81 protein-coding genes and 1 pseudogene (2 of these 82 only partly in view) are annotated in these 115343 nt (G+C 72.9%); 36 read left to right on the top strand and 46 right to left on the bottom strand.

The annotated features are described in order from the left end of the window. On the bottom strand, positions 1-861 hold the 5' portion of the coding sequence (locus WMF26_RS26500; RefSeq protein ID WP_437322436.1) for a rhomboid family intramembrane serine protease. Its footprint begins 21 nt before the window's first position; the window shows 861 of its 882 coding nt (coding positions 1-861); the start codon lies at positions 859-861; its stop codon lies beyond the left edge, outside the window. 388 nt (positions 862-1249) lie between these two features. Here WMF26_RS26500 and apaG point away from each other — a divergent pair, with 388 nt between their 5' ends. Next, positions 1250-1633, top strand: a complete 384-nt coding sequence (gene apaG, locus WMF26_RS26495) for a Co2+/Mg2+ efflux protein ApaG (protein WP_061627952.1) — start codon at positions 1250-1252, stop codon at positions 1631-1633. A 293-nt stretch (positions 1634-1926) separates the two neighbouring features. Here the strand turns inward: apaG and clpA are convergent, their stop codons facing one another. The 3 genes from clpA to WMF26_RS26480 all read right to left on the bottom strand — a co-directional run bounded on the left by clpA (position 1927) and on the right by WMF26_RS26480 (position 7478). Beyond that, on the bottom strand, positions 1927-4263 hold the full coding sequence (gene clpA / locus WMF26_RS26490; protein WP_437994942.1) for an ATP-dependent Clp protease ATP-binding subunit ClpA: 2337 nt from the start codon (positions 4261-4263) through the stop codon (positions 1927-1929). After that, positions 4260-4583: an ATP-dependent Clp protease adapter ClpS gene (gene clpS / locus WMF26_RS26485; protein WP_020737250.1), complete on the bottom strand. Its 324-nt coding sequence runs from the start codon at positions 4581-4583 to the stop codon at positions 4260-4262. Before clpS ends, clpA begins: the two co-directional genes overlap by 4 nt. Positions 4584-4907: 324 nt before the next feature. Beyond that, complete coding sequence (locus tag WMF26_RS26480; protein WP_437994941.1) at positions 4908-7478, bottom strand: glycogen/starch/alpha-glucan phosphorylase; 2571 nt, start codon at positions 7476-7478, stop codon at positions 4908-4910. A 180-nt stretch (positions 7479-7658) separates the two neighbouring features. On the opposite strand from WMF26_RS26480, the gene WMF26_RS26475 reads away from it, so the two are divergent. From WMF26_RS26475 to WMF26_RS26460, 4 genes are all read left to right on the top strand, one after another. Continuing rightward, entirely contained in the window at positions 7659-8246 is a 588-nt protein-coding gene (locus WMF26_RS26475; protein ID WP_437994940.1) for a hypothetical protein, read from the top strand. Between the two features lie 188 nt (positions 8247-8434). Then, a complete protein-coding gene (locus WMF26_RS26470) occupies positions 8435-8845 on the top strand; it encodes a hypothetical protein (protein ID WP_437994939.1) in 411 nt (136 codons plus the stop codon). Between the two features lie 148 nt (positions 8846-8993). Beyond that, on the top strand, positions 8994-9440 hold the full coding sequence (locus WMF26_RS26465) for a hypothetical protein (RefSeq protein WP_437322431.1): 447 nt from the start codon (positions 8994-8996) through the stop codon (positions 9438-9440). A 418-nt stretch (positions 9441-9858) separates the two neighbouring features. Continuing rightward, positions 9859-11508, top strand: a complete 1650-nt coding sequence (locus WMF26_RS26460; protein WP_437994938.1) for a tetratricopeptide repeat protein — start codon at positions 9859-9861, stop codon at positions 11506-11508. A gap of 85 nt (positions 11509-11593) precedes the next feature. On the opposite strand, the gene WMF26_RS26455 is transcribed toward WMF26_RS26460, so the two are convergent. Then, positions 11594-12526 carry an AraC family transcriptional regulator gene (locus tag WMF26_RS26455; protein ID WP_437994937.1) on the bottom strand — a complete coding sequence of 311 codons (933 nt, stop codon included), beginning with the start codon at positions 12524-12526 and terminating at the stop codon, positions 11594-11596. A gap of 126 nt (positions 12527-12652) precedes the next feature. Between WMF26_RS26455 and WMF26_RS26450 the strand changes: the two genes are divergently transcribed. Further along, on the top strand, positions 12653-13243 hold the full coding sequence (locus tag WMF26_RS26450) for an ATP-dependent Clp protease proteolytic subunit (protein ID WP_437954137.1): 591 nt from the start codon (positions 12653-12655) through the stop codon (positions 13241-13243). 35 nt (positions 13244-13278) lie between these two features. Here the strand turns inward: WMF26_RS26450 and WMF26_RS26445 are convergent, their stop codons facing one another. After that, positions 13279-13617, bottom strand: coding sequence for a hypothetical protein (locus tag WMF26_RS26445; protein ID WP_437322428.1), 339 nt, complete (start codon positions 13615-13617; stop codon positions 13279-13281). 259 nt (positions 13618-13876) lie between these two features. Here WMF26_RS26445 and WMF26_RS26440 point away from each other — a divergent pair, with 259 nt between their 5' ends. After that, positions 13877-14458, top strand: coding sequence for a hypothetical protein (locus WMF26_RS26440; RefSeq protein ID WP_437994936.1), 582 nt, complete (start codon positions 13877-13879; stop codon positions 14456-14458). A 152-nt stretch (positions 14459-14610) separates the two neighbouring features. Here WMF26_RS26440 and WMF26_RS26435 read toward each other — a convergent pair whose 3' ends face one another. The 3 genes from WMF26_RS26435 to WMF26_RS26425 all read right to left on the bottom strand — a co-directional run bounded on the left by WMF26_RS26435 (position 14611) and on the right by WMF26_RS26425 (position 19507). Further along, positions 14611-16002 (bottom strand): WD40/YVTN/BNR-like repeat-containing protein, encoded by a 1392-nt coding sequence (locus tag WMF26_RS26435; protein WP_437994935.1) that lies wholly within the window; start codon positions 16000-16002, stop codon positions 14611-14613. A 164-nt stretch (positions 16003-16166) separates the two neighbouring features. Next, positions 16167-17939 (bottom strand): RICIN domain-containing protein, encoded by a 1773-nt coding sequence (locus WMF26_RS26430; protein ID WP_437994934.1) that lies wholly within the window; start codon positions 17937-17939, stop codon positions 16167-16169. A gap of 668 nt (positions 17940-18607) precedes the next feature. Continuing rightward, entirely contained in the window at positions 18608-19507 is a 900-nt protein-coding gene (locus WMF26_RS26425) for an MOSC domain-containing protein (protein WP_437994933.1), read from the bottom strand. A gap of 67 nt (positions 19508-19574) precedes the next feature. Between WMF26_RS26425 and WMF26_RS26420 the strand changes: the two genes are divergently transcribed. From WMF26_RS26420 to WMF26_RS26400, 5 genes are all read left to right on the top strand, one after another. Further along, entirely contained in the window at positions 19575-20672 is a 1098-nt protein-coding gene (locus WMF26_RS26420) for a Nif3-like dinuclear metal center hexameric protein (RefSeq protein ID WP_437994932.1), read from the top strand. A gap of 73 nt (positions 20673-20745) precedes the next feature. Further along, positions 20746-21117: a hypothetical protein gene (locus WMF26_RS26415; protein ID WP_437948966.1), complete on the top strand. Its 372-nt coding sequence runs from the start codon at positions 20746-20748 to the stop codon at positions 21115-21117. After that, the gene (locus tag WMF26_RS26410) at positions 21117-21587 is read left to right on the top strand and encodes a hypothetical protein (protein WP_061629323.1); all 471 of its coding nucleotides are present in this window, start codon (positions 21117-21119) and stop codon (positions 21585-21587) included. The genes WMF26_RS26415 and WMF26_RS26410 overlap by 1 nt, the downstream gene beginning before the upstream one ends. A 207-nt stretch (positions 21588-21794) precedes the next feature. After that, positions 21795-21920: a hypothetical protein gene (locus tag WMF26_RS26405; RefSeq protein WP_437994931.1), complete on the top strand. Its 126-nt coding sequence runs from the start codon at positions 21795-21797 to the stop codon at positions 21918-21920. Between the two features lie 86 nt (positions 21921-22006). Continuing rightward, positions 22007-23467, top strand: a complete 1461-nt coding sequence (locus WMF26_RS26400; RefSeq protein ID WP_437994930.1) for an MATE family efflux transporter — start codon at positions 22007-22009, stop codon at positions 23465-23467. Positions 23468-23473: 6 nt separating this feature from the next. Here the strand turns inward: WMF26_RS26400 and nudC are convergent, their stop codons facing one another. Further along, positions 23474-24310 carry an NAD(+) diphosphatase gene (gene nudC / locus WMF26_RS26395; protein ID WP_437994929.1) on the bottom strand — a complete coding sequence of 279 codons (837 nt, stop codon included), beginning with the start codon at positions 24308-24310 and terminating at the stop codon, positions 23474-23476. Between the two features lie 324 nt (positions 24311-24634). On the opposite strand from nudC, the gene WMF26_RS26390 reads away from it, so the two are divergent. Continuing rightward, complete coding sequence (locus tag WMF26_RS26390; protein ID WP_437994928.1) at positions 24635-25648, top strand: hypothetical protein; 1014 nt, start codon at positions 24635-24637, stop codon at positions 25646-25648. A gap of 64 nt (positions 25649-25712) precedes the next feature. Here WMF26_RS26390 and WMF26_RS26385 read toward each other — a convergent pair whose 3' ends face one another. Then, on the bottom strand, positions 25713-27263 hold the full coding sequence (locus WMF26_RS26385) for an FAD-dependent oxidoreductase (RefSeq protein WP_437994927.1): 1551 nt from the start codon (positions 27261-27263) through the stop codon (positions 25713-25715). Positions 27264-27350: 87 nt separating this feature from the next. Between WMF26_RS26385 and WMF26_RS26380 the strand changes: the two genes are divergently transcribed. Beyond that, positions 27351-27779: a MarR family winged helix-turn-helix transcriptional regulator gene (locus WMF26_RS26380; protein WP_437948957.1), complete on the top strand. Its 429-nt coding sequence runs from the start codon at positions 27351-27353 to the stop codon at positions 27777-27779. A 49-nt stretch (positions 27780-27828) separates the two neighbouring features. Here WMF26_RS26380 and WMF26_RS26375 read toward each other — a convergent pair whose 3' ends face one another. The 3 genes from WMF26_RS26375 to WMF26_RS26365 all read right to left on the bottom strand — a co-directional run bounded on the left by WMF26_RS26375 (position 27829) and on the right by WMF26_RS26365 (position 32737). Next, a complete protein-coding gene (locus tag WMF26_RS26375; RefSeq protein WP_437994926.1) occupies positions 27829-28656 on the bottom strand; it encodes a LytR/AlgR family response regulator transcription factor in 828 nt (275 codons plus the stop codon). Then, positions 28649-29902, bottom strand: a complete 1254-nt coding sequence (locus WMF26_RS26370) for a sensor histidine kinase (protein ID WP_437994925.1) — start codon at positions 29900-29902, stop codon at positions 28649-28651. Before WMF26_RS26370 ends, WMF26_RS26375 begins: the two co-directional genes overlap by 8 nt. A 234-nt stretch (positions 29903-30136) precedes the next feature. Then, a complete protein-coding gene (locus WMF26_RS26365) occupies positions 30137-32737 on the bottom strand; it encodes a helicase HerA-like domain-containing protein (protein WP_437994924.1) in 2601 nt (866 codons plus the stop codon). 156 nt (positions 32738-32893) lie between these two features. Between WMF26_RS26365 and WMF26_RS26360 the strand changes: the two genes are divergently transcribed. The 4 genes from WMF26_RS26360 (at position 32894) to WMF26_RS26345 (ending at position 36056) form a co-directional block, all read left to right on the top strand. Beyond that, complete coding sequence (locus tag WMF26_RS26360) at positions 32894-33124, top strand: DUF433 domain-containing protein (protein WP_437719830.1); 231 nt, start codon at positions 32894-32896, stop codon at positions 33122-33124. Then, positions 33121-33510, top strand: coding sequence for a DUF5615 family PIN-like protein (locus WMF26_RS26355; RefSeq protein WP_437994923.1), 390 nt, complete (start codon positions 33121-33123; stop codon positions 33508-33510). Before WMF26_RS26360 ends, WMF26_RS26355 begins: the two co-directional genes overlap by 4 nt. Before the next feature lie 273 nt (positions 33511-33783). Further along, positions 33784-35703, top strand: coding sequence for a serine/threonine-protein kinase (locus WMF26_RS26350; protein WP_437994922.1), 1920 nt, complete (start codon positions 33784-33786; stop codon positions 35701-35703). 29 nt (positions 35704-35732) lie between these two features. After that, positions 35733-36056 (top strand): hypothetical protein, encoded by a 324-nt coding sequence (locus WMF26_RS26345; RefSeq protein ID WP_437948952.1) that lies wholly within the window; start codon positions 35733-35735, stop codon positions 36054-36056. 103 nt (positions 36057-36159) lie between these two features. Here the strand turns inward: WMF26_RS26345 and WMF26_RS26340 are convergent, their stop codons facing one another. The 3 genes from WMF26_RS26340 to WMF26_RS26330 form a co-directional block, all read right to left on the bottom strand. Next, positions 36160-36486, bottom strand: a complete 327-nt coding sequence (locus WMF26_RS26340; protein ID WP_437948951.1) for a rhodanese-like domain-containing protein — start codon at positions 36484-36486, stop codon at positions 36160-36162. A gap of 78 nt (positions 36487-36564) precedes the next feature. Then, positions 36565-39351 (bottom strand): hybrid sensor histidine kinase/response regulator, encoded by a 2787-nt coding sequence (locus WMF26_RS26335; RefSeq protein WP_437994921.1) that lies wholly within the window; start codon positions 39349-39351, stop codon positions 36565-36567. Positions 39352-39944: 593 nt separating this feature from the next. Next, the gene (locus WMF26_RS26330; protein WP_437994920.1) at positions 39945-42767 is read right to left on the bottom strand and encodes a PAS domain S-box protein; all 2823 of its coding nucleotides are present in this window, start codon (positions 42765-42767) and stop codon (positions 39945-39947) included. A gap of 293 nt (positions 42768-43060) precedes the next feature. Here WMF26_RS26330 and WMF26_RS26325 point away from each other — a divergent pair, with 293 nt between their 5' ends. The 3 genes from WMF26_RS26325 (at position 43061) to WMF26_RS26315 (ending at position 48743) form a co-directional block, all read left to right on the top strand. Continuing rightward, complete coding sequence (locus tag WMF26_RS26325; RefSeq protein WP_437994919.1) at positions 43061-45610, top strand: DEAD/DEAH box helicase; 2550 nt, start codon at positions 43061-43063, stop codon at positions 45608-45610. A 118-nt stretch (positions 45611-45728) separates the two neighbouring features. Then, a complete protein-coding gene (locus WMF26_RS26320; RefSeq protein WP_437994918.1) occupies positions 45729-48038 on the top strand; it encodes an alpha/beta fold hydrolase in 2310 nt (769 codons plus the stop codon). Between the two features lie 156 nt (positions 48039-48194). After that, entirely contained in the window at positions 48195-48743 is a 549-nt protein-coding gene (locus WMF26_RS26315) for a DUF892 family protein (RefSeq protein ID WP_437994917.1), read from the top strand. 341 nt (positions 48744-49084) lie between these two features. Here the strand turns inward: WMF26_RS26315 and WMF26_RS26310 are convergent. Next, positions 49085-49735 (bottom strand): annotated as a pseudogene (locus WMF26_RS26310) (DNA alkylation repair protein); the annotation flags it as partial. 349 nt (positions 49736-50084) lie between these two features. Between WMF26_RS26310 and WMF26_RS26305 the strand changes: the two are divergent. After that, a complete protein-coding gene (locus WMF26_RS26305) occupies positions 50085-50804 on the top strand; it encodes a Uma2 family endonuclease (RefSeq protein WP_437994916.1) in 720 nt (239 codons plus the stop codon). A 36-nt stretch (positions 50805-50840) separates the two neighbouring features. Here the strand turns inward: WMF26_RS26305 and WMF26_RS26300 are convergent, their stop codons facing one another. From WMF26_RS26300 to WMF26_RS26285, 4 genes are all read right to left on the bottom strand, one after another. Then, entirely contained in the window at positions 50841-51830 is a 990-nt protein-coding gene (locus tag WMF26_RS26300; RefSeq protein ID WP_437994915.1) for a chemotaxis protein CheB, read from the bottom strand. Between the two features lie 57 nt (positions 51831-51887). Continuing rightward, a complete protein-coding gene (locus tag WMF26_RS26295; RefSeq protein WP_437994914.1) occupies positions 51888-52265 on the bottom strand; it encodes a response regulator in 378 nt (125 codons plus the stop codon). 43 nt (positions 52266-52308) lie between these two features. After that, complete coding sequence (locus WMF26_RS26290) at positions 52309-55719, bottom strand: CheR family methyltransferase (RefSeq protein WP_437994913.1); 3411 nt, start codon at positions 55717-55719, stop codon at positions 52309-52311. Positions 55720-56317: 598 nt separating this feature from the next. After that, entirely contained in the window at positions 56318-56548 is a 231-nt protein-coding gene (locus WMF26_RS26285) for a hypothetical protein (RefSeq protein ID WP_437994912.1), read from the bottom strand. Positions 56549-56677: 129 nt separating this feature from the next. Between WMF26_RS26285 and WMF26_RS26280 the strand changes: the two genes are divergently transcribed. Both WMF26_RS26280 and WMF26_RS26275 read left to right on the top strand, forming a co-directional pair. Beyond that, positions 56678-58453: a M1 family metallopeptidase gene (locus WMF26_RS26280; protein WP_437994911.1), complete on the top strand. Its 1776-nt coding sequence runs from the start codon at positions 56678-56680 to the stop codon at positions 58451-58453. Positions 58454-58571: 118 nt separating this feature from the next. Further along, positions 58572-59573, top strand: a complete 1002-nt coding sequence (locus WMF26_RS26275; RefSeq protein ID WP_437994910.1) for a formylglycine-generating enzyme family protein — start codon at positions 58572-58574, stop codon at positions 59571-59573. Positions 59574-59664: 91 nt separating this feature from the next. Here WMF26_RS26275 and WMF26_RS26270 read toward each other — a convergent pair whose 3' ends face one another. Beyond that, positions 59665-60681 carry a hypothetical protein gene (locus tag WMF26_RS26270; protein WP_437994909.1) on the bottom strand — a complete coding sequence of 339 codons (1017 nt, stop codon included), beginning with the start codon at positions 60679-60681 and terminating at the stop codon, positions 59665-59667. 679 nt (positions 60682-61360) lie between these two features. Between WMF26_RS26270 and WMF26_RS26265 the strand changes: the two genes are divergently transcribed. Next, on the top strand, positions 61361-62140 hold the full coding sequence (locus WMF26_RS26265; RefSeq protein ID WP_437994908.1) for a hypothetical protein: 780 nt from the start codon (positions 61361-61363) through the stop codon (positions 62138-62140). Between the two features lie 172 nt (positions 62141-62312). Here WMF26_RS26265 and WMF26_RS26260 read toward each other — a convergent pair whose 3' ends face one another. Continuing rightward, positions 62313-63203, bottom strand: coding sequence for a hypothetical protein (locus WMF26_RS26260; protein ID WP_437994907.1), 891 nt, complete (start codon positions 63201-63203; stop codon positions 62313-62315). Positions 63204-63556: 353 nt separating this feature from the next. On the opposite strand from WMF26_RS26260, the gene WMF26_RS26255 reads away from it, so the two are divergent. Both WMF26_RS26255 and WMF26_RS26250 read left to right on the top strand, forming a co-directional pair. Beyond that, the gene (locus WMF26_RS26255; protein WP_437994906.1) at positions 63557-65062 is read left to right on the top strand and encodes a sigma 54-interacting transcriptional regulator; all 1506 of its coding nucleotides are present in this window, start codon (positions 63557-63559) and stop codon (positions 65060-65062) included. 67 nt (positions 65063-65129) lie between these two features. After that, entirely contained in the window at positions 65130-68984 is a 3855-nt protein-coding gene (locus WMF26_RS26250) for a serine/threonine-protein kinase (RefSeq protein WP_437994905.1), read from the top strand. Here WMF26_RS26250 and WMF26_RS26245 read toward each other — a convergent pair. The 12 genes from WMF26_RS26245 to WMF26_RS26190 all read right to left on the bottom strand — a co-directional run bounded on the left by WMF26_RS26245 (position 68981) and on the right by WMF26_RS26190 (position 83641). Continuing rightward, a complete protein-coding gene (locus WMF26_RS26245) occupies positions 68981-69475 on the bottom strand; it encodes a hypothetical protein (RefSeq protein WP_437994904.1) in 495 nt (164 codons plus the stop codon). The genes WMF26_RS26250 and WMF26_RS26245 overlap by 4 nt on opposite strands. A gap of 58 nt (positions 69476-69533) precedes the next feature. Then, positions 69534-71954 (bottom strand): NAD(P)-binding protein, encoded by a 2421-nt coding sequence (locus tag WMF26_RS26240; RefSeq protein ID WP_437994903.1) that lies wholly within the window; start codon positions 71952-71954, stop codon positions 69534-69536. A 13-nt stretch (positions 71955-71967) separates the two neighbouring features. Continuing rightward, positions 71968-72390 carry an SCP-2 sterol transfer family protein gene (locus WMF26_RS26235; RefSeq protein ID WP_437932975.1) on the bottom strand — a complete coding sequence of 141 codons (423 nt, stop codon included), beginning with the start codon at positions 72388-72390 and terminating at the stop codon, positions 71968-71970. Continuing rightward, the gene (locus WMF26_RS26230) at positions 72380-73447 is read right to left on the bottom strand and encodes a hypothetical protein (RefSeq protein WP_437994902.1); all 1068 of its coding nucleotides are present in this window, start codon (positions 73445-73447) and stop codon (positions 72380-72382) included. Before WMF26_RS26230 ends, WMF26_RS26235 begins: the two co-directional genes overlap by 11 nt. Beyond that, positions 73444-73743: a hypothetical protein gene (locus WMF26_RS26225; RefSeq protein ID WP_437994901.1), complete on the bottom strand. Its 300-nt coding sequence runs from the start codon at positions 73741-73743 to the stop codon at positions 73444-73446. Before WMF26_RS26225 ends, WMF26_RS26230 begins: the two co-directional genes overlap by 4 nt. Further along, the gene (locus WMF26_RS26220; protein ID WP_437994900.1) at positions 73733-74125 is read right to left on the bottom strand and encodes a hypothetical protein; all 393 of its coding nucleotides are present in this window, start codon (positions 74123-74125) and stop codon (positions 73733-73735) included. Before WMF26_RS26220 ends, WMF26_RS26225 begins: the two co-directional genes overlap by 11 nt. Continuing rightward, entirely contained in the window at positions 74122-74847 is a 726-nt protein-coding gene (locus WMF26_RS26215) for a hypothetical protein (protein WP_437994899.1), read from the bottom strand. Before WMF26_RS26215 ends, WMF26_RS26220 begins: the two co-directional genes overlap by 4 nt. Before the next feature lie 17 nt (positions 74848-74864). Further along, complete coding sequence (locus WMF26_RS26210; protein WP_437994898.1) at positions 74865-76163, bottom strand: polyprenyl synthetase family protein; 1299 nt, start codon at positions 76161-76163, stop codon at positions 74865-74867. Positions 76164-76812: 649 nt separating this feature from the next. Continuing rightward, the gene (locus WMF26_RS26205; protein WP_437994897.1) at positions 76813-77622 is read right to left on the bottom strand and encodes a lysophospholipid acyltransferase family protein; all 810 of its coding nucleotides are present in this window, start codon (positions 77620-77622) and stop codon (positions 76813-76815) included. Continuing rightward, positions 77619-81377 (bottom strand): serine/threonine-protein kinase, encoded by a 3759-nt coding sequence (locus WMF26_RS26200; RefSeq protein ID WP_437994896.1) that lies wholly within the window; start codon positions 81375-81377, stop codon positions 77619-77621. The genes WMF26_RS26205 and WMF26_RS26200 overlap by 4 nt, the downstream gene beginning before the upstream one ends. 378 nt (positions 81378-81755) lie before the next feature. Then, a complete protein-coding gene (locus tag WMF26_RS26195) occupies positions 81756-83024 on the bottom strand; it encodes a hypothetical protein (protein ID WP_437994895.1) in 1269 nt (422 codons plus the stop codon). A gap of 284 nt (positions 83025-83308) precedes the next feature. Beyond that, positions 83309-83641 carry a DUF433 domain-containing protein gene (locus tag WMF26_RS26190; RefSeq protein ID WP_437994894.1) on the bottom strand — a complete coding sequence of 111 codons (333 nt, stop codon included), beginning with the start codon at positions 83639-83641 and terminating at the stop codon, positions 83309-83311. Positions 83642-83973: 332 nt separating this feature from the next. On the opposite strand from WMF26_RS26190, the gene zwf reads away from it, so the two are divergent. From zwf to WMF26_RS26165, 5 genes are all read left to right on the top strand, one after another. After that, positions 83974-85551, top strand: coding sequence for a glucose-6-phosphate dehydrogenase (gene zwf / locus WMF26_RS26185; protein ID WP_437994893.1), 1578 nt, complete (start codon positions 83974-83976; stop codon positions 85549-85551). Continuing rightward, a complete protein-coding gene (locus WMF26_RS26180) occupies positions 85548-86624 on the top strand; it encodes a glucose-6-phosphate dehydrogenase assembly protein OpcA (protein WP_437322373.1) in 1077 nt (358 codons plus the stop codon). Before zwf ends, WMF26_RS26180 begins: the two co-directional genes overlap by 4 nt. Before the next feature lie 22 nt (positions 86625-86646). Beyond that, complete coding sequence (gene pgl / locus WMF26_RS26175) at positions 86647-87372, top strand: 6-phosphogluconolactonase (RefSeq protein ID WP_437994892.1); 726 nt, start codon at positions 86647-86649, stop codon at positions 87370-87372. A 150-nt stretch (positions 87373-87522) separates the two neighbouring features. Beyond that, on the top strand, positions 87523-88197 hold the full coding sequence (locus tag WMF26_RS26170) for a cobalamin B12-binding domain-containing protein (RefSeq protein WP_437994891.1): 675 nt from the start codon (positions 87523-87525) through the stop codon (positions 88195-88197). After that, on the top strand, positions 88188-89336 hold the full coding sequence (locus tag WMF26_RS26165; protein ID WP_437994890.1) for a sensor histidine kinase: 1149 nt from the start codon (positions 88188-88190) through the stop codon (positions 89334-89336). Before WMF26_RS26170 ends, WMF26_RS26165 begins: the two co-directional genes overlap by 10 nt. Before the next feature lie 142 nt (positions 89337-89478). Here the strand turns inward: WMF26_RS26165 and WMF26_RS26160 are convergent, their stop codons facing one another. Continuing rightward, on the bottom strand, positions 89479-90585 hold the full coding sequence (locus tag WMF26_RS26160) for a glucokinase (protein ID WP_437994889.1): 1107 nt from the start codon (positions 90583-90585) through the stop codon (positions 89479-89481). A 142-nt stretch (positions 90586-90727) separates the two neighbouring features. On the opposite strand from WMF26_RS26160, the gene WMF26_RS26155 reads away from it, so the two are divergent. The 3 genes from WMF26_RS26155 to WMF26_RS26145 are packed head-to-tail and all read left to right on the top strand — an operon-like array spanning position 90728 to position 95618. Then, a complete protein-coding gene (locus WMF26_RS26155) occupies positions 90728-92830 on the top strand; it encodes a mechanosensitive ion channel domain-containing protein (protein ID WP_437994888.1) in 2103 nt (700 codons plus the stop codon). Continuing rightward, positions 92827-94131, top strand: coding sequence for a cation:proton antiporter (locus WMF26_RS26150; protein WP_437994887.1), 1305 nt, complete (start codon positions 92827-92829; stop codon positions 94129-94131). The genes WMF26_RS26155 and WMF26_RS26150 overlap by 4 nt, the downstream gene beginning before the upstream one ends. An 11-nt stretch (positions 94132-94142) precedes the next feature. After that, a complete protein-coding gene (locus tag WMF26_RS26145; RefSeq protein WP_437994886.1) occupies positions 94143-95618 on the top strand; it encodes a cation:proton antiporter in 1476 nt (491 codons plus the stop codon). A 12-nt stretch (positions 95619-95630) separates the two neighbouring features. Here WMF26_RS26145 and WMF26_RS26140 read toward each other — a convergent pair whose 3' ends face one another. From WMF26_RS26140 to WMF26_RS26110, 7 genes are all read right to left on the bottom strand, one after another. Beyond that, positions 95631-96272, bottom strand: coding sequence for a hypothetical protein (locus WMF26_RS26140; RefSeq protein WP_437994885.1), 642 nt, complete (start codon positions 96270-96272; stop codon positions 95631-95633). A gap of 499 nt (positions 96273-96771) precedes the next feature. Beyond that, on the bottom strand, positions 96772-98043 hold the full coding sequence (gene mltG, locus WMF26_RS26135) for an endolytic transglycosylase MltG (protein ID WP_437994884.1): 1272 nt from the start codon (positions 98041-98043) through the stop codon (positions 96772-96774). A gap of 116 nt (positions 98044-98159) precedes the next feature. After that, on the bottom strand, positions 98160-99725 hold the full coding sequence (locus WMF26_RS26130) for a vWA domain-containing protein (RefSeq protein ID WP_437994883.1): 1566 nt from the start codon (positions 99723-99725) through the stop codon (positions 98160-98162). 84 nt (positions 99726-99809) lie between these two features. Then, positions 99810-102308 (bottom strand): NAD(P)-binding domain-containing protein, encoded by a 2499-nt coding sequence (locus WMF26_RS26125; RefSeq protein WP_437994882.1) that lies wholly within the window; start codon positions 102306-102308, stop codon positions 99810-99812. Beyond that, positions 102292-103995: a DUF4215 domain-containing protein gene (locus tag WMF26_RS26120; protein ID WP_437994881.1), complete on the bottom strand. Its 1704-nt coding sequence runs from the start codon at positions 103993-103995 to the stop codon at positions 102292-102294. Before WMF26_RS26120 ends, WMF26_RS26125 begins: the two co-directional genes overlap by 17 nt. After that, the gene (locus WMF26_RS26115; protein WP_437994880.1) at positions 103992-106910 is read right to left on the bottom strand and encodes a vWA domain-containing protein; all 2919 of its coding nucleotides are present in this window, start codon (positions 106908-106910) and stop codon (positions 103992-103994) included. The genes WMF26_RS26120 and WMF26_RS26115 overlap by 4 nt, the downstream gene beginning before the upstream one ends. 226 nt (positions 106911-107136) lie before the next feature. Continuing rightward, a complete protein-coding gene (locus tag WMF26_RS26110; RefSeq protein ID WP_437994879.1) occupies positions 107137-109500 on the bottom strand; it encodes a cyclic nucleotide-binding domain-containing protein in 2364 nt (787 codons plus the stop codon). 309 nt (positions 109501-109809) lie between these two features. Between WMF26_RS26110 and WMF26_RS26105 the strand changes: the two genes are divergently transcribed. Then, positions 109810-110667 (top strand): hypothetical protein, encoded by an 858-nt coding sequence (locus WMF26_RS26105; RefSeq protein ID WP_437994878.1) that lies wholly within the window; start codon positions 109810-109812, stop codon positions 110665-110667. A gap of 159 nt (positions 110668-110826) precedes the next feature. Here the strand turns inward: WMF26_RS26105 and WMF26_RS26100 are convergent, their stop codons facing one another. Next, entirely contained in the window at positions 110827-114117 is a 3291-nt protein-coding gene (locus tag WMF26_RS26100; RefSeq protein WP_437994877.1) for a hypothetical protein, read from the bottom strand. After that, positions 114114-115343, bottom strand: partial view of a serine/threonine protein kinase gene (locus WMF26_RS26095; protein ID WP_437994876.1) — the 3' portion only. 24 nt of this gene lie beyond the right edge of the window; 1230 of the gene's 1254 nt are visible here — the last part of the coding sequence; its start codon lies beyond the right edge, outside the window — the gene reads right to left on this strand; it ends in the stop codon at positions 114114-114116. The genes WMF26_RS26100 and WMF26_RS26095 overlap by 4 nt, the downstream gene beginning before the upstream one ends.

Here is a 115343-nt window from a genome sequence, read left to right as displayed (position 1 = left end):
CCACGCGCCGAGGACGAGCCCCGTCGCGGTCGCGCCGAGGGCGACCTGGACGAGGGGGCGGCGCGGCGCGGGCCGGTTGCGCAGGGACAGGCCGGCGACGAGGCCGATCGCGGCGCCGCTGAGCAGGCCGAAGGCGTGGGCGCCGAGGTCGGCGCGCGGGCTCGCGCCGAGGGCGCCGAGGAGCGAGAGGCCGCCCACGAGCGGCGCCACGAGCTGGAGGAGGTGCCGCTTCTCGCCGCTGTCCTTGTCGTGCGCGCGGTCGAGCATGAGCTGGGTGGTGGCGAGCAGCCCGATCGCGCCGAACACCGCGGTGGAGGCGCCGATCGACGCGTGGTGATGGCCCAGGCCGTGGTGCCAGAGCGCGTTCGCGAAGTTCCCGATCGCGCCCGAGGCGACCACGGCGAGCGCGGCGCCGCCGGGCCCGAGGCGGCGTTGCACGGCGGACGCGAAGACCGTCCCCGAGATGACGTTGCCGATGACGTGGGCCGAGTCGGCGTGCAGCGTGAGCGCGGTGATGGCGCGCCACGGCTCGGGCCCGACGACGAGGTCGGCGACCGAGGCGCCGCGCTGGAAGAGCCGCCCGCCGCCGCTCGCGGGGCCGGTGACGAGGAAGAAGAAGAGGGCGAGGGCGACGAACGCGACGCCGGCGGCGATGGACGGCGGGTGGCGCGGGCGTTCGCGCGGGCGGCGCGGGGGCCAGTCGCGGTTCTCCGCTTCGTACCGATCGATCGAGGTCGCGGCGAAGTCGTAGTCCTCGTCGCGCACGAGGAGCACCCAGCCTGCCGGGGTGTACCGCACGGCGTGCCAAAGCTCGCTCGACTGCAGCACGAGGGCCCATTCGCGGACCTTGCGTTCCGGCATCACGGGCCCGATGGCCGTGAACCCGGGCCCGGGCCCTTCTCCCACGCCTCCAGGGGCATCGCTGTTTTGAACCATCGCCGCCCTCTCGCCGCGCGCCGGCGGCAGGATCGCGATCGGGACGAACCGTTCGCCTTCAGCACATCGAGCACCGGTACAGTCATGTTCGCCCACGGCGGGTTCCTCCACGGCTCGTTGACCCCAGGTTCGACGAAACCTGCGGATGAGCCTGGAGGCTGTCAACGCCGCCTCTCGGGGAGCCCGGCCGTCTCCGTCCCGGCGTCTCCTGCCGGTCTCCTAGCGTCTCCCTGGCGTCTCCCTGGCGTCTCCCTGGCGTGTCTTGCGGGGCCGAGCCCTTGTGCGCGCGGCGCAGCGGTGGCAGTGCGTGGTTGTGTCGACAGCCATCACGCAGGGCATCCGGGTCACCGTCTCGACGGTGTACGTCCCCACGCAGTCATCCCCGACGGAGCACCGCTACGTCTTCGCCTACACGGTGCGGATTGCGAACGAAGGCACCGAGCCCGCCCAGCTGAGGACGAGGCACTGGATCATCACGCACGGCAGCGGGAAGGTGGAGGAGGTGCGCGGCCCTGGCGTGGTCGGCCAGCAGCCCTCGCTGAAGCCTGGCGAGCACTTCGAGTACACGAGCGGCTGCGTGCTCGAGACCCCGCGCGGCTCGATGCGCGGCACCTACCAGATGCACCGCCCGGACGGCCGCGTCTTCGACGCCGAGATCGCGCCGTTCACCCTCGCGATGCCGCACTCGCTGAACTGATCCAGCAAGCCAGCGATCCGCAACTTCGCCCGTCCGACCTGATGAGGTAGCGCTTGCGGGTCGGTCTGCCGGCCAGCCGCGAAGAGCCAGCGGGGAGGGGGTGCCCGTGCGCGCGGGCGGCGGGGTAGGGCCCCGCGAATCCGAGCGCCGGCCTGCATCGAAGCGGGTCGCTCCCGGACCGGCTCTCCCCGTACTCATGGCAATTGCCTTGTAAAAGGCGCGAGTTCGCGGGAGGGGCCCCCGCCGCCCGCGCGCACGGGCACCCCCTCCCCGCTGGCTCCGTTGCCCTCGAGCTATCCGACGGCCGCCGGCTCCACCTTCGCCCCGTTCGCCTTCGCCTTCTCCGCGTCCCCCCCGCTCCCGCTCCCGCTCCCGCTCGCCGCCGCGAACTTGAACGTGAAGTCGCCCCCTTCGAAGTCGACGGTGACGTTCCCCCCGTTCTCGAGGGCCCCGAAGAGCAGCTCATCCCCGAGCCGGCGCTTGATCTCGTTCTCGATGACGCGCCCGAGCGGCCGCGCCCCGTTCGCCGGATCGTACCCGCGCGTCGAGAGCTCCGCCCTCGCCCGCTCGGTCACGTCGATGGTGACCGACCGGTCCGCGAGCATCGCCGCGAGCTCGCCGATGAACTTGTCGACGATGCTCCCCATCACCGACGGATCCAGCGACCGGAACATGATGCGCGCGTCCAGCCGGTTCCTGAACTCCGGGCTGAACGTGTTCTTGTAGGCCTTGTCGTCGTCGCCCGCCGACCCCCGCTCGCCGAAGCCGACCCGCGCCTGCGCGAGCTCCCGCGCGCCCACGTTGCTCGTCATGATCAGCACCATGTGGCGGAAGTCGCTCTTCTTGCCGTTGTTGTCGGTCAGCGTGCCGTGATCCATCACCTGGAGCAGCACCTGGAACACGTCCGGGTGCGCCTTCTCGATCTCGTCGAGCAAGAGCACCGCGTGCGGCGTCTTCGCCGCCGCCTCGGTCAGCAGCCCGCCGCGATCGAACCCGACGTAGCCGGGCGGCGCGCCGATGAGCCGCGACACCGTGTGCCGCTCCTGGTACTCGCTCATGTCGAACCGCAGGAAGCCGATGCCGAGCGCCTTGGCGAGCTGCTTCGCGAGCTCGGTCTTGCCGACGCCGGTCGGGCCCGAGAACAGGAACGAGCCGATCGGCTTCTCCGGCGCGCGCAGCCCCGCGCGCGACAGCTTGATCGCGGACGCGAGCTGCTTCACCGCCTCGTCCTGGCCGAAGATCACCGAGCGCAGCGACTGCTCGAGATCCTTGAGCTGCGCCTTGTCCGACGTCGACACCTGCCGCGGCGGGATCTGCGCCATCTTCGCGATGACGAGCTCGATGTCCGCGGTGTCCACCGTGTACCCGTCGCCGTGCTTCAGGCGCGCCGCCGCGCCCGCCTCGTCGAGCAGGTCGATCGCCTTGTCGGGCAGCCGGCGGTCCTGGAGGTAGCGCGCCGACAGCTTCGCCGCGGCCTCGAGCGCCTCGTCGGTGTACGTGACCTTGTGGAACTCCTCGTAGCGCTTCTGCAGGCCCTTCAGGATCTGCGTCGTGTCGTCGACCGACGGCTCGGTCACCTCGATGCGCTGGAACCGCCGCGCGAGCGCGCTGTCGCGCTCGAGGTGGCCGCGGTACTCCTGGAACGTGGTCGCGCCGATGCAGCGCAGGCGGCCCGACGCCAGCGCGGGCTTGAGCAGGTTCGAGGCGTCCATCGTCCCGCCGCTCGCGGCCCCCGCGCCGATGATCGTGTGGATCTCGTCGATGAACAGGACCGAGCCCGGCTGCTTCTCCAGCGCGCGCAGCACCGCCTTGAGGCGGTTCTCGAAATCGCCGCGGTACTTCGTGCCGGCGAGGAGCGCGCCCATGTCGAGCGCGTAGACGGTCGCGTCCTTGAGCGGCGCGGGCACGTCCTTCTTCTCGATCCGCTGCGCCAGCCCCTCCACGATCGCCGTCTTGCCGACCCCGGCGTCGCCGATGAGCAGGGGGTTGTTCTTGCGCCGCCGCGCGAGCACCTGGATCGTCCGGGCGACCTCGTTCTCGCGGCCGACCAGCGGGTCGATGCGCCCCTCGGCCGCCTCCTTGTTGAGGTTCATCGTGAACGCGGCGAGCGGATCCTTGACCGGCTGCGCGCCGCCGGGCTCGCCGCCCTCGTCGGACGACGACTCCTCGCGGAGGCTGTCGTCCTGGCCCGTCTTCGAGATGCCGTGCGAGATGTAGTTCACGACGTCGAAGCGGCTGATGCCCTGCTCCCCGAGGAGGGTCACGGCCGGGCAGTCGCGCTCGGCGAACATCGCGACCAGCACGTTCGCCCCCTTGAGCTCCTTCTTGCCCGAGGACTGCACGTGCATGGCGGCGCGGCCGACCACGCGCTGGAACCCGAGCGAGAGCGTCGGGCTCGTGTCCGCGTCCTCCGGCAGCGCCTCGATCTCCTCGTCGAGGAAGCGCTCCAGCTTCTTCTTCAAGAGCGGGGTGTCGCCCCCGGCGTGCCGGAGGACCTCGGCCGTCTCCTCGTCGAAGAGCAGCGCGTAGAGCAGGTGCTCGATGGTCACGAACTCGTGCCGGCGGCGCGAGGCCTCCCGGGTGGCGAGCGAAAAGGCGATCTCAACTTCGGGGCTGATGCGCATGGTCATTCCGGCTCGGCGGTCAACCGAAGGGGCATTCCGTGCTCCTTGGCGAAGTCCTGGACTTGGGCGACCTTGGTCTCCGCGACATCCTTGGTGTACACGCCCGCGACCCCGTGGCCGCGGTGGTGCACGCTCAGCATGATGTGCGTGGCCTCCGTCTCGGTGCGGTGGAAGAACTTCATCAGGACAAGGACGACGAACTCCATCGTCGTGTAGTCGTCGTTGTGGAACACGACCTTGTAGCGGCGGGCCTTCTCGACCTTCCGTTCCCGCTCCGTCGCGAGGTCGCCCTGCCTGTCTTCTCTCTCCTCAGGATCGTTCGGCATAAATCCGTCGGGAAGGATAGCAAGAGCCCCGCCCCGGCGAGCGGCCGACGGAGGAAGCTCACGCTCCGGAAGCATGCTCCGGCGGGGCGTGGTCCGCCACGCGCGCACCCGGATTTTTCCGTCCGTCGCGGCGTCCGCGTCCTGGAAGCGAGCTGAAGAGGGGTCGGGTCTGCCCGGCGGCGCCCGTCGGGTCTGCCCGGTGCGGCACCGCCGCGGGCGAGCGCGCGTCGCCGTCTTCTGGCGAGCGCGGAGCGCGAGCGCGGGCGCGCGTCGCCGTCCCCCGGCGGGCGCGGGCGCGCCTGCCGGGGCGGCGGGGTCACGCGGTCACAGGAGCGACCTGGCGGCGCCGAGGTCGATCTCGACGGGCGTGAGGCCCCAGATGTCGCGCGCGTACTCGCGCACCGTGCGGTCGGAGGAGAACTCGCCCACGCGGGCGATGTTGAGCGCGGACTTGCGCAGCCAGCTCTTCCGGTCGGCGTAGGCCGCCTCCACCTCGCGCTGGCAGGCGGAGTAGGCCTTGAAGTCGGCGAGCATCATGTACTCGTCGCGGCCGAGCAGCCGGTCGAGCAGGGGCTGGAAGAGCTCGCGGTACTCCGGGGAGAAGAAGCCCGACGAGATGAGGTCGACCACCTCGCGGAGCTCCGGGTCGGCCGCGACCGCGTCGCGCCCCTCGAAGTGCTCGCAGCGGCGGGCGATCACCTCGTCGGCGGTGAGGCCGAACAGGAAGAAGTTCTCCGGGCCCACGGCGTCGCGGATCTCGATGTTCGCGCCGTCGAGCGTGCCGACGGTGAGCGCGCCGTTCAGCGCGAGCTTCATGTTGCCGGTGCCCGACGCCTCCATGCCGGCGGTCGAGATCTGCTCGGAGACGTCGGCGGCCGGGATGATGCGCTCGGCCAGCGAGACGCGGTAGTTCGGCATGAACACGACCCGGAGCGCGCTCTGGCGCCGGTCGCCGTTCACGACGTAGGCGACGGCGTGGATGAACTTGATGATGAGCTTCGCCTGCCGGTAGCCGGGGGCCGCCTTGGCGCCGAAGATGAAGGTCCGCGGCGTGACGTGCTCGCCGCGCTTCTGGCGCAGGTAGAGCGCGACGATGTGGAGCGCGTTGAGCAGCTGGCGCTTGTACTCGTGGAGGCGCTTGATCTGGACGTCGAAGATCGAGGCGGGGTCGACGGAGATGTCGAGCTCCTGCCCGATGAACTTGGCGAGCGCCGCCTTGTTCGCGCGCTTGACGCTGGCGATCCGCTCGATGAACTCCGGGTCGTCGAGGTGGCGCTCGAGCTCGCGCAGCCGCTCGAACTCCGTCACCCAGCGCGGGCCGACCTTCTCGGTGACGAGCGCGGCGAGCGCGGGGTTGCAGGCGAGCAGCCACCGCCGGAACGTGACGCCGTTCGTCTTGTTGTTGAACCGCTCGGGCCAGAGGTCGTAGAAGTCGCGGAGCAGGTCGCGCTTGACGAGCTCGGAGTGGAGCTTGGCCACGCCGTTCACCGAGTGCGAGCCGACGACGGCGAGGTAGGCCATGCGCACGTGGCGCTCGTGCCCCTCCTCGATGAGCGACATCCGCGCGACGCGGTCGTGGTCCTGCGGGTGGGCGTCCATGACCTCGCGCAAGAAGCGCCGGTTGATCTCGTAGATGATCTCGAGGTGCCTCGGCAGGAGCCGCTCGAAGAGCGCGACGGGCCAGCGCTCGAGCGCCTCGGGCAGGAGCGTGTGGTTCGTGTACCCGAAGGACGCGACGGTCTGCTTCCACGCGTCCTCCCAGCTGACGAGGTGCTCGTCGATGAGCACGCGCATCAGCTCGGCGATGGCGATGGCGGGGTGCGTGTCGTTCAGCTGGATCGCGTTCTTCTCGGCGAAGCGCGAGAAGTCCGGGTGGACCCGGTTGTAGCGGTTCACGATGTCGGCGATCGAGCAGGCGACGAAGAAGTACTCCTGGCGGAGGCGCAGCTCCTTGCCCTTGTCGAAGTTGTCGTTCGGGTAGAGGACCTTGGAGATGACCTCCGACTGGTTCTTCTCGTGGACGGCGTGCACGTAGTCGCCGGCGTTGAAGAGCTCGAAGTCGAACTCCTCGCCGGCGCGGGCGGACCACAGCCGGAGGGTGTTCACGGTGTTCGACTGGAAGCCGGCGATGGGCGTGTCGAAGGGGACGCCGATGACCTGCTCGGCGGGGCGCCAGATGACGCGGAAGCCGCCGCGCTTGTCGGGGACGCGCTCGGTGTAGCCGCCGAACGAGACCGGGACGGCGTGCTCGGGGCGCTCGACCTCCCAGGGGTTGCCGAAGCGGAGCCACTCGTCGGCGCGCTCGACCTGGTAGCCGTCGCGGATGGCCTGCTCGAAGATGCCGAACTCGTAGCGGATGCCGTAGCCGTAGGTGGGCAGGCCGATGGTGGCCATGGAGTCGAGGAAGCAGGCGGCGAGCCGGCCGAGGCCGCCGTTGCCGAGCCCGGCGTCGGGCTCCTGCTCGACGAGGTCGTCGAGGTTGAGGCCGAGCTCGCCGAGGACGGTCTTGTAGCTGTCGTAGATGTCGAGGGCCTGCAGGTTGGCGACGAGCGCCCGGCCGAGGAGGAACTCCGCGGAGAGATAGTAGCCGCGCTTGACGTCCTGCTCGTAGTAGGTGTGCTGGGTCTTGGTCCACCGGTCGACGAGGCGGTCGCGCACGGAGAGGGCGAGGGCGACGTACCGGTCGAACGGCGTGGCGGTGAGGGATTCCCGGGCGCGCGAGTAGTGGAGGTGGTCCGCGAAGGCGCGGCGGAGGGCGACCGGGTGCATGCCGGTGCGCGCGTCGGGCGCCGTGTTTCCGCGGAAAAAAGCGGCAGGGGTGTCTCGCTGGGAGGGCTCTCGCTGGGCGGGGGTTTCTCTCTGACGGTTGGGATCGACGTCGATCGGGTTGGCCATGGCGGCGCACTTTAGACGGATCCGGCCCAAGCTGGTGGGCTGCGCGACGTGCACGGGTGAGGTTCCGTGGGTCGGGAGGTTGGCGATCGCACCGGGCCGCCGGTGTGCTAGGAGCGCAGGCGGCCCGGCGACCTGGTGCGCCAGGGGAGCGTCGCCGCCGGAGCCTCGGGAGGTCGGCGGATGATCCACGGACGGCGGGCGGTGCGAGGCGGGGCGATGGCGCGCGGCGGGGCGCTGGCGCGCGGCGGGGCGATGACGCGCGGCTGGGTGCTGGCGCTCACGGGGGTGCTGGGAGCGCTCGGCGCGGGGGCGGGCTGCGAGGAGCGCGCGGGGGTGAGCCCGGCGGCGAGGAAGGGGTTCGGCGAGGCGTGCGCGGACGGCGCGGAGTGCGCGTCATCGGTGTGCGCGGCGATCGGGGGCGTCTGCTCGAAGGGCTGCCGGGTCGACCGGGAGTGCGGCGCGGGGTACGTGTGCCGCTCCCGGGACGACGGTCCGGACGGCGTGTGCAGCAAGCCGCAGGGCCGGGCGCCCGGCGAGGCGTGCATGACGGCGGTCGAGTGCCAGCACGGGCGATGCCTGCACCGGGCCGGCGCCCTGGATCAGCCGGGGCACTGCTCGGCGTACTGCGAGAGCGCCGGCGACTGCCCGGCGGGTCTGAAGACGTGCGAGGAGATCGCCGACAGCGCGGGGCGGAAGATGTGCCTCCCCGGCGAGGGCGGGGCGGGGACGGCCGCGCCCGGCGCGAAGGGGAAGGCCTCCGAGCGGTAGGGCGGGAGCGCGGCCGGCCGGGGGGCCGCGGGGGAGGGGCGATGGGCGAGAGGTGAGGCGCGGGGCGCAGGGCGCGTGGGGGCGCGGGGCGCGGCGCGCGTCAGGGCTCCGCGGTGAGGTCCGGCGCTGCCGCGGGCGGGACGGGCCCGGCGCTGCCCGGCTTCGCAAGGCCTGGCGTGAGTTTTCAGATGGGAAAGAATGCCGACGAATCGATCCATCGAGGCACCCTTCGCTTCGGACGACATGCTCGCGTTGGTATGGGAGACACGATTGCGAGGTTTCTGATGATCATGGATGATCATGTGCTCATTCCGTCCCTGGCTCGCCATCTTGGTTTGGGCCTGATTCCGGCACGATGGCAAGGTGTTGATGTGTTGCTTCCGCTCCTCGAGCGCATCCGCGGCGACGGAGCGATGGTGCTGATAAAGTTCGATGGCGGTAGAGATTTGACCGAAAACGGTCCATATACCGTTATTGCTTCCGGTGGGCCGCTCAAGGGCGAATATATTCGTGCCGAGATGTCGTCGCTTGAGCGTAGTGTCGCAAAGGTGATAATAGAGTACGCGAGGAGATGCTGGGGGTTCGTTGAGCCATCGTAGCCGGCGCCGAGGCTCACCCCCCCCGCTCGTCGTCGCTCCCCAAGCTCACCGCGATGGCTGTAGGCGTCCAATCTACGAATCGACATACGGCAAGCGGTGCGTTTCCGGATCCGGCCACGCGTTTTCGAGCCGAACGAGGAGGGTAGTGATGTCTACGACAGGAGCGAGATCCGCCAACGAGATTCTCGGACTGGAGTTCGATTGGCTGGCCAGTGACGCTGATGGGTACGTTGCCCTGTTCAGTACCGCGGGCGGTGGCTACGCCCCGGGTGAGTTCCTACAAAACACCGATGCACACCACGCGGCGATCGACGCTGTCCTCGCGTCGCCCGTGTCGACCGTGGCGCGGTTCGCGCAAGATCTGCCCCCGGAATTACAGAACACGTGGCGGATGGTGGCGGAGCGCGGGCTCTTCGCCTTCGATTCAGACCCCCATGGCGGGCCCTACCGAATGGTCGCAGCTCCAGCCGATCCCATTCGGATTTTCGACCTGCCCAGGAGCGTGGTTGATATTGTGGAACGTCTCAAGCTTCGCCAAGTGCGATTCGCACGCCAGTCGGTCATCCCCACGGAGCTCCTTCAGGAGAGGGGATAGCCCGAAAGCCATGGCGTCGATCTCGCGCATCACGAGCACGCAGGGGGGCCCCGGTCCCGCCGCACGCCGGGCTTCGCGTGCACGTGGACACGGCGACTACACACGATCTCGCCGAAATCCAGACGGGCGCCATGCCCAGCTTTGCTTTCAGGATTTTCTTTTGCTGCGCCGGATTGGTCACGCGCCGGCTTGGTATCGTCGACGCGGGGTCCGCCTTCCGTGTCGTACACCCTGGCGAGCGGCGCTTCACGTTGTGTGACATGAGAAGAGCTCGGCGCTCAGCGGAATGCGGTCTGCGTTCCGGTGAGCTCCACCGTCAGGCAGGCCGATGGTCGATGGCTCCTGGACGCATGCGCGGCGATGGTGTACGCCCCGCCACAGCTCGCGCACTCACGGCGACGGGCATCGGGGAAATCGCATGTCGACTTCGTTCCTCGCGCGGTCCCTCAGCGCTGCCGCGCTCGCGCTCTGCGCCGCCAGCGGGCTCGGTTGTGCTCCGCCGAAGCCACCTCTCACCTGCGCGTCCCAGGGCGGCGCCCCGTGGGTAGAGCTCTCCTCGCAGCACGTCGTGTTGCGGACAGATCTCGACCGCTCCGAGGCGCGCGGGGTCCTCGCGGAGCTCGAGAGATCGTACAATGCCCTCGAAGACGTCTGCTTCCCGAGCGACAGCCCCGACCCGTTTCGCATGCAGGTCGTCCTGTTCGCGCGCGAGCAGGACTTCCGTCAGTTCAGTCCAGCGCCGTCCAGCGGCGTCTTCTTTCACGCGCTGCCGAACGACCTCGAGCGGGCGCCGACGATGGTCATGTACGGCTCGCTCGGAGAGCCGGAGCGCATCACGTTCCAGCGCGGGCTCGCGTACCACTTCATCGCGCAGAGCATCGGGCCCGCGCCGCCGTGGCTCAGACAGGGCCTCGCCCAGTTCTACTCGACGTTTCGCCTGCGAGGTGGTTATGCATACGTCGGCTCAGCGCTGCCCTATCACGACTTCCTGAAGGGGGCCTCCGGGCGCACCGTGCGCAATGGCCCGTTCACGCTCCAGCTGGTCCCCGCCAGCGAGGCGGCGTCCGCCGCGGAGCTCATCCGTGCCAGGCGAGAGGACTTCTACAGTCTCGCCGACGAGCCATCGGAGGCCGAGCGGCGCCGGGTGGCGCTCAACGAGCTGAGCTCTTGGGGGCTCGTTCACATGCTGCTCAACGGCCCCGATCCGTACGTGCAGCGCTTTGCCGGCTTCCTCGAAGCGGCTTCGCGCGGCGCTCCGGTGCGGCAGGCCTTCCAAGAGGCGTTCGGCGATGTCTCGCCCGAGCAGCTCGAGCGGGATTACCGGAGCTACCTCGTCGGAACGCGGCCCATCAGGAAGATCGGCCCCTACACGGCCCCGCCGCCCCCGCCGCCGCTGGTCGAGCGGGCGATGAGCGACGCCGAGGTGCACGTGCTCTGGGCCCGTTTGAGGCGGTGGCAGGGCGATGGGAGGGCATGGGCGGCGGCGCAGCTCGACGAGGCGGTCGCGCATGAGCCGAACAACCCCGACGTGCGCTTCTGGCGCGGGCTCTTCCGGACCGCCGAGTCCCGCCTCAGGGAGGCGGAGCAGGAGCTCACGGCGGCGCTCGCGGCGAAGCCGACGGATCCTCGGTATCTCCTGGCGATGGCAAAACTGATTCGCGCGATGTCGAGCCGTCGCATCATCACGCCGCTCCAGGCAATCGTACGCACCGCGCCGCTCATCGACCGCCTGAGCCGCACTGCCTCCACCGCCGAACAGCTCACTTTCGTCGCCCGATACCGCATCCAGCTCCGGGATCTCGACGAAGCGCAGGCGTTCGTGCAGCGCGCCCTCAAGACGGACCCGAGCTGCGTACGCTGCTACGACACCTACGGCATGCTGCTCCTCCTGCAAGGTCGAGTCACGGAGGCCATCACCGCAGCGTCGCGCGCGCGCGACCTGCTGCCGGAGGGAGTGGAGAATCCGCTCATCGAGGCCCGCCTCCGCTGCTTTCAGGCGCACGAGAAGGCGGTGCGCGACGGCGCGCCGACCCGCCCGGAGAAGTGCTTCGACCCGCTCCGCGAGTGACGCCGGTCAGGATCCCGCCCCAAGCGCGCCGCCCTCGGTCGCGCGCCACGTCGGCAACGGCTCCCGCTCCGCCCCGGCGAGGCCCTCACGCCGCCGCGCGCACCGGCGGCAGCCGGAACGCGGCCCCCTCGGAGCGGCTGCGGCGTCGGAACGCGCCCGGCGCCTCGCCCGTGTGCCGCTTGAACGCGCGGCTGAACGCGAACTCCGAGTCGTACCCGACCTCGGCCGCGACCGACGCCAGCGAGCCGTCGCCCTCGGCGAGCAGCTCGGCCGCCCGCTGCATCCGCAGCTCGGCGAGGTAGCGGAGCGGCGGGACCCCCAGCTCGGCCAGGAACCGCCGCGCCAGCGCGGCGCGGGAGAGGCCCGCCGCCTTCGCGAGCGCCTCGAGGGTCCAGCGCTCCGCCGGCTTCTCCTGCATGAGCCGGAGCGCGCGCGCGACGCGCCGGTCGAAGGCGCGCGCCCCGCGCCGACCCCGCGCGCGCGCCGCGCCCACCTCGCCCGCCCGCTCGTGGCAGTGCAGCGCGTAGGCGAGCAGCGGCTCGAGCAGCGAGCGCGCCAGCGCGGCCTGCCCCGGGGATGGATCCGCGAGCGCGGCGCGCAGCAGGCCCACCACGGCCGAGAGCCCCGGCGCCCGCCGCACCTCGCCGGCAGCGAGGTGGACCACCGGCGCGAGCGCGGCGAGCGCCCCGCCGGGCGCAGGAGCGTAGGTCGCCGAGATCACCTCCGCCTCCGCGGGAGCGGCGCCCGTCGGCGGCGCGACGCAGCAGAGGCGCTGCTCGCCGGGCCCGCCGCCGCGCGCGCCGAACCCGAGGAGCACGAGGTCGCCAGCGTCGAGCTCCGGGGAGCACGCCCCGTTCAGGGTGCATGCCCCGTCCTGCGCGAGGCGAAACGCGCCCTGCACGACGACGAGGAGGCTCGGCACATCCCCCGCGATCGCGCGCCAGAGCACGCCAGGAGGGCCGCGATGCCGGGAGACCGCCACGCCGCGGGGAAGCTGCCGCTCCATCTCGTCCGCCATACCCCATGGTTGCCCGCGCCGAGGCCGCTCGTCCAGCGCTCCCTCGCGGATCGAGACGCGCGAGCATGACTCCGCGCGTCGCGGTCATGGCGCGCGGGCGGGGGCGGCCGGATGCTCGGGGCCATGATGCGCTTCGATGCGACGCCGAACGAAGAACAGCTGCCCCTCCGCGCGCCGTCCGAGGAGGTCCAGAGCAGCCTCCTGAAGAGCCGGACCGTCCTGATCTTCGGGGAGATCACCAGCGAGCTGGCGCAGGTCACCACGGCGCAGCTCCTCGCCCTCGCGAACCAGAGCGAGGCGCCGATCCGGGTCCTGATCCACTCGCCGGGAGGACACGTGGAGTCTGGAGATACGATCTACGACGTGATTCGCTTCATCCGGCCCGAGGTGAAGGTGATCGGCACCGGATGGGTCGCCAGCGCGGGCGCGCTGATCTTCGTCGCCGCGCGGAGGGAGAACCGGTTCGCGCTCCCGAACACGCGCTTCCTCCTGCACCAGCCGCTCGGCGGCGTGCGCGGCCCCGCGTCGGACATCGAGATCGAGGCGGCCCAGATCATGGCCGCGCGCGAGCGGCTCAACCGCATCTTCGCCGAGGCGACCGGGCAGGATCCCGCGAAGATCGCGCAGGAGACCGAGCGCAACCTGTGGATGACCGCGCGCGAGGCCCAGGCGTACGGCCTCGTGCACCGCGTCGTCGAGAGCGCGCTGGAGGTCTGAGCGCCGCGAGCCCTCCGGGAGCAGCCCCCTCCGGCTCAGCGCTGGCAGCCGGCGAGCGCGGGCGCCCCGAGCAGATCGAGCTGCTCGACCGCGCGCTGCGGCCGGCGCGCGCCGAGGCCCGCGTCCGCCGCCGGGGCGGCGCCCCGGGAGGCCGCTCGCCGGAGGAGCTCCTCGCGGAGCGCCCCGAGCTCGCGCGCGGGAAGGGTGCTCGTATCCGTCACGAGCCGCGCGCCGTCACGGTAGCCGGTCCACACCGTGTAGCCGTTCCGCGTGACCTCGATACCGACTCTGGGGCCATAATCCGTGATCTCGTAGCTGCGTCCCAGGGCGAGAAAGCTCCACGTCTTCATCGTGACCGTCTCGCCATTGTCCATCGGGGCGTCCGGCCTGGCCAACAAACCGGATCGCAGCGCCGGGCGCCGCGCCGCTCGGCCCCGCCCGGCCGCATCGCGCTTCCAGGAGCTCGGCGTCAGCGCGCTCGCACGCAGGCCGGGCTCTCCTGATCGCTGCGGCGCCCGTCGTGGCGGCCCTCTCGCTCCGCGGCGGCCGCGCCGAGCAGCGCGCCTGGCGCTGTCCGGCGGTCGCGATCGTGCTGCGACCTCCCGGACTCGCGGCCTCTGGTACGCTGTCGTGATGCTTGGTCGACTTGATGGATGGATGTTCGGGATGGCCCTCTGCCTCGCCGCCGGCTGTGGCGGGGAGACCCAGGAACCCGCCGGAGAGGGGGGCAACGGGGGCGGAGCGCTCGGTGAGCTCGAGTGCCGGCGCGGGGAGGATTGCGACAACGACACCTGCAATCCGGTCAGCGACGCCGCCTGTTACAAGGTGCAGAGCACTGCCAGTTGCAGGGCTGACGAGGATTGCGCCGGCATGGCGGGCGAGGGCGGGGGAGCGGGAGGGAGCGGGGGCGGCGCGGCCGGCCCGTTCATCTGCGAGATGCCGCATTTCACGTGCCCTCCGCCCCTGCAGGTGAGCTCCGTCTGTGTCCGCGGCTGCGCGACCGACGCCGACTGCCCGGCGACGCTGGCCTGCGCGCCGGATCACCGCTGCCGCGCGAAGCCGTGCGCCGCCGACGCGGACTGCCCGGTGAACCAGGCATGCGATCCGACCGGCGGGGCCTGCGCCCGCAAGGCGTGCGCGAGCGACGCCGATTGCGAGGGTTACTGCGTGCTCGGGCAATGCGAGGAGAAGCCAGGAGTCTGTTTTCTGTATTGAGCCGCGCTGCGCGGCGCCGCGGAGGGTGGCTGTCAGTGCGACCCTGACTCATCCGGCCAGCGTTTCCCTTCTCCGCCGCATCTCCACCGCACCTCCGCCGCGAGCGCGCGGGCGCGCATGGGCCGCGCCCGTTCGTGGAACGGCCCGGGCCGTCACGGCGCTCCCGGCGCCCGCGCGCGCCTCCGCCCCCGCCGCCGCGCGCGCAGGAGCGCGCCGCCGGCCGCGACCAGGCAGCCCGCGAGCGCCCCGGCGCGCCCCCCGCCCGACGCCTCGCAGGAGCAGCCGCCGCCGGCGCTCGCCCCGCTTCCGCCCGCCCCCACGCCGGCCTCGCCCCCGTCGGCGCTCGCCGCGCTCCCGCCCGCGCCCGCGGCGCCGCCTGACGCCGCGCCGGCCTCGCACGAGCGCGCGGCGCCGACGAAGCTCGCGGTCGCCGGCCAGAGGTCGGGGCAGGTCCGGCCGGTCGAGCCCTCCGCCCCGCAGGCGGCCGGCGGGCCGCAGAGGCGGTCGAGCGTCATGAGCGGCGAGAACGTCGCGCCCCCGTCCGTGGAGACGCCCGCGGAGAAGCCGTCCACGAGCTCGTCGGCACAGGCGTAGAGGCCCCGCGCGGTCCAGGTCAGGCAGCGGACGCCGAGCTGCCCCACCTGCGTGAACTCCAGCGTGTCCGTCGGCGCGACCCACAGGCCATCCATGTCGCTGCCGGCCGCGATCCTGGTCCCGTCGGGCGAGAGGGCGAGCCCGAGGAGGCTCACCGCCTGGAACACCTCGCGCCAGGTGGCGCCCCCGTCCCGCGAGACCAGCAGGGCGTCCGCGCCGTCGCCGTCGCGGCGCACATACACCACGTCGGGGTCCTCCGGGTCCACGGCGCCGAGGTAGGGCAGGTTGCGATCGTCGCTGCCAGGGACGTCGAGCTCCTCCCACGTCGCGCCGCGATCGTCCGAGCGCCGCACGATCCCCTGGAACGTGGGGCCGTTGCGGCGCCCGCTCACGTAGATGCGCCGTGGATCGCTCGGCGCGCTGTCCAGGGTCACGCCGAGGAACGTGCTCGGGAAGTCTTCCCCGGCCTGGGTCCACGTCCTCCCGTCGTCCTTCGACGCCCAGACCTGGGTCAAGATCGCGTCGCTCGCCATGACGCTGGAGCCGAGCAGGAGCACGCTCGCGGGATCCGCGCGGTCGATCGACAGGTCGACGATGTTGCGCCGGGCGAGCGCGCCCTCGGCGAGCTGCCAGTCGCAGCCGCCGTCGTGCGTCGCGCTGAGCCCGTCGAAGAGCCCCGCGAGCATCGAGCCGTCGGCGGTGACGACCATCATGGGATCCTCGAAGCCGCTGTAACCGACCGCCGCTTCACAGATCCACGACCAGCGCTCGCCGCCGTCACGGGTGGTGAGGACGCCGTAGGTCGCGCGGACGACGATGTGCTCCGGATCGGCGGGATCGACAAGGATCTGGCCGGCGGTGGGGTATCGACCGTTGGCGAGCGCGGGCGCCGCGGCGGAGAGGGCGAGGCCCGCCGCGGCGGCCGCGAGCCCGAGAGCGATGCGGTTCATCGAGGGGAGGTTCATCGATCCTCCTGTACAGCGCAACGCTTCGACAGGAGGCCGCGGGAGCGCGCCGGGCCCGGGAGATCCCTGGCCCGACGCCGGTCACGATCCGCCGCTCCGCGGCGCGCGGCCGGGCGCGGCGCCCCCGGCCGTCGGGCCCTGGACGCGCGCTACTGCAGCCGGAACCGCTGGTTCGTGCCGGTGCCGCACGTGTACTGGATGAACCTGGCGTTGTCGGCGGTGCTGACCCCGTTGACGTCCACGCACTTGCCGCTGTTGACCGAGCGCAGCGAGATGACGCCGTCGCCGCGATCGACGACATCCCACTTCTGGCTGTTCCTGCTGCTGTTGCAGTCCGCCTGCGTGATGTTCGCGGAGTTGTTCCGGCTGGCCCCCTGCACGTCGAGGCACTTTCCGCTGTTCACGTTCTTCACGGTCGCCGTGGCGCCGCTGATCGTCTCGATCTTCCACTGCTGATCGCCCGCCCCGGTGCACGGCCGCTGGATGACGGTGGCGCCGTTGTCCAGGCTCGCCCCGGTGACACTCATGCACTTGCCCGAGTGGACGGCCGCCAGGCTCTGGCCGCCGGTGCCGCCGGGATCGCCGCCCGGGTCGCCGCCCGGGTCGCCGCCGGGGTCGCCGCCGGTGCCGCCCAGGCCGGAGATCTGGACCTGCGCGCCCGTGGCCGACACCGAGAGGACCTTCACCGTCGCGTTCGTCCCGAAGAGCTGATGAGAAGCGCCGACCACGAGCGGCGCGTCCCTGAAGTTCCCGCCGGGGATCATGTCGAGCAGGTGCGCCCGGCCGCTCTCTCGCGACTGCGTGAAGAACGCATGGATGAGGACGCCCTTCGTGGAGAGGTTGCGCGAGTCGACGACGTTCGTCGCCGCCGGCTGGCGGAACTCGATCTGGTACATGATGTCGTTCGGGCCCTTGACGCGGAGGAGCTGGGTCCCGGTGCTCGCCTCGGTCATCGGCGCGAGCGTGTAGGTCCCGTCGGCGGTCACCGTCACGGCTTGCGTCGACGGGATCCACCCGAGGTTCACCTTGTAGTTGGCGTTGAAGTGCTGCTTGCCGCCGTTGCCCATCGGGTCGAACACGTCGCCGTATTCGTCGAAGGTGCAGTCGTTGCTCATGGTCACGGTCGCCCCGTTGCTGCGACAGGTGCGCGAGGAGGCGTGCCACAGGCCGAAGTTGTGGCCGAGCTCGTGCACGACGACCTCGGGCCAGAGGCCAGCGATCCAGGTGGCGCTCCCGGGCTGCGCGCCCATGCCGGCGTACCCGCAGTCCATCTTGCCCATGATCATGAAGTGCTGGTACGCGTTGAGATCGAAGCCGGCGTTGCGCGCCGCGGTCTTGGCCTCGTTCTGCCACCGGTTGTAGTCGTCGCACTTGCCGAAGGCGATGTTGAACGGGCCGGCGACGTCGTACTGGAGCTGCATCTTCCCGAACGACGAGCCCGCCAGGTGGGTCGCCGCGCCATCCATGGTGTTGCGCACGTCCTGCTCCGTGCCCAGCGTCTGGCCGCCGTCGAACTGCACGCGCAGCACCAGGACGCGCTTGGCCCCGGTCGTGACGAGCGCGCTCGTCAGCTCGCCGATGCCCTCCGCAGGCCGGATTGCGTCGACGATGATCGTGCCGTCCTCGGCCTCGCTGCCGAACACGTCCACCGGGGAGCCGCTCGCCGTGCGCCAGTCGATCGGCGCCTCGGCGCCCTGCGGCGCCTCCGTCATCGAGTCCAGGTTCAGGCGCACGAACTCCCCGTCTTCCCGCTCCAGCATGTACCGCGCCTCGCCATTGGCGACGGCGACGGTCAGCGTCCCCGATGCGGTCGGGGCCGGCCCCGCTCCCTCGTCACCGGCGTCGATGCTCAGGCAGCCGGGCGCGAACGCGCACGCTGCGGTGAGGGCAACCGTGGTGAGGTGTGACTTGAAGCGCTGCATGCGATCTTCCTTTCCTGGCTCGGTCCGATGCGCCCGTCTCCCCCCGTGTCGGAGAGCGCCGCACCCTTCCCCCTCAGGAGCCCAGGCGCGGCGCGACGGAGCGCTACCAAGGAGAGGCCGCAAGCGCCGCCAGCCTCTCCGCTGCTGATGTAACTTGACGACGACTCCGCACTTCCGGCGGCGCGACCATCGCTCGCGATCGTCACGCCGCGTCGCCGTCTCGCGGGTGCCTGGACCTTCAGAGCAAATTCGCGGCCACAGCCGTGCTCCCGGCTTGACACGGGGAGCTGGCCTGTCTCGGCGGAACAATCACGTGCGAACGGCCAGTGATCCAGTCTGATGTTATGTTTGCGTGACTGGCATGGATCGAGAGAGATCCTGAATGGACATGAAAACACCACCCCAGTCCATCACGTGAGTTGGCGAAAGGGCGCTTGTGCTCGCCCGCTCGAGCGATTTCGGCCGGTGTTCTGAGCGATTTGATGCGAGTGTGGCAATCCGTGCTCGAGGGTGAACACGTGAGTTCTCCGGTGAGGGCGAGGGCGGCGATGTGGGTGGTTTGGCGCGCTCGCGGCGCGCCCTGTCGGCCGTCGCTCCCTCCAGGGCTCCGCGGGGGCGCCGCGTGGGCGCGGGGGCGCGGAGATGGAGGGGGCCAGCGGCAGGGCCGGTCAGCGAGGCGGGGACGGGGGCGCTGCCTCCAGCCGGACGGCGGCCCCGCGGCGGATCGCGCCGGCGCGGCGCACGGCCGCGTAGACCCCGGCGACCGCCGGGAACACGACGCCGGGGGCGACGGTCGCGCTCGCGACCGCGTTGTGCCGGGCGAGCGCGCGCAAGAGGCCGGGATCGCGCGGGAGGTCGCCCTGGGGCAGCGTGGGGACGACGCACCGGGGACAAGGATCGATGACCTCGAGGCGGACCTCCGGGGCGATCTCCAGCGCGCGGCCGATCCAGCCGTTCTCGACGAAGGAGCGCTCGTCCGGGGCCGTCGCGACGACGAGGTTGGGGCGGAACCTCGGCGCCTCGATGCGCCCGGAGGGGTGGAGGTCGCGCAGGCGGTCGAGCGTGGCCGTGGTCAGCGCGTGCAGGGCGGCCACATCGAAGAACGTGCCGGCCGGCGCGGCGAGCGCCATCGGCTCCTCGACGATCGTGGCCTGGGCCGCGGAGCCGTCCACGGGCGACCGATCCGCCTCGCGCTTCGGCGCCTCGGGCAATTGGCTCACGAGCGCCACGTCGCGGCCGAGCGCGCGCGAGAGCGCCCGATCCACGTCCGGCTGCGCGCTGCTGATCACGGCGCCGTCCGGGAGCGTGATCCACACGGGCGGCAGGGGCACCGAGGGGCGCGGCGGCTCCGCGAAGGCCGCCCGACACGCGAGCAGCGCGCCCCACTTGCCAGGGTGCTTGGCGCTCGCGACGTGCCCCGTCTCCCGGTCCAGGACGGCGTAGGCCCGGTCGCCGAGCACGCCGCGGTCGGAGATCGCCGCCTCGTCGATCTCCTCTCCTTGCATCGATTTGACGGGATATCGCCAGATCGACACGACCGTTCCGGTGGGCTGCTCGCTCGGGTGCATGGCGTCTCTTTACCCGATCTCCACCGAGCTCGGCGTCCGGAGCTCCGCCGCTGGTATAGATGCGCGTATGACCCTCCTCCAAGACGTCGTGGCCGCGCTGGAGTCGATCGCCCCGCTCCGGTTCGCCGAGCCCTGGGACAACGTAGGCCTCCTGGCGGGCGACCCCGCGCGGCCCTCGTCGGCGGCGCTCCTCGCCATCGATTACACCCCCGAGGTCGCCCGGGAGGCGCGCGAGCTCGGCTGCGATCTCGTCGTCGCCTACCACCCGCCGCTCTTCGAGGCGGTGAAGCGCGTGGTCGCGCCGAGCCCCATCTTCGCGGCGATCCGGGACGGCATCGCGCTGTACTCGCCCCACACCGCGCTCGACGTCGCCGAGGGCGGCACCAACGATGTCCTCGCCGACGCGCTCGGGATGTCCGGGGAGCGCGCGCCGCTGCGGCGGGCGCCGTCGAAGGCGTGGCAGCACAAGCTCGTCGTCTTCGTCCCGGAGGACCACGCCGACGCCGTGGCCGACGCCCTCGCCGAGGCGGGCGCGGGCCGGATCGGCCGGTACTCGCGCTGCAGCTTCCGCACGGTCGGGACGGGCACGTTCTTCGGCGAGGAGGGCACGAACCCCACCGTGGGCGAGAAGGGCCGGCTCGAGCGCGTGACCGAGGTGCGGCTGGAGATGGTCTTTCCCCGCGGGCGGACCGAGGCGGTCCTGCAGGCGATGCGCGCCGCGCACCCGTACGAGGAGGTGGCGTTCGACCTCGTCGAGCTCGCCGTCGAGCCGCTGCGGGTCGGCATCGGCCGGATCGGGCCGCTCGGCGGCGCCGCGCCGGTCGGCGACCTGCTCGGCCGCGTCAAGGCGGCCCTGGGGGTCGACGCGCTGCTCGTGGCCGGCCCCGAGCAGCGCGCCGTCACGCGCGCGGCGACGTGCGCCGGCGCCGGCGGCGCGCTCCTCGAGGACGCGATCGCCCAGGGCGCCGAGCTCTACCTGACCGGCGAGCTGCGCCACCACGACGCCCTGCGCGCGGCGAGCGCCGGCGTCACGGTGGTGTGCGCGCTGCACTCGAACAGCGAGCGCGCCGCGCTGAAGCGCCTGGCCGAGCGGCTCCGCGCCGAGGTGCCGTCGCTCCGCGTCGAGCTCAGCGCGCGAGATCGGGATCCGTTCACGATCCGCTGAAGACGCGGCGATGCGGGAGGGAGTGGCCATCCTGATTGAGCGAAGGCGGCGGGCGAAGTGCTACGATGCACGCATGCGTTCCGCGAGCGAAGTGCTACCTCCGCCGATCCCTCCGGCCGAGCACGTCCGCAGGTTGGTGGAGGCCAACCGGGTCGAGGAAGCGCGCCGCTACGTCCAGGAGCTGCTCGCTCAGGGCGACACGAGCGTGGAAGGCTGGGCCAAGGTCCTCCGTCCGCCTCGGGTCGTGCCGTCGCCCGACCGACCTCGCAGCGACTTCGCGGCAGACTATGCCTGGTTGCGAGAGAACCGGCAGGCCTACCTCGATCGCTGGGTGGCGCTCCAGGACGGAAAGCTCCTCGACGCCGACATCGCGCTGCGCGCGCTGATCGAGCGGCTGACGGAGCGCGGTCAGATCGATGGCGCGTTCATCGTCCAGGTCGACTGATGGCCAAAGGTACGATGCGGCTCGACGGGGACGCGCAGCCGTGGGCTGTCTCGTCGGCGCGCTATCGGGTCGCGACGGAGCATGAAGGAACACTGCTGACCGTCGCGGTCCGCTGCCGGATCGCTGGTCTTCCGTTCGAGAGCCAGGCGTTGCTCGACACGGGCGCCGCGTGGTCGATCATCGGAGGCGATCTCGCCGACCTGCTGCAAGCGCAGCTCGGTACCTCGGGACAGACGATGATCCTCCTGACGCGACTCGGTCGCATCCGCGGCGTCCTTCACGACCTCGACGTCGTGCTCGTCGCGGAGCGCGGCGAGAGCCTCACCGTATCGGGCAGCATCGTTGTCGCCCCAGGATGGATAGGGCCGATCGTCCTCGGCTACCGCGGGTTTCTCGAACGTCTTCGCTTCGCTCTCGATCCGGGCTGCGGTCCCGACGACGCCTGGTTCTTCTTCTCGAGCGCAGGTTGAGCGGTCGGCGTCGAACCTGCAGCGGGACGGGCGCGGTACCCGTCTGAGCTCAGCGGGGGCGGGCGTCGCAGCGCCGGGGCGGCTGCGGTGGCGGTACAGGCGAACAGGGGGACTGCGGCGTGCTGTTCCGCAGCGACGCCGACGAGGCGGGTAGGAGGCGCCGGAGCCGACGAGCAAGCGGCTCCGCCGGAGGAGATCGATGTGTAGGTGCGCGCGGTCCCGGCCGAGGTCCAGGCCAACGGGCGCAGGTCGCGCCTGGCGCTGCTCGGCGCTGTCATTTTCGTGCTCGGCGTCCTGTGCGGCGTGGCGCGCGCCGCCCTGCGCCTGCGCTGAGCCGCTGTCCGGCCACCCGGACGGCCGCGCGGGCCCGCAAAGGCCGCTGGACGGGACGGGCGGGCGCGATCAGCTTTGCTCGCCCCATGCGCGACCACGCCACGACTCCTGCCCGCGACCTGCGCGCGGAACCCGATGCGCCCTCGCCCGGCCCGCGCCGCGGCGCCGGCGTCTGGTCGACGCTCCGCGACGCGGTCGGCGGCAGCGGGCACGACTTCACCCAGGGCTCCATCGACCGGGCGATCGTCCTGCTCGCGATCCCCATGGTCATGGAGATGCTCATGGAGTCGCTCTTCGTCGTGGTCGACGTCTTCTGGGTGTCGCGGCTCGGCGCCGACGCGGTCGCCGCCGTCGGGCTCACGGAGTCGCTCCTCGCGGTGGTGTACGCCCTGGGGATGGGCCTCTCGGTCGCCGCGTCCTCGACGGTCGCGCGGCGGGTCGGCGAGGGGCGCCCCGAGGAGGCGGCGGCCATGGCGGGGCAGGCGATCGTGCTCGGCGTGCTCGCCTCCCTGCCGATCGCGGCGGCCGGCGGGCTGCTCGCGTCGCGCCTGCTCGGGGCGATGGGGGCGAGCGCCGCGGTGGTCGCGACCGGCACGCCGTTCGCCTCGATCATGCTGCTCGGCAACGGGACGATCCTGATGCTGTTCGTCATGAACGCGGTCTTCCGCGGGGCTGGCGACGCGGCGCTGTCGATGCGGGTGCTCTGGCTGTCGAACGCGCTGAACATGGTGCTCGGCCCGTGCTTCATCTTCGGCCTCGGCCCGTTCCCGGAGCTCGGCGTGACCGGCGCCGCCCTGGGGACGACGCTCGGCCGCGGGACGGGCGTCGCGCTGCAGGTCTTCCTGCTCGCGCGCGGCGGCGGTCGCGTGAAGGTGAGGGCGCGGCACCTCGTGCCCGACCCGAGGGCGCTCGCGGCGCTGCTCCGCCTGTTCGCGAACGGCGCGTTGCAGGCGCTCATCGGCACGGCGAGCTGGATCGGCATGCTGCGCATCCTCGCCCCGTTCGGGAGCGCGGCGCTCGCCGGCTACACGATCGGGATGCGGGTCATCGCGTTCGCGATCCTGCCGGCGTTCGGGCTCGCGAACGCCGCCGCGACGATGGTGGGGCAGAACCTCGGGGCGGGGCGCCCCGAGCGGGCCGAGGCCGCGGTCTACCGCGCGGGCGTCTGGAACACGGTCATGCTCGGCGCGATCGGGCTGGTCTTCGCGGTGGGCGCGGGCGCCATCGTCGGCGCGTTCACGGACGACGCCGAGGTGCTCCGGTCCGGCACGGAGACGCTGCGGATCGTGGCGTGCGGGTTCCTGTTCTACGGGTTCGGGATGGTGTTCATGCAGGCCTTCAACGGCGCCGGCGACACGTGGACGCCGACGATGTTGAACTTCGCCTGCTTCTGGCTCTGGGAGATCCCGCTCGGCTGGTGGCTCGCGCGCGCCGCGGGGCTCGGCTCGACGGGCGTGCCCATCGCGATCGCGGTGGCGTTCTCGACGCTCGCGGTCGCGGGCTGGCTCATGTTCCGCCGCGGGGCCTGGAAGCAGCGCCGCGTCTGAGGGGAGCTACCGCGCTGCGCGCGCGAGCCAGGCGTCGACGAGCTTGCGGGCGATGCTGAGCGGCGGCGGCAAGAGCGGCAGCGCGTCGCGGTGGAACCAGCGCGCGTCCTCGAGCTCGCGCGTGTCGACGCGGAGCTCGCCGCCGGCGTAGCGCGCGGTGAAGCCGACCATGATCTGGTGCGGGAACGGCCACGGCTGGCTGCCGAAATAGGCGACGTCCGCGACATCGACGCCCGTCTCCTCGTGGACCTCGCGCGCGACGCACGCCTCCAGCGTCTCGCCGGGCTCGACGAAGCCCGCCACGAGGCCGTACATGCCCGCAGGGAACCGCGCCTGCCGCGTCATGAGCACGCGCGGCCCGTCCTCGACGAGCACGATCGTCGCGGGCGTGATCCGGGGGAAGTAGTTGCTGGCGCAGCGGACGCAGCGCTTGACCCGCTCGTCCTGCCCGGCCTCGAGCTCGGCGCCGCACGCCGCGCAGTACTGGTGCGCCCGGTCCCAGTGCTGCACCTGGTACGCCGTGCCCGCCACGTCGAACAGCTCCGGATCGATGCGCCCGTGGAGGCGCCGCAGCGAGACGTAGGCGTGCCCCTCGGGGGCCGGAGCGCCCTGCGCGAGCTCCGCGGAGCGGCAGGGGCGTCCGTCGAGCTCGCCGAGCGGCTGGTCGCGCACGGCGACGACGCCGAGCTCCGCGAGATCCGCCGCGACCGGGACGTCGAAGCGATCGCCGCCGTCGGGCGGCGCGCGGACGAGGAGCTCGTCGCCGCGGAACGCGAACCACGCGATCCCGGGGGCCGGCGCGCTCGGGCGGCCGAGCCCGGGGCGGAAGCGGGAGGGCGGCATGGGGTCAGGCCCGCCCGCGGGGCCGCGCGGCCTCCGCTGCGAGGGCCTGCGCTGCGCGACGTCCGCCGGAGGGAGAGCCGATCGGGGGCATGCGGGGGAGCTTAGCGCCCATTCCGTGCGTCAGCAGTCCCGCCAGAGGCGAGGGCGGCGGCCGCGGTCCCGCGCCGCGCCCGGGTGCGAGGCGCCGCTGCCGCCGGGGAACAGGGGGCGCCAGGTCGAATTTCAAATGGGGACGACGGCTCGTCCCCACGTACCCGCAGCGCTTCAACCACGCATCGAGGGATCGGTATGCTGCGGTCGTCTTTGGGTCTGATCTGTGCTGGCGTGCTCTCCCTGTCGCTCGCCGCGTGCGCGAGCGGCACCACGCTCGATCCTTCCGCCGGGGCGCTCCCCGGCGACGGCGGGGGCGGCGGCGCCGGCGGCGCCGGCGGCGCCGGGGGCGGCGGCGTCGGGGGCGGCGACGGGTGGATCGAAGCGACGTGGGTGAACCCCGGCCCGCCGGCCGTGTGGAACCCTCCGTCCGTCACCGTTCCCGGCGCGTGCTCCGAGCTGACGTCGCACCACATCTACACGGTCTCGTCGTACAGCGAGCTCTACTCGTTCCACCCGGCCACGCTGGACTTCCGGTTCATCGGCCAGTTCGAGTGCGCGGCTCCCGTGGATCGCTGGTGGGTCGAGGCCGTGTCGCCGCTGTCGATGGCCGTCGATCGGAGCGGCGTCGCCTGGATCGGGAGCCATAGCGGTCGGCTCGCGCGCCTCGATATCGAGACCGGCGTCTGCGAGCCGGTCATCAGCCCGCCGGGGAACGACCCGCTCTGGAGGTTCGGGATGGCGTTCGCGTCCGACGGCGTCTCCGGCGAGGAGACCCTTTACCTCCGCGAGGCGCTGCTCGGCGGGACGCGCGACGAGCCGGATCCCGTCCGGGCGCTCGCCATGTTCGACGCGCGGAGCCGCACCGCCCGTCCGCTCGGCGTGGGCGAGGGCGGGGACGCGGACCTCACCGGCACGGGCGACGGCCGGCTCTTCGGCTTCGTGCAGGGGGCGCCGGGGGAGCCGGCGTCCCTCAGCGAGTACGACAAGAGGACCGGCGCCACGCTCTCGCAGACACCCCTCTCCGGTGTGAGCATCCACGACGCCGCGAGCTGGGCGTTCGCGACCTGGGGAGGCGCCTTCTACTTCTTCGTCACGAACCCCGACCCCGTCGAGAGGATCACGTCGAGCGTCTATCGCTACGATCCCGCCTCCGGCGCGCCGCCGGAGCTCCTGCGGGACGACCTCCCCGCCGAGGTCATCGGCGCCGGCGTATCGACGTGCGCCCCGACCGTCATCCCCCAATAACCCGCCGCGCCCCTGCCTCCCGGGGACGTCCGGCCGGAAGGTCGCGGAGGCGCTCTCGTCCTCGTCATCCCCGCGACGGGAGGCCGACGCTGGCAAGATAGGCTTCCAGCGCCGGGACATGCTCGGACGACACGATGGCGCCGATATACCCGTCCGGCCGGACGAGCACCCAGTCGCCGGGCGACACGCCATATGCAGCGCGGAGATGGCCGCCATCATCGACGATGTCGCCGCGCGGCCCGACGGCGTGGATGTGGAGCCCGGGGCGCGGCTCGACGGACGAGAGCCGGTCCACCCCGTAACCCAGCAAGGTCCAATGCGGACCCTGGAAGAGCTTGAAGAGCCGTGTCGGCATCCCTGCCACGCCGCGGACGGGCGCGTCCGGCGCCCGGGCGCCCGCGCGGATGCCGCCGCTGCGCTTCGGCTTCTCCATGGCGAGCGACGACTCCGGATATCCCAGATCGAGCTGATGCACCTCGCGACCGCGGCGCATGACGCCTTGCTTGGCCGCCTCCAGCAGCTTCGTCGTCAGGCCGAGCACCTCCGCGGCGATCGGCCGGCGCTCCTCCTCGTAGGTCGCGAGCAGCGCCTCCGGCGCACCCGCCAGGACGGCGGCGAGCTTCCAGCCGAGGTTGTAGGCGTCCTGCACGCTCGTATTGAGGCCCTGCCCGCCCGTGGGCGGGTGGATATGCGCGGCGTCGCCGACGAGGAAGGCGCGCCCGTCCCGGTAACGGTCGGCGAGGCGCGCGTTCATGGTATAGGCGGAGGCCCAGGACACCGAACGGATCGCGATGTCGCCTCGGCCCGTGCGGCCCGCGACCATCGCTGTGAGGCCTTCCGCGGAGAGATCGACATCGCCCTCCGAAGGAATCGGCGCCTGCAACTGGAACATGTCGGTGCCGACGAGCGGGCACAGCGACACCTGCTTTTCCATCGACTGTTTGTTGAAGCGATGCCAGGCGTCCCTGCTGAGCCCATCCAGGACGACGTCGGCGACCACGGCGCGCACCCCCATGGTCTTGCCGGGAAAGTCGATCGCGAGCGCGTGCCGTACGACGCTGCGGCCGCCGTCCGCTCCGACGAGGTAGCGGGCGCGGACGGTCTCCTCGCCCGCCGGGCCGGCGATGCGAGCGTCGACGCCCTCGCCATGCTGCTCGAAGCTCTTCAGCTCGCGGCCGAACTCCGGGGCGCGCCCGAGCTCCGCCAGACGCTCGCGCATCGCGGCCTCGGTCAGGAACTGGGGCACGAGCAGCGGCAGAAGATAGGGCTCGCCAGGCGTCGGGTCCTGAGCCTCCATGAGCTGCGACTCCTCGTAGCCTCCGTCGTCGCGATACTCCCGCGGGGGCGGGTACATGCCGCCGGCCGCGACGACGCGGTCGAGGATGCCCAGATCCTCGAACACCTCCTGGCTGCGCGGCTGGATCCCTTTGCCGCGCGAGCCGGGAAACGGCCCGTCCAGCTTGTCGATGAGCCGGAACGCGACGCCCCGACGGGCGAGCTCAATGGCCAGGGTCAACCCGGCAGCACCTGCGCCAACGATCAGTACATCCGTCGAAAAATGAGGTTCCACGGCCAGCTCCGCTTTGTTGGACTGCGCTTCAGATATGTGTATCATGCATATGTTCGCACCCCCGAACCGTCAAGAGAATTTGTGCAAATTACACGCATCACCAAGAAGAAGCTCCGCGAGCTCCACGGAGCCATGGTCGATCTGATCGCGGTCATGAATCAGCCGCAGCGCGATCAGGCGCTGCTCGCGGAGGCGGGCCTCTCCCTGGATCGAGCCCTCTTTCAGCTGCTGGTGGGGATCGAGCGCTTCGGGCCGATCGGCGTGGTCGAGCTCTCGGACCGAGCCGGGCGCGATTACACGACCGTCAGCCGCCAGGTCGCGAAGCTCGAGAGCCTGGGGCTGATCGAACGTCGACCCAGCCCAGCCGATCGCCGCGTCCATGAGGCGGTGATCACCGACAAGGGGCGACAGATGACGGACGCCTTGGACGCCGCGCGTCAGAGGATCGCGGCCCCGATCCTCGCCAACTGGAGTGAGGAAGACTTCAACGACCTGGTGCGCCTGATGCGCCGGTTCGTGGACGACTTGACGGCGTCTTCAGGCGGAACGGAGAAGCCCTGAGGGGCAGACCACGGCGGGCGGAGCTGCGAGCGCCCGCTCCCCGCGCGCATCACCGCGGCACCGACAGCTTCTCCCGGTGGCTCCGCGCCACCTTGAGCTCCGCGCCCCCGGCGAGGACCACGACCGTGTCCCGGCGGCCCTGGGTGCGGAGCTCCCTGATCCGGTCGCGGTTCACGATCGCCGAGCGGTGGATCCGCACGAACCGCGCCGGATCGAGCTTGCCCTCCACGCTGTTCATCGTCTCGCGGTGGAGATAGCTCTTCCCGCCGGCGTGGATCTGCACGTAGTAGTCGGCCGCCTCGATCCAGTCGATCTCCTCGACGCTGAGGAAGACCACGCGGCAGCCGTCCTTGATCGCGAGCCGCCGCGGGTGATCCGCGCCGGGAGCGGGCGGCTCCGAGCCGGGGCCCGCCCGCCCGCGCGCGGCGGCCGCCGCGCCGGGGTCGCCGTAGCTCTGCAGGAGCGAGAGCAGGCGCTGGCTCAGGTCGCTCATCCGCGACAGCCGGAGGTGGCTCTTGGCGCGGCGGAGCGCGTCGTGGAAGCGGTCGTCGTCGAACGGCTTCAGCAGGTAGTCGAGGGCGTGGACCTCGAAGGCGCGCAGCGCGTAACGGTCGAACGCCGTCACGAAGATCACCGCGGGCAGCTCGCCGGGCGGGAGCGACGCCATCACCTCGAACCCGTTCATCTCGGGCATCTGCACGTCCAGGAACACGAGGTCCGGCCGCAGCCGCCGGATCGTCTCGAGCGCGCTCGGGCCGTCGCCCGACTCGGCGGCGACCGCGACCTCGGGGTCGTCCTCGAGGAGCATGCGGATGCCCTCGCGGGCGAGCGGCTCGTCGTCGACGATGACGGCGCGGATCTCGCCGGGGCTATCCATGCGCGCGCGGCTCCTTCTGCGGGCGCGCGGGCCGGAACGGGACCGCGACCGTCACGAGGACGCCCCCCTCCGGGCGCCGCGCGACGGCGAGCCGGTGGTCGTCCGGGTAGAGCTGCCGGAGCCGCGCGCGCACGTTGCCGAGCCCCGTCCCCTCGCTCGCCTCGCCGGCCCAGCCCTCCCTGAGCCCCCGGCCGTCGTCGGTCACCTCCACGACGAGGCGGTGATCCTCCCGCCGGGCGGCGATCGTCACGCTCCCCGACGACGCCCGCGGGGCGATGCCGTGGCGGATCGCGTTCTCGACGATCGGCTGCAGGATGAGGTTCGGGATCTCGGCGTCCAGCGCCTCGGGGGCGACCTCCTTGCGCACCGTCAGCCGGTCCTGGAAGCGGGTCTCCTCGATCTCGAGGTAGCGATCGAGGAAATCGAGCTCCTGCTTGAGCGGCACGATCTGCTTGCCCGCGTTCTCGAGCGCCATCCGGAGCAGCTCGCTCAGGCCGGTGATCATGCGGACCGAGGCCTGCGTCTCCTGCTTTCTCACGAGCACCGCGATGGCGTGGAGCGTGTTGAAGAGGAAGTGCGGGTGGAGCTGCATCTTGAGCGCCTGGAGCTCCGCCTGCGCGAGCTTCGTCTCGAGCTGCGCGGCCGCGACCGCGCGCTCCCGGTACTTGCGGTGGTAGTCCGCCGCGTGGACCATCGCGAGGATCCCCCAGTAGATGAGCAGCTCGATGTCGAGGTAGATGCTGATGAGCTTGACGAAGACGTCGGGGAACGACGTCTTCACGTAGTGCTCGTGGCCGATGAGCCGCCCCATGAGCGCGCTGACGGCGACGTGGCCCGGGGCCATGGCGAGGTTGGCGACGAGGTGCACCGCGACGTTCCGCACGAGGCCCCGGCGCTCCATCGGGAACCTGCGGCCGAGCCAGACGATCGCGGGCGTCATGAGCGCCCAGAAGAGCCAGGGCAGCCCCTGCCAGACGAAGGCGGCGAAGAGCGGGAGGCGCGCCTCCTGCTTCTGCTGGACGAAGAGGTAGGTCTGCGCGCTCGAGACGAGCACCGGGATCATCCAGAGCCCGGCCACGAGCCAGACGGCCGCCCATCTCGGGCCGGCGAGCGCGCGGGCGGGCGCCCGCCCGCGCGCCGGGGCGGCGGCGGGGGGCGGGAGCGCGACGTGGGTCGCGCCGGCGCCGCCGTTCACGGTCCACCCGGGGGGCTCAGCTGCCGCGAGGTCTGCATGGCTCGGCTCCATGGCGCGCGCCGTCGTGCCGGCGCGCTCTCGCCCTGGCCAGCCGGAGGCGGGCCGAGGGGGGTCCCCTGGATCAGAGCACAGGCGAAGGCGGCGCGGGGGCGCTTTGCAGCGGGCTGCGCCCCGGCTGCAGCGAGCTGGCCCGCGGGCGGGGCGGCGCCAGGGGGTACGGCGGCCCGGCCTGCGGGCGGCGGCGCGGGCGCCGTGGCGAGGGCCGCCGGGCGCCAGGGCGAAGGCTCACGCCGTGCCGGCGAGCGTCGCGGCCCACGCGAGCGCGACGAAGGCGACCTCGACGTCGTTCTTCCTCGGGACGAGGCGCTTCGTCTCGATGCCCTCGGCGGCGCGCTGGGGGAGCTGCTCCAGCGCGGAGAGCTCGGCGGCCTGGGCGGCGTGGAGGTCGCGGAGCGCGGCGTCCGCCTCGGTCCACTCCGTTCGCGCGCGCTCCAGTTTCGCGGTGGCCCGGTCACGCTGGGTCCCGGCGCGCCGCGCGGTCTCGCGGCCGGCGACGAGCCCCAGCAGCGCCGCGCCCACCGCGCCGGGGAGCGCGGCCACCTCGGCCTCGGCCTGGTCGTACCGCGCCTTCGCGGCGGCGATGCGCTCGCCGAGGCGCGCGATCCTGGGCGCGAACCGGCCGATCACCTGCTGCTGCTCGGCCGCGGCGAGCCGGGCCGCGGCGGCGCGGCAGCGGGCGGCGAACGCCTCGAGCGGCTCGCCCTCGGCCTGCGCGAGCCCGAGCTCCCGGTGGACGGCCACGGCGGCCTCGGTCGTGCGGTAGGCGTGCTCCCGGAGCGCGCGCGCCGCGGCCTGCGCGGCGGCGCGCTTCGCGAGCGGGGCGGGCAGCTCGGCGAAGCGGGCCCCCGCCGCGGGCGAGGGGGAGAGCAGCGCGGGGTCGAGCCGGGTGACGCGCGACAGATCCGGCCGGCCGTCGGCCAGCAGCGGGGCGGCGAGGAGCTGGCTCTGGTTGAGGGTGATGCCGAGCTTCGCGTCGCGCAGGTGGGCGACGACCGAGCACGCCACCCAGGGGATGTAACGGAAGCCCTCCGGGGCCGCGGCCGGGGCGTGCGCGTAGAGGCTCCGCCAGCCTTCGGGCGGCGCGGGCGGCGCCGCCGGCGACGCGGGGGGCGGCGGCGAGGCCGACGCCGCGGCTCCGGCGCTCGCGCGAGCGGCCTCGCCGCGCCGCGCGGCGTGCGAGGCGGGGACGGGCGGCGGGCGGCGCGGATCGAGGACGACGGTGCCGCCCGGGCCCACGGGCGGCGGGTGCGGGAGCGGCGCCGGCGACCTCGCCGCGGGGGCGCTCGCGGCCGGGGGCGCGGGTGCGGCGTGCGGCGGCCCGGATGCGGCCGCGGGCGCGGGTGCGGCGTGCGGCGGCCCGGATGCGGCGGGCGCCGCCGGCGAGGCCGGCGGCGGCGCGGGCGGGGGAGGGGACATGCCCCGGACGAGGCGGCCGATCTCGCGCCGGGTGACCGGGCCGCGCAGCCACGACAGGCTGAACCGCGTCTCGGCCAGGAACGACGGCGGCTGCATGTGGACGTCGCGCACGAAGAACGTGCGCGGGGGGAGCGCCTTCAGGGTGGCCGACAGCGCCGCGGCGTCGACGCCGCCGGCGCCCCCGTCCGCGCCCGAGAGCCCCTCGACGACGCGCTCGCGGTCGGCGTCGGTCTGCAGCCGCCCCACGAACCACGCGCCGGCGTTGGAGAGCGCCTTGTAGTCGAGGTCCATCGGGTTCTGCGTGGCGAGGACGACGCCCACGCCGAAGGCGCGCGCCTGCTTCAGGAGCGCGAGCAGCGGCCGCTTGGTGGGCGGGTTCGCGGGGTGCGGGGGCAGGAACCCGAACACCTCGTCGAAGACCACGAGGGCGCGAAGGTCGCTCGTCCCGGCGAGGCCGCGCACCCACGAGAGCAGCTGATCGAACAGCAGTCCGAGGACGAGGAGCCGCTCGTCGTCCTCCAGGTGCGCGACGCTCACGATCACCGCGGGCGTCTTGCCGCTCCGGGCGTCCGGCGCGAGCCACCCCGCGACGTCGAGCGGCGCGCCCTTGCGCCACGTCGCGAACGTGGGGGAGGCGAGCAGGGTGTTGAGCTCGCGCGCGAGCGCCTGCCGCTCCTTCGGGGCGAAGAACGCGTCGACGTCGAGGGCGCCCACCGCGGCGATCGGCGGCGCGGCGAGGTCGGCGAGCAGCTCCTCGAGCCCCGCGGCCCGGCGCTCGCGCAGCCGCCGCTCCGCGAGGTGCGCGAGCAGCACGTGCTCGCGGCTCCGCGCCGGATCCGGGTCGCGCCCGACGAGCCGGAGCAGGAGCGACAGCGAGGCCGAGAGCGCCTCGCGGGCGGCCTCCTCGTCCTCGTCCCAGAGCGACGAGGGCGTCTCCAGCGCCGACAGCACGTGGATCGGCTCGCCCGCGGTGGTGCCCGGCGTGAGCAGGCGCGGCGCCATGCGGGCGCGGAGCGCGGCGACGTCGGCCGGCCCGAGCCCCGAGGCGGCGAGCCCCGCGCGCCACCGCGCCGCGAGCTCGGCGGCGACGTCGCCCGTGCCGCGGCCGTCGCGCGCGGCCGCCGAGGGGTCGATCCAGGGCTCGAACTCGGCCGGGGAGAGCTCCGGGAAGGTGAAGAGCAGGTTGGGCAGGTCGCCCTTCACGTCGACCATGAGCACCGGGACGCCCGAGCGCAGCGCCTCCTCGACGAGGACCATGACGAGCCCGGTCTTGCCGCTGCCGGTCATGCCGACGACCACGCCGTGGGTCACGAGGTGGTGCGCGGGGAGCTCCAGCGGGCGCGCGGCGGCGGCGCCGGGATCACCCGACAGCGGGCGAGAGCGGCCCAGGGCGAAGGGGCGGGTCGGCATGAGGGCGCGCTCGTGCCACGGCGGGCGCGACGTCGCAATGCTCCGAGCGGGAGCGGCGGCGCGCAGGCGCGGGGCCGCGGGACGACATGGAGTCAGGCGCAGCGCCGCAGGTTGCGCCGGTTTCATGCGTGCCGTATGCGTGGAGAGGGAACCATCATGAAATTCTCGCGAATCACGGTTCATCCTGGGCAGATGGGCGGCGCACCCTGCATCCGCGGCCTTCGCATCCCGGTCGCGACGGTGGTCGGCATGGTGGCGGACGGCCTGACGGTGGAGGAGATCCTGGAGGCGTACCCGGATCTGGAGCGGGAAGACGTGCGCGAGGCGCTGCACTACGCCGCAGAGGCCGTGCGTGACGGCGAGCTGCCGCTCCGCGCAGCTTCATGAGATTCCTGATCGACAACGCCCTTTCGCCGATCCTGGCCGGACGCTTGCGCGAGGCGGGGCACGACGCCGTGCATGTGCGGGACTACGGGATGGCGGCGGCGCCCGACGAGCAGGTGATGGAGTGCGCGGCTCGGGAAGATCGGGTCCTCGTCTCGGCGGACGCCGACTTCGGGACGCTGCTCGCGGTGCGCGGGACAGACCGGCCTTCGGTGATCCTCTTTCGCCGAGGCACCGACCGGCGGCCCGATCAGCAAGCGGCGCTGCTCCTCGCCAACCTGGAGCCGATCGCGCCGCTCCTCGCCCAGGGAAGCGTTCTTGTCTTCGAGGATCGCCGTATCCGGACGCGGCGTCTGCCGATCGGCCGCGGCGACGGCCGTAACGAGTGAGCCCGCGCGCCCGGCGCCGGCTGCGATCGGTCGCTTCACAGGCGGCGCATGCTCCTCGGCCTCGCTCGAAGATCGTGCTGCCCTCTGCGCGCAACCCCCGGCGGTCCGGCGCAGGACGTGCGCCACGCCCCGGCGCGACCCACGCAATCCGTGCGACCGCGGCGCACGCGCTGCGCCTCCCCCGCATGCCGCCGCCTGGCGGCGCCTGACGCCCGCATCTTCGCGTCAAAATGGGCCCCGGTGCGGCTATAGTGAGCCGATGGAGGTCGGGCCATGAAGCCGGATGCGCCCGCATCCGCCGCAGGCATCCCAAGAATAGGTGAGGTCTTCGCGCAGAGATACCGCCTCGAGCGCAGCCTGGGCCGAGGCGCCATGGGGGCCGTGTTCGTCGCAGAGCACGTCTCGCTGCGCCAGCGCGTCGCGGTCAAGTTCCTCCTCCCGCGGGCCAAGGACTTCCCGGGCGCGAGCGCCCGCTTCCTGCGCGAGGCGCGCGCCGCCGCGGCGATCCGGAGCGACCACGTCGCCCGCGTCATCGACGTGGGCACGGCCGAGATGGGCTTGCCGTATCTCGTCATGGAGTACCTGCGCGGCCGCGACCTCCAGCAGGTGCTCGACGCCCGCGGCCCCCTGCCGGTCTCCGAGGCCGTCGACTACGTGCTCCAGAGCTGCGAGGCGGTCGCGGAGGCGCACGCGCGCGGCATCGTCCACCGCGACCTGAAGCCGGGGAACCTCTTCCTCACGACCGGCCCGAGCGGCGTCCCCCTGGTCAAGGTGCTCGACTTCGGCCTCTCCAAGTCGGCCGAGGACGCCGGCGAGGAGGACGGGAAGCTCACGGCGTCGGAGATGATGCTCGGCTCCCCCTGCTACATGTCGCCCGAGCAGGTGCGCTGCACGAAGGACGTCGACGCGCGCACCGACGTCTGGGCGCTCGGGATCATCCTCTACCAGCTCCTCACCGCGCGCTTCCCCTTCGACGCGCCCTCCATCTCGGCCCTCTTCGTGGCCATCGTCAATGACGCGCCCAGGCCGCCGCGCGTGCACCGGTGGGAGCTGCCCGTCCACCTCGAGGAGATCATCCTGCGCTGCCTGGAGAAGGACGTGCAGCAGCGCCTCCAGAGCGTCGTGGAGCTGTCGCGCGCGCTCGCCCCGTTCGGCACCGAGCACTCGGCGCGCGCGCGCGACCAGATCGAGGCGATCGCCGCGGGCAAGGCGTTCCCCTCGCTGCCGCCCCCGCCGCTCCCGCCCGACCCCGCCGCCAGCACCACGCCCGCCGGCGCGATGCGCTTCCAGGGCGCCACGGCGACCTGGCCGCGCCCGGGCGCCGACGACGACCCCGACGGGAGGTTCAGCCGCCGCGCCACCGTGGTCGCGCCCGGCGACCACGTGACGACCCTGGCCAGCCCGGGCGCGGCGGCCGAAGCCCTCCGCACCCGCGACGCCGCGCCGGGCGAGCGCACCTCGGTGCCGGTCTCCAGCGACGAGGGGCCCACGCTGATGATGGCGCGCGAGGACGGCCCCACGCTGACGATGGCGCGCGAGGACGGGCCCACGCTGACGATGGCGCGCGAGGACGGGCCCACGCTGAAGATGGCGAACGACGACGGCCCCACGCTGCCCTGGCCCTACCGGATGCTCGCGGCGCGCCCGCCGACCGAAGGCGAGGAGAGCATCGGGAGCGTGCCCGTCGTGACCGAGCGCCGCCCCGGCCAGCAGAGCTCCCTCATGCTGCGCAAGCGCCGCCGCGCGGCCGCGCGGATCGCCGCGGCCGCCTCCCTGACGGCCGCGGTCGCGGTCGGGGTGACGCTCTGGCCCCGCCGCCCCGAGCAATCGCCGAACGTCGCCCCCTCGTCCGGCCCGGCCTCGCGGGCGCCGGCCCACGCCTCGCCGCTCGACGCCGCGGGCGAGCCCGAGCCCCCGGACACCCCGGCGTCGGCCGGCGAGGCGCTGGAGGGCGCGGCCGGCGCGGCGGCGGCCGCGACGCAGCCTCCCGGCTCCGCCGCGGCCGGCGGGGCGGGGCCGGGCGCGGCTCCCTCGTCCGCCGCCTCCGGGCCCAAGGCGCCGCCCGACCCCCGGCTGGACGGGGCGCTGCGCAAGCCCGCGCGCCCTCCGCCGCGCCCGCCGGGCAGCGCCGCGCACGACCTCAAGGCGCCGGCCCCGCACGAGCCCGCGCCCGCGATCCGCGACGACCGGTAGCTGGTAGACCCGGAGCGCAGGGAGACCCCATGGCGAAGAAGAAGCTCTCGGCCCGCGCCGCCCGGCGCGCGGGCGACCGCGCGGCGGAGAAGCTCACCCGCGACATCGAGCGGATCGCGCTGCTCGAGCCGGGCCACACCCCGGAGCGCGCCATCGCGCTCGACGCAGCCTCGCAGGTCGAGGTGGCCGCGCGGTCGATCCCGTGCCCGCGCTGCCGCGGCGCCCTCCGCGTGGAGGACCACACGGCCGAGACGCTGGACGGCGTCCGCCTCCGCGTCGCGCAGGTCGCCTGCAGCGCGTGCGGCGCGCGCCGGAGGCTCTACTTCCGGCTCGGCGCCGCCTCCCTCAACTGAGCCGCGCTGGACGCCATCGCGCGGGTCCGCCGCTGACCTCGGCGGGCCGGGCGCGGCCCTCGAACAGGCGCTCGCCCGCTCCCTCGCGCGCGCGGCCCCCGCGTCAGTACCGCGGGACGCTCTCGTCGATGTGGACCGACCACGCGTCGATGCCGCCCTGGAGCGACGCGACGCGCGCGTGGCCGAGCTTCTCGAGGATGGCGGCGGCCGAGAGGCTCCGGACGCCGTGGTGGCAGTACGCGACGATCAGCGCGCCGTCGGGGGCCGCGACCTCGTCCGCGCGCTCGGTGAGCTCGGTCAGCGGGATCAGCGTGCTGCCCGGCAGCGCCGCGATCTCGTGCTCGCCGGGCGTGCGCACGTCGAGGAGCACCACGGGCTCGCCCGCCTTCAGCTTCAGAAAGAGCTCTTTCACGGAGATCTGCTGGACCATGGCTGCTCGCGATCGCCCCCGGCACGGCGCCGGAAAGACCTCTACCTATCCGAAGCGCTCCCCAGGAACAACGGCGTCTCACCCCGTGGCCCGGTCCCTGGCGAGCGCCGCGACGACGCCCACGAGCTCCGCCGGGTCGAGGGGCTTGGCGACGTGGGCCTGGTAGCCGGCGCCGAGGGCCCTGGCCCGGTCCTCGGCCCGGGCCAGCGCGCTGAGGGCGACGGCCGGGGTCGCGCCGCCGCGGTCCGGGCCGAGGCCGCGCACCTTGCGGATGAGCTGGAAGCCGTCCTCGCCGGGCATGCCGAGGTCGCTGACGAGCACGTCGGGGCGCTCGCGCTCCAGCATGGCCACCGCCTCCGCGGCCGACCCGGCCGTGGTGACGCGCGCGGCGCACTCTTCCAGCACGCGCTGGGCGACCTCGCGCGCGTCGGGCTGGTCGTCGACCACGAGGACGCGCACGCCGGTGAGCTCGTCGGCCGGATAGGCGGCCGCCGGCTCTGCGCGCGCCGCGGGGGGCCGCTGCGTCGCGCCGGGCGCCTGGGGCGAGACGCCGGCGAGGGGCAGCTTGACGGTGAAGGTGGCGCCCCGGCCCTCGCCCGGGCTGGCGACCTGCACGGTGCCGCCGTGCAGCTCGACCAGGTGCTTGACGATGGAGAGCCCGATGCCGAGGCCGCCGTGCTTCCTCGTCGAGGAGGCGTCGGCCTGGCGGAAGCGCTCGAACAGGTGGGGCAAGAACTGCGGGGCGATGCCCGGGCCGGTGTCGCTGACCGACAGCTCGGCGTGGGCGCCGGCGCGCCGCAGCGCGACGTCGATCCGCCCGCCCGCCGGCGTGAACTTCGCCGCGTTCGACAGCAGGTTCCAGGCGACCTGCTGGAGCCGGGCCGGGTCGCCCTTGAGCGAGAGGGCCTCGGGCTCGACGCACGAGACGCTCGAGACGACCGAGAGGCCCTTGGCCTCGGCGGCGAGCTTGACCGCCTCGAGGGCGCCCTGGACGACGGCGGGCAGGTCGACCGGCTGGACGTCGAGGCGCAGCTTCCCGGAGACGATCCGGCTCATGTCGAGCAGCTCGGAGACCATGTCGGCCTGGAGGCGGGCGTTGCGCTCGATGACCTCGAGCCCGCGCGCGAGGGCCTGCGGCTCCGGCGGGCGGCTGCGGAGGATGCGCGCCCAGCCGAGGATGGCGTTGATGGGCGAGCGCAGCTCGTGCGAGAGGGTGGCGACGAAGTCGTCCTTGACCCGGCTGACGCGCTCGGCCTCGTCGCGCGCGGCGCGCTCGCTCTCGAGCAGCTTCTGGCGCTCTTCCTCGGCCAGCCGCTCCGCGGTGACGTCCTCGCAAATCCCCATGAACGACTCCACCGCGCCGTCGGGGCCGAGCTCGGGGATGAAGCGCGTCCGGTATCTGCGCTCGCCCATGGTGAACTCGATCCGTTGCTGCTTGCCTGTCCTCGCCGCCTCGCGACACGCGGCCTCGCTGGCCTCGCACATCTCCCGCGGAAGGACGGTCTCGAAGCCGTGCTTGCCAAGGTAGTACTCGGGCGGGAACCCGGTCACCGCCTCGACGGCGGCCGTCGTGAACGTGCACCGCATCTCGGGGTCGAGCCGGAAGATCACGTCGGGCGAGTTCGCCATGAGCGACGTGAGCTGCCGCTCGCGCCGGCGGAGCTCGTCCTCCAGGCGCTCGCGCTCGGCGATGACCCGCTGCGCGTCGTCGAGCGCCGCCCGGAGCCGGCGCTCGCTCTCGCGCAGCGCCTCCTCCGTGCGCTTGAGCCGGCCGATGTCCAGGCACAGGCCGACCCAGGCGGTGATCTCGCCCCCTTCGTCGCGGATCGGGACGGCCCGGTTGAGGGCCGGGTGGACGGCGCCGTCCGCGCCGAGATAGCGGAGCTCTTTCTCGTACGGCTCGCCCGTCCGCAGGCACCGCCAGAAGGTCGCCACCTCGTGCCGGTCGTCGGGGTGGATCGCGTCGAGCCATTTGCCCTCCGAGCACTGCGCCTGGGTCAACCCCGTCATGCGCAGGAACGCCTCGCTGGCATAAGCGTTCCGGCCCTCGCGATCGGTGACCCAGACGCCGTAGTCGATGGAGTCCCCGATGGCGCGGAAGACCTGCTCGCTCTGCCGGAACGCCTCCTCCGCGCGCCGCAGCGCCGTCATGTCGAGCGCGAGCACGAAGCCGCCGTCCTCGAACCGCCCCGCGGGCAGCAGGCAGCCGCTCACGAGCATCCTTATCCGCGTCCCGTCGCGCCGCACATGGGTCTTCTCGAACGGCGCGAACGTCCACCGGCCCGACAACAGCTCCGCCCGGGCGCGCTCGTCCTCCGGCAGCAGCTCCGAATCCCAGCGGACCAGGCCGGCCGCGAGCTGCTCCCGCGCGGAGCCCACGAGCTGCAGATACGCGTCGTTCGCCTGGACGATCCGCCCATCGGGCATCCAGAACGCCATCGGGGCCATGTTGCTGTAGAACAGCCGCTGCATCCTGGCCTCGCTCTCGGCCAGCGCCTGCTCCGCCGCGAGCGCCCGCTCCTCGGCGCGCCGCCGCTCGGTGATGTCCTCGACGAACACCACCACGCGATACGGCCGGTCGCGCGCGTCACCGACGGAGACGCCCGTCAGCTGGAGCGAGCGGATACAACCGTCCTTGCAGCGACAGCGCATCTCGAACGTGAGCTCCTCCTCGCCGGCCTCGAGCAGCGAGCGCCATGCGGCCAGCGAGCTCGTCCGGTCGTCCGGCAGCGCCAGGTCGAGCAACCGCTTCCCGAGCAGCTCCCGCTCCGCGTAGCCCAGCAGCCGGCAGAGCGAGCCGCTGACGCGCAGGAGCCGCCCGCCCCGCGCGTCGATCTGCGCGCACCCCCTGCCGGATGAGCGCATCGAGCAGGCTGGCTGTCCGGCGGTCTCCCCCATCGCTGTCCGTCCACTCTCCCGGCCACCGGCCCGCTCCACGTGCCCTCCGGACGTGCGCGTGCGGCGTCCCCCTCGTTTCGTCCGGTCACGCTATCACGAACACGGCGTGTTACGGCAGCATGGCAGCCGGAACGAGCGCACGTCACCGGCTCACCCCGGCTGTCCTCGGAGTCCTTTCCGTCCGGGTCTCGCGCGGAGTCCGACAATCCGACCGGGACATGGAGGCGTTTGCTCGCATGGTTCCGTCATTTCAAGGCACGCTGCCGCAAGGGTGGTGGCCCAATCTCCCCGGAGTGGTTCACATGAAGGCGGGAAGGCAGGACGCTCATTGACCTTTTCTTCCCGCCTCCCCGCCTTCATGTTCACATCCGGCCACCGCCGCCGCAAGCGAGACGCCTGCTCATGCGCGCCACGATGGGAGGCATCGAGTTCTTCCAGGAGGAGATCACTCGGCTCATCGGCGAGCAGATCGCCGTGATCACGTCGAGCGTGCGCCCGGCGCCGCTCGACGCTGGCTGGACGTCTACTTCTCCGAAGCGCTCCCCAGGAACAACGGCGTCTCACCCCGTGGCCCGGTCCCTGGCGAGCGCCGCGACGACGCCCACGAGCTCCGCCGGGTCGAGGGGCTTGGCGACGTGGGCCTGGTAGCCGGCGCCGAGGGCCCTGGCCCGGTCCTCGGCCCGGGCCAGCGCGCTGAGGGCGACGGCCGGGGTCGCGCCGCCGCGGTCCGGGCCGAGGCCGCGCACCCTGCGGATGAGCTGGAAGCCGTCCTCGTCGGGCATGCCGAGGTCGCTGACGAGCACGTCGGGGCGCTCGCGCTCCAGCATGGCCACCGCCTCCGCGGCCGACCCGGCCGTGGTGACGCGCGCGGCGCACTCTTCCAGCACGCGCTGGGCGACCTCGCGCGCGTCGGGCTGGTCGTCGACCACGAGGACGCGCACGCCGGTGAGCTCGTCGGCCGGATAGGCGGCCGCCGGCTCTGCGCGCGCCGCGGGGGGCCGCTGCGTCGCGCCGGGCGCCTGGGGCGAGACGCCGGCGAGGGGCAGCTTGACGGTGAAGGTGGCGCCCCGGCCCTCGCCCGGGCTGGCGACCTGCACGGTGCCGCCGTGCAGCTCGACCAGGTGCTTGACGATGGAGAGCCCGATACCGAGCCCGCCGTGCTTCCTCGTCGAGGAGGCGTCGGCCTGGCGGAAGCGCTCGAACAGGTGGGGCAAGAACTGCGGGGCGATGCCCGGGCCGGTGTCGCTGACCGACAGCTCGGCGTGGGCGCCGGCGCGGCGCAGCGCGACGTCGATCCGCCCGCCGGCCGGGGTGAACTTCGCCGCGTTCGACAGCAGGTTCCAGGCGACCTGCTGGAGCCGGGCCGGGTCGCCCTTGAGCGAGAGGGCCTCGGGCTCGACGCTCGAGACGACCGTGAGGCCCTTGGCCTCGGCGGCGAGCTTGACCGCCTCGAGGGCGCCCTGGACGACGGCGGGCAGGTCGACCGGCTGGACGTCGAGGCGCAGCTTCCCGGAGACGATCCGGCTCATGTCGAGCAGCTCGGAGACCATGTCGGCCTGGAGGCGGGCGTTGCGCTCGATGACCTCGAGCCCGCGCGCGAGGGCCTGCGGCTCCGGCGGGCGGCTGCGGAGGATGCGCGCCCAGCCGAGGATGGCGTTGATGGGCGAGCGCAGCTCGTGCGAGAGGGTGGCGACGAAGTCGTCCTTGACCCGGCTGACGCGCTCGGCCTCGTCGCGCGCGGCGCGCTCGCTCTCGAGCAGCTTCTGGCGCTCTTCCTCGGCCAGCCGCTCCGCGGTGACGTCCTCGGTGATCCCCATGAACGACTCCACCGCGCCGTCGGGGCCGAGCTCGGGGATGTACCGGGCGCGGAACCTCCGCGCTCCGAGGCCGAACTCCATCCGCTGCGGCCTGCCCGTCCTCTGCGCCTCGCGACACGCCGCCTCGCCCGCCTCGCACACCTCGAGCGGGAGCCCGTTCTCGCGCGGCGTCCTGCCGACGTAATGCTCCGGCGGGAGCCCCGTGACCGTCAGCGAGGTGGGCGACATGAACGTGCAGCGCAGATCCAGATCCAGGCGGTAAATCGCGTCGGGCGAGTTCGCCATGAGCGACGCGAGCTGCCGCTCGCGCCGGCGGAGCTCGTCCTCCAGGCGCTCGCGCTCGGCGATGACCCGCTGCGCGTCGTCGAGCGCCGCCCGGAGCCGGCGCTCGCTCTCGCGCAGCGCCTCCTCCGTGCGCTTGAGCCGGCCGATGTCCAGGCACAGGCCGACCCAGGCGGTGATCTCGCCCCGCTCGTCGCGGATCGGGACGGCCCGGCTGAGGGTGGGGTGGGCGACGCCGTCCGCGCCGACGTAGCGGAGCTCTTCTTCGAACGGCTCGCCCGTCGGCAGGCACCGCCGGAAGAGCGCCACCTTGTGCCGGTCGTCGGGGTGGATCGCGTCGAGCCATTTGCCCTCCGAGCACTCCGCCTGGGTCAGCCCCGCCATGCGCAGGAACGCCTCGCTGGTATAGATGTTCCGGCCCTCGCGGTCGGTGACCCAGACGCCGTAATCGATGGAGTCCCCGATGGCGCGGAAGACCCGTTCGCTCTGCCGGAATGCCGCCTCCGCGCGCCGGAGCGCCGTCATGTCGAGCGCGAGCACGAAGCCGCCGTCCTCGAACCGCCCCGCGGGCAGCAGACAGCCGCTCACGAGCATCCTTGTCCGCGTCCCGTCGCGCCGCACATGGGTCCTCTCGAACGGCGCGAACGTCCACCGGCCCGACAACAGCTCCGCCCGGGCGCGCTCGTCCTCCGGACGATCCTCCGGCAGCAGCTCCGAATCCCAGCGGACCAGGCCGGCCGCGAGCTCCTCCCGCGTGCAGCCCACGAGCTGCAGATACGCGTCGTTCGCCTGGACGATCCGCCCATCGGGCATCCAGAACGCCATCGGGGCCATGTTGCTGTAGAACAGCCGCTGCATCCTGGCCTCGCTCTCGGCCAGCGCCTGCTCCGCCGTGAGCGCCCGCTCCTCGGCGCGCCGCCGCTCGGTGACGTCCTCGACGAACACCACCACGCGATACGGCCGGTCGCGCGCGTCACCGACGGAGACGCCCGTCAGCTGGAGCGAGCGGACGCCGCCGTCCTTGCAGCGGCAGCGCATCTCGAACGTGAGCTCCTCCTCGCCGGCCTCGAGCAGCGAGCGCCATGCGGCCAGCGAGCTCGTCCGGTCGTCCGGCAGCGCCAGGTCGAGCAACCGCTTCCCGAGCAGCTCCCGCTCCGCGTAGCCCAGCAGCCGGCAGAGCGAGCCGCTGACGCGCAGGAGCCGCCCGGCCGGCGCGTCGATCTGCGCGCTCCCCCTGCCGGGCGAGCGCATCGACCCGGGTGGCTGTCCGGCGGTCTCCCCCATCGCTGTCCGTCCACTCTCCCGGCCACCGGCCCGCCCCACGTGCCCCCGGACGTGCGCGTGCGGCGTCCCCCCCGCTTGTCCGGCCACGCTATCACGAAGTCGCCATGTTACGGCAGCATGGCAGCCGGATCGAGCGCACGTCACCGGCTCACCCCGGCTGCCCTCGGCCCCCTTTCCGTCCGGATCTCGCGCAAGGCCTGGCGATCCGACCGCGACACGGAGGAGTTTGCTTGCATTTTCCGTGGAACCAGGCTTCTGCATGGTGCGCCCCCTCGACGGGCGTCCCAGCCGCCATGGATCAAGCCGCCGCTCCGCTCCTCGCTCGCCTCCCGCCGTCCCCCCACGACTTCACGGCCGACGACCTCTTGAACGGCTTCCTCGACTACGTCGCCGAGCGTGGACTCGAGCTCTACCCGGCGCAGGAGGAGGCCATCCTCGAGATCTTCGGCGGCAAGAACGTCATCCTCAACACCCCGACCGGCTCGGGCAAGTCGCTCGTCGCCGCCGCGATGCACTTCAAGGCGATGGCCGAGGGGATGAAGTCCTACTACACGTGCCCGATCAAGGCGCTCGTCAGCGAGAAGTTCTTCGCGCTCTGCAACGATTTCGGCCCCGAGAACGTGGGCATGTTGACCGGCGACGCGTCGGTCAACCGCGACGCGCCCATCATCTGCTGCACGGCGGAGATCCTCGCGAACATCGCGCTCCGCGAGGGCGAGAAGGCGCTCTGCGACTACGTGATCATGGACGAGTTCCACTACTACTCGGATCGCGATCGCGGGGCGGCCTGGCAGATCCCGCTGCTCACGCTGCCGCAGGCGAGGTTCTTGCTCATGAGCGCCACGATGGGAGGCACCGAGTTCTTCCAGGAGGAGATCGCGCGCCTCACCGGCGAGCAGACCGCCGTGATCAAGTCGACCGTGCGCCCGGTGCCGCTCGACTTCGAGTACCGCGAGACGCCGCTGCACGAGACGGTGGCGACCCTCGTGAAGAACGGCAAGGCGCCCATCTACATCGTGAGCTTCACCCAGCGGGCCTGCGCCGAGGAGGCGCAGAACCTGATGAGCCAGGACTACTGCACCAAGGAGGAGAAGCGGGCGATCACCGCCGCCCTCGCCGGGGTGAAGTTCTCGAGCCCTTACGGCCGGGAGGTGCAGCGCTTCGTCAAGCACGGCATCGGGCTGCACCACGCGGGGCTCCTGCCGAAGTACCGGCTCCTCGTCGAGAAGCTGGCCCAGCAGGGGCACCTCAAGATCATCTCGGGCACGGACACGCTCGGCGTCGGCGTCAACATCCCGATCCGCACGGTGCTGTTCACGAAGCTCTGCAAGTTCGACGGCGAGAAGACGGCCATCCTGAGCGTCCGCGACTTCCAGCAGATCAGCGGCCGGGCCGGCCGCAAGGGGTTCGACACGCAGGGCAGCGTCGTGGCGCAGGCGCCGGAGCACGTCATCGAGAACATGCGGCTCGAGGCCAAGGCGGGGAACGACCCGGCCAAGCGGCGCAAGATCGTCAAGAAGAAGCCGCCGGAGAAGGGCTATGTGCACTGGGATCGGCAGACGTTCGAGCGGCTGATCCAGTCGCCGCCCGAGCCGCTCGTGTCGCGGTTCCAGGTCACGCACGGCATGCTGGTCAACGTGCTCGGCCGCGAGGAGGGCGGGTGTCAGGCGATGAAGCGGCTCATCCGCAGCACGCACGACCGGCCCGCGGTCCGGCGCCAGCACGGCAGGACGGCGATGCTCCTGTTCCGCTCCCTCGTCGAGGCGCGCATCATCGAGTTCGTCCCGAAGGACGACGGTCCCGGCAAGCGCATCCGCATCAACGCGGATCTCCAGGAGGATTTCTCGCTGAACCACGCGCTCTCGCTCTACGTCCTCGAGACGGTGGGGAAGCTGGATCCCGACACCGGCACCTATCCGCTCGATCTCCTGACGCTCGTCGAGTCGATCCTCGAGAACCCCGATCTCATCCTGCAAAAGCAGCTCGATCGGCTGAAGACCGAGAAGCTCGCGGAGCTCAAGGCGGCCGGCGTGGAGTACGAGCAGCGGATGGAGGAGCTCGAGAAGCTCGATTATCCCAAGCCGAACGCGGAGTTCATCTACGGCACGTTCAACGACTACGCGCGGCGGCACCCCTGGGTCGGGCAGGAGAACATCCGGCCGAAGGGCGTCGCGCGCGAGATGTACGAGCAATACCTGTCGTTCGGCGAGTACATCCGGGAGTACAACCTGGAGCGGGCGGAGGGGCTCCTGCTCAGGTACGTCTCCGAGGTGTACAAGGCGCTGGTCCAGACCGTCCCCGACTACGCGAAGGACGCCGACACGAGCGACATGATCGCTTATTTCAGGGCGCTCATCCGCGGCGTGGACTCGAGCCTGCTCGACGAGTGGGAGCGGCTGCGCGACCCGTCGTACCAGCCGCGCGCGGCCTCCCCCGGCGGCGCCGTGGAGCCGTCCGCGTTCGACATCACCCGCAACGCGAAGGACTTCACGGTGCTCGTCAGGAACGAGCTGTTCTTCTTCCTCCGCGCGCTCGCCCGCCGCGACTACGAGGTGGCCGCCGAGATGGTGGAGGGCGAGGACGCCCCCTGGACGGCGGAGCGGCTGGACGAGGCGCTCCGCGGCTTCTACGCGGAGCACGCCGCCATCCGCACCGACCCGGCCGCCCGGAGCCCGAGCAACACGATCATCCACCCGGCCGAGGACGGCGGCTCGTGGGTGGTGGAGCAGATCATCGCCGACCCGGACGACGACAACGACTGGATGCTCGATTGCAAGGTGGATCTGGAGCGCTCGCGTGAGGCCGGCCGGCCGGTCATCGTGCTGCGGCGGATCGCGAGCTGATCGCAAAGGCGCGAAGGGGAGAGTTCAACGCAAAGTCGCAAAGGCGCAAAGGCGCCTCCGGCCTGGCCGCAGCAGCCGGCGTTTGACTTCCCCCGCCGCGTCGGGCGAGATCGCGGCCATGCGAACTCCGCCGCGCTCCGCAACCTGGTGGGTGCTCCCCGCCGTCCTGGCCGCCGCCTGCGCCCCGCCCGCGGGCTCCCCGCCCAGGGCAGCCGCGCCGGCGAAGGCCGCCCCCGCCGGGGACGGCGCCGCGGCGAAGCAGGGCGGCGCGCCGGAGAAGACGGCCATCGCCGGGCCGGAGGCGAGCCGGGTCACGTACGCGCACCTCGGCCGGCAACCGCCGCTCGGCGCGCGGCTGCCCAGGGCGGTCCAGTACGCGCCCGGCGGCAAGCTGGTCACCTACCTCCAGCGGCAGCCGGACGGGCCGGAGCAGGCGCTCTTCGCCTTCGACACCGCCTCGCGCGAGACACGGCAGCTCGTCGCGTCGGGCGACCTGCTGAAGGAGTCGAAGCCGCTCTCCCGCGAGGAGGAGCTCCGCCGCGAGCGACAGCGCATGTTCTCGCGGGGGATCACCGCGTACTCGTGGGCCAAGCGCGCCGAGGTGATGCTCATCCCCTCCGGCGGCGACATCTTCCTGCGCGACCCGGCGGGCGCGATCGCGCGGCTCACCAGCACGCCCGAGCCGGAGATCGATCCCAAGGTGTGCGACGGCGGCGAGCGCGTCGTGTTCGTCCGCGGGCGCGAGCTCTTCATGATCGACGTCGCCTCGCGCCGCGAGACCGCGCTCACCCGCGGCGCGCCCGAGGGCGTCTCGCGCGGCCTCACCGACTTCAACGGCCAGGAGGAGTTCGACGAGCCGAGCGGCTTCTGGATCTCCCCCGGCTGCGACCGGGTGGCCTACCTCGAGGTCGACGAGCGCGACGTCGAGCGGGTGCCCGTCTTCGGCGTCCGCGACGGCAAGGAAGATCTCCAGATGGTGCGCTACCCGCGCGTCGGCGGGAAGAACCCCCGTGTCCGGGCGGGCGTCCTCGACCTCGCCACCAAGAAGACGACCTGGCTCGCGTGGAAGGGCGGCCATGAGGAGCGCTACCTCGGCCGGTTCGCGTGGGCCGACGGCGGCAAGGCGCTCTGGTTCCAGACGCTCTCGCGCGACCAGAAGCGCCTCGCGCTCCTCCGCGCGAACCCGCGCTCGGGCGAGGCCGCCGAGGTCGTCGTCGAGACCTCGCCGAGCTGGGCGGACTTCGGCGAGATGCGGCCCCTCGAGCGCTCGCCGAGGTTCCTCTGGGCGACCGCCGCGGGCGGCCACCGCCACCTCGCGCTGCGCGACGCCGACTCGGGCGCGGAGCTCGCGAAGCTCACCGCGGGCGACTGGGACATCACCGCGCTCGCCGCGCCGGACGAGGAGCGCGGCGAGGCGCGCTTCGTGGCCACGAAGGACGGCCCGACCGAGCGGCACCTCTACACGGTGCCGCTCGCGGGCGGCGAGGTGAAGCGGGTCACGGCGGAGCCGGGGGTGCACTTCGTCACCGTCGAGCCGAAGGGGCCGGGGTACGTGGACGTCCACTCGGCCCTGGGCCGCCCGTGGAAGGCCGTGGTGCGGGGCGAGGGCAACGCCGAGCTCGGCGCGATGCCGGCGCCGATCGACCCCGAGCTCGCGGACCTCGGCCTGCGCGCCCCCGAGATCGTCCAGGTGCGCGCCGAGAGCGGCGACACGCTGTACGGCGCGCTGCTCGCGCCGCGGACGATCGAGCCCGGCCGCCGCTACCCGGTCGTGGTGAGCGTGTACGGCGGGCCCGGCGTCCAGACGGTGTTCAACTCCTGGTCGCCGCTCCTCCTCTGGAACCACCTCGCCGACCGCGGGGTGGTGGTCTTCCAGCTCGACAACCGCGGCTCGGCGAACCGCGGGCGCGCCTTCGAGGCGCCCATCCACGGGCGCCTCGGCGAGGTCGAGCTCGCCGATCAGATCGCGGGCCTCGAGTTCCTGAAGGCGCTGCCGTACGTCGACGCGGGTCGCGTGGGCATCTACGGCCATAGCTATGGCGGGAGGATGGCGCTGGAGGCGCTCCTCAAGGCGCCCGACCGCTTTCACGTCGGCGTCGCGGGCTCGCCGGCGACCGACGATCGGCTCTACGACACCGGCTATACCGAGCGCTACATGGGGCTCCTCGACCAGGCGGCCGCCCGGTACGAGGCGACCGACCTCTCGAAGCACGCGGGGAACCTGCGCGGCAAGCTGCTGCTGATGCACGGGCTCATGGATGAAAACGTGCACTTCGCGCACACGGCCAAGATGATCGAGGCGCTCATGGCCGCGGACAAGCGGTTCGACATGGTCGTGTTCCCGGGCGAGCGGCACGGCTACCGGTCGCCGGTCGCGAGCCATTTCGCGAACCGCACCATCGTGGAGTACCTGACCGAGCATCTCTGAGCGATCGGCGCGCCCCCGCCTCGCGCGCGCCGCCGCGCGCCTGCCCCGTGCGCCGCCGCGCGCCTGCCGCGTGCGCCGCCGCGCCGCGCGCACCGGCCGGGCGCGCGTTGCCGCTCGGCGGCCTGCGAATCGCATCTGCCCCGGCCGGAGGCATCCATGCAGAAGCTTGCACAGGTGAACAAGGACAAGGCCATCGACCTGCTCAACGAGCGGCTCACGTTCGAGCGCGCGAGCGTGAAGCTGTACGACTCCACCATCCAGAAGGTCGGCCGCACGGCCGAGCCCACCCTGCTGAACCTGCTCGATCGGCTCCGGGAGCACCGGAATCAGGAGAAGGAGCACGAGGAGTGGCTCGAGGAGCAGATCCGCGCGCTCGGCGGGGACGCGCACGCCGAGACCGAGATGTCGCGGCTGATCGAGATCGAGTCGCGGGGCCTCGAGCAGGTGGTGCTCGACGGCGACCAGAACCCGACCCACCTCTTCCACGCGCTGCTCACCGCCGAGCTCGTCGACAACGCCGGCTGGCAGCTGCTGCTCGAGCTCGCCGACGAGGCGGACGACGCCGAGGCGAGGGAGGCGTTCCGGTGCCGCCTGCACGAGGAGGAGGATCACCTGGTCCTCACGCGCGAGGTGGTCGAGCGGCTCACGCGGAAGGAGCTGCTCGGCGCGCCGGACGAGGCCATCGCGGCGGCGCATCCGACGTGACCCGGCGCCGGGCGGCGCGCGCCCGCGCCGGGCGGCGCGCGCCCCGGTCAGCCGCGGCGCGGCGCGGCGCGGGGCGAGGCGTCGCCCTTCGGCTTCTCCGCGGCCGGGACCGCCTCGTCGCCGCCGCGGCGCGCCCGGGTCGCCCTGGCCGGCGCGGCCTTTGCCGGCTTGGCAGCGGCGGCTCTGGCTGGCGCGGCGGCCTTGGCCGGCTTGGCAGCGGCGGCCCTGGCTGGCGCGGTGGCCTTGGCCGGCTTGGCAGCGGCGGCCCTGGCCGGCTTTTCGCCCCTGGTCCCGACCGCCTTCGCCGCCGGCGCGGCGGCCGGCTTCCGGCCGGCCCACAGCTTCAGGATGTGGGCGCCCGCGTCGGGCGTCTTGCAGCTCGTGTCGCCGTGGTCGACCTCGACCCTGCCGATGCGCCGCGCCGCCGTGAGCGCCTTTCCCCGCAGCGGCTCGTTCCGCGCGCCGATGCTGATCACCGCGCCGTTCATCGCGTCGCGGGCGCGGTTTTTGGCCCGGTGGATCGACGCCTCGATCGCCTCCAGCCGCTCCTCGAACAGGCTGTCGGGCAGCGACGGGTCCTCCTCCGCGAGCGCGCCGCAGAGCTTCCAGCCGGCGCGGCCGACCCACTCGTCGTCCGAGGCGGTCCAGCGCGCCATCGCCTCGCGGGCGAACGGCGTCTTCGCGGCGATTCGCTTCACCACCAGGTCGATGAGGAGCGGCGCGCGCAGGCCGTCGAGCCACGCCTCGAGCAGGTCCCGGGTGAAGCGCCCCGGATCGGCGATCGCGGCCGCCAGCGTCCGCGCGTCGGAGTTGCCGGTCGCCCAGAGCGCCTCGGCGAGCTCGTGGTCGCGCTTGATCCGCTTCTCCAGCGCGTTCATGTGGGCGAAGCTCACGCCGAAGAGCGGCTCGGTCGCGCCGTGGCGCAGGTAGACCTTCCGGTTCTGCTCGGTGCCGAGCCGCTCGAGCTCGCGCATCACCTCGGTGAAATGCATGGCCTTCACCTAACCATGCTGCTCATTACGCGCTCGCACGAACTTTTTTCGCGCAAACCGCTCCCCGCGGCGCGCCTGCCGACGCGGCCCGGGGTGAGCCCGCGGCGTTGACCCCTGCGTCGAGCGTCTGTCCGGGCCGCCGCCCCTCGGTGCTTCTGCCCGGCGGAGGACCCGACCCTGGAACCGGCGAAGAACCGGGACCGCGCCCGAGGGCGCTGCCCGCGCGGTGGGAGCCAGGGCGTCGCGGCGGAGAGCTGTCGCGACCGCCGCCGTGCCGTGCTAGCGGTGCGCTCCGCGACGCGTTCGACCGCGCTGGCGAGGAGCGGTACTCTCCTCGAAGGAGCGACGCATGGCCTTTCAGAGCGACCCCTCGTTCGTGCCGACCCCGCCGCCGGGTGAGGACGAGCTACCGTACGACGACGGAGAGCCGATGGAGTCTCAGCGGCATCGCAAGCAGATGGAGCTCCTCATCGAGGTGCTGGAGCTGCACTGGAAGGACCGCGACGACGTGTACGTCAGCGGCAACATGGCGATCTACTTCAGCGAGCTCCAGGCGAAGAAGAACGACTTCCGCGGGCCGGACGTCTTCGTGGTGCTCGACACCGTGAGACGAGAGCGCAAGTCCTGGGTCGTCTGGCAGGAGGACGGCAGGACGCCCGACGTCGTGATCGAGCTGCTCTCCGAGACCACCGAGAAGGTCGATCGCACCGACAAGATGCGGGTTTACGCCAAGCTCCTGCACGTGCCCGAGTACTACCTCTTCGATCCGTTCACGGGCGTCCTCGAGGCGTATGCGCTCGATCTCGCCACGATGTCCTACATGCCCGTCGCGCCCGGCGCGAACGGCGACGTGGCGAGCCCGCGGCTGCACCTCGGGCTCGGCGTCCGCCGCGGCACCTATCACAACCTCGACGTCGACTGGCTGCGCTGGCTCGACGCCGAGGGGCGTGTGCTGCCCACGGGCGAGGAGCAGGCGCGCGCGGCGCAGGACGAGGCGAAGCTGCTCGCAGCGCGGCTGGCCGAGTACGAGCAGCGCTTCGGCAAGCTGCCCGGCGGCGAGCCGCGCTAGCGCCCGTCGCGCCCGCCCGCCCCGGCCCTCCGGCCGCTACGAGCGCCTCGGCCGCGGGCGCAGCGACGACCCGTTCCCCGCCTCCTTGCCCATCAGCGCCCGGCGGACCAGCGCGCCTCGCGCCTCCGCCGCCCGGACCTTCTCCTCGAAGTGGGCCATCACGTGCAGCTGATTCCGCTCCTCCGCGCGCTTCGCCATCCGGCGCGCCAGCGACACGGTGTCCTCGATCGTGCGGAGCGCGACCCACAGCGCCGCCTCGAGCGCCTCCGCCTGCTCGTCCTCCAGCCCCTCCGGCGAGTATCGATGGCCGACCTTGCACCGGAAGCTGAGCATCGCGCCATCGCCATTCCGGATCAGGTTGCCTCCGCACTCCGGACACGTGAACTCGCTCTCGAGTGCCTCCACGTTCTCCCCCACGAGCCCGTAGGACGTCTTCGCCTCCTCGGGCGCCTTTCCTGTCCCCTGGTGCACCAGATCGACGAGCAACGGCGGCAGGCGCGCCAGGGGCTCGCAGTGATCCACCGGCACGTTGTCGAGCGCGCTCTGCGGCATCTCCGGAAACAGCGCGTCCTTCGGATCCTGCACCACCGCGACGCCGCCGGCACGCTTGATCTCCAGGAGCCCAGCGGTGCCGCAGTCGCGCGTGCCCGACAGCACCACGCCGACCACGCGCGGGCCGTACGCCGCGGCCGCGCTCCGGAACAGCGGATCCACCGCTGGCCTGTGGCCGTTCTCCTTCGCGCTGTACACCACCCGCACGACGCCCTCGCCGAGCAGCAGGTGGTTGTCCACCGGCGCGATGTAGATGCGCCCGCGCTCGATCGGCTCGCCGTCGACCGCGGTCGCCACCGGCATCCGGGTGGTCCGCTCGAGGATCTGCGGAAGCATGCTCCGGGCCGTCGACGGCAGGTGCAGGACCACGAACACCGACGCCGGCAGGTTCGAAGGCAGGCCCCCGATGAGCGCGATCAGCACCTCCACACCGCCCGCCGACGCCCCCAGCGTGATGATGTCGTGTCCTGGCACAGCCGGCCTCCTCAAGGAAATGCGGTTGGGATTGACGCGCCCTGTCGGAGCAACCGCTCACGCCGCCGGGCGAACCACGCGATCCATCGTGCTCAGCAGCGTGGCCATGCTGGCGGGCTTCTGGAGCACCGCCGCCGCCGAGAGCTGCTCCGCTGCCATCCGGAGGTCCTCCGGCATGCGCGCCGAGAAGATCACGATGGGCGGCCTCTCCGGCACTTCCTGGAGCCGCGCGACGAGCTCGGCCGTCGTCGCGCCCCTCACGGTCAGGTCGAGCAGGGCGGCCCCGTAACGTCGCTCCCTCAGCGCGGCGATCGCCTGGTCCGCCGAGTGGACCGACTCCACCTCGTAGTCGGCCATCCCCAGCATCTCCAGGAGCATCTCGCTCGAATCGCGATCATCCTCGATCACGAGGATCTTCGCCCGCTTCGCCATCATCCCTTCTCCGCCGTCCGCAGGAAAGCAGCGCGAACCCGGGGCATCAATCGTGCTTACCTCGATTCGATATCAGGGGTAGCCTGATGGTGAAGGTCGCTCCCTTACCCTCTGCGCTGCGCACGAAGATCTGCCCTCCATGTGCCCTGACGATCTCCTTGCAAATGAAGAGCCCGAGCCCCATGCCGCCGGACGAGGTGTCCTTGGGTCGATCCACCTGGTAGAAGCTGGAGAACACGTGCGGCACGTCGGCCGCGGGGATGCCAGGGCCGTAATCCTCCACGTCGAGCTCGGCGGTGCTGCCGGCGTGCCGCAGGCGTACATCGATCTTGGGTGAGCCGTCGGCGTGCCGGAAGGCGTTGCTGATCAGGTTCATGAGGACCTGCTCCAGCCGCGCGGCGTCGCCGTTCACCACCATCGGCTCCGCCGCGGCAGGGAGATCGAGGTGGATCGCGGGGGTCGGTCCGAGCGTCTGGGCGCTCTCGGCGACCTGCGAGACCAGCGAGGCGAGCTCCACCTCCGAGAGCTTGAGCTCGAACTTCCCGGTCTGGATGCGGGTCGCGCTCACGAGGTCCTCGACCAGCTGCTCGAGCCGCTCGCTCTGGGCGCGGGCGAGCGACGCGAAGCGGGCGAGGCGCGCGTCGCCGTCCGCCGGCAGCAGCGTGCTCAGCATGTCGAGGTAGCCGCGCAGCGGAACGAGCGGCGTGCGCAGCTCGTGGCTCGCCATCGCCATGAAGCGCTCCTGCAGCTTGCGCATGCTCCGCTCCGTGATGTCGCGGATGACGATCACGCCCCGCTCGGCCGCGTCCTTGCCGGTCGGGCCGCCCCCGCCGATGGGGTGGCCGGTGGCCTCGAAGTGCCGGGTCGAGCCGCCGGGGGCGGGCGTCGTGAACTCCATCTGGAAGCTCTCGCCGCGCGCGGCCCGCTGCTCCGGCGTGTCCTGGTACAGCAGCGGCCGGCCCCTCTCGTCGTGCGCCGTGACCCGGCTCGCGCCGAACATCGTCTGGTAGGCGTCGTTCATCAACACCGGCCGCCCCGCGCCGTCGACCACGAGCAGCGCGTCGCCAATGCTGCGCAGGATGGCCGAGAGCCGCGCCCGCTCCGCCTCGACCGGCGCGGCGAGCTCCTGGATCTCGCGGCTCCGCGCCTCCAGATCGGCGTTCGTCGTGTTGAGCTCCTCGATCGTCGCCTGCAGCTCCTCGTTGACGGTCTCGAGCTCCTCGTTGGTCGCCTGGAACTCCTCGTTCAGCGTCTCCACCTCCTCCATGGCGGCTTGCGCCTCCTCGGTGGAGACCATCAGCTCCTCGTTCACGGCGCGGAGCTGCTCGTGCGCCGACGTGAGCTCCTCGTTGGCCCGGAGCAGCCGCCGGTTCTGCTCGGTCAGCCGCTGGATCGCCGACTGGTCGTCCCCGCGGGTGGACTCGAGCTGCGAGAGCGCGGCGCCGAGCGCCTCGTTCTCCCGGCGCAGCTGCTCGCGCTCGGCGGCGAAGCGCGCGTCGACGCGCTCGCGCTCGGCCTTCGCGGCCGCGAGCTCGGCGCGGAGCTGCGCCTCCCGGCCGAGGATCTCCTGGCTCACCTTCCGGCGCCGCACGACCTCGGTGACGTCCTCGACCACGATCAGCGCCGCCTCGACCTTGCCCGGCTCTTCCCCGCGGGGCCCGTGGCAGGTGATCTGGATGTACGACGGGTCGCCCGAGGGCGTCGGCTCGACGGCGACCTCGATCGGGTCGGACGATTCGCCCCGGAAGGCGGCGTCGATCGCCTCGAGCAGCGGCCGGTGGGGGACCGACTGCGCGAGGTGGACGAGGTCCTGACCGAGCGCCGTGCCGTGGATGCCGAGCAGGCGCCGCGCCGTGAAGTTGATCTCCAGGATGTCGTAGCGGCTGTCGACGAGGACGATCCCGACGCGGAAGCTCGAGAGCAGCACGTCGATCGACATGCGGGCGCGCGGGAGCTCCTTCGTGACGCCGCGCATGGGCACGAGGGAGGACTTGCCGCGGGGCGCGCGCCGGGGCGGCGGCGCCGGGGCGGCGATGGCCGAGGGGGGCACGAGGATGCGCTCGCCGCGGCGTACGTAGACCTTGTGGTGGATGTCGCTCGTGACGTAGTACTCGCTCAGCGGGCTCGTGGTCTCGGCCTTGCCGAGCACGAGGTAGCCGCCCTCCCGCAGCGAGAAGGCGAAGAGGTGGAGGGTGCGGCGCTGGAGGTCGCTCGTGAAGTAGATGAGCACGTTGCGGCACAGCACGAGATCGAGGTGCGGGAACGGGGCGCGCTGGCCGAGGTCGTGCTCGCCGAAGACGGTGAGGTTGCGGATGCGCTTCTTCACCTGGTACTGGCCGTCGATCGAGACGAAGTAGCGCTCGACGAGCTCGTGCGGCAGCTCCTCGACGGCGCTCGCCGCGTAAACTCCGCGTCGGGCGAAGGCGACCGCCTCGCTGTCGAGGTCGGTCGAGAAGATGCGGACGTTGAAGCTGTCGAGCTCGGGGCCGAGCAGCTCGCTGACCAGGATGGCGAGCGAGTACGCCTCCTCTCCGGTGGCGCACCCGGCCGACCAGATCCGCAGCGATTTGTTGTCGTTGCGGGCGTGCGCGACGAGCGCGGGCAGGACCACGTCCCGGAGGTGCGCGAAGAGCTCCGGATCGCGCATGAACTCGGTGACCTTGATGAGGAAGCTGTTGACCAGCCGCTGGTGCTCCTCGGGGTGCTCGGCGAAGTAGCGCATGTACTCGTCGATGGTCTCGGTGTCCGTGGCCGCCATCCTGCGCCGGAGCCTGCGCAGGATGGTCGCCTGCTTGTATCTCTTGAAGTCGATCCCGCTCCGCTCGCGCACGAGGTCGAGGAGCGACTGGAGCCGCCTGTCCTCGTCCGGCGGCGGCTCCACGTACGCCCCCGTGAGGAGCTCGCCGAGGATGCCTCCGATGCGATCGATGTCGGCCACGATGTCCACCGTGGTCGGGGCCAGCGACTCGGGCATGCCCCGGAACTTGGCGGTGTCGGGGTTCTCGATGATGACGGTGCCGCCGCATTTCTTGACGTGGCGGGCGCCGACGGTGCCGTCGGAGCCGTTCCCGGTCAGGACGATGGCGACGAGGTTCTCGCCGAAGGCCTCGGCCGCGGTGCGGAAGAGCGTGTCGACCGACGGCTTGGGTCGCGGGCTGCTCTCCGTCTGGAGCCGGAGCTCATGGTCGGTGATCTCCACGTCGCGGCCCGGGGGGACGACATAGACGACGCCGTCCTCGAGCGGGGAGGCGGAGGCGACGGTGCGGACGGGCAGCTCGCTGCGGCGGCGCAGGACGTCGCCGAGGTGGCTCTGCCGCCTGGGGTCGAGGTGCTGGGCGATCACGATCGGGGCCGGGAACGGGGCCCGCAAGGTCGAGAGGAGCGTGCAGAGGGCCTCGATGCCCCCGGCCGAGCAGCCGACGACGACGAGCTGAGATCTGGAGCGGGCTTCGGTCATGAAACGTTGCGTGCCTTTACTACACGTACAGCGGGGAGCGACGCTGGGGTATGTGCGGCGGCGGACAGCCTTTCAAGAGAAAGCGGGGCGCTCGAGAGAAAGCGGGCGCGCTCGCCAGCGGCGGGCGGGCTGCGCAGAGGACGGGCTGCGATGGGGGAGGTCCGGGATCGACATCGTGGCAGGCCCGGCGCTCTTCAGGGTTCACCGTGGTTTCCCGGCTCCGGCGGGCTCCCGGTCGATGGGGGCGACGAGGTCGACCCGACCGACGCCGCGCCACGGCGCGGCCGCCGCCTCCACGCGGTGCCGCCTCCAGGTCTGTCTGCCGGCTGGCGGGCGGGGTCGCGACGGCGGCGAGGCGGCGAGCGCGCCATCGCGATCTCGCCCAGGCTCTCGAGGGGGGCGGCCTCGCGCCGCCCATCCCCGGCGCGCCGGGCCGCCGTGAGCGCGCGGAGCAGATCGCACGGCCGTGGCGTCGAGATGACCACAGGCGAGCTCCGGGAGCGCACCTGCGTGTCTCGCTGCCCCTTCGGCCGCAACGGTGGGGTGGGCCAGTCCAACTACCTAGACGGTCTCCATCTACCGGGAATGGCGGCGCCCGTTACGGCATTCCCGTGAGCTCGACGGTCACCGGCTTGAACGTCGAAACGCCGAAGACGTGGTGCCATGCCTTCGCCGACACTCGAAACATGTAGAACCGACTGGGATCATCCACCGAACGATGCATGCGGACCTGGCAGCCGTTCGTTGCGCTCCACGTCCCATTCACGGGGGCCACATCGCTTGCGGCCTTCCACTCATGGTCATCGAGATCGTAGCCGTAAATGTCCATGTCCACATGGGCCTCCCGGCCTCGTGGGAGGCGCTGCCGCGGGCGCGCGGGGGGGGGGGGTGGGCTGGATCTCGCACCGGGGCACGCGCGTGTTTCATCGCGCCCGCGACGAGAGTATGCGCATGCCGCATGCGGCAATTTTCCTTCGACTGCCTCCTCCTCGCCGGATTGCTGGCAGCCGCCTGTTGCTCCTCCAACGCGGACACGGACTCCCCCGCAAACGCGGGCAGCGGCGGCGGCACCGGCGGCGGCGGCGGCGGCACCGGCACCGGCGGCGGCGGCGGCGCGGGGGGCGGCGGCGGCGGCGGCGCGGGCGGATCGGCGCCCGCCATCCCCTTCCCGGGCGAGGTCCGCCGTTACGACTACACATTCGATCTCGCGACGGCGCGCGCCACCTCGCGCATCTCGGTGCACGTCCTGCCGCCCGGAGGCGATTGCTTCGACGTGGCCTGTCGTGCGCAGGCCGTCGACGAGCCGCGATGGGACGGCGCGCCCGCGGCGAGCGCGACGCTCGCGGACGGCGCGCTGCGCCTCTGCGGAGCGGACGCCGCGCCCGGCGCGTCGATCGAGCTCGGGGCGTCTACCGTGCTCGCCGAGGCGACGGACTTCGGCCTGGATGTCGGCTTCTCGCGCCGGTTCGACCAGGCGGGCGGCGAGTTCACCTACCTGCTCAGCTGGGTCGGCGAATGCGACCGCTTCGGCCCCTGCGACAACGACCCTTCCCGGCTCGCCGAGTTCCACTTCGAGGTGACCCACCCGGAAGGGACCGTCGTGCTCTGTCCTGGCAGGCTCACCGCCGGCGCGGGCGTGACCCGCTGCGACATCAGCGGGACCCTCGCGCCGACGTACTCGGGCTTCGCGCTCGCGGCCGACCCGCTGTGGCAGCGGCGGCCGTTCACGAGCGCGGGCGGCGTCGACCTCGTCTTCTATGAGGTGCCCGGCGGCGAGCTCGCCTCTTCGCTCGACGCCGCGAGCGTGGGCGAGTTCCTGGCCTGGATCACCGACCTGCTCGGCCCGTTGCCCTATGGCGACGAGCTCCGCGTGGCCGGGGCGCCGACCCAGTGGGCCGGCTTCGAGCATCCCGCGAACATCCTGCTGGATGAAGAGCTCCCGCGCCTCGGCAGCAGCTATGCGGACGCCGTGATGCACGTGCTCATGCACGAGATCGCGCACCAGTGGGCTGGCAACCGGACAACGCTCGCCTCGGCCGCCGATTTCGTCTGGAAGGAGGCGACCGCCGAGTACCTGGCGTACGTCTTCGAGGACGAGCGGCGGCCGCCGGGCGAGGCCGCCGCCACGCGGAGCTACTGGGACTTCATCTCGCTCTTTGCGGAGCATTACCCGCGCCCGACCGAGGACCCGACGCCCCCGGTGCATACGTTCTACGGCGATGCCTATGGCCCCGGCCCGATGGTGCTTTACCTGCAGCTCGAGCCGTTGCTGGGCCGGGCCGCGGTGCTCGAGGGCATCCAGGGGTTCCTCTCCACGCCCGGCGCGCGCAGCGTCACGGAGCTCAAGTCCGCGCTCGAGCGGGCCTCGTCGAGCGACCTCGGTGCCTATTTCGACGCGTGGGTGTTCGGCCAGGGCGCGCCGGAGTGGCCCAGCTTCGCCGTCCAGGTGGAGCAGCAGGACGATCGCGCGACCGTGACCGTGACCCAGGAGAGCGCGCGAGGCGTCCTCTACGGCTGCGCCGTCGAGGTGGAGATCGCCGGCGAGAGCGGCGCCGCGCGGGTCGTCGTCGACTTTGGCCTCGCGCCCTCGTCGCCGAGCGCGAGCGCGCAGATCCCGTTCACGGAGCCCGTCACCCGCGTCACCGTGGATCCCGATCACCGCCTGATCGACCGGGATCTCTCCGCAGCGCGAACCGCGCCGCCGGCGGCCAGGCCGCACGTCTGGATCTTCTGACGATCATGCAAGAAATGCCTGACGCCGTCGTGTTCGGAGGGGCGGCTCGTTCTGGGCAGCTAGCTCTGCAGGAGCGCGAGCTTGACGACGGGGGCGCGCGGGGGAGACGCTGTACGCCATGGCTGGATCGACGGCGGTGAAGGTGTCAGCGGCGACGGCCCTGGTCGGGCTTCTGGTTTGCGCATCGGGTGGCTGCGCGCAGATCGTCGGAGTGGACTGGGGTGAGTATGAGCAGGAGGACACTGGATTGAGCTGCGCCGGGTTGCCTGCCGCATGCGGCCCTTCGGGAAAGGAGAGCTGCTGCGCAAGCGCGATGGTGCGCGGTGGAACGTTCAAGCGGAGCGACAACACGGAGTTTACGGCCACCGTGAGCGATTTCCGGCTGGATCGGTTCGAGGTGACGGTGGGGCGGTTCCGCAAATTCGTGGAGGCGTATCCGGGGAGCAAGCCCGCAGCGGGAGCGGGAGCGCATCCGCGCATCGCGGGGAGCGGCTGGGATCCGAAGTTCGACGGCGAGCTGCCTATGAACGCGGCGGAGCTGAAGCAAAAGGTGAACTGCAGGCCGGACGAGGGTTTCCCGACGTGGACTGACGAGGTCAGCGACCATGAGAATTTGCCGATGAACTGTGTCACATGGTACCAGGCGTTTGCATTCTGCGCCTGGGATGGGGGCCGATTGCCGACCGAGATGGAGTCGATGTATGCGGCGGCCGCCGGAGCCGAACAGCGGGTGTATCCGTGGTCGGATCCGGCAACCTCAGAGGTGATAGACGGCAGCTTCGCGTTGTACAGGTGCGCTGGCGACGGGGCCGTTGCCCCGCAGTGCGCGTTCAACGACATACTGCCCGTTGGATCGAGGTCACCGAAGGGCGATGGGAGGTGGCACCAGGCGGACCTGGCCGGCAGCATGTGTGAGTGGGTCCTGGACGTGGATGCGGCAGAATATCCGGAAGAATGCAACGATTGTGGCAGCGTGGCTGGAGCCTCGGCCGGTGCGAAGCGCGTGCACCGCGGCGGGTGCTGGAGGGACCTCGAAGAACGCCTGAAAAACTCCTCCCGTGTCGCCTTCGGCCCGGGAGACCCTTATGACACCTTCGGCATCCGGTGCGCGAGGGACTAGAACGACGATATAACCGGAGGCCCGGCGCTGCTCGCCCGCGCTCTGCAGCCGGCGTGCGCCCGCGCCGCGCTGGGGGGCCGCGGGCGCATCCTCAGAACGTGCACGCTTGAACGGGAGGAACGCCGCCGAGGTACGCGTTGATGCCCGCGCTGATGGCCTGCTGCCGCTGCTGGCAAGTCCCATGCGTGTTGATATCGAACCACGGGTGCCCCGTGCCTTCTGCAACCTTGCAGGCGGCGGCGAGGGTCCCCATCACGTCTGCATCGTTGGCCCTCCCGTTGCAGAGGAGCCAGCCGATGAAATAACCCGAGTAGCAGTCCGCGCCCAGCTCTCTGGCGATCATCGCGGGCGAGATCGCGCCGAACTCCTGCTGGATGTTGTGCCCCACCTCGTGCCCCAGGAACCACGCCGGCGCGAGCATCGTGCCCGTCGACTCCAGGAACCATTGGAGTATCGATGGATCGTAATAAACGTACCCGCGGCCTCCCTGCCTGTAGTCGAGGGCCAGCGCGTTGTTCGCGCAGCTCGGCAGATCGACGCCGCACGCACACGCCTGAACCTCGCTCTCCCACATCATGTTCAGGTCGGCCATGATGCCCAGCGTCGAAGGTCCAGGCGCTCCGCATGAAAACGGGGGCTCGTTCACAGGAGCGATGTTGGCGGGCCTCCCTTCGCACGTCGTCGGTCCCTCGCCCCCGGCTCCGGTGCTCCCGGCTCCGGTGCTCCCGGCACCCCCGTCGCCGCAGTGGCAGACGGTCCTCCAGGCGACACCCGCTCCGCAGGAGCGCCCACACGACTGGAACTCGTGCTGGCCCGAGGCACAGGCCGGTGCGTTCGTGACCGTGCCTTCCTGGATCACCGGGGGCAAGCTGCCGCAGTTGCACGCCACGTCGACCGCTCCACACTCGAGCTGCCCTGTCCCGCTGGTCTCCCCTGGCTCGACACATTCACCGAGCTCGCACACCCGGTCCCCCTTGCAGTCGTTGTCGGAGCCGCAGGTGTCGCCGTAAGGCTCGTAGCATCCGGGAGACAGCATCGCTGTCAGGATCGAGGAGCAGCAAAGTACAAAGCGGTTCTTGCACGCGCTCATCGGCGCTCGACTCTTCATCACAAACCTCCTGAACAGGGGCTCCACGCGTCCCTTCTGGCTCGGCTGGACACGGTCGGCGAGGGTGCAGCAGGGCGAGGCCCGCCGCCGCTCTGCTTCCGATCCGGAGAGCTGAGGCGCCGTCCGCGCGGTCCGCAGACGACCTGCATGGGCCGGATGGCGCCATACCGCGCCGTCCTCATCTGCAAAGGATGTGCAACGGGAATGCCAGCCTCCAGGATCCCTCCCCACGTTCGTCTCCGCAGCGACGATGGGCGGGGCGCCCGGGAATGACCGCAGGCGACCTCGGTCCAGCCGGCCCCGAAGGCCAGCCACGTCGACCACCGCGCATCCTGGAGAGCCATCGCACGCTGGCCGACGAGCGATGGCCGCGGCGTGACGGTCCACTGCACTGGACCGGCTGTCCATTGGAGTGAACACCCAGGGCGCCGCGCGGCGCCCGCTGCGCGGAGCTCACGCCCGAGGGCGCCACCTGCGCCGCCCGCGCCGCGCCGGCTCCGGTGCTGGCACATCCATTGCTGAGCTCGCTGGACGAGGGGCGGACCGCTCGCCTCTCCCCCTTCTGCGGCTGCCATGCTGGCAAAGGATCGCCCGGCGCCGGCCGGAGGGGGGATGTCAACGGTTCAGCGCGGCGCACCAGCTCTGTACCCGTCGCGCTAGCGAGGGAGAAGCCATGTTCATGCACTTCACGATTCACGGGATCAAGGCGCACAACATCCAGGATCACCCCTTCGATCCGCTCAACAGGAGCATCGAGCTCTACCAGACGTGGCACCTCGCCGACATCGACCCGCTCGTCGCGATCGCCGACAGGCCGGTCTCGAGCTGGTCGCGGCTCGGCTTCAGCACGCGCGGCGGACCGGACGACGGCGTGAGCTTCAGGGAGAGAGAGGCGAGGACGGTGGTCGATCCGCAGATCATCTTCGGCCTTCCTGACGACGTCTTCGCGAGCGGCAAGAAGACCCGGTTCGTCATCGACTACCATCACTGGGAGTCGGACGGGTCGACGGCGAAGGTCCGGGCCGCCTTCTCGAACGGCACGCTCGCGTATCTGCTGAAGGTGTGGAAGGAGTCGCACGGCGACCAGGCCGCGTCGCGCGCCCGGCTCGAGGGGTGGCTCAAGGACAACTGGCAGCAGGTGCTCAAGGGGGCGATCGCGGCCGCCGGTATGGCCTCGTCGCCGTGGGTGGCCGTGGGCACGAGCATCCTGCCGGTCGTCGAGCTGCTCGTCGACGTCGCGAAGAACAACAGCGACGAGTACCTCGACATGCACCGGTTCGTCGTCGAGCTGAACGGCGAGGGCGCGCCTGGCCAGACGAAGTGGCGCGTGGTCCCGCCCTCGGGCGAGGCGCCCGACTGGGTCACCGGACAGGGCAAGCAGGAGCTCGTCGCGCGCGCGGAGGACGGCGCCGGCCGCAATACGTTCGACGTCCGGTACGTCTTCCGGATGATCGACTGACCGCTCGGGGCGTGAGCGGCCGCGGAGCGCGCGCGTCGCGCCCGACGCCTCCGGAGAGGACGGCGGTGAGCTCGCCGGTCGTCGAGGAGTCGACCGCGCTCGAGGCCGGCCCTCGCCCGCGGGGCAGCGTCCGCTCGCGCCCGCGGGGCGCGAGCGGGCCATCTCGCGTCGGCTATTTCGTGGGTTGTGGAGTGGGCAGGTTCGACCCGCGTGAGCCTGCCGCCGCCGCTTTGGGATCACCGCTCATCGCTGGCGCCTCCAGCGGCTTTATCGCTTCGACGCACTGCTTGCGCGCGGCAGCGCACGCCTTCTTCTCATCCTCCTTGGTGGCTGCGGCCTCGCACGTCTTGAAGCGCTCGTCGCACAGCGTCTGCTGCTGCGTATTATAGGTGTTCACCTGCTTCAGCAGCTCCGCATTCGCGAGCGCGCGCTCGGCGTCGGAGGATCTCTGCTGCGACGCGGCGATCGACTCGATCAGGCGGAGCGCGTTCGTTTGCAGCTCGACATAAGCTTGCCCGCCCTCGAAGAAATTGTTCGCGCGGGCTTCGCAGATGCGATACAGAAACTCGCGCGCGAGGAGCACCTGCTGCGTTCGGCCGCCGAGCTCGGCGACGCTCACCGCGAGCCTCGCTGCCGCGTTCAGGTTCAAGCTCCCAGACGCGGACTGACCGAGCGAATTCGAATTGCTGCGCGACGTCGACGATGCGCCGCTGGAGCTCGACTCTCGCTCGTACTTGTCGAGCGCTCTTCGGAGCTCGCCGCGCAGGCGTTCGTTCTCGTCGCTCAGCGACGCCGCCATCGTGGCGGACTGCGCGGCCGACAGCGACCCCGCGACTGAGCCTGACCCGGATGCGTCTGAATTCAACGCCACGTCCGGCATCGGCTCGGCGCAATACACCGCGTCCGACTTGTTTCTGAGGAACGCGAGCCTCAGGTCGTTCGGCGTAGAGAATGAGGTTATGGCAACCGCGTTGTCATGCTCGGTGTAGCGCACGTTGCGCTGCGGTGAGCCGCAAGCGGTCGCGGCGGCGGTCGCCGCGAGCAAGAGAAAAGTCTTCTTCACGGGGTCTCCTTGGAAGGCATGCCGGTGTGCGCGCCACGTCCGCGGACGACACGCATGGCCCGGGTGGCGCGATGCCGCGCCGCTTCAATCTGCAAAGGGTCTGCAAAGGGGATGCCAGCGTCTGGCGCCGCGTCCCCGAAGCCCCTCCTGGCAGCGACGATGGGCCGGGTGCCCGGCCTCCATGTCCAGGCGGATGGACTGGGGGTCTACCGGGGTGGACACTCCCCCGCCGCCGCCGTGAGCCACGCGCGGCGGGCCTGAGCCCGACCCACGCGCGTCTTCCCGGGAGCCCTGACTTTGGCTACACTCCCGCAGTTGCACCCATGGGTCCAGAATCTTCCTCGAGTCTCGAGATGGATCGCATCCGGCGCGAGCGCGACTTCTACCGGCGGCTCCTCGAGCTCGGCACGAAGGAGGAGATCGCGCCGTTCCTCGATGAAGCGCTGGCGATCTTCGTGGGCATCGCCGGCGCTCAGCGGGGCTATCTCGAGGTGCGCGACGAGAGCGGCGGCGACAAGCCGCCGCGGTTCTGGATCGCCCGCGGGTGCACCGACGAGGACGTGGAGGTCATCCGCGCCTCCTTCTCGCGCGGCGTCATCGCCGCGGCGATCGCCACGGGAGAGACGATCGTCACCGCCTCCGCGCGGGAGGACCCGCGCTTCAGAGAGCGCAGCAGCGTGCGCCGGAACCGCCTCGAGGCCGTGCTCTGCGCGCCCATCGGGCTCGATCCCCCCTTCGGCGTCGTCTACCTCCAGGACCGCACGGAGCCAGGGCCGTTTTCCGAGGAGGATCGCCAGCACGCCGAGGTCTTCGCGCGGCACCTCTCGGCGCTCGCCGACCGGCTGCTCATCCGCCTTCGGCGCCGCAACGAGCTCGATCCCACACAGCCCTTCCGCAAGCTCCTGCGCCTCGACGGCTTCGTCGGGAGGAGCGCGGCGATCGCCAAGGTGCTTCACCAGGTCTCGCTGGCCGCGCCGCTCGACGTCGGGGTGCTGCTCACCGGGCCTTCGGGCACCGGCAAGACGCAGCTGGCGCGGCTGATCCACGCGAACAGCCCGCGCAGCGGGGCGCCGTTCGTGGAGCTGAACTGCGCAGCGCTGCCCGAAGCGCTGCTCGAGAGCGAGCTCTTCGGCGCGCTGCCCGGCGCCCACTCCACCGCCTCGCGGAAGGTCGAAGGGAAGGTCGCCGCGGCGGAGGGAGGCACGCTCTTCCTCGACGAGGTGGGGGAGCTCCAGCTCTCCGCGCAGGTCAAGCTGCTTCAGCTCCTCCAATCGAAGGAATACTACCCTCTCGGGGGCTCGCGACCCGTGAAGGCCAACGTGCGGGTGATCGCCGCGACCAACGCCGACCTCGTGGCGGCCGTCGCTCGCCGCGAGTTCCGCGAGGATCTGCTCTACCGCTTGCAGGTCCTCCCCATTCGCGTGCCCGCGCTCTTCGAGCGCCGGGAGGACATCCCGGAGCTCTGCGGCCATTTCTGCGCCCGTGCTTCCGAGGTCCATCGGCTGGCGCAGCTCTCCCTGTCTCGCGGCGCGCTGCGGGCGGCGGAGACGGCCGAGTGGCCTGGCAACGTGCGGCAGCTCGGGCACGCGGTCGAGGCGGCCGCGATCCGCGCAGCCGGCGAGGGCGTGGCCCAGATCGAGCGGGAGCACCTGTTCCCCGACGGCGCCGCCGCGGGCCGCTCCTCGGGCGCGGCGCCCACCTTCCAGGACGCGACGCGCCGGTTCCAGGCGGAGCTCTTGACGCAAGTATTGCTCGAGACCGGCTGGAACATCACCGAGGCGGCGAATCGGCTCGATCTCACCCGATCCCATGTCTACAACCTGATTAAGTCCTTCCGGCTGGCCAGGAACGGCCCGTGAGCGCTCGGGGCGCGGCCGTGCGCTCCCGCGGGATCGCGCCTCGTGAGGTGTGGTAGAAGAACGGATCGTGACCACGACCCGAGCTGCCGTCGGCGCCTCGTTCTCGCCGGAGGGCACGGCGCCGACGACGAGCGGTTCGGGCGTACGGAGCACCGCCGACGCGCGCGAGCTCCGGCCGTTCCTCGGCACCGCGCGCTTCCTGCCTCGCTCCCTGCTCGGGCGCGGCGGGATGGGCGTCGTCTATCGCGTGTTCGACGTCGAGATCGGGCGCGACGTCGCGCTGAAGACGCTGCCGACGCTCGATGCGTCGGAGCTCGTCGCGCTGAAGGAGGAGTTCCGCTCCCTCTCGGGCATCACCCACCCGAACCTCATCGAGCTCTACGAGCTGTTCGTCGACGGCCAGCAGGCCTTCTTCACGATGGAGCTGCTCGACGGCCACGATTTCGTCGCGCACGTGCGCGGCCACCGTCGCCGCGACGTCGGCCCCGCGCCCGCGCCTCGCGGACCGTGGCTCGACCGGCTCGCCGACGCGCTCTCGCAGCTCGTTCGCGCCGTCTCGTTCCTGCACCGGGCCGGCAAGCTGCACCGCGATATCAAGCCCTCCAATGTGCGGGTCACCTCCAGCGGTCGTCTGGTGCTGCTCGATTTCGGGCTCGCGACCGCGATCACCGGGGAGGGCCAGCGCCAGGACGACGCCGGCGCGCTGGTCGGGACGCTCGAGTACATGGCGCCCGAACAGGCGTGGGGGGCGCCGCTCTCGCCTGCGGCGGACTGGTACGGGGTGGGGGTCGTCCTCTACCAGGCATTGACCGGCGAGCTGCCCTTCCGCGGCGAGCTCTCCGACATCGTCTTCGCCAAGGCGCACACCCGCGCGCCCCGCCCCGCGGCGCTGTTCGACGAGGTGCCACCTTCGCTCGACGAGCTGGTGATGGCGATGCTGCACCCCGACCCGCGCAAGCGCGCCACGGGCAAGGACGTCCTCGGCGTCTTGCGAGGCCTGGGGGCGCCGGTCGTCGACGAGGATGTCTCCACCCTCGCCCGCGAGGCGCCCCTCATCGGTCGAGAGGAGGAGCTCTCGACGCTGCGCTCCGCGCTCGATCGGCTGGACGGCGGCTCGCCCGTGCTGGTACGGGTCGAGGGGCCGTCGGGCATCGGCAAGACGGCGCTCGTGCGGCGCTTCGCCCACGAGCTGGAGGGCGAGCGCCGCGCGCTCGTGCTCCGGGGCCGCTGCCACCCGCAGGAGTCCGTTCCTTACAAGGCGTTCGACGGCGTCGTGGACGCCCTGAGCCGCTGGCTCGTGGAGCTCTCGCCCGATCGCGCCACGGCGCTCGCTCCCCGGACCACGGCCGAGCTCCTGCGCGTGTTTCCGGTGCTGTCGGGCGTGGAGGCGTTCGCGAAGGCCACGGAGGACGAGCAGGCGCACGATCCGCAAGATCCGCAAGAGCTGCGCCGGCGCGCCTTCCAGGGGCTCGGAGAGCTGCTCGCCGCGGTCGCCAGCGAGCGGCCGGTCGCGCTCTGGATCGACGACATGCAGTGGGGCGACGCGGACAGCGTCCAGCTCCTCCGCGCGTTGCTGCTCGGCGTCGCCGCGCCGCTGCTCTTCCTCGTCGGCCTCCGCCGCGAGGGGCTCGAGCCAGGCCCGACGCTCCGCGAGCTGGACCGCGCGGCCGCCGCGCTCCCCGATCGAGCGTCGCACGTGCTTCGCCTCGCGCCGCTCGGCGAGGCGCCGGCCCGCGCGCTCGCGACGACCGTGCTCGGGCGCCGCGGCGCGGACGACGAGCTCGTGGCGAGCATCGCCGCAGAGTCCGCCGGGTCGCCGTTCTTCATCGGGGAGCTCGCGCGCCACGCCGCGGGTCTGCCGCACGGCGAAGCGGCCGCCGCGGTCGACGGGAGCCGCCTCTCGCTCGTGATCCAGGCCCGCATCGAGCGGCTCCGCGCCGAGGAGCGCCGCCTCCTCGAGGTCGTCTCCACGGCGGGCGGCCCCATCGATCGCAGCTTCGCGCTCAAGGTCGCGGGCCTGGGCGAGAGCGGGCGGCCTGACGCGCTCCGGCTCGGCCAGGCGTGCCTGCTTCGCACCACGGAGGTCGACGGGCGCCCCGGCGTCGAGATCTACCACGACCGCATTCGTGAGGTCCTGCTCGCGCACCTCACGCCGGAGCGGCGCCGGCGGTGTCACCGCGACCTCGCGGAGGCGCTGCGCGAGAGCCCGGCCGCGGATCCCGAGGCGCTGTTCCGGTACTACCTCGGCGCCGGCGACGCGCGCGAGGCGGCTCGCTTCGCGGTCGCCGCGGCCGACCGCGCCGCCGCGGCGCTGGCGTTCGACAGGTCGGCGGAGCTCTACAGAAAGGCGATCGACCTCGGCGCCGACGCGCTGCCGCGGTGGACGCTGCACGAGCGACTGGCCGAGGCGCTCACGAACGCCGGGCGGGACGCGGACGCGGCGGCGAGCTTCCGGGCGGCGGCCAGCGCGCTCGCCGAGGAGGCGCCCGCGGACGGCGTCCGCAGGCTCGTGCTCCGGCGGCGCGCGGCGGAGCACTTCCTGCGCAGCGGCCACAACGACGAGGGGATGGCGATGATGCGCGCCGTGCTGGGCGAGGTGGGCGCGGAGCTGCCGGCGTCTCCTCGCCGGGCCATGCTGTCTGCCCTGGCGGGGCGCGGGCGCCTGATGCTCCGCGGGCTCGGCTTCGAGCGGCGGAGCGCCGGGCAGACCCCCGCGGCCAAGGCGGCGCGGCTCGACGCGCTCTGGGCCGCGAGCACGAGCCTGTCGATGATGCATCACACCTACGCCGACGCGCTCAGCGTCGTGCACCTGCGCGACGCCCTGGCCTGGGGCGATCGCTCGCGCATCGTGCGGGCCCTGGGGTACGAGGCCACGTGCTGCGCGAGCGTCGGCGGCCGCTTTTTCCGGGCGCGGAGCCGCCGGCTGCTCGGCATCGTGAGGGCGCTCGCCGAGGAGACTCAGGACCCGTACGACCGCGCGTGGGCGAAGATGGCCGAGGGCACGTCCGCGTGGCTGGGCGCGCGGTGGGCGGACGCCGCGCGCTTCTGCGACGACGCCGCGGCCATTTACCGCGAGCATTGCCGCGGGGTCGCCTGGGAGCTCGCGACGACGGAGGTCTATGCGCTCTCCGCGCTGGCGCTGATGGGGCGGCTCCGCGATCTCGCCGCGCGGCTGCCCGTCGCGTTGAGCTCGGCCGAGGTGCGGGACGACCTGTTCGCGCTGAACAGCTGCCGCCTCGGGCAGCACGCGATCCTCTGGCTCGCCCTGGATCAGCCGGGGCGCTGCCATGCGCTCGCGGCCCAGGCCAAGGCGACGTGGCCGAAGGAGGGCTTCCACATGCAGCGCTATCAGCACCTGATCGCGAGCGCGCAGGCCGACCTGTACTGCGGCGATCCGTGGGGGGCCTGGGCGCGGGTGAACGAGGCCTGGTCGAGCCTCGAGGCGGCGCAGTTCCTGCGCCTGGAGTGCCCGCGGGTCGAGCTCCGTCACCTGCGCGCGCGGGCGGCGCTCGCGGCCGCGGCGTCGTTGCGCGGCGCCCGGGCGGCGCGCGCCGCGCCGCCGGATCGCCGGTGGAGCGAGCGGCGCCTCGTGCGGGAGGCCCTCGACCAGGCCGAGCGGATCGAGCGCGACGCGCTCCCCACGGCCGCGCCGTTCGCGGCGCTGATCCGCGCGGGCGCGGCGAGCCTCCGGGGCGAGCCGGCCGCCGCGGATCGGCTCCTCGCGGAGGCCGCGCGCGGCTTCGACGGCGCCGGGATGGCGCTATACCGCGACGTCGCGCGGCTCCAGATGGGCCGCCGCGCCCCCGCGGGGGAGGGCGCCGCCGCGTCGAGCGAGGGCGAGTCGCGCCTGCGCGAGGCGGGCGTGTGCGACGTCGTACGCCTCGCGGAGGCGCTCGCGCCGGGAGATTTCGGCATGAGCTAGAGGCCGTTCGCTGCGATTGTGTTGCCATCGACCCAGCGGACGGCCTTGATCATGAAGAGCCTCTTGCCCGCGTGAACACCGTCGTCCACTACCCGAGACTCGGTCTCGAAGGGAGTGAGGGGTCGAATAACGAACGTGTTTGTTGGAATTGTGCCATGTTCGTCCTTGATGCCGATCCAGTTGCCTGGAGCTCCCGTTCGTTTGCAGCTCTCCAGGGCGAGGTTTTTCAGGGCGTCCACCAGATTCTTTCGCTGCTCTTGCGTCAAGAGCTCCAACTTCACCGGCTCGGCTCTGTCGGGCATTGATAGCTCTACCAAAACGAATCTACCTACCCTGGACCGGCGAACGTCGCCGCGTTCGTGAGTCATACCCCAGATGGCGGGAATCGAAGGAGTTTTGTAGTCTTCTTTCTGCACCAGGATCCTGTGCCCGGCGTTCAGGAGATTGTTGGTTATCTCGAAGAATTCTCTCGTTACATCGTCGTTCGGCATGGCTCGACTCCAGCGTTCGTTGTCGCATGGCTCGAATCCCGTGAGCGCGCAGCCGTGCTCACGACCTGATCGGTAGCCCCAAGGAAGAAGCGATCGTCGACATGATCGAGGAGAGCGTCGCGCCTTTCCCCGTGCCCTCCGTGATGGCGCGCAGGAACGCCTCGGGCAGCTCGTCGAGGCCGAGAATATCGACAAAGTGGGGGAGCCTTCCGGAACGGCCCTCGGGCGCGGGGCCGTGCGCCGGCTCTTTGTCTCCGCTCCCCGGGTAATAGAAGAGCCTTCGGTCGAGCTCCTTGAGCCATTCGAGGTCGGGTAGCTCGCCTTCCTCGGGGTTCCATGTCTCGCAGCAAGGGAAGCTGAGGGATGGTTCTCTCCTCTGAAGGTCATCCAGGATGGCGTTCGCGGCGTGGCGACCGGACTCGTTGGCTGCCTCCATGGTCGTGAGCCGGGTGTACGTCTGCATGTAGGTGCCGGCGAGCATCCACCGGCCACACTGCACCTGGTACGCTCCCGGCGTGCCGGGGCGCCGCCGCCAGTCGCTGGGCCGATTGACCAGATACGGCGCTCCGTTTCGGATCGGTCTGTCCGTCTTCGGATCGAATTCGAGGTATTCGTCGATATGATAGTAGGTGGGCTTCGGGGCGCGGACATCTGGGTCGAGCGTCGCGACCACCTGAGACCACACCTCCTCGGCGATCTCGTTCCGCGTCGATTCCCACATCGTCTTGCCCTGAGGTTGCCCTGCGCCCGCGCCGTCCGTCCGGCCGCCCTTCGTGTACACGTTCCCGATGTCCACCGAGAGGAGGCCGCGGTACGCGTCGGTGATGTCGCGGCGTCGGTGCCAGAACCTCGGTTGGGAGATCGACGAGAGGCGCCAAGGCGAATCGAGGTAGAGCGTGTGCCCTTCCCTGACCATCACGTCCGTCGGAAAAAAGAACTGGATGCCCGTGAGATGCTGGAGCGGGTTGTCTTGCATGTGGTCGGGATCGTTCCAGTCTTTGTCTTTCAGCTCCTCCGCCCACGCCGCGAGCTTCTCGAAGTCCTGCACCTCCTTGGGGAGATCATCGGCGTGCTGCTTGTGAACCTCGAGGAACCGCTGTGCTAGGCCCGGCTCATAGGGGGCGTCGCCCTGCGTCCGCGGATTGCCACGGAGCATGACCGGAAGCGACGCGGCGATGACAAAGTAGCAATCCGCGTCGAGCTCACCGGCACCGTCTCCAGAGATGACGGGCAAGATCTGCTTGCTGACGTCGTCGTATGTGAAGTCGCTGAGCCGCCCGATGTGAAACTCGACTCTTTGCGCATCACGCAGGTATTTTCGCCAGTGCCTGAACCAGGAAGACGAGGTCGGCGAGACGAGCGTGGCGTCGACGCGCTCCGGGCGCAGGATGGGGTCGAGGAGGAGCTGTGTGACACAGTTGCCTTGAGTTCGAGCATCGCTCTTTCTCGCGACCATGGCCCCGAGCACCTCTGGCGCCTTGTCCATGTGATCCTGGCAGATGGGGCTGAGGCGATCGCCTTCGATGAAATCCCACCAGGAGATGTCCTCGTACTCGGTCTCGCGACGCTCCGGGCAAGAGGTCATGTATTTAAAGATCTTGAGCGCGAGCTGGGCGATGTCGCCGGCGGTATATCCGAGCTTCGATACGTAGTCCTTCAGGGTGTTCAGCAGCGGGCTCAGCCCCATGGGCGCCTCGCGAGGGAAGTCCACCGTGCGCGGGGGCTCGTCGCCGCGCGCCGCCATCGCGAGGTAGGAGCTCTTCGTCGGGACGAGGTTATTGAGGACGGTCCGGAACGTCTCCGAAAAGTCCTGCGTGCTCGTGACGACGGGGATGCGCTTCATCGTGTCGAATACGTGCTGGTAGAACGATGGAAAAAAACGGAATCCGTGCTCGCCCGGCAGCAGCTCGAAGTGCACTTTCACATGGACTTCGCCGTGGTCCTTCGAGCTCTTCTGGCCCGATACCTCGAAGGTCGGCATTCGCTGGGGACTGAACCTGCCGCGGAGGTGCTCCTCCAATTTCCTGGCATAGGCCTCACCATCCTGCGCGGTGTGACCATAGCCGATGAGCTGTAGAGGCGGAACCTTGTCATAGGTCGAGATGGTATCGACGAGCCTGTTGACGCTCCTCTCGTTTGAGGTAACCATCCCGTCATCCCACTGAATCGTCGGGCACAGCGGATCGGCGCGGGCCATCTTGCCCGATGACAGCGAGGGCATGTCGCCGGCGTCGAACTGAGCCCACTGCGTCCGCGCGACACCCCCGACGTCGCATTCGCCCGGATTCTGCGGGTCCTCCGCGGGCTCCACGACGTGCACCTTGAACCCTCGCTCCGCGAGCTCGTGCGCCACGGTGAGCCCGGCGATCCCCGCGCCGAAGACCCAGACCCTCGGCAGCGGCCTTCCCCCGGGTGGAACGCGGCGCTCCTCCTCGCCCCGCGCGCCGCTGTTCACGACAGGCCCCCCCTCGTTCATCATCTCGCCTCGATCGTCATTGTTTTCGGGCTGATGCATCGATCCTGAACTCCTTCAGAAGCCACGGAAACGACGGGCTCCGGACCGCCCCGCCGAGGTAGATCATCAAGCCATCATGAAACGCGAGCAGATCGTCCACGCTCCCCCGCAGCGACACCGCGTCGCTCACGACCGCGTCGAGGAGCGTCGAGCGCGCGTCGATGAGGTCCAGGATGGCCCGGCGCGTCGTGCGGCACTCCACCGCCGGGGCGCGCGCCGCGCCCTCGACCCGCACCGCGCCGCGCGCGCACGCCACGCCCACGCGCTCGCCGTCGACCTCGATCAGCACCTCCCGCGGCGCGAGGGCGCGGCTCATCGCCTCGTACGCCCACGGCAGCTCGCGTTCGATCAGATCGAGCGAGCGGGCCAGGAACGACGCGAACGTGCCGTCATGCGCCAAGGAACTCGAAGATCGCACGTCCCTCCATGGACACGGTCTCGCCGCGCACCAGGCCCGATAGCCGCACGGCGCCGCTGACCTCGTTGATGATGGTGACCCCGAGATCCTGATCGTTGGGAATGATGACCTGCGCGCAGTCGCTGGACTCGAACACGCACTCCATCCAGTCGCCGTCGGCCTCGCCCTGGATGTGCAGGCGGCGCGGGACGTCGGGCAACAGATCGGGCGAGAGCAGCGCCATCACCCGCGGGAGCTTGAGGATACGCGCGGGGCGGAGGTGGCCCTCGTGCCGGATCTCGAGATCTTGGGCGCGGAGCACGCGGTGCTGGCGCGCGCCCTTCCACAGGAAGAGCGCCTGCGTGAACGCGCGGGTGTGCGCGCGATCGGACAGCCGGGCGAAGACCAGGCTCCAGGGGCACTCGGGCTCATGAGGCAGGCCGAAGCCCCACTCCCAGGCGAAATCGCGACCCCACGAGAAATGCCCCCAGTTGTGGTCATGATAGGCCGGCGCGCCCTCGAGCCGCGTTTGCCTGCCGGCCACCGTGACCGTGCCGCTCGCGAAGAGGCGCGGGACGACGAGCCAGTTGATCGGCGGGCCAGGATCGAGCTGGACGTTGTTGGCCAAGGAGGGCATCGACGCCGGGCGCAGCCGGAGATCCACGGCGATGGGCCGCTCTCGGAGCGCCGCCGAGATGTGGTATTCGCCGTCCCGGAAGACCACGGTGCTCTGCCCGAAGGCCGCGTCGATGTGGCCGGCGCGCACGGCGACGTCCGCGGGCGCATAGAGGTCCACGTCCCCGTCCCAGCCGTCGCCTCGGACCAGCACCGTCACCCGCGCGAGCTCCGCGGAGGGCGCGGCGCCGGTCCGGACGTCGTCGCAGAGACTGAAGTTGACGAGCACGTCGATCTGCGGGCCGTAGACGCAAAAGTGCAGCCATTCCTTGTGACCGCCAGGCCCGCCCACCGACGCGGGCGAGCGGCGGAGGTAGTCAGCGCGGAGCAGCGCCTGGCGGACCACCCCCGCCTCGACGGGTCGGGCCACGTCGAACAGGCTCATCGCAGGAGCCCTCGCAACGTCGCCCTGGGCGCCGGCCCGGGCGCCGCGCGCGGCCCTCGCTTCGCGGCGCGGAGCGCGTGATGGACGCTCTCGCGAAAGCTGATGAGGCCGAGGACGAAATCGAGCAAGCGCTCGTCTCCCGGTTCCGGCAGCCGCGGGGCCCCGGGCGAGCTCGACGGGCGCCGGCCATGACGCGCGAGCACGCCGTCGAGCCGCCGCGAGGCGGAGACCAGCCCGAGCGCGAGGTGCAGGAACGCGTTGCGCTCGTCGAACTCTTCTCCATGCTCATCGAGCATCGTCGCGCTCCCACGCCGACTCGAAGAGCCGAGACAGCAGCGGCTCGAGGGCATCGACGCCGGCGGTGTGGACGATGGCGTCGAGCAGCTTGGAGGGCAGCATGGTGTCGGCGTCCTCCTCGAGCAGGTTCAGCGTGCCGACCTCCCACACCACGCGGCCGCGGCGTATCAGCTCCGAGCCCGAGAGCTCCTCTCGCCACCGTTGCCCCTCTGGCGTCTGCGCGAACGCGCGGCCCTCCGCCGCGAAGGCCCTGAACAGCGCCTGCGCCGCCGCTGGATACCGGAGCAGCAGCTGCTGCGCTGTCCGGAGCACGACGGCCAGCTCGTCTTCCGGGTCGTGGAGCACCACGCGCGGGGCAGGGACGTCGTCCGGGGCGCTCATCGGGCGCCGCCCTCGGGGCCGGCTTCGTGAGCCACGTCGACGCGGACGGCGAGCGTTTGCCGCGCTCGACCCGACATGAGGATCTCCACGCTGCCACGATACCGGTGGCCGGGCTTGTAATGGCTCCTGTCCAGCGTGAGCACCAGCTTCACCGGCAGCTCCTGATCGGGCCCGAGATCGAGCGCGCACCCTGGCTCGAACCTCGCGCGGGGGACGAACGGGGGCCGACCGTCGCGGCTCCGCAGCTCGAGGAGGCGCAGCGCGACGCGGACGCTCCTGGCGCTGCGGTTCTCGATCACGAACGCAGCGGAGGCGTCGTGCGCCGCCGCCGCGCTGCTCTCCGCCGGGAGCGCGCCCTTCAGGACCAGGAGCCCTGTGCCGCCGCCGCCGCCGTCGGCGGCGGGCTGGGCCCTCGTGCGCTGGTAGCGCCGAAACAGGAAGTCCGCGTGCCTGCGCTGGAGCTTGAGCGCCTCGTCCAGCATGCGGAGCTGGAGCCTCGCCAAATCGAAGAAGAAGCTGCTGGCGGTGGCGTCGTCGTCGATGGTTACGCTGGGGGCCTCCTCGTCGGGCGCGCCCCGGCGCGGGCGTCGCTCCGTCTCCTCTCTCTGCGCTTGCTTGGCGCGGTGAATCCCCGCGAGGGCCTCCACGACGCCGCCGATCAGGATCCGGCTCGAGTCATCCAGGCCGCCGCGTGTCGCCTTGCCGTGGCGTCTCTCTCCCATTCACCTAGCTCCGATCTTCACCGATCACGTTGAGTGACGTAGCTGACGAGGCCTTCCAGGAAGCTCCGATGAACGGAGGGCCGGAGCCACGCGCCGATGGCCGCGAGCGCCGACGCCGCCTCGCGCGCCCTGTCGAGGGCCACCCTCCTCGCATGCTCCACGCTGCGGTGCCGCCGGATGAGGTCGAGGAGAAACGCCACGTCGTCGGCCGTCTTCTCCGTGCGCGTCAAGGACGCGCGAAGCCCGTCGACCGACGTGCGCAGGCGCCCCTCCGCCGCAGGCGACAGCTCGCCACGCGCGGCGAGCTCCGTCAGCGCCGCGTCCATGCGGCCGAGCTCCTCGGCGGCGTGCGACGCGCTCCGCCTGGGCCTCGGCTTGCGAAGAATGGAGCGCGCTCGCTCGCGTTCGTCGGGCATCGCCGATCGCAGCGCGTGAAGGAGGATGAGCGTGTGCTTGCCCTCCCACAGGTCACCGCCGATCTCCTTTCCGTAGCGCACCTCCTCGGCATCGAGGTTGAGCACGTCGTCGTGGATCTGGAACGCCACGCCGAGCACCTTCGCGAAACGAGCGAGCTCGTCGATCTGGCCCGGCTCGGCGCCAGCGATCACCGCGCCGATCGTCATCGGCGTCACGAAGCTGTAGTAGCTCGTTTTCTTCGCGACCATGCCCTCGTAATCGTCATCGAGCTGGTCGAAGGTGCACTCGCGCGTCCACATGAGCTCCGTGGCCTGCCCTTCGGACGATTCCCGGGCCATCACCGCCACGGCCTGCAGGATGCGGAGGGCCTTCCCCATCCCGAGGAGGCGCATGTTGTCGAGCAGCGGCGCGAGCGCGAGCGCGAGCATGGCGTCGCCGACGTTCACAGCAATCGGCATGCCCCAGGTCTCGTACAGCGTCGGCTCGTCGCGGCGCTTCTCGGAGCGGTCCTCCACGTCGTCGTGGATCAAAAATGCGTTGTGGTAGAGCTCGAGCACCGCGGCGGACGGCAGCGCCGGCTCGAGGCGCCCGCCGAGGGCGCGGCACGTGGCGATGCAGATCGCCGGCCTCAGCGCCTTGGCCGAGCGCAGCGGGTATTCGAGCATGAGCTCGTAGAGGCTCGACCCGTGAGGTGAGCCGTCGGGAACGATGCGTCGGATCTCCTCGAGGGTGAGCCTGCGACACTCCTCCAGGTAATCCGCGAGCTCGCCTTCGCCGAGCGGCCCCCTGGCCCTGACCGCCTCGTCCGCGCTCGCCGACGGTTGACCGTACGGCGGGACATCCCCTTTCCACGTCGGCGGCGTGCCCTCGCTGACATGGCTCGGGTAAGAGACGCTCATGGTCGGACAACGTACCGGAGCTTGGCCTTGTCGCGCAAGAGAGCCTTCACCGCGCTCCGTTATGGTTACGCATCTTCTGATGCTCGTCTGCGGCCGTCCTTCTCGCTCGGGCTCGCTCGGGCTCGCTCGGGCTCGCTCGGGCTCGCTCGGGCTCGCTCGGGGCGTCCAGGCGCGTGGACACGTGTCCACGAAAGTGGACGCTTAAGAGCGGCGCGATCGGAGCTCTCACCTCCTCGCAAGCTGTGGAGGGCGGCCCCTCGCATGAATGGATAACGCATCGGGATGGCGCGCCTTCGCCGGTCCTCGCCCGCTCGCGCGTTCAGGCTCACATGCCGCGAGCAATTCGAGCAGGCTCACGTCGGCGAGCCATGGATGCGTCGATTCCGGAGGCGCGCCGTCGATGCCTTTCAGCTTTGCAGGAAGGTTTGATGAGCTCGGGGTGCCGATCGCGCTCGTTCGCCCGCTCGACGTCGGTGTGAGCCGCGCGGCGCGACCGTGAACCGTCGGGGAGCTCGCGCGGCTCCGTCGCTGATCCTCCCCGCGCGCTCCTCGTCGCGCCCCGCCGCACGACGACATCCCAGGTGCGGCGTACAGCCCGTGCGCGAGGGCAGCCTGTGCCCAGCTCGGAGGCGTGAGCCTCCCCCCCGGCTCACCCGCTCCCCACCGCGCCCCCCTCCCGGACCGCCTCTGGCAGCGCCGACGCCACCGCGGCCCGGCACGCCTCCATCGAGGCGCGGAGCTCCTCGAGCGACGGCCCGGGCGGATCGAGCGGCGGGTGCACGACGACCCGCACGACGCCGGGCGCGGCGGCGTAGCGGCCCTTCGGCTGGAGCGCGCCCGCGCCCACGAGGGTCACCGGCAGCACGCGCGCGCCCGCCGCCGCGGCGACCCGGAAGGCGCCCGGCCGGAACGGCAAGAGCCGGCCGGTCGCGCTCCGCGTGCCCTCGGGGAAGAACACCGTCGACCACCGCCGCATCAGGTTGCGCTGCGCCGCGCCGAGATCCGCCACGGCGCCGCGGGCCCGCCCCCGGTCGACCGGCGTGTGGCCGTAGAGGCGCATGCCCCAGCCGAGCACCGGCACCCGGAACAGCGCCCGCTTCGCCAGGAAGCGGAACGGCGCGCGCGCCTGCAGCACCACGAGGAGCGCGAGGATGTCGAGCGTGCTCTGGTGGTTCGCCGCGATTACGTAGCGCTCGCCCGGCCGCACGTGCTCGGCCCCCTCGGCCTCGACGCGCACGCCGACGAGCCAGAGCGCCCCGGCCGCCCACACGACCGACAGGCGATCGTGCATCCGCTGCCGCGGATCGAAGGGGAAGCAGAGCAGGCCGACCGGGAGCAGCACGACGAGGAACAGCATCGCCCAGGCGTGGGCGAGCGCCGTGCGCGCGACCTCGATCGGACCGGCCGGCGCCGCGGCGGCGCCCCCCTGCGCCGCGGCGGCGCTCCCCCCGGCCGTCACTTCGCGACCGGCGGGGCCTCCGGCCCGTCGAAGCGCGGGACGAAGCCCTCCACCGAGGCGAGCGTCTCGAGCAACGTCACGTGGCGCAGCCGCGGGATCGCCACGTGCGTCCGCGCGCCGAGGTCGTCCTCCGTGATCGCGAGCGTCGCCGCCGCCGCGAGCTCCGCCACCGTCGCGCCGACGATCTGCGTCGTGCCCAGGCTGCTCGGCGCGGACGACCGGACCTCGCGCGGCGCGTCGGTCGTCCAGTACGCCCGCGGGGGACCCTGGAACGCCGCCTCGACCGGGGGCCGCGGCCAGAACGTCGGCTCGACGAGGCCGAGCTCGTCGACGAGCACCTCGCGCTCGGCGCGGACGTCGCGCGCCTCCGCCTCGTCGCCCAGCGCGTCGAACGCCTCGGCGCAGCGCTCGAGCGCCGTCACGAGCTGCGTCCGGTTGCCCGAGGCGCGGATGAGCTCGAGCGTCTCCCGGCCGTACGCCCGGAGCTCGCCGGCGTCGCCGCCGAGGAGCGCGCACGCGTGCACCCGGCCGACCCGGCCGAGCCCCACGGCGTAGGCGTCGCCCGTACCCGCCGAGCCGATCTCGATCGCCCGGTCGTAGGCGGAGAGCGCCTCGCGGTGCTGGCCCTGCACGAAGAGCACGTCGCCCAGGTACCCCTCGGCCCAGCCGCGCCCCATGCCGATGCCGAGCACGCCGCTCAGGTTGCACGCGTTGGCGATCAGCACCCGCGCCCGCGCCAGGTGGCCCACGTGGAACTGGTGCCGGCCCGCGTACATCGTGCCGACGTACAGGTAGAGCCCGCTCAGGCCGTGCTCCTCGGCGTACGAGAGGAGCTGCGCGGTCGACCGCACCCCGAGATCCCAGTCGAACCGGCCCTCGGCGAGCACCGCGTAGTAGAACCACGTGCCGAGCAGCCGCACGGGGTCGCGCAGGCGCTCGGCCAGGCGCGCGGCGTCGGCGGCGCTCTGCTCGGCCTCGGCGTAGCAGCCCGCCTGGCTCAGGGCGACGCAGAGGATGCCGCGCGAGTGGCACAGCTCGATGTACTCGCCCGCCGCCTCCGCGAGCTCGCAGCCGCGGCGCAGCGGCTCGGTCGCCGGGCCCACCTTGCCCGCCGCGCACAGCGCGCGCCCGAGGATGTTCGCGGGCAGGCACTGGTACGGGCGGAGCTCGGGGCTCGCGCCGATCGCCTGGAGCGCCTTGCGGCTGTGCGCCACGGCGTCGGCGAACTCCCCCCGGACGTAGTGCACGCGCGACAGCGCGCTGGAGAGCGCCGCCGTGACGAGCGGCGTGTCCGGCAGCGCGCCCTGCGTGCGCCGGAGCAGATCCAGCGGCTCCGCCGTGCTGCCGAGCAGGCACGCGACGCGCGCGAGCTCGTGGGCGCAGCGGGCCCGCAGCTCGATGCGCGCCGGGTCGAGCGGCAGCCGCTCGAGCAGCGCGAGCGCCTGCTTGAGCCGGCGGCTCGCGCCGTGCGGGTCCTGCAGGCGGTCGGCCTCGTTCGCCGCGAGCAGGTACGTCTCCGCGGCGCGATCGAGCTCGCCGGCGCGCTCGACGTGGTGCGCGAGCGTCCCCGGATCGCCGCCGCGCAGCTCGATGCGCCGCGCGATGCGCCCGTGGACCTCGCCGCGATCCTCGGGCGGCACGCGGGCGGCGAGCTGCTCGCGCGCCGCGTCGTGCGAGAACGACGTGAGGCCCCCGTCCTCGCTCAGGCAGATGTGGTGCGCGGCGGCGTCGCGCAGGGCGCTGTCGACCGCCGCCGGGCCGAAGAGGCCGAGCTCGACGAGATCGTCGCGCAGGAACTGGCGGCCGATGAGCGCGGCCACGCCGAGGACCTGGACCGTCGTCGGATCGAGCGCCTCGATGCTGCGGGCGAGGACGTCCGAGACCGAGGCGGGCGCGCGGTAGTGCGCGTCGGCGCGGGAGATCTCGAGCGCGCCGCCGCGGCCGCGCTGCAGGAAGCCCTCGGTCTCCATGTTGCGGACGACCTGGATGTTGAAGAGCGGGTTGCCGGCGGCGAGCAGCGGGACGCGGCGGACGAGCTCCTGCACGAGGTCGTCGCTGGCGCCGCGGCCGAGCGCGGAGAGCAGCGCCCGGTTCGCGTCGGGCGGGAGCGGGCCGAGGTCGAGGCGCTCGACGCCCTTCCAGGCGAGCCACCCCGCCGAGCGCGGCGTCATCGGCGACGAGCCGGGCGAGCCGCGCAGCCCGGCCGAGGCCGGCGGCGGCAGCGTCGAGCCGGGCGAGCCGCGCCCGGGGAACGGCGGACGGGCCGTGCCGAGCAGCAGGATCGGCCGCTCGCCGAGCTGGTCCGAGATCCGGAGGAGCACGTCCTGCGTCGCCTCGTCGGCCCAGTGGACGTCCTCGATCGCGAGGACCACGGGGATCTCCTCGGCGATCGCGCCGAGCAGCCGCAGCAGGAGATCGGCGATCCAGCGCGTGCCGCCCGGGCCGATGGCGCCGCCCTGGTCGGCGAGCCCGACGGCGCGCATCAGCTCGGGGACGAGCCCCTGGAGCAAGGCGGCGTCGTCGGCGACCACGAGGCTGACCAGCCGGCGGATGCGCGCCGCGCGGCTGTCATTGTGCCGCTCCAGCCAGAGCGCGATCTGCGTCAGCGCCTCGCGGATCGCGGAGTAGGGGACGAGCCCGGAGAGCTCGCGGCACCGGCCGTAGGCGACGATGGCCGCGCCCGTCTGCTCGACGGTCCGGAGCAGCTCGGCGACGAGGCGGCTCTTGCCGACGCCCGTGTCGCCGACCACCACGGCCGGCCGCGGCTCGCCGCACACCGCGTCCTGGAGGAGCTCGGCGAGCCGGCCGAGCTCCAGCTCGCGGCCCATGAACGGCGCGTCGTCGAGGGCCTCGGGCGGGGCGGCGTCGCGCTCGCGCTCGGCCGCGTCGGCGGCCGGGGGCTGCGAGGTCCCGTGGAGCGTGACGTAGTAGAGCTCCTTGAGCCGCGCGCAGAGCCGGGCCGCGCTCGAGAAGCGGCGCGCGGGGTCGCGCTGCATGAGCTCGTCGACGAGCGCCACCACCGGCGCCGGCGTCTCGGGCGCCACGGTGGAGAGCGGCACGAGGGTGCCGTAGACCTTCTGGTTGATGACGCTGTCGACGGTGCCGTCCGCGAACGGGAGGCGGCCGGCGAGCAGCTCGTAGAGCACGACGCCGACCGCGTAGAGGTCCATCCGGGGGCTCGGGCGCGCGAGCCCGCCCCGCTTCAGGCACTCGGGCGCGAGGTAGGCGATGGTGCCCGCGTTGACGCGGGCGTGCTCGGGCTGAAAGCTCACCGTGAGCGTGGCCAGGCCGAAGTCGAGGATCTTGAGCCGGGGCTCGTACGGATCGGTGAGGACGATGTTGCTCGGCTTGAGGTCGAGGTGCAGCACGTTGAGCGCGTGGCAGTGGGCGAGCGCCTCGGCCACGCGGCGCGCGATGCGCAGGGCCTCGATCGTGTCGAGCGGGCCCATCCGCGCGAGGTACCGGTCGAGCGTCTCGCCCTGCACGAGCTCCATCGCGAGGTAGAGGCCGATCCCGTCGAGGACGCCATACGACGAGAGCTTCACCAGCGACGGATGGCGCAGCCGGAGCAGCGCCTCGATCTCGTTCTGCTGGGCGAAGAGCTGCCCGACGTTCTGGGCGCTCACTTCCTTGAAGATCTTGATGGCGGCGACGTTCCCGGACTCGTCGTGGCCGCGGAACACCGCGCCGAAGCCGCCCTCGCCGAGCGGCTCGTCGATCGTGTACTCGCCGATCCTGGCGCCGCGCTCGATCAAGGGACCGCCGACCATCGTACCTGCCCTTCCGAGTACCCCGTCATCACCCGCAGAACCATCATGATACTCCGGACGCGGCGCCGTGACGGAGCGCAATGGCCACTTTTGCAGCCATCTTGCCATCTTGCCGCCTCGTGGCGCGCCGCGCCTTCACGGCCTGCCGCGTCTTGCCAGGTTCGACAGGAAACGTGCATGTCTCGTTCGGGTGGCGATTCCGGTGCTCGCCCGGACGTCCGCGCCCCGCGCGGCGACAAGGAACGTGAGCCCGCATCCAGAACTGCGCTGTCGGCCTCGGGTCGGGGCCGAAAATGACGACGGCGGCGGCACCCCCGGGAGGGGGTGACCGCCGCCGCGTCCGGACTCAAGCCGTTCCGGGGATCAGGTCCCGCCGCTGGCCGAACCGCTGGCCGAGCCGCTGACGCTGGCGCTGGCCTTGATGTTGACGTCGATCGAGGCCGTCGCGCTGGCCGACGCGTCCACCGCGGCCGCGACGCAGGCGACCGCCTTGCCGCCGGCCTTGAGCGCCGCGTCCTTGACCTCGACGCCCGCCTTGCCGACGCCGGACACGGCCGCCGCCAGCTTCTTGCCGGTCCCGAGCTGGACCTTGGCGATCGCCGGGAGCGACGCGCGGAGCGCCGCGATGAGCTTCTGCGCGTCGGCGTTCACCTTGCCGTTCGCGACGATGCGGACGTTCGGCGCGTCGCACTTCGCCTCGCCGGCGGTCTTCGCAGTGCACTGCACCTGGCAGCTCGGGTCGACGCTCGGGGGCTTGAACTCGCCCGAGCACTTCGGCTCCTTGATCTCCGCGCTGCAGCCGCCCGAGCAGGAGCCCGAGCACTTGGCCGAGCCCTTGATCTCGCAGGAGCCCGAGCAGGAGCCGTCGCAGGTGCCGGTGCAGCTGCCCTCGGCCTTGGCGTCGCACTTGCCCTCGCAGGTGCCCGCGCACGCCGCGCCCTTCGAGTCCTTGCCGTCGCACTTGCCGTCGCACTTGCCGCCGCAGGTGCCCTTGAAGCCGGCTTCGCACTTGCCCGAGCAGCTCGCGTTGCAGGTGCCGGAGCACGCCGCGCCGGCATCGACGGTGCACTTGCCCTTGCACTCGGCGTCGCACTTGCCGCTGATCTCGCCGCCCTCGCAGCTCGCCTCGAGCTTGCCGGGCTGCACCGGCGAGCCGCAGTCGCCGAGGCACTTCTGCATGGCCTCGATGTCGGCGTAGCACTTCGGGGGCTCGATCTGGACCGCGAGCTTCGCCTCGGCGTTCGCCTTCACGGCGGCGTTCACCTTGGCGGAGACCGCGTTGCAGACCTTCTCGGCGCCCTTGCCGCCGCTCGGCTCGGCCTTGAGCTCCGCTTCGCTCATGCCGAGATCCTTGCCGAGCTTGCCGCACGAGGCGATGAGGTCCGCCTCCAGGTCCGCCGTGAGCTTGTCGAGCGAGGCAGCGGCCTCGAGGAAGCCCTTGATCTTGCCCTCGACATCGGCGCCGCCCTCGAACTTGAGGTTGGCGATGCCGCCGTTCTTCAGCTCCTCGCATCCGCCCGCGGCGGACGCCAGGTCACCAGCGGGCCCCGGCAGGCTGTCTGCGCCGGGGATCCCCTTGCCGCCACAGTTCATGAGGAGAGGCGAAGCCAGCCCGAGCAGGGCAACGGGCATCGCAACCAACTTCCATCGATTGACGCTCATCTCAGAAACCCTCCGGCACCTCGACGGGTACCCCATGGGGCGCGGACCCTACACCAACGACCGCGACCTTGAAAGCCAGGACAGCCGCGATCCCGCGCGGCCGTCGCTCGCAACGCCGAGCAGCCCCGCACTCCGGGCCCCAGCAGAGATAGAGCGCCCTATTGCCCTAAGTCACGATGGCTGTAAAGAAACAAGCTGAGCGCGCCGAGCGGGGATGTGCGGCGGAGCGGGGCGCGCCGCGCGCCTCGCCGTGATCACTCGTCGCCTTCGTCGAAGGGGAGGTCGAGCTGCGCGAGCGGGCGCGCGCCGACCGTGGGCCCGCCCTTCTTCTCGAAGAGCGCCTGCTCCCGGGCGATGTCGGCCTCGATGAGGTCTTGGTTGTCGTAGGCGAACGCGAGCGCGTCGAGCACGCGCGCGGGCCCGAGGTTCGGGTACCGCTTGAGCAGCGTCTCGACCGACGCGCCGCCGCGGTGCCACGCCCAGAGCCGCCGCACCGGGACGCGCGAGCCGGCGACGTGCGGGCTGCCGGCGAGCACCTGGCTATCGCACCGCACGTGAGGGTGGGGGACGCGGATTCGCGGGAGCACCGGCGCGGCCATCGCGCGGGGGAGCCTAGTACCGGTCGCGATCGGATGGAAGGGCGCCGCGAGCCGGCGGACACGCTCGGCGCCGCCGCGCGCTCGGCCAGCATGCCGCGCGCTCGGCCAGCACGCCCGCGCTCGGCCAGCACGCCCGCGCTCGGCCAAGCACGCCCGCGCTCGGCCAGCACGCCCGCGCTCGGCCCGCACGCCCGCGCGAAGCCGTCGACGCGGTGGCGGCCGCGCGTCGTTCCGCCTTCCGCCGGCGCGATCGGAGCTACCCTACGCCGCGGAGGCGCGCGGGCATCGTGCCCGTCGTCGCCGATCGGAGCTCATCCACCATGACCCAAGCCGAGAAGAACCCGCTTCGCGAAGGAATGCCCGAGGAGCGAACCGCCTCGCCGGCCGCGCTCGTGATCTTTGGCGCCTCGGGCGACCTGACCCGTCGCAAGCTGCTGCCCGCGGTCTACAACCTGGCGCTCAGCCGCCTGCTGACCGGCGGCTTCGCCGTGGTCGGCGTGGCGCGGCGTCCGAAACCGGATTTCGCCCAGGAGATGCGCGAGGCGGTCGGGAAGTACTCGCGGCGCCCGCTCGAGGAGGCGTCCTGGAGCGAGCTCGAGAAGGGCATCAGCTACGTCCAGGGGTCGTTCGACGAGGCCGAGACGTACACCCGGCTCGCCGCGGAGCTCGAGCGGCTCGACGCCGAGCGCGGCACCCGCAAAAACCGGGTCTTCTACCTGGCCGTCGCGCCCGACCAGTTCGCGCCCATCGTGCGCGGCCTGCGCGCGGCGAACCTCGTCGCGCCGCCGTCGCACGAGAAGGACGCGCCGTTCCAGCACGTCGTCGTCGAGAAGCCGTTCGGCGAGGACCTGGAGAGCGCCCGCGCCCTCAACCGCGATCTGCTCGCCCACCTCGCGGAGTCGCAGATCTACCGGATCGACCACTACCTCGGGAAGGAGACGGTCCAGAACCTCCTCGTCCTCCGGTTCGGCAACACGATCTTCGAGCCGCTCTGGTCGCGCCAGCACGTCGACCACGTGCAGATCACCGTGGCCGAGGAGATCGGCGTCGAGGGCCGCGGCAAGTTCTACGAGAAGGTCGGCATCACCCGGGACATCGTGCAGAACCACGCGCTCCAGCTGCTCACGCTCGTCGCGATGGAGCCGCCGTCGTCGTGGGACGCCGACGCGGTGCGCGACGAGAAGGTGAAGGTGCTGCGGACGCTCCGGCCGATCGAGGGGCCGGACGCGCTTTCGTCGACCGTGCGCGGCCAGTACGCCGCCGGCATCGTGCGCGGCGAGAAGGTGCCCGGCTACACCGAGGAGCCCGACGTGGCGAAGGACTCGATGACCGAGACCTACGTCGCGATGAAGCTCCACCTCGACAGCTGGCGCTGGGGCGGGGTGCCGTTCTACCTGCGCGCCGGCAAGCGGCTGGCGAAGCGGGTGGCCGAGGTGGTGCTGCACTTCAAGCCGCTGCCGCACGGCCTGTTCAAGGGCGCCCCCGGCGCCACCGAGGAGCCGAACGCGCTCGTGATGCGCCTCCAGCCCGACGAGGGCATCTCGCTCCGGTTCGCGGCGAAGATCCCGGGCAGCGGCATCGCGATCCGCGGCGTGACCATGGATTTCCGCTACGGCGCCGCGTTCGGCTCGAGCACGCCCGAGGCGTACGAGCGGCTCCTGCTCGACGCGCTGCGCGGCGACGCCACGCTGTTCACGCGCGCCGACGAGGTCGAGGCGCAGTGGGGCTTCGTCGATCCGATCTTCGAGGGGTGGCGGACGCAGAACGCGCCCATCGCGCGCTACGCCGCGGGCACGTGGGGCCCGCAGGAGGCCGACGCCCTGGTCCAGCCGTCCGAGGGCGCCCGCGGGGCGTGCGGCGAGCGGAAGCCGCCGGAGCGGTCCTGGAGGCGGCCGTGAGCGCCGGGCGCATCGCCGAGGTGATCAAGCGGGTCGAGTCGGAGCTCGCCGAGTTCTGGTCGTCGCCCGACGAGTCGCGGCCGGAGCCGGCCCCGAAGACGCGCGCGTCGACGATGAACTTCGTCGCGGTGGGCAGCCGCGCCGAGGTCGAGCGCCTGAAGGAGCAGGCCGAGGAGCTCGCCGAGACGCACGCGGGCCGGACGCTGCTCATCACGCTCGACGACCGGCTCGATCCGCTGAGCGTGCAGGCCGACTGGTCGGCCACGTGCCGCCGCGCCGGGGAGGTGCCGATCTGCTACGACCGCGTGGAGCTCACGTTCGGGGTGGCCGCCGCCGAGCGCGTCGCGTCGGTGGTGAGCGCGCTGACGATCTCCGACGTGGCGGTGATCGTCGAGCTCGCGCCGGGCGCGCCGAACGTGCTCGGCGACGCGCTCGCGCCGATCTGCGATCGGCTGGTGTTCGACTCGGCCGAGACGTGCATCGAGCGGATCGCGGAGGTGGCGCGCGGGACGAAGGCGCCGCTCGCGGATCGGGCGTTCGTGCGGACGTTCTCGTTCCGCGAGCTCGTGGCGCGGTTCTTCGACGACATGCCCGAGGCGTCGCGCGCGATCCGGCGGGTGGAGATCGCGCGCAGCGCGGGGGCGAAGCCGGATCCGGCGGCGCTGCTCCTCGGGTGGATGGGGTCGCGGCTCGGCTGGACGTTCGAGTCGCGGGGGCCGGCGCAGCCCGCCGGCGCCGGGGTCGTGGGCCGCGCCCGCGCGGCGGACGGCGCGCCGATCGAGATCGCGCTCGTGGACGGGCCGCCGGCCGGGGAGCAGGCGCAGCGCCGGATCGACGGCGTGCGCCTCTTCACGTCGCTGCGCGGCGAGCCGCTCGCGCTCGGGTGCGTGCGGCTCGACAAGGCGCCCGCGACGGCGCGGTGGACGATGGAGGGGGCGCGGTCGGCCGACCACCTGCACCCGCTCGGCTACCGGGACGAGACGTGGGTGCTGACGAAGACGATCGACTCGCTGGAGGGCGATCGTCTGCTGCGCGAGGCGGTGCTCGCCGCCGCCGCGTGGAGCGCGCTCTGACGAGGCCGGGAGGAGGACCGAGATGAACGGTGGTGAAGAGACGCTCGTCGCGGCGGACGCGGCGGAGCTCGCGATCCTCGGGGCGGAGCTCATGGCGCGCGCGATCGCCGCGGCGATCGAGGCGCGCGGCGTCGCGCGGATCGCGCTGTCGGGCGGGGGCACGCCGTCTCCTTCGTACCAGCGGCTCGCGGCGCTGTCGCTCCCGTGGGCGCAGACCGAGTGGTTCTGGGTGGACGAGCGCGCGGTCGCGCCCGACCACCCCCGCTCGAACTACGGCGCCGCGCGCCGGGATCTCGCGGCGGCGCGCGTCCCGGAGGACCGCTTCTTCCGCATGGAGGGGGAGGCGGCCGATCTCGGCGGGGCCGCCGCGCGCTACGAGGCGCTCCTGCGCGCGCGCTTCGGGGTCGCGTCGGCGGTGGCGTTCGACCTGATGACGCTGGGGATCGGCGACGACGCGCACACGGCGTCGCTCTTCCCCGGGACGGGGGCGGTGGGCATCGAGGATCGCCTGGTCGCCGCGATCCCGGCGCAGCCGGGCAAGGGGCTGGAGGCGCGGCTCACGCTGACGGCCCCGGTGATCCGGGAGGCGCGGGTGAAGCTCCTGCTCGCCGGCGGGGCGAGCAAGCGCGCGGTCGTGGCGCAGGCGAAGCGGACGGGTCCGGCCGACGAGGTGCCGGCGCGCGCCGTGCGCGGCGGCGCCGGGCGGCTCGTCTGGCTGCTCGACGCGGCGGCGGCGCAGGCCGGGTAGCGAGCGCGCGGCCGCGTCCTCTCGCGCGCCGCGCGCCCGCGGCCGCCCGCCAGCAGCTCGACACGCGCTGGCGCGCGGCCGCGGCGATTCCGCGCGGCGCGAGGCTTGACGCCATCGCTCCTTGCGCCAGAAGCCACGACACGCGCGCAGATGCCGTCGGGCGAGGGAGGAGCTGCAAGCCGAGAGCCGCGGATCGCCGAGGGCGACGACGCCGAGGCGCGCCTGTTCGCCGCCGCGATCCTGACTGGCAACTACGCCGCCGCGCGGAGCGTGCTGCACGCCGCGATCGGCAACGGGCTCGGCTACATCTACGAGCGCATCGTCGTGCCGGCCATGGAGGAGGTCGGGAGCCGCTGGTACGAGAACCGGATCAGCGTCGCGGACGAGCACCTCGCCACGGCGGTCGCGCAGACCGCCGTCGCCTCCATCTACCCGCTGATCCGGTGGCCGGCGGGGGGGCCGCGGGCGGTGGTCGGCTGCGTCGAGCCCGAGCGCCACGCGTTCGGCGCGCGCATGGTCGCCGATCTCCTCGCCCTCGACGGCTGGCAGACGACGTTCGCGAGCGGGGGGATCTCGCTCGCGCGCGGGCTCGAGGATCTCCGGCGGAGCGAGGTGAAGCTCTTCGCCGTGTCGGTCACCCTCGGCGAGCACCTGCCGGCGGCGCGCGCGCTCATCGAGAACGCGCGCGAGGACGTGCCCGGCGTGAAGATCCTCGTCGGCGGCCGCGCCGTCGCGGCGCTGCCCGACGCGGTTCGGCTGCTCGGGGCCGATGCGATCGCGGCGTCGGCCTCGCGGGCGGTGGAGGTCGCGAGGGCATGGCGGTGACGCAGCCGGACGCCGCGGCGCTCCTCGGCGCCCTCCTCGCGAGCGAGGACGACCTCCTGCTCGTGGTGCAGCGCGGCGAGATCACCCACGCCAGCGCGGCGGTGGAGCGGCGGCTCGGCGGCGCCGCGCCGGGCAGGGACGTCGCGTCGCTGTTCCACGAGGAGAGCCGCGAGAAGCTCGCGGCCGCGCTGGCCCACGAGGCGCCCGCCGCGTGGGAGCTCCAGGTGTGCCGCGAGGGTGAGGGGCAGGAGCCGGTGAGCTTCCTCGTGGTCCCGGCCGCGGACGGATCGCGCATCCTGCTCGGGCGGGCTCCCGCGCTGGACGAGGCGGTCCGGATCAAGGAGGCTGCCATCACGCTGACGACCGCGCTCGCGGACATCGCCCGCGAGCTCGCGACGAAGGGCGCCGAGCTCGAGGCGGCGCGCGCCGGGCTCGAGGAGCTCGGGCGCCACCGCGACGAGCTCCTGTCGATCGTGTCGCACGACCTGAAGGCCTCGCTGCACGCCATCCGGCTCCAGGGCTCGCTCATCGAGCACGCCGAGACCCCTCCGACGGCGGCGCAGCGCGCGACGATCGCGGGGCGGCTGCTCCGCAACGTCGACCGGATGACGTCGCTCATCTCGGACATCCTCGACGCCGCGCTCGCCGACGCGGGGGAGCTGCGGATCGAGCCGCAGCGGTTCTCCCTGGGCGACGTGGTCGCCGAGGTGGTCGACACGGTGGCCCTCATCGCGGCCGACGCGGGGGTGCAGCTCCGCCGCGCGGCCGCGGGCGCCGCGCTCGTGGACGGCGACGCCCGGCGGCTCTACCAGGTCGTCCTGAACCTCGTCGAGAACGCGATCCGGCACTCGCCGCGGGGGGCCGAGGTCCTCATCGCGCTCGAGGCGCAGGGCGCGCGCGTGCGCTGCTCGGTCGAGGACGGGGGGCCCGGCATCGCGCCCGAGGAGCGCGCCGCGGTGTTCGAGCGCTTCCAGCGGCGGGGCGGCCGCGCAGGCCGGGCCGGCCTCGGCCTGTACATTGCGCGGCGGATCGTCGCGCTGCACGGGGGCTCGATCTGGGTCGAGGCCGGGGCGCGCGGCGGCGCGCGCTTCGTCTTCGAGATCCCGGCGCCCGGGGGCGCGGGTGGTGACCGGATTTGAACATGAAGGCGGGGAGGCGGGAAGAAAAGATGAATGATCTTCCCGCCTTCATGTGGATCACGCCGGGGCAATTGGGCCACCACCGGGGCGCGGGCGGGGCGGAGGACGCGGGCGCGCGGTGAGGCGCCCCCCCCCGCCGCGCTCAGGACCTGCGGGACGGCGCGCGGCGTCGGGGCGCGCCGTCGTCGTCGCCGCGCGCGATGAGCTCCCTCGCGAGGGCGAGCGCGCCGCGGACGCCGACGAGGGGATCGGTGACCACGGCGACGGGCACCCCCTCGAGGAGCGGCGTGAGGCGGCCCTTCTTCAGGAAGGACTTCATGAACAGCTCGCGCCGCGCGGTGACGAGGTTCCTCGCGATGTTGCCGAGGACGAAGACCCCGCCGAGCGCGAGCTCGCGCAGGGCGAGGTTGCCCGCCTCGGCGCCGTAGATCTCGGCGAACAGGTCGACCGCGCGCGCGGCGGGCCGGAACGCGCGCGCGAGCCCGAGCTCGGAGATCGCCGCGTTGCGGTCGCCCTCGGCGAGGCGGCGCTCGATCGCGCGGGGCACGCGGGCGGCGCGGGCGGCGAAGAAATCGAAGAGGGCGCCGAGCCCGTCGCCCGAGAGGACCCGCTCGTAGCTCACGTGATCCGGGTGGCGCTCGGCGAGGAACTGCCACAGCTCGACCTCGACGGCGGAGCGCGGGGCGAAGTCGGCGTGGCCGCCCTCGGTCGGGAGCGTCAGGTGGCGGGCGCCGTCCCAGACGAGCCGGGCCTCGCCGAGGCCGGTGCCGGCGGCGATGACGGCCATGTTGCTCTCCTTCGGCCGCGGGCGGCGCTCGGTGAGCGGCGCGATCGAGGAGCGGGGGATGTGCAGGCAGCCCCGGGCGCCGACCACCAGGTCGTTCGCGAGCACGACGCGCGCGATCTTGAGCCGGCGCGACAGGTCGCGCTCCGCGAGGCGCCAGGGCAGGTTCGTGATGGTGGCGACGTGGTCCTTGATGGGGCCGGCGACGCCGAGCACCGCGACGGCGGGGTGGGGCGCGTCGCTGCGGACGAGGAACGGGAGGGCGATCTCCTCGAAGCTCGCGTGCTCGCGGCTGCGGAAGACCGCCTCGGAGAGCGGCCTGTCGCCGGAGGCGTCGTAGAGCGCGAGCCGGGTGTTCGTGCCTCCGATGTCGCCGACGAGCAGCGACGGGGCCACGGATTTCTTGGTCCTTGCCACGCGGGCGCCCTGCCAGCGCCCCGCGTCGGCGGCAAGGCGAACCGTCATCGGGCGGGCGCGGACGGGGCGATCGTCGGAGCGGCCTGCGGCCTCGACCGCCGCGCTGGCGCGGGCGCCCGTTGGTTCCCGCGAGCGGCCTCGGCGCTGTCCTGCCTTGACCGGCGCACCGCCTCCGGTCGAAAGTGCCGGCGTGCAGCGGCTGTTCCCCGCGCTTCTGGCCGCGCTCGCCGGCCTCGTCCCTCTCGCCGGCCCAGCGTTCGCCGACGCGGCGCAGGGCGCGCTCGCGCAGCCTGCGCCCGCGCACCTCGCGCAGCCTGCGCCCGCGCCGCCGCAGGGCGCGTCCGCTCCGCCTTCTCAGCGCGCGCCCGCGCCGCCGCCGCCCGCACCGGCCACCTCCGCGCCGTCCTCGGCCGCGCCGCGCTCGGCGCGGGCCACGGCCGCTCCGGCCGCGTCCGCGCCGCCGGCGCAGCTCGCGCCTGCGCCGGCTTCGGCCCCGCCGGTCGCGCCGCCCGCGTCGACGCCGGCCGCTCCGGCCGCGTCCGCGCCGTCGGCGCAGCCCGCGCCCGTGCAGGCCTCCTCGGCGCCGCCCTCCGCCGCGCAGCTCGCCGCCGCGCCGGCGCAGCCCGCGGCCGATCCGCCGCCCGCGCAGGCCGCCGTGACGCCGCCGGCACAGCCCGCGGCCCAGCCGCCGGCGCCCGTGCAGCCGCCGATCGTGCACGTCGCGCCGTCGCCCGCGCCGCCCCGGTCGGCGGCCGCGCAGGTCGTGCTGGCGCCCGCGCCGCCGCAGCCGGCCGCCGATCAGGCCGAGCCGCGCCCGCCCGACCCCCAGCCGCCGCCGGCGGTCGAGCAGCCCGAGGCGCGCGTCGAGCTGCTCGGCCGCACGGTGTTCGCCATCCGCGTGCACCGCGGCAGCCTCTCCCCCCCGGAGCGCGCCCGCGAGGCGGCGAAGGTGCTGGAGCGCGCCGCCCAGGAGAAGCAGATCCCCGAGGTCCGCGTCGACGAGCAGGCGGGCGTCGCGGTGATCTACGTCGGCGAGAGCCCGCTCATCCACATCGGGCCCGAGGACGCCGTCGCGGCGGGCACCACCACCGTCTCCGTCCACGCCGCCGCGATCGCCGCCACGGTGCGCGACGTCCTCGCCAAGGAGCACAGCCGGAGCCGCCTCGCCACGAGCGTGTTCTCCTTCTCGCTGCTCGTCTTCTCGGGGCTGATCGCGCTGCTCCTGCTCCGCAAGGTCGGCGAGCTCGTCGAGCGGGCGCGCGCCTGGGTCGCCGAGCACCCGGAGCGGCTCCCGGCGCTGCACGTCCGCGGCATCGAGATGCTCCGGCCCGCCGCGTCCCAGGGCGCGCTCTCCGTCGCGCTCGGCGCCGCCGGCATCCTCGTCCGGCTGGGCATCGCCTACATCTGGATCCTCTTCGCGCTCTCCCTGTTCGAGTCCACGCGCAACTACAGCCAGAAGCTCACCGGCTTCGTGCTCGCGCCGATGTCGGAGCTCATGGGGCGCATCGCGCGGAGCGTCCCCGTGCTCGTGCTCGCGATCCTCGCGACGCTCGCGGTCATCGTCCTCATCCGCTTCGTGGGGCTGTTCTTCGGGAGCGTCAGCCGGGGCGAGACGTCGCTCGGGTGGCTCCCCTCGGAGCTCGCGGTCGCGACCGGGGTCCTCGTCCGCTTCGGCATCCTCGTGGCCGCGCTGCTGCTCGCGGCGCCGCTCATCACCGGCACCGACGAGGGGGCGCTCACGCGGGTCGGCTTCGTGGTGCTCGCGTCGGCCGGGCTCGCCAGCACGCCGCTCATCGCCTCGGCGGCCGTCGGCCTCTCGGTCATCTACGGGCGGCGCCTGCGCGTCGGCGACGTCGCCGACGTGGGCGGCCGGTCCGGGCGGGTCCGCGAGCTGACGCTGCTCGAGGCGCGCCTCGAGGACGAGGACGGGTGCGTCGTGCGCGTGCCCCACCTGCTCAGCCTGTTCCACCCGACGCGCGTCCGCGGCCGCCCCCCGCTCGTGGCCGTCGAGATCAGCGTCGACCCCTCCGCGGATCTCGACCGGGTGCGGGAGCTGCTCCTCAAGACCGGATCGAGCCTCGGCAGCCGCGCCCGCGCCGCGCTCGTCGCGATCGACGAGGGGGGCGCGCACTTCCGGGCCACGATGGCGTGCGACGGCGACGACGTGCGCAGCCGCTGGCTCGCCGCCGTGGCGCAGGCGCTCGTCGCCGCCGGCATCCCGCTCGGGCGCGCGCCGGCGTCCTCCGGCGGCGCGCCGCGCCGCGCGCCGCCGGATCGGGGCGCGGCCTCGTGAACGCCATCTGGCTCCTGATGGGGCTGCTCGTGCTGTCGTACCTCGGCAGCTCGCTCGTCGGCGGCCGCGTGCTGCGGGGCATCGGCCTCCCCTCGGGCGCCGAGTACGTGGTGCTCGGCTTCGTGCTCGGGCCCTCGGCGCTCGGGCTGCTCGAGCCCTCGTCGCTCGCCGCGTTCGAGCCCGTGGCGGGCGTCGCGCTCGGCTGGCTCGCGGTCGTGGTCGGCCTCGATTTCGGCTTCGTCGGCAACCGCCGCGTCCGCCCGTCGCGCATGGCGCTCGGCGTGCTGATGAGCCTGCTCACCGGCTCGGCGGTGGCCGCCGCGGTGTGGTTCGCGGCGGCGCGCGGCGCGCCGTCGCTGGAGAGCGGCGACCGGGTGCTGCTCGCGGCGGGCGTCGGCGCCGTCTCGGCCGAGACGACGCGGCACGCCGTGCTGTGGGTCACGCAGCGCTACAGCGCGAGCGGCAAGCTCTCGGATCTCATCGCCGACATCGCCGACTGCGACGACCTCGGGCCGCTGCTCATGATGGGCGGCGCGTTCGCGCTCGTCCCGCAGGCGACGGGCCACTGGCCGCTCCCGTTCTGGGGGTGGACGATCGTCACGGCGCTCATCGGCGTGGTGCTCGGGCTCATCGCGGTCGTGCTCCTCGGCAGCGATTTCCGCCTGATCCAGAGCTGGGGCGTGCTGCTCGGCACGTCGCTGCTCACGATGGGCACGAGCGCGCGGGTCGGCCTGTCGCCGCTCTTCGCGACGTTCGCGATGGGCGTGACCATCGCCGCGCTCTCCCGGCACCGCGAGGAGATCGTCGCGATGATCGCGCCGACCGAGCGGCCGGTCATCCTGCCGGCGCTCCTGCTCGCGGGCGCGCAGGTGAACCCGAAGGCGGCGCCGTTCCTGCCCTGGATCGTGGCGATCGCGCTGGCGGCGCGGGTGCTCGGCAAGCTCGCGACCGGCCTCGTCTTCCGGGTCGCGTCGCCGGACGCGCGCGACGCCTCGCCCTGGCTCGGCCTCGGGCTGCTCTCGTCGGGCGCCGTCGCCATGAGCGTCGGGCTCGCCTTCGCGCTGCGTTTTCCGGGCCCGGTCGGGCACACCGTCCTCGTCGCCGCGGCGGCCGCCGCCGTCTTCGGCGAGCTCGTCGGCCCGCAGGCGCTGCGCGCCACGCTCCGCAAGGCCGGCGAGCTCGCCGCGCCCGAGCGGGAGTCGCTCTTCTTCGGCCGCGGGCTGGGCCGCGCCGCGCGCGACGCCGCGCCGGGCGACGGCGATGTCCCGCCGCCGCCGGTGGCCGAGCGGGGCGAGGGGTAGGAGGTGTCCCCGTGAGCGCTGCAGCACTCCCTGACATCGCGCCCGCCGGGCCCGACGCGCCCGCCGGCCCGGCTGGGCCCGCCGCCGCCCCCGAGCCGCACGGCGCGCCTCCTTCCGGCCATCACGGCTCGGCCCCCAAGGGCCCGCTGAACCACCTCACGCACGCGGTCGCGCTGGTGATCCTGTTCGGCGTGCTCTACGCGACGACGCGCGCGGTCCCGCACGACAACGGCCCGGCGGGCACCATCGCCTCGATCGGCTTCCTCCTGCTCGCGGGCACGCTCGCGAGCGAGCTCGTCGAGCCGCTCCGCTTGCCGCACCTCTCCGGCTACATCCTCGCGGGCATCGTCGCGGGGCCGCACGTCCTCAAGCTCGTCGATCACCACGCCGTCGAGGAGATCTCGCGGGTCAACGCGCTCGCGCTGGCGCTCATCGCGCTCGCCGGCGGGGCGGAGCTCCGGCTCGAGATGGTCAAGAAGAGCCTGAGGAGCCTCCTCTTGCACAACCTCGTGCAGACGGTCCTCGTGTTCGTGGCGATGACCGGCGTCTTCTTCGCCGCGCGCTCGCTCGTCCCGTTCGCGGCCGACCTCCCGATCGCCGCGGCGTTCGGCGTGGCGGTCCTCTGGGGCGTGATCGCGGTCACCCGCAGCCCCTCGGCCGTGCTCGGCATCCTCTCGCAGACGCGCGCGACGGGGCCCGTGGCGATGAACACGCTCGCGTTCGTGATGACGTCGGACATCATCGTCATCGTCGTCACGGCGGTCGCGCTCTCCACGGTGCGGCCGCTGATCGAGCCGGGCACGACGATGTCGATGCACGAGATCGAGCTGCTCGGCCGCGAGATCCTCGGGAGCATCTCGATCGGCACGACCCTCGGGCTCGCGCTGGCGGCGTACATGCGGCTCATCGGCCGGCAGCTCATCCTGGTGTTCGTGGCGCTCGGCTTCGGGGCCACGGAGGTGCTGCGTTACCTCCGCTTCGACGCGCTGCTCGTGTTCGTGGTCGCCGGGTTCGTCGTCGCGAACCTGTCGAAGCAGGGGGAGAAGCTGGTGCACGCGGTCGAGGACGCCGCGAGCGTGGTGTTCGTGCTGTTCTTCGCGACGGCGGGCGCGCACCTCGATCTGCCGCTGCTCAAGCTGATGTGGCCGGTCGCGCTGCTCTTCGGCGCGTCGCGCGCCTTCGTGACCTGGGTGGCGAGCCGCATCGGCAACCGGCTCGCGGACGACCCGCCGGTGCTGCGGAAGTGGGCGTGGTGCGGGCTGATCTCGCAGGCCGGGCTCACGCTGGGCATCAGCCTGACGATCGAGCGCGCGTTCCCGAGCCTGGGCGCCGGCTTCCGCGCGCTCGTCATCGGGTGCGTGGCGCTGAACGAGGTGTTCGGCCCGATCCTCTTCAAGTACGCGCTCGACCGCGCCGGCGAGACGGCCGTGGAGGCGTCGCGCGGGTCGCTGGCGAAGTCGCTGCCGGACCTCGGGCACCGCGGGTGAGGTGCGGTCCGCTCATGGCGTGAACCGCAGCGAGTAGCTCACCACGGTGGGGCCTCGCCTCGGCTTGAGGAAGTCGATCCGCTCGAAGACGCCGACCACGCATTTCGTGAACGCCTCGCCCTTGAGCGCCGTGCGCGGCTTGCGCACCTCGGCCTTGCCGCCGTCCTTCTCGATGCGCAGGTCGATCCCGAAGTCGCCGCCCTTGGTCGGGTCCTCCGCGAGCGCGAAGCAGCGTCGGAAGTCGTCGAAGTGCGGCGCGACCGAGCGCTTGATCGGCTCCTTGGTGAAGTCGTCGTGCGGCCCGCCGCCGATGTGCATGCCGATGTTCGCGACCTTCACCTTCGGGAGCGGCCCGGCGTCGGCCGGGGCCGCGGCGGGCGCCGCCGGTTCGGCCGCGGCGGAGGCTCCGGCGCTGGCGGTGGGGGCGGCGGGCGCGGAGGCCGCGGGGGCAGGGGTGGCGGCGCTCGCGGAGGCGGCCGCGATCGCGGGCGGATCGGTCGGCGGCGGCGCGGCGCTCGCCGGCGCGGTCGCGAGCGCCTCCGCCTGCGGCGCGGCGTGGCGCTCGGCCGGGGGCGTGGCGCCGGACGAGCAGCCTGCTGCGGCGAGGGCGAGGGGAGCGGAGAGCGCGAGGAAGAGCGGGGCGGGACGGCGCATGATGGCGCGCGAATCTACTGCGGCTCGCGCTGATGCAGGAAGCGGACGGCGCGCGGAAGATCGGAGCGCCGCCGGAGCGATCGGGCGGGCGGGTGGAGGGCCGGGGCGGGCGGGTGGAGGGCCCGTTCGTGGGCTGGGGACCTCCATCGCGCGCGCGAGCGGTTCCGTCGCTGGATCGAAGGCTTCCGGCGCGGTCCGGAAGGCTTCGCGCGCGGTCCGGAAGCTTCGCGCGCGGAGCCGAGGGTCGAATTTCCCAGGAAATTCGTCCCCCGGCGCGCGCTGGACGGCCCCGGGGACGCGGTGGACGCCGCTAAGTACGCGAAACCTCGTGCTCCGGAGCGCGCGGGAAGGTCTCGGGAGCGCGCGCGAAGCTTCCGGAGCGCGCGGGAAGGTCTCGGGCGCGCGCGGGAAGCCTTCGTGTCGGCACCGGCGCCCGCAGCGCGCGCCCAGGTGGACCCGCCATGGCGCCGCGCTCCTGCGAGCGCCCCCACACCCCGCCCTACTGCGCCGTCGCCTCGCGCCGCTTCCTCACCGCGTCGTTGTGGTCGTCCAGGCTCTCGCTGAACCGGTGGCGCCCCCCGCCCGCCGCCACGAAGTACAGGTACTTCGTCGCCGCCGGCGCGAGCACGGCCGCGATCGACGGCCCCCCCGGGTTGGCGATCGGCCCCGGCGGCAGCCCCGGGTACGCGTAGGTGCTGTAGCGGTTCTTCGGATCCCGCACCACCGCGGGCGTGGGCTTGCCGCCCCACTCGGCGCACGACGGCGCCTCCTCGGGCCAGGCCACGCAGCCGTAGAGCGCCGTCGCGTCGGACTGGAGCCGCCGCGAGCGGAACGTCGGGTCGAGGAGCCGGTTCAGGAACACGCTCGCGATGAGCGGCCGCTCCTCCGCGACGACCGCCTCCTTCTCGACGATCGACGCGAGCGTCAGCACCTCGCGGCGACCCCAGCCGAGCGTCGCCTGCAGCGCGGCGAGCCCGTCCTTGCTCTCTGCCGCGAGCGCGCTCCAGCGCCGGTCGGCCTCGGCGACGAGGCGCTTCGCCACCTCGCGCGCGTCCGTGTCGAGCGGGAACTCGTAGGTCGCCGGGAAGAGGTACCCCTCCGCGCTCTCCGCCCCCACCGCGCCGCCGCGCTCGATGCCGAGCGCGTCCAGGAACGCGCCGTCCGCGGTCGCGGCGAGGAACGTCTTCCTGCCGGCGACGCGCAGCTTCTCCAGCCGGGCCGCGATGTCGAAGCGGTTCCACCCCTCGGGGATCGTCACCTTCGCCGTGGGGCGCCCCTCCGCGCGCGTGAGCAGCTGCCGCAGCTCCCGCGGCGTCGCGCCCTCGAAGAGCAGGTGCGGGCCCGGCACGAACGCCTCGGTGCCGCCCGTCGCGCCGAGGTAGAGCGCCATCGCGCGCTCGCTCTCCACGAGCCCCTCGGCCGCGAGCAGCGAGGCCGCCTCGCCCGCGTCGAGCCCCTCCGGCCAGTTGATCTCCACGACGCGCCCCCGGTCCGGGGCCCTCGTGCGCCCGAAGCCGATCACCAGCGCGAGCAGCGCCGCGCCCGCCACCGCGAGCGCGCCCGCGAGCCCGAGGAGCAGCGCCCGCCCGCGCCTCGGCCAGGGCCGCGCCGGGCGCCGCGACGCCGGCGCGCGCTGCCCCGCGCCGCGGCCCCGCCGCGCGGGGGTCGTCTTCCGGGTCGACGACGGGGGCTCCCGCGGGGGCGAGCCCTGCGCGCCGTCGCCACCCGTCCGTCGGTTCCCCGGACGGCTCGCCCTAGGTCGAACGCCCACCGCCCGGAGTCAAAACCCGAAAGCCCGACCCGTGTCAACGTCCCGGCCGCGGCGCGCGGCGCGTCGCCGCGGGAGCGCGCGCCGCCGCGGGAGCGCGCGCCGCCCCGGCCCGCGCGTCAGCGGGCGAGATCGAAGGCGTCCGCCTCGTTACGGCGGACGGCGGCCTTGCCCTCGCGGGACTGCGCCGGGGCCGGCCGCGCCGCCGCCGGGGCCGCCGCCGGGGCCTGCGCGAAGCCGCCCGGCTTCGCGGGGGCGGCCGGGGGCGGCGTCGCGAACGACGGCGGCGCGCCGAAGCTCGAATCGGCCCGCTCCAGCGCCGCGATCTGGCTCTCGAAGTCGGACGCCACGTCCTTCGCGCGGCCCGCCGGCGCGGCGCGCTTCGCCTTGTCGGCCGCGCTCCGCAGCGACCGCTGCTGCGCGTCGAGCTTGCTGCGCGCCTCGTCGAGCCGCCCCTGCTCGAACAGGAAGTTGGCCTGCTTCAGCGTCGCCGCCGTCTCGCTGCGCTGCACGCGCCCCGCGACGAGCGCGTCGAGCTCGCTAGCGTCGGCGTCGCGGTCCGCGATCGCGACGCCGAGCTTGCCCTCGCACCGGGCGTCGGTCTTCGCGACGAGATCCCGGTACGTGAGGCCGACGTCGGCGATCGGGGACGCGCCGCGCGCGTCGTCGCCGAGGCCGCCGAGGCGCACCTTGAGCAGCACCGTCTTCACCTCCCCCGCCGCGAACGCGCCGAGCGGCACGATCACCTGGTCGCCGGCCCGCCGGAACGAGCGATCGAAGACCCGATCGAGCGTGACGCCGGGCGCGAGCGCGATCGCGAGCTCCGCGCCGTTCGCCACGGAGGCGGTGAGCTGCTCCGCCTCCGCCTCGAAGATGCGCGCGAGCGCGGCGTCGTTCTCGACGAAGTAGTGCCGGCCGTTCGAGTCGAGCGCGATCGCCGACAGGATCTTCTCGTTGTAGTCGACGTCGACCCCGATGGTCGTGATGCTCACGCCGCGATCGCGCGCCCGCTGCGCGATCGCGCGGAAGCCGGGGAGATCGCGCACGCCGTGGTTGGCGTCGCCGTCGCTGAGGACGAGCATCCGGCTCACCCCGCCGCCGGCCTGGGCGAGCAGCGACAGGCCCTCCTCGATGCCGCACGAGATGCAGGTGTCGCCGCCGAGCGAGATGCCGCGGACGCCCGCGAGGATGCGGCCGCGCGTGTCCGGCCCGACGGTCGTGGGCGGCACGACCACGGTCGTCCTCGTGTCGAAGGCGACGACCGACACCACGTCGCCGTCGTTCATGCGGCCGACGGCGGTCGTCGCCGCCTGGACGGCGTTGGCGAGGCGGGTGCCCTTCATCGAGCCGGAGCGATCGATGACCAGCGAGAGGTTCGCCTGCGCCTGCGCCCTCGCGGGCGCGTCGTCGCTGCGGACCTCGAACATCAGGAACGTCTCCCGCGCCGAGCGGGGGAGGCGGGCGTGGCCGACGCGCCCCTCCAGCATCAGCCTGGAGCCGGTGGCGAAGCGGCTCGGATCGACCGCGGCCACGGCGCCGCCCGTCACCTCCGGGACGACGGGGGGCGGCTCGGCGGTCACCTCGGCGGCCTCTACGGCGGCGCCCGAGGGGACGAGCGAGTAGACCGAGAGGCTCGTGAACATCATGCCGAGGGCGGAGAACAGGGCGACGTGGGTCGGCTTCATGGCTCCTCCAGAGAACGGCCTGCGCCCCTCGATCTTACGTCGGCTTCCGTCGGCTTCCGTCGGCCTCGTCGGCTTCCGTCGGGCTCACGGCGGAGGGCCCGCAGGCGTTGTCCCTTCGACGTCGCCGGGCGCCGAACGATCTGACGGCTCCACGGTCGGCCGGACACCGGCGGCGCGGAGGGCGCTCCAGGGCGGGATGCTCCCGATCAGGACGAGCACGGCGTCGCACGGGTGCGCCTCTGCCCCTGACGGCGACGCGAGGGTCGCCGCGAGCGCGCCGCGCGGATCCGCGGCCAGCGCGGCGACGTCGGTCTCGAACCGGAGCGAGAGGCGGGACGCGGCGAGAAGGCGGCGCATCTCCTCGATGTTCCGCGTCTTTCCGCGCCGGAACCCGCCGCCGCGGTAGACGACGGTGACCTCGGTGGCCGGCTGGCGGGACAGCGCGATGGCGGCCTCCATGGCCACGTCGCCGAGCCCGACGATCAGCACCCGCTGGCCCGCGAGGCTCCGCGCGTCGGCGAGGTGGTAGTACACCCGGCCCTCCACCTCGGCGGACAGCTCGAACGGAAGCCGGCGGGGCGATCCGCGCTGGCCGAGGGCGAGCAGCACGCGCCGCGCCCGGCGCTCGGTGCGCGGCCCGCCGTCGCGCGGCTCGGTGACGACGGCGAAGCCGGCCGGGGCCTCGGCGGCTGCGCCCGCGCCGCCGCCGAAGCGCGCCACCGACACCATCCGGGTCTCCTGCGCGATGGGGAGCCGCTCCTTCCGCACGATGCGGAGCCAGTGGGCGAGGAGCTCCTCCTTGGTCGACTCCTTCAGCCACAGCTTGCCGGTCACGGGCAGGTCGAGCGGCTGATCGAAGACCAGCTTGCCGCGCGGGAAGCTCTGGATGCTCTGCGCCACGCTGCCCTGCTCGATCACCTCGAACGAGAGGCCGAGCTCCTTGGCGCGCAGCGCGGCGCTGATCCCGGCGGGCCCCGCGCCGACGATGATCAGATCGAGCCCCGGGCCGCGGTCGCCGGCCTTCCGCAGGTCCTCCGCGATGCGCTCCGCCGCGAAGGCGCCCTGGTGGATGGCGTTCTTGATGAGGGGGAGCCCGGTGACGTCGCCGGCGAGGTACAGGCCCGGCACGTCGAGGCTCCCGAGGTCGTCGCCGAGGCGCGGGCGGCCCTCGATCGGCGCGCCGCCCTCGATGGTGAGCGACCCGTTGGGGCAGCGCTGCTCGCACAGGGTGAGGCCGCAGCACGCCTCGGGGCGGGCCACGACCGCGACGTACCGCTCGACCGCGAGCACGTCGTACGGGCACGCGTCGACGCACGCGTAGCAGCCGAGGCAGGTGGTCGTGTCGATCCGGGGCAGGCGCACGCGCGCCGCGGGGCGCAGCATCGCCTCGGCCGCCTCGGCGTCGCGCGAAGGCCGCCGCGAGCGCCGCGCGCGCAGCGCATGGCCGCCGCGGGCGCCCGCGAACGCGAGGCCGGCGGCCGCGAGGCCGGCGCCCATCCAGAGCAGCGCGCGCCCGTGCGGGAGCGCGCCCCCGGGGGCGGCGCCGGCCGCGCCCCGCACGACCGGCATGGCCGCGGCGGCGTCGCGCGCGGCCTCCCAGGCGAGGGCGCGGTCCTCGGTGTGCTGGCCGCGGCAGACGCCGCCGCCTCCGCCGCGGCCGGCGCGGCCGGTCGCGGCGTCGTCGGGGAGGGCAGGGCGGTGCTCGTCGAAGCAGGCGATCGGCCGGGCGTCGCCGAGCGGCGCCTGCGCCTCGACCAGGCAGCGCGCGATCGGGTCGCGCGGCGCGCGGAGGTCGTGGCACGGCGCGCAGCTCCCGGCGGCGACGATCGCGACCGTGGCCGGCTGGCTCGGGCGGAAGGCCGCCCTCGGGAGCTCCACCTCGGCGCCCGGCGCGAAGCGCACCGGCGGCCCCGCGGGGTCGAACACGACGCCCTGGTCGCCGCGGTGGATGGGGTGGCACGTGGCGCAGCTCATCGCGCCGCTCGCGAGCAGCTGCCCGTGGCTCGCGCGGGTGGACCCGTGGTCGCCGTGGCACCCGATGCAGGCCCGGTCCAGGCGCGCGCCCGCCGCGGACCCCCGCGGCGCGGCTTCCGCAGCTCCCCGCGGCGCAGCTTCCGCAGCCCCCCGCGGCGCAGCTTCCGCAGCCCCCCGCGGCGCGGCTTCCGCAGCCCCCCGCGGCCCCGCGGTCGCCTCCTCGGCGTGGCACGACGCGCACGCGAGCTGCGCGCGTGCATGGGGCAGCGAGAGCGGCCCCGGCGCCGCGTGCCCCCCGGGCGGCGGGAAGAGCAGCGCCGCCGCGCCGGTCGCGACGGCGCCCGCCAGCGCGGCCGGCAGCACGCCCCGGAAGCGGGTGACGTCGGACGTCGACTCGGCGCGGCGCGCGGCGCGACCACGCACGATCTCGCGCGGCTGGGCGGCGCGCTGGCGCGGATCGGACAGGTCGGCGCGGTAGAGCGTCCTCGATGGGTCGGGCGGCGGTGCAGGCTCCCGGGCGGCGCCGCCGGACGGAGCCTCCCCCTCGGCGCCGGCGGACGGGGCCGCGGTCCGGCTCCCTCCGCCGGCCGGGCTAGAGGATCGTGACATTCAGTCGATAGAAGAAGGTCGCGTCGGGGACGAGGTCCGAGGCCCTGACCCGCACGCGATAGGTGCCCGCGGGCAGGTCGGTGGCCGACGCGGAGGAGCAGTAGCCGACCCCCGAGTCGTCGTCCGAGGCGAGCACGTCGGTCCCGTCGCCGCCGAGGATCTCGACGTAGCTGTCGAGCCGGTTCGTCGCGCACGCCTCGGTGCCGTTGTCGCTGACGGTCGCGATCAAGGTCGAGCTCGGCCCGGGCACGTTCACGGCGACAACGTCGACGTCGCCTGCCGGCGAGATCTCCGCGAGCCACGGCGCGGCGTGGGCGTTGGCCTGCGCCGGCGCGTCGTTCGGCTCCGTCTCGTCGAGCTCGAAGCGGCAGGCGGCGCTGCACCCGTCGCCGGCGGTCGTGTTGCCGTCGTCGCACTGCTCGCCGGCGGTCGTGTCCCCGTCCCCGCAGACCTCGGGGACGAGCGTCACGAGGAGCCCGTACGGAGCCCGCTGCTCGGGGCCGACGCGCGCCGTGACGCGGACGTAGTAGTCGCCCGCCGGGAGCGCCGGCGCGACGGCGCGGGCGCAGTGGCCGACGCCCCCGAGGTCGCGCTGCACGATCAGCGCGCCGCTCTCGTCCAGGATCTCGACGATGGTGTCGAGCCGGCCGTCGAGGCAGTCGGAGCTCGTGATGTCGCCGGTCTCCACGACGAGCGCCGTGGGCCCGGTCGGCACGGTGACGCGTACGACGTCCTTGTCCTCGGGCGGATCGATGATGGCGAAGAACGGCTCCTCGTAGGGGTTGGCCGTGGCGATGGTGCCGTTCGGCTCGACCTCGGTAGCCTCGATCCGGCACTCGTCGCTGCACCCGTCGCCCGGCTCGTCGTTGCCGTCGTCGCACTCCTCGGCCGGATCCTGGATGCGGTCGCCGCAGGCGGTCACGCGGCTCCTCACGCCGAGCGCGAACGCGCCCGCCAGCTCCGCGCTCGCGCTCCCGACGATCACGTGGAACGCGTCGCCCTCGCGGACGGGGACGGTGAGCCGGTTCTCGATGCCCGTGCCGGCGCTGGCGCCGCCGCACGCGAGCTCCGTCCCGGCGTCATCGCAGTCGCCGCGCAGCACGGCCAGGAGCGCGGCGTCGGTCTTCGGGGTCAGCACCACGTCGAGGAACCCGGTGGTGGTCGCGGTGAACGTGTAGGCGACGCCCGGGGCCCCCGCCGCACACCCGCCCTCGACCGCCGCGTGGCCGCTCGTATCGCCGGTGACGGACGCGGGATCCGAGAGCGCCACCGGGGCGGCGCACAGGTCCGCGCACGCCGCCTCGCACTCCGGATCGCCGCAGTCGGCGCTGCCGTCGCCGTCGTTGTCGCGGCCGTCCTGGCACGCCTCGACGCCCGTGCAGCCCGACGTGTCGGCGGTGCACTCGGGGCTGCACCGGAGCACGCCGCCGTCGAAGCCGAGGCTCTCGCACGTGGCGCCCCCGAGATCGGCCCCGTCGCACGCCTCGTCCAGCTCGGCGACGCCGTCGCCGCAGGCGCCGCCGCCCGCGCCGCCGCGGCCGCCGTCGCCGCCGCCGCCCGCACCGCCGGCGGCCCCGGCGCCGCCGGAGGGAGACTGCGGCCTCGGCCGGTTGTCGTCGTCTGCGCCGCACGCCGCGGCGACGGCCGCGGCGGAGAGCAGGGCGATCGCCGCGATGCGGCGGCTCATTCGGAATCCGGACATGAATACGTGATCTCCCAGTCCTGCACCTGAACACCGCCGCCGCCCGTGCTCGTCGGGTTGAGCCTCATCTGAATCTCGAGGTACTCGGTCCGGGCGTCCGGCAGCTCTTGCAGCACGTCGAAGAGGTTGATCGCGCACGGCGGCGTCGAGTCCTCATCGCAGATCCGCGTGTCGGTGGGCACCGCGTGGGCGGTGGCGGCGAGCCGCACCGTGGCCCCGTCGAGCTCGGCGGGGTCGTCGGCCGCGCGCACGAAGAACTCGACGCTCGAGTCGCCCGGCGTCGCCGTCCTGTACCGGAGGAACCCCCACTGGGTCTTGGTCCCCGGCGGGCAGACGCCGTGATAGCGCTCCCAGCTCGTGGTCATGGGCGTGAGGCTCGTGGTCACGCACGGGACGGTCGCGCGGACCTTCCCCGGGCTGTCGCGGAGGGCGGTGCACGTCTGCGGGCAGAGCTTGACGCTCGTGTGTGTCGCGTCGGCGAAGTACCAGCCCTGGCCGCAGCTGGCGAGGTCGGCCCGCGGCGTGAGCACGGTCTCGGTGCCGGCGCTGTTCACGTGGACGACCGACACCGAGGCGGGATCCGACGCGCCGGCGAGGGGGACCGTCACGTCGCAGGCGAGCGCCTCGCCGCGGATCGAGACGAGCGCGTCGCGGAGGGTCGTCGACAGCCCCATGCCGGCGGTGAGGTTGAACGCCCGCCCGCCGCCTCGCGTGGCGATGAGGTTGATGATCTCCGCGTTCGAGTTACCGAAGCCCACCGCGTGCACGCGGACGCCGTGGTTCTCGTAGGCATTGCGCGCCAGGTTCGCGATGTGGTTCGGGACGGTGTTGCAGTCCGACGGGATGCCGTCGGTCACGAACACGACCGCGACCTCCTCCTCGGGGTGGGCGTTCTTGTAGGTGATCGCCCAGTTCGTGGCGCCGTCCAGCGCCGGGTACATGGGGGTATCGCCGCCAGTGCCGGGGCTGGGCATGTAGAGCGCGTTGTAGAGCGCGAGCTCCTGCTGATCCATCGGCCTGGGGTCCGCGGTCAGCCTCCGGGCCGCCGTGCCATCGAAGGGTACGATCGGTCGGTTGCAGTCCTTGACGGACTCCTCCGTGCAGACGCCGCCGACGTCGTTGCACGGGCCGGGGTTGTTGTGCGGCCAGAACCGGAGCGCGACGCCGAGCCCCGCCGACGCCGGATCCTCGAAGAACGCCAGGAGGGCGGCACGCGCCGGGTTCCATCGGGAGGCGCTCACGCTGTCTCCCGACGAGTTCACCACCATGGAAGTCGACCGGTCGAGCGCCACGAACAGGGTGGCCGGCCTGATCATCGAGACGCTGGCCGTGGCGATGCAGCCCGGCGACTCGCACATGGCCGACTGATAGATGCTGCCGTTGTTGCCGCACTGGCACTCGGCGATCTGCCCCGGGCCCGGCGGGTTGACGATGAGCTCCATGCCGTCGGCGACGCCCGTGCAGCCGGCCACGCTGATGCACTCGCCCGGGGCGATCGGCTGCGCGGTCGTGCAGGCGAGGGTCCCGCCGGTCGGGCTGCAGGAGTTCAGCACGCGGCTCGGGGCCGAGGAGGGGAGCTGGCCCGCGCCCGCGGGATAGCGGTGAATCGCGATGCCCGCGGGCGCCGGCATGGTGCCGCGGTTGCAGACCGGGATCGTCCCGCCGCAGGGCACGCCGACCGTGAGATCCACGCCGCTGCACGCGGGGTTCGTCTGGTTCGGCAGGTAGGACTTGCAGAGGCCCTGTTGCACGCCTGGCTCGGTGCCGCACGCGGCGCCGCACTCCTGCTCGGCCAGGGCGACGCACGTCGCGTCCCACGAGTTGGTCGGCGTGGTGCACGTCTTGGGGGCGCACCGGGTCGCGACGAGGGTCCTGCACGAGGCGTTCCAGTTCGGCACGCACGCGCCTTCGGGCGAGAGGGTGGTCGGCGGGGGGCATACCCCGGACGTGGGCGGACGGCACCTGCCGCCGGTCATCAAGGTGCTGCCCATTCCGATGAGCGTCACGCAGTCCGACGAGCTCATGGGGTGGATCTCGCAGCAGAGCGGGTTTGTCGCGCAGATGTTCTGGATGCACGCGTCGCCGCAGGTCGTGGTCATGTGGGTCGCGGTGCCGGTCTGGCAGGCGTCATGTCCACAGTCGGCCGGTATCGTCGGCTGGATGCAGCAGCTCGGCCGAGCGTCGCAGACCTTCGCGATGCAGCCGCTGCAGGTCGTCAGGAGCGGGCCGCCGGTGTCGCACGGGCTGTGGGCGCACGCGCTCTGCGCGGGGTGCTCGCAGTACTGGTCGAACTGGCAATCCTCGCTGGTCGTGCAGGGCTGGTGCGTGCCCTGCCGCGCCACGGACTCGGGCAGCTCGTTGATGTCCCCGACCGACCACGTGTACGTGATGCCGGTCCCCGAGAGGTCGATGGGCCCCCCGTCCGGCGTCTCCTCGAACGACTGGCACGACGGGTCGCACGGGTTCGTCGCGCAGAGACCCCCGTCCGAAGCCTCGGAGTTGGCGAGCGGGCGCGGATACCCGCTCTCGCCGCTCCCGCCGGGCGAAGGCCCGAACGGCGACCTCCGCATCGTCATCGTCCCCTCGCAGCTGCCGTAGCGCCCGTCCTGGCACCGGCGGACGCCGTCCATGCAGGTCAGCACGCCCGCGTTCTCGCCGACGGTGATGTGACACTCCACCTCTTCGCCGTCGACGCACGGGTCGCCCGCCTCCGCCCCCGCGTCGGGCAAGCCCGTCCCGCCCTGCGGCCCCGGAGATCCGCTGTCGTCTCCGCTGCACGCCCCGGCGATCAGCGCCGCCGCCGAGGACAACGTGACGAGCAGCAGCGCTCTCGGCGCCCACGCCTCGGCGAAGCCTGATCGGGAGAGCGCTCGCATCCACTTGGTCGAGGGACCAGCCATCAGCTTCTCTACCTTCTACTGGGGTGGTGTCAGGAAAATTGTACCTGGCCGCTGAAGGCAAAGTCCAGGCCTCTCGCCCGCGCGCCGCCTGCCGCGCGAAACGCGGTCGCCGCGCGCGGGCGCGGGCCTCGCCGCGCGGCGGGCGGCGCGCGACGCACAAAGAAATGCCGTGCCCCGCAACGATTTCATAGCGAGTCAGGCGCCCTGTCGGCCGGCCGCCGGGCGCTCATCGGGGCACGCTCGCCGCCGTGATCGCGTGGAGCACGAGCAGCGCGGCGGCGACGCCGAACGTGATGATGTGCGCCGGCAGCCCGCCGCGGAGCGCGGCGAGGAGCGCGCGCTGGGCCGGGAGCGCGCGCAGCTCCACGGCGATGCGGATGAGCTCCGAGAGGCCCGCCAGCCGCTCGCTGCCGCGGCCTTCGAGGACGGCGTCGATGCGGGCGCGCAGCGCGCGCTCCTCCTCGCGCAGCCCGCGCCCCGAGGCGAGGAGCGCGAGCGGGCCGAGGGGGCTCTTCAGGTAGGGCACGAGGACCTTCTCGACGATCTTCTTGACCAGATCGCTGCGGCCGCTCACCTCGCGGTAGAAGCGGTCGAGGAGCTCGCGGCGGGCGGCGGCGAAGTCCTCGGGGAGCGCGGCGGTGCGCTCGATCCGGGCGAGGCGCCGCGGCGCGAGCCGGTACGCGAGCGCCGTGAAGGCGCCGGCCGCCGCGGTCGCCCAGAACGCGAGGTGGAGCGCCGCGCCGAGGCTCGGGCGGCCGGACCGCGGCCACGGCGCGTGCGCGAGCGCGAGGCCGGCGGTGACGAGGCCGATCGCGAGGTGCGCGGACAGCTGCGGGCGCAGCCGGCTCCGGACCGGCGCGGCGTCGTCCGCCGCGTCCGCCGCGTCGCGCCGCCTGGGCCGCATCCACAGCCGCCGCCCGGCGCGCTTCGGGACGGCGTACCCGAGGAGCAGCGCGACCCCCACGGCCGCGGCGACGCCCGCCCCGAGCGCGGCGCCGTCGCCCGGCCGCGCCCCGCCGCGCGCGTGCGCCGACAGCCCCGCCGCGCCGAGCCCCGCCGCCGCGATCGCGCTCCCGGCGAGGAGCGCCGCGCCGCCCCGCTGCCCGGCGGAGCGCTCCTGCTCGCGCCGCGCCCCGCCGAGCAGATCGCGCACGTCGGCGATCTCCTCCGCCGGGTTCACGCGGAAGATCGAGCCCGTGGGGCAGGCCTTCACGCACGCGGGGCCGTCGTGCTCGCGGCAGAGATCGCACTTCACCGCGATGTCCGGGGAGCCCGCGCCGCCCGGGCGCTGCGCGGCGGGCGGGCGCGGCGCGATCGCGATGTTCTCCCAGGGGCACGCCTTGGCGCAGGCGCCGCAGCCGGTGCAGAGCGCGTCGCGGATGAACACCTCGCCTCCCGTGTCCTTGCCGATGGCGCCGGTCGGACACTCGATCATGCAGGCGGGGCTCTCGCAATGTTGACAGGAGTTCGGCAGTAGCAGGCTCCGCGGCGCTTCCGCCGGCGCGTCCGCCGCGTCGTCGTCCACCCGTGCGCGTATTTTGTCGCCGCGGCGGACGAGTCGAGAGATCCCGTGTACGTCGGCGCACGACCACGCGCAGTGTCCGCAGCGAGCGCACGTGTCGAGATCGATGACCAGGAGCGACCGCGCCACCTGGAGGCGATAGAGGTCCCGGAAGAGATGTGCAGTGTGGTTGCGCGCCTGGCCGGCGACGATCGCTTCCTGGGCGGCGCGCTGGTCGCCGGTGATGCGCCGGAGTCGCGAGATCAGACCAGGGTGCTTCCGCGCGAGGCCGGCGAACGTCTTCGACGGTACCGACAGGAGCGTCGCCGCGCCGCTGGCCACGGCGCTCGCCGTCCGGCGGCGACCCTCGTCGAGCTCGACGTCCCCGAAGAAATCGCCCCGGGTGAGGTACGCCCGCACATGAATCCGATCTGCCTCCTCGGTCTGGATTTGCACCATCCCGTCGGCGATGAGCCACAGCTCGGTCGCGGGATCCCCCTCGCGATAGATGGCCTGACCGCGCTCGAAGCGGCGGTGACTCACCGCGTCAAGGAGCATGTCGATGTCTTCCGGATCGAGGTCGCGCGTGAAGGCGAGGGTGCCGAGGAGGTCGCGCGTGGCGCTCCTCCGCAGCGCGCGCTCGAGCTTTTCGGCGATCTCGGCCTTGCCGGAGCGGCCGGCGGCGCGGCGGAACAGGTGGACGGGGATCTCCGCGAGGACGCTGGGCGCGAGGGCGATCGCGGTGGTCCTGCGCGACATGCCCACGACCGCCTCCTCGCCGAGGACATCGCCCACAGCGGCGGTGCGCACCTCCGTATCGCGATCGTCTCCGCGGCGTGTCGCGCGCAGCGCGATACGCCCGGAAGCGACGACGAAGAGCGCGTCGCCGGCGTCGCCGGCGCGATAGACGACCTCGTCGGTCGAGGGGGTGCGGAGCCGCCCTGCCTCGGCGATCTCGCGCCGCGCGCGCTCGTCGAGCCCTCGCAGCAAGGGGGCGTCGAACACCGCCGGCGGCCAGGCGTCGGGGCGGCCTCGCGCCGCGCCGCGCGCATCGAGCGCATCGATGTAGGTGCGGTCCGACGAGGGCATCAGCAGGGCTCCCGGTCGCCGAGCACAGCCGGAAATGCGGCTCCCGGCGCGCGATTCTCTCCATACCATCGCGCATCAGCTGTCGTAAGGGACGACATGGTCTTACTCCACGTTCGAGCGCTCGAAAAACTGCAAAAAAAGGAAGAGCGACCCGAAAAAGCCTTGACACCTAAGCCGATCATAGAGAATATCCATCCTGCTAGACTCGGCATGTTCGGCGCCAGGGTTGCTTTGATGGTTCAGCATGAAATGACTAGCATCTGTTCCAGAGTGCACATGCAAGGTCATTCACATCAACGAGGTAGAAGTATGAACAGGCGCACGACGAGTTTGGCTGTTGCATCGCTGGCTGCCGCGTCCTTCGTTATGCTGGGCTCGGCGCCCGCGAGCGCCAAGGACCACACGGACTGGGCCCTCGATTTCATCGACAACGCCGTCACCAACGACGCGACCGTCGGGGACGAGAAGTGCTACATGACCTGGGATGACCCCGAGGTCATCAAGATCGATGGCGAGGACGTCGAGATCAGCCCCTGGACCGGCAGGACCAAGGGCGCGTGCTTCTTCGTGCTGTCGCTGAAGAAGTCGATGGGCTACTCGGATGAGGACATCAGGTACCTGTGGGTGAAGTCTCGCCCCTCGTCCGCGGAGCTCTACGATCTCATCAACGAGAGCCCGGTGGTCGGCGGGCTCGCGCGGGAGCCCGAGAACTACTTCCGCCGCGTCAACAGGGCGGTCGACATCCAGAAGGGCGATGTGCTCGTCATCGACGCCACGGCCACCTATGCCGGTCACACGGTCATCATCACGGGCCCGGCCAAGGAGATCAGCCCGGTCATGCCGCGCTACTCCGGGACGAGGCAGTACGCCGTTCCGATCGTGGACTCGACAAGCTCGCCGCACGGGTGCTTCGACGCGGGCAGCGAGTACGCGGACAGCCGGTGGCAAGGGGAGTGCACCGGCGGCTACATGGCGGCGGGGGCCGGGACGGGCACCATGCGCGTGTACACCGACGCGATCACGAACCACCTCCTCGGCTACACGTGGAGCGTCACGCCGTCGATGACGAGCTACTACTCCCCCTCGACGCGGCCCTACCGGATCGGCCGGCTGTTCAAGCTGCCCGTCGATCCGGTCTCGGACGAGCCGCCCCCGCCCCCTCCCTGATCGCCGGGGCCACGCTTCACGATCACCGCGAGCTGAGCCTTTCAGCTCTTGACCAGCGAAGCCCTTACCCCGCGGGCCGGGGTGAGGGCTCGCCCCTTTTTGTGCGCCGGCGCGCCGAGAGGACTGCGTCGCGGGTGGCTCCATCGCGGTCACCTCGGCTCAGGGGATCTCGATCTCGGCCCGCGCGAGCTCGACGACCTCGAGGCGGCCGAGCATCGACTCGGTGACCAGCGGGCCGGTCGGCCTGAGGCCGCGCCGCGCCTGCTCCCGCTCGTACGCGGCGAAGGCGCGGATCAGGAAGGGGGGAAACGCCCGGAAGAGCAGCCTCGCCTCGGCCCGGAGCGGGCCGCGGAGCGCGCCGGCCGGGAGATCGTACGTGTACCGGATCGGCACGCCGGGCGGCGCGGAGCGCGTGTCGATGATCGCGTCCGGGCCCTTCACGACCCCGCGGCTCGCGTCGAGCGCGCCGACGGGGAAATAGGTCTCCAGAAAGGCGCTCTGCCCCGCGAGGTTCGAGCCGCACGCGCCGGTGTCCTGATCGTAGTCCCCGTCCGCGTACCGGTCGGCGTGGTGCAGCCCCTGGCCGGGCCCGGGCTGGCAGCTGCCGTCCGCGGCGACGACACCGATGCAGCGGACGCAACGCAGAAACCCGTTCTGGAAGTTGATGAGCCCTCGCCCGCGGAACGAGGTGCCGCCGAGCCGCGGAGGCGGCGCCCAGAGGGGGACGTCCGGCCCGTCGCGCACGTCTGCCCCGAACAACCCCCCTTGGGCGCCCGCGGGCCCAAGAGGGTTGTTCGCGTCCGGGTGCGTGGTCACCCGGGTGAACACCTTGTCTTTCAGGTCCTCATCCGCGCGGTCGACGCGGCCGACCTCGTAGATCACCCGACGATCTGCGTCCCTGACCGCGAGGTGAACCCAGATCTCGCGCTCCTGGCTGAAGCCCGCCGGCACCTTGTGCCCGGCGCCGACGTTCTCGATCTCGATCGGGATCTCGACGCGGCTGCCGGCCGCGCCGGCGCGCCGCGCGGCGCCGAGCTCGAAGCGGAAGGTGTGGCGGAGCAGCAGATCGCGGCGGCGGCGGGCGCTCGTGGGGATGCCGTGCGCGTCGAGCGACGGCTCGTCGATGAGCGCCTCCGGGAACTCGTCCGACAGCGGCACATCCACGCCAGAGAAGTAGTGGGTCACGACGTCCGCCGGGGCGGTGGAGCGATCCGCGATCCGGCCCCGCGGCCGCGCCCCCGGCGCGCGCGGGGCGAAGCGCGTGCCGGGCGGGCACTCGGGATCTGGCGCCGCCGCCTGCGCGGCGCCGGCCGGGGCCGCCTCGCAGACGCCCGGGTAGGTGCTCATGTGGCAGTCCTGACAGCTCGCCGCGGCGCGGCCCGCGCGCTCCTCGGAGCGCGCCCACTCCGCCCACTCGGTGTAGGCGTTGCGCAACCGCTTGAAATGCTCGCCGCGTGCCGCCGCGAGGCTGTCGGTGCCGAAGAGGCGCACGTCGTGGCAGGCCCCGCAGAACTCGCTGGAGCGCAGGTACGCGCTGGCGCTCGCCGACGGCCGGCCGTGCACGACGGGGTCGTCGCCGACGGGCGGCCGCGCCGGCGAGGGCCCGGCGCGGCGGCCCGCGCGCTGGCCGGCGGCGAGCAAGAGCTCCTCGGGGCGGAGGTCGTAGCCGCTGTTCGCGATCCCGAACAGGCCGCGCGCGTCCTCGGGGCGCGCCGCGAAGACGGCGCCGGTCGTGAACGACGTCCACGTCGCGTTGCCCTGGTACCCGGGGCGCCCGCGCGGGCCGACCGGGCCGTGCACCTGGTGGCAAAAGCCGCAGGAGATCCCCTCGAGACCGCGGCGGGTGAGCAGGTCGCGCACCGGCAGGCGCGCGCGGGGGTCGCCGCCGGGGCGGCCGTCCCACGCGGGCATGGCGGCGTCGAGGTTCTCGGCCGGGCTGTGGCAGTTGACGCACCAGTGCTCGCCGCCCGAGCCGGTCACGACGACGCCGCTCTGCCGGTCGCGGCAGGCGCGCGCGGGGTCGACCTTGCGCAGGATGCCCGCGCCGTTCGGGCAGTCGGCGTCGCGCCCGACCTGCTCCTCGATGAGGCTCTCGAGCGCGTTGAATAGCGGGCTCTTCACCGAGTGAGCCATCACCGAGCGGCGCCACTCCGAGGCCTGGCGGCCGTGGCACGCCGCGCAGTCCTCCGCCGCCGTCTGCGCCTGCGCGAGCGGCGCGACCGGCGCCACGGCGACGGCCCGCGGCGCGGCCGGCTCGGGCGCGCCCCGCGAGATCGCGAGCGCGGCCGACGCGACCAGCGCGCCGGCGCCGAGCGGCGCGAGCCGCCACAGCCGCGCCGCGGCGCCGGCGGGCCCGGGCGGCGCGCGGCGGGCGGCCGCCTCGCCCCGCGGCGCGCTCGCCGGCGCGCCGGAGCTCGTCTGCGCCGCGGCGCCGGAGCTCGTCTGCGCCGCGGCGCCGGAGCTCGTCTGCGCCGCGGCGCCGGAGCTCGTCTGCGCCGCGGCGCCGGAGCTCGTCTGCGCCGCCGCCCCGGCGCGGCGCGAGGTCCGGGCGACCTGCGCCGGCCGCGCCGGCGAATCGCCCTCGAGGAACCCGCTCAGCGCGTCCGCGATCGCCTCGGCGCGCGGCGGCCGCTGCGCCGGATCCGGATGGAGCAGCCGCAGGACGTGGCCCTGCAGGCCCGGGGGCAGCGCCGTCGCGACGCTCTCGACGAACGGCGGGGGCTCGCGGCGAGCTGCCTCGCCGAGCGCGTGCCGCAGGCCCGCGCCCGCGAACGGGTGCTCTCCCGCGAGCAGGCGGTAGAGCGCGAGCCCGAGCGCGTACCGGTTCGCGGCGCTGTCCCAGATCGCGCCGTCGGCCTGCGCCGGCGGCGTCCAGAGCGGCGGGATCTCCGCGGAGACCCGCGCGCCCGCGGCGCGGGGCGAAGCGCCGGCGCCGCCGCTCGCCGGGGCCCCGACCAGCGCCGCGACGAGCGCGCTCGCGGGCAGCGTCACCTGGCCCGCGTCGTCGACGAGGACCGCGTCGGGCGAGAGCGGGCCTGGGAACAGGCTGGCCCGCTCGCAGGCGGCGAGCGCGCGGGCGAGCGGGAGGGCGAGCCGGAGCGCCTCCTGAAACGGAAACGGACCGCGCCGCGCGCGCATCCGATCCGCGAGCGGGGCGCCCGCGAGCCTCCGCACGAGCCAGACGCGCGCGCCGCCCGGGCCCGCGGCGGGCCCGCCCTCGGCCGGCGCGTCGATGCCGCCGTCGACGAAGCCGCCGACGCCAGCGCCGCCGAGCGCGAGGAGCCGCGCCGCGACGGCCTCGCGCTCGGGCCCTGCCGGGCCGCCCTGGTCCGCCTCGCCGAGCCGCCACAGCTCCTCCGCCGCGCCGCAGCGCCAGCGCGCCGCGTAGCCCACGGCCGGGAGGGGCGCGCCTTCCGCGTAGCCCGCCTGCTCCGGCGACGCGCGTCTCACCGCGCCCCCGGAGGCGGCGCCGGCGTCGCGGCGCTGGCGGGCGGCTCCGGCGCGCCGCCCGTCGAGCGCAGCGCGTAGGTCCCGAGGCCCGCGAGCGCCGACAGCGCCACGATGATGGCGATCGCGAGCCCGGCCGGGACGTCGCGCCTCCGGTCGATCTGCTCGACGAGCGCGATGGTGTCGGCGCGCGGCGCGCCCGCTCCACCGGTGACGCGCGCTGCTCCCGGCGCGCTCGCGCGGCCGTGGTCGTCGGTCCGATGCGGTGCGCTCGCGCGGCCGTGGTCGTCAGGCCGATGCGGCGCGCTCGCGCGGCCGTGGTCGTCGGTCCGATGCGGCGCGCTCGCCCGGCGCTCGTCGTCGGTCCGATGCGGCGCGCTCGCCCGATCCCGGCTGCCGGCGGCGCGATCGCCGCTCGCCGCCCCGCGCGGCGCGGCCGCGGCGGTCTGGAACGGCTCCAGCCGATCCACGACGTCCTGCGCGAGGTACGGCCGATCCTCGGGCGCCTTCTCGAGCAGCTGGAAGAGCAGCTGCTCGACGCCGCGGGGAAGCCCGCTCCGCACGTCGTCGTCGAGCGGCGGGGGCTCTGCCGTGCACTGCAGGTTGAGCAGCTCCCGCGGCGAGGCCGACTGGAACGGCGGGCGCCCGGAGAGCGCCTCGTACAGGATGAGCCCGAGGCAGTAGAGATCCGAGCGGTGATCGATGGATCGCGCGTCGATCTGCTCCGGGCTCATGTACTGCAGGGTCCCGACGCTCTGCGTGTTCGTCTGGTTCATCGCCTCGACGACCTTGGCGATGCCGAAATCCATCACCTTCACGGCGCCGTCCTTCTGCACCATGATGTTCTCGGGCTTGAGATCGCGGTGGATCACGGGCGGCTGCTGCCCGTGGGCCGCCGCGAGGGCGCTCGCCACGCTGGCCGTGATCCGCACCGCTTCCGGCCAGGGGAGGCGGCCGGCGGCGCCGAGGAGGGAGCGCAGCGTCTGGCCGTCCAGGTATTCGAGCACCATCACGAGCTCGCCGGAGGCCTCGATGCTGGCGAGGCTCCGGACGATGTTCGGGTGCTCGAGGTGCGCGAGGATCTGCATCTCGTTCAGGAAGAGCCGCCGCCCCTGCTCGCTCCGGGCGAGCTCCGGGCGGAGCACCTTCAGCGCGACGCGCCGGCGCGACAGGCGCTCTTCGCCCTCATAGACCTTGCCCATCCCCCCCTCGCCGACGAGGCGTCGAAC

The sequence above is a fragment of the Sorangium sp. So ce185 genome, from assembly GCF_051526825.1.
In the GTDB taxonomy this organism is placed as follows: Bacteria; Myxococcota_A; Polyangia; order Polyangiales; family Polyangiaceae; genus Sorangium; species Sorangium cellulosum_D.
The sequence above is the reverse complement of the archived record's forward strand: the minus strand, read 5'-3'. Positions and strand labels throughout refer to the sequence as shown.

What these genes read in the sequence shown, in the direction of transcription:
- WMF26_RS26475 (WP_437994940.1), top strand. Translation starts at nt 7,659, where the DNA reads ATGATCCACGGACGGCGGGCGGTGCGAGGCGGGGCGATGGCGCGCGGC.
- WMF26_RS26480 (WP_437994941.1), bottom strand. Translation starts at nt 7,478, where the DNA reads ATGGCCAACCCGATCGACGTCGATCCCAACCGTCAGAGAGAAACCCCC.
- WMF26_RS26385 (WP_437994927.1), bottom strand. Translation starts at nt 27,263, where the DNA reads ATGATACACATATCTGAAGCGCAGTCCAACAAAGCGGAGCTGGCCGTG.
- WMF26_RS26445 (WP_437322428.1), bottom strand. Translation starts at nt 13,617, where the DNA reads ATGGACAATGGCGAGACGGTCACGATGAAGACGTGGAGCTTTCTCGCC.
- WMF26_RS26440 (WP_437994936.1), top strand. Translation starts at nt 13,877, where the DNA reads ATGCTTGGTCGACTTGATGGATGGATGTTCGGGATGGCCCTCTGCCTC.
- WMF26_RS26355 (WP_437994923.1), top strand. Translation starts at nt 33,121, where the DNA reads ATGAGATTCCTGATCGACAACGCCCTTTCGCCGATCCTGGCCGGACGC.
- WMF26_RS26225 (WP_437994901.1), bottom strand. Translation starts at nt 73,743, where the DNA reads ATGCTCGATGAGCATGGAGAAGAGTTCGACGAGCGCAACGCGTTCCTG.
- WMF26_RS26465 (WP_437322431.1), top strand. Translation starts at nt 8,994, where the DNA reads ATGTCTACGACAGGAGCGAGATCCGCCAACGAGATTCTCGGACTGGAG.
- WMF26_RS26265 (WP_437994908.1), top strand. Translation starts at nt 61,361, where the DNA reads ATGCACTTCACGATTCACGGGATCAAGGCGCACAACATCCAGGATCAC.
- WMF26_RS26335 (WP_437994921.1), bottom strand. Translation starts at nt 39,351, where the DNA reads ATGCGCTCATCCGGCAGGGGGTGCGCGCAGATCGACGCGCGGGGCGGG.
- zwf (WP_437994893.1), top strand. Translation starts at nt 83,974, where the DNA reads ATGACCCAAGCCGAGAAGAACCCGCTTCGCGAAGGAATGCCCGAGGAG.
- WMF26_RS26255 (WP_437994906.1), top strand. Translation starts at nt 63,557, where the DNA reads ATGGATCGCATCCGGCGCGAGCGCGACTTCTACCGGCGGCTCCTCGAG.
- WMF26_RS26420 (WP_437994932.1), top strand. Translation starts at nt 19,575, where the DNA reads ATGACCCTCCTCCAAGACGTCGTGGCCGCGCTGGAGTCGATCGCCCCG.
- WMF26_RS26435 (WP_437994935.1), bottom strand. Translation starts at nt 16,002, where the DNA reads ATGAACCGCATCGCTCTCGGGCTCGCGGCCGCCGCGGCGGGCCTCGCC.
- WMF26_RS26340 (WP_437948951.1), bottom strand. Translation starts at nt 36,486, where the DNA reads ATGGTCCAGCAGATCTCCGTGAAAGAGCTCTTTCTGAAGCTGAAGGCG.
- WMF26_RS26450 (WP_437954137.1), top strand. Translation starts at nt 12,653, where the DNA reads ATGCGCTTCGATGCGACGCCGAACGAAGAACAGCTGCCCCTCCGCGCG.
- WMF26_RS26415 (WP_437948966.1), top strand. Translation starts at nt 20,746, where the DNA reads ATGCGTTCCGCGAGCGAAGTGCTACCTCCGCCGATCCCTCCGGCCGAG.
- nudC (WP_437994929.1), bottom strand. Translation starts at nt 24,310, where the DNA reads ATGCCGCCCTCCCGCTTCCGCCCCGGGCTCGGCCGCCCGAGCGCGCCG.
- WMF26_RS26325 (WP_437994919.1), top strand. Translation starts at nt 43,061, where the DNA reads ATGGATCAAGCCGCCGCTCCGCTCCTCGCTCGCCTCCCGCCGTCCCCC.
- WMF26_RS26115 (WP_437994880.1), bottom strand. Translation starts at nt 106,910, where the DNA reads ATGGCTGGTCCCTCGACCAAGTGGATGCGAGCGCTCTCCCGATCAGGC.
- clpS (WP_020737250.1), bottom strand. Translation starts at nt 4,583, where the DNA reads ATGCCGAACGATCCTGAGGAGAGAGAAGACAGGCAGGGCGACCTCGCG.
- WMF26_RS26460 (WP_437994938.1), top strand. Translation starts at nt 9,859, where the DNA reads ATGTCGACTTCGTTCCTCGCGCGGTCCCTCAGCGCTGCCGCGCTCGCG.
- WMF26_RS26110 (WP_437994879.1), bottom strand. Translation starts at nt 109,500, where the DNA reads ATGCCCTCGTCGGACCGCACCTACATCGATGCGCTCGATGCGCGCGGC.
- WMF26_RS26455 (WP_437994937.1), bottom strand. Translation starts at nt 12,526, where the DNA reads ATGGCGGACGAGATGGAGCGGCAGCTTCCCCGCGGCGTGGCGGTCTCC.
- WMF26_RS26215 (WP_437994899.1), bottom strand. Translation starts at nt 74,847, where the DNA reads ATGGGAGAGAGACGCCACGGCAAGGCGACACGCGGCGGCCTGGATGAC.
- WMF26_RS26280 (WP_437994911.1), top strand. Translation starts at nt 56,678, where the DNA reads ATGCGGCAATTTTCCTTCGACTGCCTCCTCCTCGCCGGATTGCTGGCA.
- WMF26_RS26140 (WP_437994885.1), bottom strand. Translation starts at nt 96,272, where the DNA reads ATGCGCCGTCCCGCCCCGCTCTTCCTCGCGCTCTCCGCTCCCCTCGCC.
- WMF26_RS26410 (WP_061629323.1), top strand. Translation starts at nt 21,117, where the DNA reads ATGGCCAAAGGTACGATGCGGCTCGACGGGGACGCGCAGCCGTGGGCT.
- WMF26_RS26305 (WP_437994916.1), top strand. Translation starts at nt 50,085, where the DNA reads ATGGCCTTTCAGAGCGACCCCTCGTTCGTGCCGACCCCGCCGCCGGGT.
- WMF26_RS26130 (WP_437994883.1), bottom strand. Translation starts at nt 99,725, where the DNA reads ATGAAGCCGACCCACGTCGCCCTGTTCTCCGCCCTCGGCATGATGTTC.
- WMF26_RS26160 (WP_437994889.1), bottom strand. Translation starts at nt 90,585, where the DNA reads ATGACGGTTCGCCTTGCCGCCGACGCGGGGCGCTGGCAGGGCGCCCGC.
- WMF26_RS26320 (WP_437994918.1), top strand. Translation starts at nt 45,729, where the DNA reads ATGCGAACTCCGCCGCGCTCCGCAACCTGGTGGGTGCTCCCCGCCGTC.
- WMF26_RS26125 (WP_437994882.1), bottom strand. Translation starts at nt 102,308, where the DNA reads ATGTCACGATCCTCTAGCCCGGCCGGCGGAGGGAGCCGGACCGCGGCC.
- WMF26_RS26290 (WP_437994913.1), bottom strand. Translation starts at nt 55,719, where the DNA reads ATGACCGAAGCCCGCTCCAGATCTCAGCTCGTCGTCGTCGGCTGCTCG.
- WMF26_RS26345 (WP_437948952.1), top strand. Translation starts at nt 35,733, where the DNA reads ATGGCGAAGAAGAAGCTCTCGGCCCGCGCCGCCCGGCGCGCGGGCGAC.
- pgl (WP_437994892.1), top strand. Translation starts at nt 86,647, where the DNA reads ATGAACGGTGGTGAAGAGACGCTCGTCGCGGCGGACGCGGCGGAGCTC.
- WMF26_RS26295 (WP_437994914.1), bottom strand. Translation starts at nt 52,265, where the DNA reads ATGATGGCGAAGCGGGCGAAGATCCTCGTGATCGAGGATGATCGCGAT.
- WMF26_RS26375 (WP_437994926.1), bottom strand. Translation starts at nt 28,656, where the DNA reads ATGGATAGCCCCGGCGAGATCCGCGCCGTCATCGTCGACGACGAGCCG.
- WMF26_RS26245 (WP_437994904.1), bottom strand. Translation starts at nt 69,475, where the DNA reads ATGCCGAACGACGATGTAACGAGAGAATTCTTCGAGATAACCAACAAT.
- WMF26_RS26165 (WP_437994890.1), top strand. Translation starts at nt 88,188, where the DNA reads ATGGCGGTGACGCAGCCGGACGCCGCGGCGCTCCTCGGCGCCCTCCTC.
- WMF26_RS26240 (WP_437994903.1), bottom strand. Translation starts at nt 71,954, where the DNA reads ATGATGAACGAGGGGGGGCCTGTCGTGAACAGCGGCGCGCGGGGCGAG.
- WMF26_RS26380 (WP_437948957.1), top strand. Translation starts at nt 27,351, where the DNA reads ATGGTCGATCTGATCGCGGTCATGAATCAGCCGCAGCGCGATCAGGCG.
- WMF26_RS26285 (WP_437994912.1), bottom strand. Translation starts at nt 56,548, where the DNA reads ATGGACATTTACGGCTACGATCTCGATGACCATGAGTGGAAGGCCGCA.
- WMF26_RS26220 (WP_437994900.1), bottom strand. Translation starts at nt 74,125, where the DNA reads ATGAGCGCCCCGGACGACGTCCCTGCCCCGCGCGTGGTGCTCCACGAC.
- WMF26_RS26430 (WP_437994934.1), bottom strand. Translation starts at nt 17,939, where the DNA reads ATGCAGCGCTTCAAGTCACACCTCACCACGGTTGCCCTCACCGCAGCG.
- WMF26_RS26210 (WP_437994898.1), bottom strand. Translation starts at nt 76,163, where the DNA reads ATGAGCGTCTCTTACCCGAGCCATGTCAGCGAGGGCACGCCGCCGACG.
- WMF26_RS26195 (WP_437994895.1), bottom strand. Translation starts at nt 83,024, where the DNA reads ATGCCCGTTGCCCTGCTCGGGCTGGCTTCGCCTCTCCTCATGAACTGT.
- WMF26_RS26400 (WP_437994930.1), top strand. Translation starts at nt 22,007, where the DNA reads ATGCGCGACCACGCCACGACTCCTGCCCGCGACCTGCGCGCGGAACCC.
- clpA (WP_437994942.1), bottom strand. Translation starts at nt 4,263, where the DNA reads ATGACCATGCGCATCAGCCCCGAAGTTGAGATCGCCTTTTCGCTCGCC.
- WMF26_RS26330 (WP_437994920.1), bottom strand. Translation starts at nt 42,767, where the DNA reads ATGGGGGAGACCGCCGGACAGCCACCCGGGTCGATGCGCTCGCCCGGC.
- WMF26_RS26275 (WP_437994910.1), top strand. Translation starts at nt 58,572, where the DNA reads ATGGCTGGATCGACGGCGGTGAAGGTGTCAGCGGCGACGGCCCTGGTC.
- WMF26_RS26170 (WP_437994891.1), top strand. Translation starts at nt 87,523, where the DNA reads ATGCCGTCGGGCGAGGGAGGAGCTGCAAGCCGAGAGCCGCGGATCGCC.
- WMF26_RS26425 (WP_437994933.1), bottom strand. Translation starts at nt 19,507, where the DNA reads ATGCACCCGAGCGAGCAGCCCACCGGAACGGTCGTGTCGATCTGGCGA.
- WMF26_RS26360 (WP_437719830.1), top strand. Translation starts at nt 32,894, where the DNA reads ATGAAATTCTCGCGAATCACGGTTCATCCTGGGCAGATGGGCGGCGCA.
- WMF26_RS26470 (WP_437994939.1), top strand. Translation starts at nt 8,435, where the DNA reads ATGGGAAAGAATGCCGACGAATCGATCCATCGAGGCACCCTTCGCTTC.
- WMF26_RS26105 (WP_437994878.1), top strand. Translation starts at nt 109,810, where the DNA reads ATGAACAGGCGCACGACGAGTTTGGCTGTTGCATCGCTGGCTGCCGCG.
- WMF26_RS26315 (WP_437994917.1), top strand. Translation starts at nt 48,195, where the DNA reads ATGCAGAAGCTTGCACAGGTGAACAAGGACAAGGCCATCGACCTGCTC.
- WMF26_RS26270 (WP_437994909.1), bottom strand. Translation starts at nt 60,681, where the DNA reads ATGAAGAGTCGAGCGCCGATGAGCGCGTGCAAGAACCGCTTTGTACTT.
- WMF26_RS26120 (WP_437994881.1), bottom strand. Translation starts at nt 103,995, where the DNA reads ATGAGCCGCCGCATCGCGGCGATCGCCCTGCTCTCCGCCGCGGCCGTC.
- WMF26_RS26230 (WP_437994902.1), bottom strand. Translation starts at nt 73,447, where the DNA reads ATGAGCCTGTTCGACGTGGCCCGACCCGTCGAGGCGGGGGTGGTCCGC.
- WMF26_RS26365 (WP_437994924.1), bottom strand. Translation starts at nt 32,737, where the DNA reads ATGCCGACCCGCCCCTTCGCCCTGGGCCGCTCTCGCCCGCTGTCGGGT.
- WMF26_RS26350 (WP_437994922.1), top strand. Translation starts at nt 33,784, where the DNA reads ATGAAGCCGGATGCGCCCGCATCCGCCGCAGGCATCCCAAGAATAGGT.
- WMF26_RS26370 (WP_437994925.1), bottom strand. Translation starts at nt 29,902, where the DNA reads ATGGAGCCGAGCCATGCAGACCTCGCGGCAGCTGAGCCCCCCGGGTGG.